Origin of the sequence: Mesorhizobium sp. L103C119B0 (assembly GCF_000502235.1) — a bacterium.
Lineage (GTDB): Bacteria > Pseudomonadota > Alphaproteobacteria > Rhizobiales > Rhizobiaceae > Mesorhizobium.
Map to the genome: position 1 here is coordinate 226648 of NZ_AYXE01000002.1, position 113588 is coordinate 340235.

The 113588-nt window shown below is 62.7% G+C and carries 106 protein-coding genes, 4 tRNA genes and 1 pseudogene (2 of these 111 only partly in view); 74 read left to right on the forward strand and 37 right to left on the reverse strand.

All coding sequences use genetic code 11. The features are described from left to right. Both X728_RS162595 and X728_RS162590 read left to right on the forward strand, forming a co-directional pair. Positions 1-614, forward strand: partial view of a xanthine dehydrogenase family protein subunit M gene (locus X728_RS162595; RefSeq protein WP_023672622.1) — the 3' portion only. The gene continues 184 nt to the left of window position 1, outside the view; the window shows 614 of its 798 coding nt (coding positions 185-798); its start codon lies beyond the left edge, outside the window; it ends in the stop codon at positions 612-614. 288 nt (positions 615-902) lie between these two features. Further along, on the forward strand, positions 903-1925 hold the full coding sequence (locus X728_RS162590; protein ID WP_023830586.1) for an acyltransferase: 1023 nt from the start codon (positions 903-905) through the stop codon (positions 1923-1925). A 66-nt stretch (positions 1926-1991) separates the two neighbouring features. Here the strand turns inward: X728_RS162590 and X728_RS162585 are convergent, their stop codons facing one another. The 5 genes from X728_RS162585 to X728_RS162565 form a co-directional block, all read right to left on the reverse strand. Continuing rightward, positions 1992-2498 (reverse strand): GNAT family N-acetyltransferase, encoded by a 507-nt coding sequence (locus tag X728_RS162585; RefSeq protein ID WP_023830587.1) that lies wholly within the window; start codon positions 2496-2498, stop codon positions 1992-1994. Next, complete coding sequence (locus X728_RS162580) at positions 2498-3253, reverse strand: copper homeostasis protein CutC (RefSeq protein WP_023746794.1); 756 nt, start codon at positions 3251-3253, stop codon at positions 2498-2500. Before X728_RS162580 ends, X728_RS162585 begins: the two co-directional genes overlap by 1 nt. Before the next feature lie 124 nt (positions 3254-3377). Continuing rightward, the gene (locus X728_RS162575; RefSeq protein ID WP_023823039.1) at positions 3378-3812 is read right to left on the reverse strand and encodes a cupin domain-containing protein; all 435 of its coding nucleotides are present in this window, start codon (positions 3810-3812) and stop codon (positions 3378-3380) included. Between the two features lie 77 nt (positions 3813-3889). Next, positions 3890-4276, reverse strand: a complete 387-nt coding sequence (locus X728_RS162570) for a hypothetical protein (protein WP_023730737.1) — start codon at positions 4274-4276, stop codon at positions 3890-3892. A 64-nt stretch (positions 4277-4340) separates the two neighbouring features. Further along, on the reverse strand, positions 4341-4937 hold the full coding sequence (locus tag X728_RS162565; protein WP_023830588.1) for an alpha-ketoglutarate-dependent dioxygenase AlkB: 597 nt from the start codon (positions 4935-4937) through the stop codon (positions 4341-4343). A gap of 148 nt (positions 4938-5085) precedes the next feature. Here X728_RS162565 and X728_RS162560 point away from each other — a divergent pair, with 148 nt between their 5' ends. From X728_RS162560 to X728_RS162520, 9 genes are all read left to right on the forward strand, one after another. Continuing rightward, positions 5086-5313 carry a KTSC domain-containing protein gene (locus X728_RS162560; RefSeq protein ID WP_023805420.1) on the forward strand — a complete coding sequence of 76 codons (228 nt, stop codon included), beginning with the start codon at positions 5086-5088 and terminating at the stop codon, positions 5311-5313. A gap of 136 nt (positions 5314-5449) precedes the next feature. Beyond that, positions 5450-5830 carry a hypothetical protein gene (locus tag X728_RS162555; RefSeq protein ID WP_023805419.1) on the forward strand — a complete coding sequence of 127 codons (381 nt, stop codon included), beginning with the start codon at positions 5450-5452 and terminating at the stop codon, positions 5828-5830. Positions 5831-6246: 416 nt separating this feature from the next. Then, the gene (locus X728_RS162550; protein ID WP_023825738.1) at positions 6247-7074 is read left to right on the forward strand and encodes a phosphogluconate dehydrogenase C-terminal domain-containing protein; all 828 of its coding nucleotides are present in this window, start codon (positions 6247-6249) and stop codon (positions 7072-7074) included. 323 nt (positions 7075-7397) lie between these two features. Continuing rightward, the gene (locus tag X728_RS162545; protein WP_023825737.1) at positions 7398-8339 is read left to right on the forward strand and encodes a D-ribose ABC transporter substrate-binding protein; all 942 of its coding nucleotides are present in this window, start codon (positions 7398-7400) and stop codon (positions 8337-8339) included. A gap of 90 nt (positions 8340-8429) precedes the next feature. After that, entirely contained in the window at positions 8430-9074 is a 645-nt protein-coding gene (locus X728_RS162540; RefSeq protein WP_023825736.1) for a DUF2291 family protein, read from the forward strand. After that, positions 9071-10618, forward strand: a complete 1548-nt coding sequence (locus X728_RS162535; protein ID WP_023825735.1) for a sugar ABC transporter ATP-binding protein — start codon at positions 9071-9073, stop codon at positions 10616-10618. The genes X728_RS162540 and X728_RS162535 overlap by 4 nt, the downstream gene beginning before the upstream one ends. Continuing rightward, on the forward strand, positions 10615-11679 hold the full coding sequence (locus X728_RS162530; RefSeq protein WP_023730743.1) for an ABC transporter permease: 1065 nt from the start codon (positions 10615-10617) through the stop codon (positions 11677-11679). The genes X728_RS162535 and X728_RS162530 overlap by 4 nt, the downstream gene beginning before the upstream one ends. A 2-nt stretch (positions 11680-11681) precedes the next feature. Beyond that, positions 11682-12716, forward strand: coding sequence for a Gfo/Idh/MocA family oxidoreductase (locus tag X728_RS162525; RefSeq protein WP_023830589.1), 1035 nt, complete (start codon positions 11682-11684; stop codon positions 12714-12716). Further along, a complete protein-coding gene (locus tag X728_RS162520) occupies positions 12713-14551 on the forward strand; it encodes a hypothetical protein (RefSeq protein WP_023830590.1) in 1839 nt (612 codons plus the stop codon). Before X728_RS162525 ends, X728_RS162520 begins: the two co-directional genes overlap by 4 nt. Position 14552: 1 nt before the next feature. On the opposite strand, the gene X728_RS162515 is transcribed toward X728_RS162520, so the two are convergent. Next, the gene (locus tag X728_RS162515) at positions 14553-15266 is read right to left on the reverse strand and encodes a transcriptional regulator NanR (RefSeq protein ID WP_023672607.1); all 714 of its coding nucleotides are present in this window, start codon (positions 15264-15266) and stop codon (positions 14553-14555) included. Between the two features lie 187 nt (positions 15267-15453). Here X728_RS162515 and oiaX point away from each other — a divergent pair, with 187 nt between their 5' ends. From oiaX to X728_RS162445, 15 genes and pseudogenes are all read left to right on the forward strand, one after another. After that, positions 15454-16704, forward strand: coding sequence for a 3-oxo-isoapionate-4-phosphate decarboxylase OiaX (oiaX, locus tag X728_RS162510; RefSeq protein ID WP_023830591.1), 1251 nt, complete (start codon positions 15454-15456; stop codon positions 16702-16704). Positions 16705-16708: 4 nt separating this feature from the next. After that, the gene (locus X728_RS162505; RefSeq protein ID WP_023830592.1) at positions 16709-18043 is read left to right on the forward strand and encodes a four-carbon acid sugar kinase family protein; all 1335 of its coding nucleotides are present in this window, start codon (positions 16709-16711) and stop codon (positions 18041-18043) included. A gap of 233 nt (positions 18044-18276) precedes the next feature. Beyond that, positions 18277-19800 (forward strand): FGGY-family carbohydrate kinase, encoded by a 1524-nt coding sequence (locus tag X728_RS162500; RefSeq protein ID WP_023829897.1) that lies wholly within the window; start codon positions 18277-18279, stop codon positions 19798-19800. Then, positions 19797-20573: a DeoR/GlpR family DNA-binding transcription regulator gene (locus X728_RS162495; RefSeq protein WP_031194761.1), complete on the forward strand. Its 777-nt coding sequence runs from the start codon at positions 19797-19799 to the stop codon at positions 20571-20573. Before X728_RS162500 ends, X728_RS162495 begins: the two co-directional genes overlap by 4 nt. 50 nt (positions 20574-20623) lie before the next feature. Then, positions 20624-22361: pseudogene (locus X728_RS01000000166160) on the forward strand (glycerol-3-phosphate dehydrogenase/oxidase). Positions 22362-22685: 324 nt separating this feature from the next. Next, the gene (locus X728_RS162490; RefSeq protein ID WP_023830593.1) at positions 22686-23699 is read left to right on the forward strand and encodes a sugar-binding transcriptional regulator; all 1014 of its coding nucleotides are present in this window, start codon (positions 22686-22688) and stop codon (positions 23697-23699) included. Positions 23700-23819: 120 nt separating this feature from the next. Then, positions 23820-24380: a DUF2291 domain-containing protein gene (locus X728_RS162485; RefSeq protein ID WP_245261881.1), complete on the forward strand. Its 561-nt coding sequence runs from the start codon at positions 23820-23822 to the stop codon at positions 24378-24380. Continuing rightward, positions 24377-25915, forward strand: coding sequence for a sugar ABC transporter ATP-binding protein (locus X728_RS162480; protein ID WP_023830595.1), 1539 nt, complete (start codon positions 24377-24379; stop codon positions 25913-25915). The genes X728_RS162485 and X728_RS162480 overlap by 4 nt, the downstream gene beginning before the upstream one ends. A 27-nt stretch (positions 25916-25942) precedes the next feature. After that, on the forward strand, positions 25943-27076 hold the full coding sequence (locus tag X728_RS162475) for an ABC transporter permease (RefSeq protein WP_023688198.1): 1134 nt from the start codon (positions 25943-25945) through the stop codon (positions 27074-27076). Between the two features lie 33 nt (positions 27077-27109). After that, on the forward strand, positions 27110-28057 hold the full coding sequence (locus X728_RS162470; RefSeq protein ID WP_023672597.1) for a D-ribose ABC transporter substrate-binding protein: 948 nt from the start codon (positions 27110-27112) through the stop codon (positions 28055-28057). A gap of 111 nt (positions 28058-28168) precedes the next feature. Beyond that, the gene (locus tag X728_RS162465) at positions 28169-29728 is read left to right on the forward strand and encodes an FGGY-family carbohydrate kinase (protein WP_023830596.1); all 1560 of its coding nucleotides are present in this window, start codon (positions 28169-28171) and stop codon (positions 29726-29728) included. Then, a complete protein-coding gene (locus X728_RS162460; RefSeq protein ID WP_023830597.1) occupies positions 29725-31242 on the forward strand; it encodes a glycerol-3-phosphate dehydrogenase in 1518 nt (505 codons plus the stop codon). Before X728_RS162465 ends, X728_RS162460 begins: the two co-directional genes overlap by 4 nt. Continuing rightward, complete coding sequence (locus X728_RS162455) at positions 31242-32180, forward strand: TIM barrel protein (RefSeq protein ID WP_023830598.1); 939 nt, start codon at positions 31242-31244, stop codon at positions 32178-32180. The genes X728_RS162460 and X728_RS162455 overlap by 1 nt, the downstream gene beginning before the upstream one ends. Before the next feature lie 76 nt (positions 32181-32256). Then, entirely contained in the window at positions 32257-33024 is a 768-nt protein-coding gene (locus tag X728_RS162450) for a triose-phosphate isomerase (protein WP_023830599.1), read from the forward strand. Between the two features lie 26 nt (positions 33025-33050). Next, complete coding sequence (locus X728_RS162445) at positions 33051-33488, forward strand: RpiB/LacA/LacB family sugar-phosphate isomerase (RefSeq protein ID WP_023672592.1); 438 nt, start codon at positions 33051-33053, stop codon at positions 33486-33488. A gap of 15 nt (positions 33489-33503) precedes the next feature. Here X728_RS162445 and dhaL read toward each other — a convergent pair whose 3' ends face one another. The 3 genes from dhaL to X728_RS162430 all read right to left on the reverse strand — a co-directional run bounded on the left by dhaL (position 33504) and on the right by X728_RS162430 (position 35459). Further along, the gene (dhaL, locus tag X728_RS162440; RefSeq protein WP_023830600.1) at positions 33504-34145 is read right to left on the reverse strand and encodes a dihydroxyacetone kinase subunit DhaL; all 642 of its coding nucleotides are present in this window, start codon (positions 34143-34145) and stop codon (positions 33504-33506) included. A 24-nt stretch (positions 34146-34169) separates the two neighbouring features. Continuing rightward, positions 34170-35177 carry a dihydroxyacetone kinase subunit DhaK gene (locus tag X728_RS162435; protein WP_023667709.1) on the reverse strand — a complete coding sequence of 336 codons (1008 nt, stop codon included), beginning with the start codon at positions 35175-35177 and terminating at the stop codon, positions 34170-34172. Positions 35178-35384: 207 nt separating this feature from the next. Then, a tRNA-Asn gene (locus tag X728_RS162430) sits at positions 35385-35459 on the reverse strand. A 231-nt stretch (positions 35460-35690) separates the two neighbouring features. On the opposite strand from X728_RS162430, the gene X728_RS0134045 reads away from it, so the two are divergent. From X728_RS0134045 to X728_RS162415, 4 genes are all read left to right on the forward strand, one after another. Beyond that, entirely contained in the window at positions 35691-35951 is a 261-nt protein-coding gene (locus X728_RS0134045; protein ID WP_027050334.1) for a PGPGW domain-containing protein, read from the forward strand. Positions 35952-36285: 334 nt separating this feature from the next. Beyond that, positions 36286-36359: transfer RNA gene (locus tag X728_RS162425), tRNA-Cys, on the forward strand. A 109-nt stretch (positions 36360-36468) separates the two neighbouring features. Then, a complete protein-coding gene (locus tag X728_RS162420; RefSeq protein WP_023667707.1) occupies positions 36469-37143 on the forward strand; it encodes a protein-L-isoaspartate O-methyltransferase in 675 nt (224 codons plus the stop codon). A gap of 185 nt (positions 37144-37328) precedes the next feature. Next, positions 37329-38714, forward strand: a complete 1386-nt coding sequence (locus X728_RS162415) for a TolC family outer membrane protein (protein WP_023691095.1) — start codon at positions 37329-37331, stop codon at positions 38712-38714. A 15-nt stretch (positions 38715-38729) separates the two neighbouring features. Here the strand turns inward: X728_RS162415 and X728_RS1000000170065 are convergent, their stop codons facing one another. Next, entirely contained in the window at positions 38730-39104 is a 375-nt protein-coding gene (locus X728_RS1000000170065; RefSeq protein ID WP_196815045.1) for a hypothetical protein, read from the reverse strand. Between X728_RS1000000170065 and X728_RS162410 the strand changes: the two genes are divergently transcribed. From X728_RS162410 to X728_RS162390, 5 genes are all read left to right on the forward strand, one after another. Further along, entirely contained in the window at positions 39046-39921 is an 876-nt protein-coding gene (locus X728_RS162410; protein WP_023830601.1) for a PopZ family protein, read from the forward strand. The two genes, X728_RS1000000170065 and X728_RS162410, sit on opposite strands and share 59 nt — an antisense overlap. A gap of 268 nt (positions 39922-40189) precedes the next feature. Beyond that, a complete protein-coding gene (locus X728_RS162405; RefSeq protein ID WP_023830602.1) occupies positions 40190-42973 on the forward strand; it encodes a valine--tRNA ligase in 2784 nt (927 codons plus the stop codon). Positions 42974-43332: 359 nt separating this feature from the next. Beyond that, positions 43333-44568: an OmpP1/FadL family transporter gene (locus X728_RS162400; RefSeq protein ID WP_023830603.1), complete on the forward strand. Its 1236-nt coding sequence runs from the start codon at positions 43333-43335 to the stop codon at positions 44566-44568. A gap of 289 nt (positions 44569-44857) precedes the next feature. Beyond that, positions 44858-46582, forward strand: a complete 1725-nt coding sequence (gene ilvD / locus X728_RS162395; RefSeq protein ID WP_023830604.1) for a dihydroxy-acid dehydratase — start codon at positions 44858-44860, stop codon at positions 46580-46582. Further along, entirely contained in the window at positions 46569-47393 is an 825-nt protein-coding gene (locus tag X728_RS162390) for a tetratricopeptide repeat protein (RefSeq protein WP_023667701.1), read from the forward strand. Before ilvD ends, X728_RS162390 begins: the two co-directional genes overlap by 14 nt. A gap of 256 nt (positions 47394-47649) precedes the next feature. On the opposite strand, the gene X728_RS162385 is transcribed toward X728_RS162390, so the two are convergent. The 4 genes from X728_RS162385 to erpA form a co-directional block, all read right to left on the reverse strand. Next, complete coding sequence (locus X728_RS162385) at positions 47650-47904, reverse strand: hypothetical protein (RefSeq protein WP_245260192.1); 255 nt, start codon at positions 47902-47904, stop codon at positions 47650-47652. A gap of 116 nt (positions 47905-48020) precedes the next feature. After that, positions 48021-48815: an exodeoxyribonuclease III gene (xth, locus tag X728_RS162380; protein WP_023667698.1), complete on the reverse strand. Its 795-nt coding sequence runs from the start codon at positions 48813-48815 to the stop codon at positions 48021-48023. 8 nt (positions 48816-48823) lie between these two features. Next, positions 48824-49216: a VOC family protein gene (locus tag X728_RS162375; protein ID WP_023830605.1), complete on the reverse strand. Its 393-nt coding sequence runs from the start codon at positions 49214-49216 to the stop codon at positions 48824-48826. A 4-nt stretch (positions 49217-49220) separates the two neighbouring features. Beyond that, the gene (erpA, locus tag X728_RS162370) at positions 49221-49568 is read right to left on the reverse strand and encodes an iron-sulfur cluster insertion protein ErpA (protein ID WP_031194769.1); all 348 of its coding nucleotides are present in this window, start codon (positions 49566-49568) and stop codon (positions 49221-49223) included. Between the two features lie 76 nt (positions 49569-49644). Between erpA and X728_RS162365 the strand changes: the two genes are divergently transcribed. From X728_RS162365 to X728_RS162310, 13 genes are all read left to right on the forward strand, one after another. Then, complete coding sequence (locus X728_RS162365; protein WP_023729964.1) at positions 49645-50859, forward strand: deoxyguanosinetriphosphate triphosphohydrolase; 1215 nt, start codon at positions 49645-49647, stop codon at positions 50857-50859. Positions 50860-50921: 62 nt separating this feature from the next. Further along, positions 50922-52685: an arginine--tRNA ligase gene (gene argS, locus X728_RS162360; protein WP_023830607.1), complete on the forward strand. Its 1764-nt coding sequence runs from the start codon at positions 50922-50924 to the stop codon at positions 52683-52685. A gap of 3008 nt (positions 52686-55693) precedes the next feature. Then, the gene (locus X728_RS1000000172190; protein WP_348625621.1) at positions 55694-56302 is read left to right on the forward strand and encodes an SPOR domain-containing protein; all 609 of its coding nucleotides are present in this window, start codon (positions 55694-55696) and stop codon (positions 56300-56302) included. A 133-nt stretch (positions 56303-56435) separates the two neighbouring features. Next, on the forward strand, positions 56436-57455 hold the full coding sequence (gene nagZ, locus X728_RS162355) for a beta-N-acetylhexosaminidase (protein WP_023830608.1): 1020 nt from the start codon (positions 56436-56438) through the stop codon (positions 57453-57455). Between the two features lie 174 nt (positions 57456-57629). Next, positions 57630-58430, forward strand: a complete 801-nt coding sequence (locus tag X728_RS162350; protein ID WP_023667690.1) for a ScpA family protein — start codon at positions 57630-57632, stop codon at positions 58428-58430. After that, a complete protein-coding gene (scpB, locus tag X728_RS162345; protein ID WP_023830609.1) occupies positions 58427-59194 on the forward strand; it encodes an SMC-Scp complex subunit ScpB in 768 nt (255 codons plus the stop codon). The genes X728_RS162350 and scpB overlap by 4 nt, the downstream gene beginning before the upstream one ends. Positions 59195-59374: 180 nt before the next feature. Further along, positions 59375-59596 carry a twin-arginine translocase TatA/TatE family subunit gene (locus X728_RS162340; protein ID WP_023681650.1) on the forward strand — a complete coding sequence of 74 codons (222 nt, stop codon included), beginning with the start codon at positions 59375-59377 and terminating at the stop codon, positions 59594-59596. Positions 59597-59682: 86 nt separating this feature from the next. Next, entirely contained in the window at positions 59683-60423 is a 741-nt protein-coding gene (gene tatB, locus X728_RS162335) for a Sec-independent protein translocase protein TatB (protein WP_023830610.1), read from the forward strand. Then, positions 60420-61295: a twin-arginine translocase subunit TatC gene (gene tatC, locus X728_RS162330; RefSeq protein WP_023667686.1), complete on the forward strand. Its 876-nt coding sequence runs from the start codon at positions 60420-60422 to the stop codon at positions 61293-61295. Before tatB ends, tatC begins: the two co-directional genes overlap by 4 nt. Before the next feature lie 109 nt (positions 61296-61404). Then, the gene (serS, locus tag X728_RS162325) at positions 61405-62709 is read left to right on the forward strand and encodes a serine--tRNA ligase (RefSeq protein ID WP_023667685.1); all 1305 of its coding nucleotides are present in this window, start codon (positions 61405-61407) and stop codon (positions 62707-62709) included. Continuing rightward, positions 62709-63470, forward strand: coding sequence for a 5'/3'-nucleotidase SurE (gene surE / locus X728_RS162320; protein ID WP_023830611.1), 762 nt, complete (start codon positions 62709-62711; stop codon positions 63468-63470). Before serS ends, surE begins: the two co-directional genes overlap by 1 nt. 26 nt (positions 63471-63496) lie before the next feature. Beyond that, a complete protein-coding gene (locus X728_RS162315) occupies positions 63497-64150 on the forward strand; it encodes a protein-L-isoaspartate(D-aspartate) O-methyltransferase (RefSeq protein ID WP_023830612.1) in 654 nt (217 codons plus the stop codon). Positions 64151-64507: 357 nt separating this feature from the next. After that, on the forward strand, positions 64508-66007 hold the full coding sequence (locus X728_RS162310; protein ID WP_023830613.1) for a peptidoglycan DD-metalloendopeptidase family protein: 1500 nt from the start codon (positions 64508-64510) through the stop codon (positions 66005-66007). A gap of 110 nt (positions 66008-66117) precedes the next feature. Here the strand turns inward: X728_RS162310 and X728_RS162305 are convergent, their stop codons facing one another. Continuing rightward, entirely contained in the window at positions 66118-66993 is an 876-nt protein-coding gene (locus X728_RS162305; protein WP_023830614.1) for an ATP-binding protein, read from the reverse strand. A 270-nt stretch (positions 66994-67263) separates the two neighbouring features. On the opposite strand from X728_RS162305, the gene yajC reads away from it, so the two are divergent. The 5 genes from yajC (at position 67264) to X728_RS162280 (ending at position 72677) form a co-directional block, all read left to right on the forward strand. Then, entirely contained in the window at positions 67264-67611 is a 348-nt protein-coding gene (gene yajC / locus X728_RS162300; RefSeq protein WP_023667680.1) for a preprotein translocase subunit YajC, read from the forward strand. 54 nt (positions 67612-67665) lie between these two features. After that, positions 67666-68661: a hypothetical protein gene (locus X728_RS162295; RefSeq protein WP_031194771.1), complete on the forward strand. Its 996-nt coding sequence runs from the start codon at positions 67666-67668 to the stop codon at positions 68659-68661. A 218-nt stretch (positions 68662-68879) separates the two neighbouring features. Then, complete coding sequence (gene secDF, locus X728_RS162290; protein ID WP_023830616.1) at positions 68880-71432, forward strand: protein translocase subunit SecDF; 2553 nt, start codon at positions 68880-68882, stop codon at positions 71430-71432. A gap of 11 nt (positions 71433-71443) precedes the next feature. Then, positions 71444-71833, forward strand: a complete 390-nt coding sequence (locus X728_RS162285; RefSeq protein ID WP_023667676.1) for an Mth938-like domain-containing protein — start codon at positions 71444-71446, stop codon at positions 71831-71833. A 1-nt stretch (position 71834) separates the two neighbouring features. After that, positions 71835-72677 (forward strand): phytoene/squalene synthase family protein, encoded by an 843-nt coding sequence (locus tag X728_RS162280; RefSeq protein ID WP_031194773.1) that lies wholly within the window; start codon positions 71835-71837, stop codon positions 72675-72677. Between the two features lie 36 nt (positions 72678-72713). Here X728_RS162280 and trmFO read toward each other — a convergent pair whose 3' ends face one another. The 3 genes from trmFO to X728_RS1000000168290 all read right to left on the reverse strand — a co-directional run bounded on the left by trmFO (position 72714) and on the right by X728_RS1000000168290 (position 74953). Further along, positions 72714-74126, reverse strand: coding sequence for a methylenetetrahydrofolate--tRNA-(uracil(54)-C(5))-methyltransferase (FADH(2)-oxidizing) TrmFO (gene trmFO, locus X728_RS162275; RefSeq protein ID WP_023830617.1), 1413 nt, complete (start codon positions 74124-74126; stop codon positions 72714-72716). A 491-nt stretch (positions 74127-74617) separates the two neighbouring features. Then, the gene (locus X728_RS1000000168285; RefSeq protein WP_023667673.1) at positions 74618-74761 is read right to left on the reverse strand and encodes a DUF1127 domain-containing protein; all 144 of its coding nucleotides are present in this window, start codon (positions 74759-74761) and stop codon (positions 74618-74620) included. A gap of 51 nt (positions 74762-74812) precedes the next feature. Beyond that, the gene (locus tag X728_RS1000000168290) at positions 74813-74953 is read right to left on the reverse strand and encodes a DUF1127 domain-containing protein (RefSeq protein WP_006335194.1); all 141 of its coding nucleotides are present in this window, start codon (positions 74951-74953) and stop codon (positions 74813-74815) included. Between the two features lie 234 nt (positions 74954-75187). Between X728_RS1000000168290 and X728_RS162270 the strand changes: the two genes are divergently transcribed. The 3 genes from X728_RS162270 (at position 75188) to X728_RS162260 (ending at position 78402) form a co-directional block, all read left to right on the forward strand. Beyond that, positions 75188-76300, forward strand: coding sequence for a DUF2157 domain-containing protein (locus X728_RS162270; RefSeq protein ID WP_023830618.1), 1113 nt, complete (start codon positions 75188-75190; stop codon positions 76298-76300). Beyond that, positions 76297-76878 (forward strand): GDYXXLXY domain-containing protein, encoded by a 582-nt coding sequence (locus X728_RS162265; protein ID WP_031194775.1) that lies wholly within the window; start codon positions 76297-76299, stop codon positions 76876-76878. Before X728_RS162270 ends, X728_RS162265 begins: the two co-directional genes overlap by 4 nt. Before the next feature lie 75 nt (positions 76879-76953). Next, positions 76954-78402, forward strand: a complete 1449-nt coding sequence (locus X728_RS162260; RefSeq protein WP_031194777.1) for an aromatic amino acid lyase — start codon at positions 76954-76956, stop codon at positions 78400-78402. A 101-nt stretch (positions 78403-78503) separates the two neighbouring features. Here the strand turns inward: X728_RS162260 and X728_RS162255 are convergent. Further along, a tRNA-Leu gene (locus X728_RS162255) sits at positions 78504-78588 on the reverse strand. 352 nt (positions 78589-78940) lie between these two features. Between X728_RS162255 and tig the strand changes: the two genes are divergently transcribed. The 4 genes from tig to X728_RS162235 all read left to right on the forward strand — a co-directional run bounded on the left by tig (position 78941) and on the right by X728_RS162235 (position 83144). Further along, on the forward strand, positions 78941-80416 hold the full coding sequence (tig, locus tag X728_RS162250; RefSeq protein WP_023830621.1) for a trigger factor: 1476 nt from the start codon (positions 78941-78943) through the stop codon (positions 80414-80416). Positions 80417-80676: 260 nt separating this feature from the next. Then, entirely contained in the window at positions 80677-81057 is a 381-nt protein-coding gene (locus X728_RS162245; protein WP_023667668.1) for a cytochrome c family protein, read from the forward strand. Between the two features lie 153 nt (positions 81058-81210). Continuing rightward, positions 81211-82143 carry a heme o synthase gene (locus X728_RS162240; protein WP_023830622.1) on the forward strand — a complete coding sequence of 311 codons (933 nt, stop codon included), beginning with the start codon at positions 81211-81213 and terminating at the stop codon, positions 82141-82143. Between the two features lie 179 nt (positions 82144-82322). After that, positions 82323-83144 (forward strand): DUF2189 domain-containing protein, encoded by an 822-nt coding sequence (locus tag X728_RS162235; RefSeq protein WP_023667666.1) that lies wholly within the window; start codon positions 82323-82325, stop codon positions 83142-83144. Between the two features lie 62 nt (positions 83145-83206). On the opposite strand, the gene X728_RS162230 is transcribed toward X728_RS162235, so the two are convergent. The 7 genes from X728_RS162230 to X728_RS162200 form a co-directional block, all read right to left on the reverse strand. Then, on the reverse strand, positions 83207-83605 hold the full coding sequence (locus X728_RS162230; RefSeq protein ID WP_023667665.1) for a cytochrome C oxidase subunit IV family protein: 399 nt from the start codon (positions 83603-83605) through the stop codon (positions 83207-83209). 9 nt (positions 83606-83614) lie between these two features. Then, the gene (locus X728_RS162225) at positions 83615-84337 is read right to left on the reverse strand and encodes a heme-copper oxidase subunit III family protein (protein ID WP_023667664.1); all 723 of its coding nucleotides are present in this window, start codon (positions 84335-84337) and stop codon (positions 83615-83617) included. Positions 84338-84350: 13 nt separating this feature from the next. Next, positions 84351-85055: a cytochrome c oxidase subunit 3 gene (locus X728_RS162220; RefSeq protein ID WP_023830623.1), complete on the reverse strand. Its 705-nt coding sequence runs from the start codon at positions 85053-85055 to the stop codon at positions 84351-84353. Continuing rightward, positions 85052-86821, reverse strand: coding sequence for a cytochrome c oxidase subunit I (gene ctaD / locus X728_RS162215; RefSeq protein ID WP_023744787.1), 1770 nt, complete (start codon positions 86819-86821; stop codon positions 85052-85054). The genes X728_RS162220 and ctaD overlap by 4 nt, the downstream gene beginning before the upstream one ends. 22 nt (positions 86822-86843) lie before the next feature. Beyond that, positions 86844-87728, reverse strand: coding sequence for a cytochrome c oxidase subunit II (locus X728_RS162210; RefSeq protein WP_023667661.1), 885 nt, complete (start codon positions 87726-87728; stop codon positions 86844-86846). Between the two features lie 228 nt (positions 87729-87956). Further along, positions 87957-88883: a DMT family transporter gene (locus X728_RS162205; RefSeq protein ID WP_023667660.1), complete on the reverse strand. Its 927-nt coding sequence runs from the start codon at positions 88881-88883 to the stop codon at positions 87957-87959. A gap of 132 nt (positions 88884-89015) precedes the next feature. Then, complete coding sequence (locus tag X728_RS162200) at positions 89016-89657, reverse strand: glutathione S-transferase N-terminal domain-containing protein (RefSeq protein WP_031194779.1); 642 nt, start codon at positions 89655-89657, stop codon at positions 89016-89018. A 154-nt stretch (positions 89658-89811) separates the two neighbouring features. On the opposite strand from X728_RS162200, the gene X728_RS162195 reads away from it, so the two are divergent. After that, entirely contained in the window at positions 89812-90726 is a 915-nt protein-coding gene (locus X728_RS162195; protein WP_023667658.1) for a LysR family transcriptional regulator, read from the forward strand. Positions 90727-90751: 25 nt separating this feature from the next. Here the strand turns inward: X728_RS162195 and X728_RS0134055 are convergent, their stop codons facing one another. From X728_RS0134055 to map, 4 genes are all read right to left on the reverse strand, one after another. Then, a complete protein-coding gene (locus tag X728_RS0134055) occupies positions 90752-91318 on the reverse strand; it encodes an isochorismatase family cysteine hydrolase (RefSeq protein ID WP_348625623.1) in 567 nt (188 codons plus the stop codon). Positions 91319-91543: 225 nt separating this feature from the next. Further along, the gene (locus tag X728_RS162190; RefSeq protein WP_023681625.1) at positions 91544-91942 is read right to left on the reverse strand and encodes a RidA family protein; all 399 of its coding nucleotides are present in this window, start codon (positions 91940-91942) and stop codon (positions 91544-91546) included. Between the two features lie 197 nt (positions 91943-92139). Further along, a complete protein-coding gene (radC, locus tag X728_RS162185) occupies positions 92140-92907 on the reverse strand; it encodes a DNA repair protein RadC (RefSeq protein ID WP_023815396.1) in 768 nt (255 codons plus the stop codon). Between the two features lie 113 nt (positions 92908-93020). After that, positions 93021-93854, reverse strand: a complete 834-nt coding sequence (gene map, locus X728_RS162180; protein ID WP_023821427.1) for a type I methionyl aminopeptidase — start codon at positions 93852-93854, stop codon at positions 93021-93023. Between the two features lie 279 nt (positions 93855-94133). Between map and X728_RS162175 the strand changes: the two genes are divergently transcribed. The 3 genes from X728_RS162175 to X728_RS162165 all read left to right on the forward strand — a co-directional run bounded on the left by X728_RS162175 (position 94134) and on the right by X728_RS162165 (position 95856). After that, positions 94134-94430 carry a DUF982 domain-containing protein gene (locus X728_RS162175; RefSeq protein ID WP_023830625.1) on the forward strand — a complete coding sequence of 99 codons (297 nt, stop codon included), beginning with the start codon at positions 94134-94136 and terminating at the stop codon, positions 94428-94430. 146 nt (positions 94431-94576) lie between these two features. Further along, complete coding sequence (locus tag X728_RS162170) at positions 94577-94852, forward strand: DUF6074 family protein (protein WP_023691124.1); 276 nt, start codon at positions 94577-94579, stop codon at positions 94850-94852. A 335-nt stretch (positions 94853-95187) separates the two neighbouring features. Continuing rightward, entirely contained in the window at positions 95188-95856 is a 669-nt protein-coding gene (locus tag X728_RS162165; RefSeq protein WP_023688243.1) for a DUF2161 family putative PD-(D/E)XK-type phosphodiesterase, read from the forward strand. A 146-nt stretch (positions 95857-96002) separates the two neighbouring features. Here X728_RS162165 and X728_RS162160 read toward each other — a convergent pair. The 3 genes from X728_RS162160 to phaC form a co-directional block, all read right to left on the reverse strand. Beyond that, a tRNA-Glu gene (locus X728_RS162160) sits at positions 96003-96077 on the reverse strand. A gap of 324 nt (positions 96078-96401) precedes the next feature. Next, positions 96402-97523: a YcbK family protein gene (locus X728_RS162155; protein ID WP_023691126.1), complete on the reverse strand. Its 1122-nt coding sequence runs from the start codon at positions 97521-97523 to the stop codon at positions 96402-96404. A 359-nt stretch (positions 97524-97882) separates the two neighbouring features. Further along, on the reverse strand, positions 97883-99718 hold the full coding sequence (phaC, locus tag X728_RS162150; RefSeq protein ID WP_023830626.1) for a class I poly(R)-hydroxyalkanoic acid synthase: 1836 nt from the start codon (positions 99716-99718) through the stop codon (positions 97883-97885). A gap of 97 nt (positions 99719-99815) precedes the next feature. On the opposite strand from phaC, the gene X728_RS162145 reads away from it, so the two are divergent. The 4 genes from X728_RS162145 (at position 99816) to recJ (ending at position 104932) form a co-directional block, all read left to right on the forward strand. Next, positions 99816-100226: a hypothetical protein gene (locus X728_RS162145; protein ID WP_023691128.1), complete on the forward strand. Its 411-nt coding sequence runs from the start codon at positions 99816-99818 to the stop codon at positions 100224-100226. Positions 100227-100316: 90 nt separating this feature from the next. Beyond that, complete coding sequence (locus tag X728_RS162140) at positions 100317-101534, forward strand: LL-diaminopimelate aminotransferase (RefSeq protein WP_023830627.1); 1218 nt, start codon at positions 100317-100319, stop codon at positions 101532-101534. Between the two features lie 50 nt (positions 101535-101584). Continuing rightward, on the forward strand, positions 101585-102898 hold the full coding sequence (locus X728_RS162135; RefSeq protein ID WP_023830628.1) for a homoserine dehydrogenase: 1314 nt from the start codon (positions 101585-101587) through the stop codon (positions 102896-102898). A 249-nt stretch (positions 102899-103147) separates the two neighbouring features. Further along, positions 103148-104932, forward strand: coding sequence for a single-stranded-DNA-specific exonuclease RecJ (gene recJ, locus X728_RS162130; RefSeq protein ID WP_023830629.1), 1785 nt, complete (start codon positions 103148-103150; stop codon positions 104930-104932). 15 nt (positions 104933-104947) lie between these two features. On the opposite strand, the gene X728_RS162125 is transcribed toward recJ, so the two are convergent. From X728_RS162125 to folE, 3 genes are all read right to left on the reverse strand, one after another. Next, entirely contained in the window at positions 104948-105919 is a 972-nt protein-coding gene (locus X728_RS162125; RefSeq protein ID WP_023667624.1) for a patatin family protein, read from the reverse strand. Between the two features lie 84 nt (positions 105920-106003). Then, on the reverse strand, positions 106004-106462 hold the full coding sequence (gene hisI, locus X728_RS162120; protein WP_023729882.1) for a phosphoribosyl-AMP cyclohydrolase: 459 nt from the start codon (positions 106460-106462) through the stop codon (positions 106004-106006). 35 nt (positions 106463-106497) lie between these two features. Next, complete coding sequence (gene folE / locus X728_RS162115; RefSeq protein ID WP_023667622.1) at positions 106498-107133, reverse strand: GTP cyclohydrolase I FolE; 636 nt, start codon at positions 107131-107133, stop codon at positions 106498-106500. 241 nt (positions 107134-107374) lie between these two features. On the opposite strand from folE, the gene X728_RS162110 reads away from it, so the two are divergent. Further along, positions 107375-107821: an iron-sulfur cluster assembly scaffold protein gene (locus X728_RS162110; protein WP_023707147.1), complete on the forward strand. Its 447-nt coding sequence runs from the start codon at positions 107375-107377 to the stop codon at positions 107819-107821. An 87-nt stretch (positions 107822-107908) separates the two neighbouring features. On the opposite strand, the gene X728_RS162105 is transcribed toward X728_RS162110, so the two are convergent. Next, positions 107909-108826, reverse strand: a complete 918-nt coding sequence (locus X728_RS162105) for a LysR substrate-binding domain-containing protein (RefSeq protein WP_023830630.1) — start codon at positions 108824-108826, stop codon at positions 107909-107911. Positions 108827-108920: 94 nt separating this feature from the next. On the opposite strand from X728_RS162105, the gene X728_RS1000000170910 reads away from it, so the two are divergent. The 5 genes from X728_RS1000000170910 to thrS all read left to right on the forward strand — a co-directional run. Further along, a complete protein-coding gene (locus X728_RS1000000170910; protein WP_023830631.1) occupies positions 108921-109079 on the forward strand; it encodes a hypothetical protein in 159 nt (52 codons plus the stop codon). A 120-nt stretch (positions 109080-109199) separates the two neighbouring features. Beyond that, positions 109200-109568 carry a membrane protein insertion efficiency factor YidD gene (yidD, locus tag X728_RS162100; RefSeq protein WP_023830632.1) on the forward strand — a complete coding sequence of 123 codons (369 nt, stop codon included), beginning with the start codon at positions 109200-109202 and terminating at the stop codon, positions 109566-109568. Between the two features lie 158 nt (positions 109569-109726). Further along, positions 109727-110542 carry a class D beta-lactamase gene (gene blaOXA, locus X728_RS162095; RefSeq protein WP_023830633.1) on the forward strand — a complete coding sequence of 272 codons (816 nt, stop codon included), beginning with the start codon at positions 109727-109729 and terminating at the stop codon, positions 110540-110542. A gap of 128 nt (positions 110543-110670) precedes the next feature. Beyond that, complete coding sequence (locus X728_RS162090; protein WP_023830634.1) at positions 110671-112434, forward strand: adenylate/guanylate cyclase domain-containing protein; 1764 nt, start codon at positions 110671-110673, stop codon at positions 112432-112434. A gap of 220 nt (positions 112435-112654) precedes the next feature. Next, a protein-coding gene (thrS, locus tag X728_RS162085) for a threonine--tRNA ligase (RefSeq protein ID WP_023830635.1) crosses the window boundary here: on the forward strand, positions 112655-113588 show its 5' end (the start). It continues 1040 nt past the right edge of the window; 934 of the gene's 1974 nt are visible here — the first part of the coding sequence; its start codon is at positions 112655-112657; its stop codon lies beyond the right edge, outside the window.

A 113588-nucleotide genomic window follows, 5' to 3' on the forward strand; every position in this document is an offset into this window, starting at 1 on the left:
CGGGCAAGACCGTCACCATCGGCGCCGCCACAACCCATTACGACGTCGCCAATGACGAGAAGCTGCGGAAGGCCTGTCCGGCGCTTGCGCACCTTGCGTCGCTGATTGGCGATCCGGCGGTGCGCCACAAGGGCACGATCGGCGGCTCGGTCGCCAACAACGACCCAGCCGCCGATTATCCGGCGGCGCTCTTGGCGCTGGGCGCCACCATCGTCACCAACAAGCGCGAGATTTCAGCCGCGAAATTCTTCACCGGCCTGTTCGAAACGGCGCTGAAAGAAGGCGAGATCATCACCGCGGTGAGTTTTACCGCGCCGGCCAAGGCTGCTTACGAAAAATTCCGCAACCCGGCCTCGCGCTATGCGATTGTCGGCGTGTTCGTGGCCAAGGGCAAGGACGGGGTCAGCGTTGCCGTTACCGGTGCCGGCGATGACGGCGTGTTCCGCTCGAAGGAGATCGAAGCCGCACTGGCGAAGAATTTTGCCGCATCGGCGCTCGACGGCGTGAAAGTGCCGGCGAAGAATTTGATGACCGACCTCCACGCTTCGGCCGAATACCGTGCCAATTTGATCGCCGTGATGGCCAAGCGCGCGGTGGCGGCAGCCAACGCCTGACATCATAAAGCTACTGACAAGGAAAGGGGCCATCGCGGCCCCTTTGTTCGTCTGCGGCGGGCTGTAACTGCCCAGTCCTTGCGGGTTCGCTGCCACGCGCAAATCCGTTGTTTCAGGTAATTCCCGTGCAAGAACAGGCGCATACTTCCCAAGGGACTGCCTAGCCCCATTCTCGCACTTGCACAATCTGATATTGCACTGCAATATGTATAGCTTGGCGGAACACGGGGTGGATTCTGCGCGCGGCGGTGTGAGCTGCGCCAAGATCTTGCGTCGTAGAGGATCGGCATGGCCGACATCTCCGCAGCGTCTGTTGCCCTGCCGCGGGCCACAGCCGACAAAGCAGCTAGAGCAAGACTGGCCTATCTCGATGGCTGGCGCGGGCTTTCGATCGCACTGGTGCTGATCGGCCATTTCTTCCCCGTTCCCGGGATCAATCTCGGCGTGCTCGGCGTCGAGTTCTTCTTCGTGCTCTCAGGCCGGCTGATGGGCGAGATCCTGTTCATCGAACGCTTCCCGCTGAAAAAATTCTTCAAGCGCCGCTTTTCGCGCATCTATCCCGCGCTTTTGGTGTTCGTGATATCAGCCATGATCGGGCTCTCCGGCACCTTTATCGCCTTCAAATGGAAGGCGGCGCTGACGGCGCTGACATTCACCTACAACTATGCCGGAATTTTCATCACCCGCGCCGGCGCGCTCGACCACATCTGGTCGCTATGCGTGGAAGAGCATGCCTACATCATCCTGGCGCTGATCAGCGTGGTGGTGACCGGGCGGGGTAATGTCGTTCGGCTGCTGGTGACGCTGTCGCTGCTGGCGATGGCCAATGGCGCCATTTCGTACTGGGCACTCGGCATGGATTACGAGCACAGCTATTGGCGCACCGATGTGCATATCGCCTCGATCCTGCTGTCGGCATCGATCTGCCTGCTCAAGCACGATGACCGGCTGCCGGCATTCCTGACGAGCCCCTATGTCAGCCTCGTGTCGGCGGCGGCGGCTATATTGCTGTTCCTCGATCCGGTGCCGACGCCGATCCATTACCTACTGGCGGTGCCGTTGCTGGCGCTTGCCGTCAATACGCTGGACACCAGCAACTGGCATCTTACCGGCCTGCTTTCATCCAGGCCGATGGTGATGATCGGGCTATGGTCGTACTCGCTCTATCTCTGGCAACAGCCCTTCTACAAATTCGTCGCCGAGCAGGGCAGTGCACCGATCCCGATGCTGGCGGCTGTCTTCGCCTGTGCATTATGCAGCTACTATCTGGTCGAGAAGCCCGCGCGGGCCTGGCTGAACCGGAATTGGTGAGGGCTACGGACTCCTAATCTTATGCTGCCGTGGCGATCTGCTTGCCGATCATCAGCCAGCGATGCGTCAGCCCGCAATCTGCCTGAGGTAGTAGCGCACGGTCTTCTTGCCGCCATGGATCACCGCGTCGCCGACCTCGGCGAAGCCAAGCGCGGCATGGAAGGCGTCCGAAGCCGGATTGGGCGGTTCGGCATTCACCTCGCACGTGACGATGCTGTGGCCCGCGCGTGCGACTTCCCCGAACAGATCCTCGTAGAGCCGGCGGGCATGGCCGCGGCCGCGCGCTTGCGCCACGACGACGACGCGGTCGACATAGACGAAGCGTGGATAGCGCTCGCGGAACCAGAGGAAATTCGGGCTGTCGTAGCGCGCATCCTGGTCGAAGGTCATGATGAAGGCTTCGAGCGCGCCGATGCGCCTGACGTAAAACGCTTCGCCAAGAAGGAAGGACAGCCGTTCGGGCTCGAGCCATGACAGTTCGGCGGCGTGCTCGTTGTTGAGTGCGAGGATGGCCGCTTCGTCCTGAGGCGAGACACGGCTGATCGGCGACGGCCCACTCACGGCTTCGCTCATCATGCTCTGGCCGCCGCAATCGTCGCGGCAACCAGCGCCCCATCGGTGACTGTGGTGCGATACTCGCGGTCGAGATCGGTGCCGCCCATGCCGACTTGCGGGTTGCGGTAGGCCATGGCGCTCGGTACGTCCTTGAGCGCGGCGAAATGCAGTTCCGTCAGCCCGGTTGATGCCAGCACCCCGGCGATGTTTTCGGGGTCCAGCGCGCCGCAGCCGAGGATGATGATGCGGCCGTCGGCCTGGCGGACGAGATCCGCCAACAGGCCGGCGCCTTCCACCGCGGTGTCCCTCTGGCCGCTGGTCAGCACGCGGCCGACCTTGCAGCGGATTAGCGCTTCCAGCGCCTCGGCCGGGTCGCGCGTCATGTCGAAGGCGCGGTGGCAGGTAACGGCGAGCGGACCGGCGGCATCGACCAGCGCGCCCATGCGGGTTTCATCGATGGTGCCGTCGGCATCGAGGCAACCGACAACGACGCCGGCGACGCCGAGGTCACGAAGCGCTGCGACATCGGCGAGCATCGAGCTGTATTCGGCCTCGCTGTAGAGGAAATCGCCGCCGCGCGGCCGCACGATGACATGGAAGGGAATGGTCGCGCTCTCGAGTGCGGCGCGCACCGTGCCGAGGCTGGGCGTGATGCCGCCTTCGACCAGGCTGGCGCAGAGCTCGACCCGGTCGGCGCCGGCGGCCTGCGCAGCCAGCAGTCCATCGATGCCTTCGACGCAGATTTCGATCAGGGGGCGAGCATTTCCGGCCAAGGGGCGATCCTTCATGATTGCATGACGGCCAGCCCTAGCATCGGCTCGGTTGGCGGGGAAGCCGGAACAGCCAGTCGCTGCTTGGGCCAGCCCGGCAACCCTGCCTAGGTCCGTAGCGAGAGATCTATTGTTTCTGCAGCACCGTGTTCTTGGCGCCTTGTTCGACCTGGTCGATGACCAGCAGCTTGACCGGGCCGTCGCCGATGTTGGTGGCCTGGTGCCACTGGCCGATCATCTCGATGATGAAATCGCCCGTCTTGTAGGTGTTGCTGTTGCCGGTCTCGACATTCGTCACTTTGAGTGTCCCGGCCTCGACATAGGCGTAGCGGGCAAACGGGTGCTTGTGCACCGGCAGAGTGGCGCCGACCGCAATGTCATAGGCTGAAACCAGGACCTGGACGTTTTTCTGCGGCAGCACGATCGGCTGGCCGGACGCCGTCTGGCTGCGATCGGCAAGCGGTGTGACGACAACCGGCGGGATGGTACTGTCCAGCGCCCGAGCGGGGTTTGCAGATAGCGCTGCCGCGAACAGCAGCATCGATGCCAGAATCTTTCGCATGGTTCCTCCAGGTTCTACCGCCACCGCGCGGCGCGACGCCAAACTTCTATCTCTCGTCAGTTACTGGAGACACAACGTCATCCGCCGGTGCCGTCGTCCATCATCGTATTCGTGAGCGCTTCATAGATGTTGCTGCATACCTGGGACCGCGGACAGTGTTTTACGATGAATACCGGCACGACAGTCAGTGCGGCGGCGATCAGGATTTGCAGGAAGAGAGGAGCAGGCTCGAAGCGTTTGCCAAACAAGGCTCGGCAAGCGAAGTAGAGACTTTGAGCCAGGCATGCCCAGACAAGGACATGCAACAGCGTGCTCGTTGCTCGGGCATAGGGCGTTATGTATCCGTCGGGAAAGCCGACCATGCCAAGGTCGACGAGCCACTGCAGAGCCAGAACGCAGGACAGGCATGCCCACAGAAAGAGCGCCACGCGGGTAACCAAAACTCTGCTGCGATCCACGCTCATGTGCGATCGAAGCACAACTGCGCTCGGTCTTCCAGAGCGGCTGCTGCGTGGCTTGGAGTGTGGCCTATTTCAGAGTGCGCAGCGTGATCGAATAGCGGTGCCCGGCGACCGGCGGAATGCTGTGCTCCCACTCGTGGCGCGCCGGGCCGTCAATGAGATAGGCAGATCTCGGCTGAACCTCGATCGTCTTGCGATCCCATTTCGAGCCGTTTTTTCGGCGCAGCCGAAAGCTGCAGGGCGCCAGCAGCGAGACGCCGGCGACGAGATCGAAATGCGGCTTGTCGCGATGCCAACCTATGCCCGCGCCCGGCCGATACTCGTTGATGAGCACTTGCGCGAATTCCGTGGCCTGCCTGCCGGCAAAATCCGCGACCTTGTCGCGAAGCGGCAGCAGGAATTTCGGGATGGGCGGCGCTTCGACGACCTGGCGCCGGTCGTAGTCGTAGCGCCAGCCGAAGCCGGCGACCTGCCGGTTGGCAAGGTGGCCGTGGAAATCGAACGGCTTGAAGGACAGTTCATTGAGGTGACGGACCAGTTCCGCCTCTTCGTCCGTTGTGATCAGGCTAGGCCGGTAAGAAAATCCTTCCGGCAGCGTGTCGGCCGCGCCGAAGAGATCGCCCTGGCTGGCATACGCTGTTGTACTGGATTTCGTCTGTGCCATCTGACGGAGAGATAGGAAGCCTCGCCACCCGGGCAAGATTCGGCGTTGTGGTGCGCCTCCCTGTCGGAACCTCCGCATCGTTGCGGCATTACGCATGTTCGAAGCAGGATTTGGGGCGAAAGATTTGGGGACGAAGCAGGATTTCGACATGCCGTCCACCGCCATCCGCAACACCCATTACGACCCGTCGACGAAAATCCTCTCGGTCTGGTTCGTCCCGAGCGGAGCCCGCTACGACTATGAAGAGGTCGAGCCCGAGACCTATGCGGCGTTCCGGGCCGCCTTCTCGAAAGGGCAATTTTTCAACGAGTTCGTGCGCGACCGCTACCGGTTTCAATTGGTTGAAGAAGGGCGTCCGCGAGCAACCGGGTTCTGAAGGTGCGGTGATCCGTATAAGGTCGCGAACCCCAATTGCTTTTCGAATTGACTTGTTTCAACCTGCTTTGTGGGGACGGACAATGCCGTGGTCGAGATGGCCATAACATTGGGGGAGGCAGCTTTTGAAATGCATATTGATTATACTCGGCGTGGTAGGTGTCCTGTCTTCCGCTGCGTCTGCAAAAGATAATCGACAACACATCGACCCTGCCTATCAAAAAAACATCAACTATCTGGCCGGGCTGTCCGACGCCCAGTTGAAATTGGTCGTAACATGGTCAGCCAACGTCATCGCCGTTACGACGCGATGCCCGGCGCTGCAGCTGACTCCAGACGGAAAATCCAAAATAACGGCGATATACATCTTGTACGATGTGCAAGATAAACACCTGATGCCCAATCCCCCCAAATTCAAGAGAGCCATCAGGTTTTATGAAGGCGCTTTCCGCACGGCGGCGCAACGCACGGACAGCTGTAGGGCGGAGAAAGCCAAGGACCCGGGAAGCTACCGGTAAATAATTGTCGGCATGATCGACTAGAAGTGATTTGGCTCGCCGGAACCCCGGCGAAGCGCTCTCTATAGCCCTTCGCCAAATCGCCGCGAGAACTCACGGCCCGAAAACGCGACCGGACCGCGCGGACGCGCTTCGCCTTGCTGGTGGCCCCCCACCGTCACCTCGCGACCGAGCCCCGCAAAAATGGACCTGGAGGCTTCTAACGCGGGCATCGAACGTCTGGAAAGGCAACGGCGCTCTGGCTTGGTTGAATTCTCGACCGCCACTGCGGAAATCGTGCGGACGGAATCCAAACGGGCGCCCGTATAGCCGCTCATCAAAGCCCTGTTCAACTCCTCAATTCGTGGTAAGGTGATTATACCAGTTAATAACATGACGATCGGCGCGGCCGTCGTTTAATGCGGGAGTAGGGATAGATGACGACGATTGCGCTGTTCGGTGCCGGCGGCAAAATGGGTTACCGCCTGTCGACCAATTTTCGCGGATCGCCCTACACGGTACGCCATGTCGAGGTCAGCGAGGCCGGCCGCGAGCGGCTGAAGACCGGACTGGGCTTCGACGCGGTCAGTGCCGATGCGGCGCTCGACGGGGCGGATGTCGTCATCCTGGCCGTTCCCGACACGCATATCGGCAAGGTGGCGGCTGATATCGAGAGCAAGCTCGCGCCTGGCACGATGGTGATAGTGCTCGACGCGGCCGCACCCTTCGCCGGCCATCTGCCCAACCGGCCGGACCTGACCTATTTCGTCACCCATCCCTGTCATCCGCCGATCTTCAACGACGAGACCGACATGGCGGCCAAGAAGGATTATTTTGGCGGCGTCAAGGCCAAGCAGCATATGGTCAGCGCGCTGATGCAGGGGCCGGAAGCGGACTACGCCAAGGGCGAGGCGGTCGCAAAAATCATCTGGGCGCCGGTCATGCGCTCGCACCGTGTCACCGTCGAACAGATGGCGCTGCTGGAGCCCGGTCTATCGGAGACGGTGTGCGCGTCACTGCTTGTCGTCATGAAGGAAGCCGTCGACGAGGTCGTCGCGCGAGGCGTCGACCAACAGGCGGCGCTCGACTTCCTGCTCGGCCACATGAACGTGCTCGGCGCCGTGATTTTCGGCGAGACCAAGGGCGTATTCTCGGATGCCTGCAACAAGGCGATCGAATTCGGCAAGCCGGTGCTGATGCGCGACGACTGGAAGCGGGTGTTCGAGCCCGAAGAGATCGCCGCGAGCATTCGGCGCATTACCTGAGACAGGCCGAGTCGGGCGCTTGCCGGAGCGCCTCGATGGCTCGACACACCCGCCATGACGAACAGATGTTTTGCTCAGTGGGAACATGTCACCTCAATTAGTGATTGACTCATCATACCAGTTGGCTTAGCTGTTGATGGCTTGGGCAAGGGTTCGCGGGAAGTACGAAGCCTGGGCGAGTGGAGGGACGGCGGGGGAGCAGCGATCGTTTGGGAAGCCGGCACCGGCATTCAGCCTGAACCGATCGGCGGCCCGCGTTGCGCGATGAATTCGAATGCAGAGGCCTTGATTTATCGAGGCAATTTTTCAAACGGGAGGACATCATGAAACTCACACGCAGAATGACACTTGCGGCGTTCGCCGGCATGCTGGCGCTTGGCACGGCGGTACCCGCCTATGCGGCCGACCTCATTGCCATCATCACGCCCTCGCACGACAATCCGTTCTTCAAGGCGGAAGCCGTCGGCGCCGAAGCCAAGGCCAAGGAACTCGGCTACGAAGCGCTTGTGCTCGTCCATGATGACGACGCCAACAAGCAATCCGAATTGATCGATACGGCGATCGGTCGCGGCGCCAAGGCGATCATCCTCGACAATGCCGGCGCCGACGCCACTGTCGCTGCCGTGCAGAAGGCCAAGGACGCAGGCGTGCCGTCGTTCCTGATCGATCGCGAGATCAACGCCACCGGCGTCGCCGTGGCGCAGATCGTCTCCAACAACTACCAGGGCGCCCAGCTCGGCGCGCAGGAGTTCGTCAAGCTGATGGGCGAGAAGGGCAATTTCGTCGAGCTGGTCGGCAAGGAATCCGATACCAATGCCGGCATTCGCTCGAAGGGCTATCATGACGTCATCGACGATTATCCGGACCTGAAGATGGTCGCCCAGCAATCGGCCAACTGGAGCCAGACGGAAGCCTATTCCAAGATGGAATCGATCCTGCAGGCCAACCCGGATATCAAGGGCGTCATCTCCGGCAACGACACGATGGCCATGGGCGCGTATGCGGCGCTGGTTGCGGCGAACCGCAAGGAAGTCATCGTCGTCGGTTTCGACGGATCCAACGACGTGCGCGATTCGATCACCGCGGGCGGCATCAAGGCAACCGTGCTGCAGCCGGCCTATGCGCAGGCGCAGATGGCGGTCGAGCAGGCCAACGACTTCATCAAGAACAAGAAGTCGCCCGAGAAGGAAAAGCAGCTGATGGACTGCGTGTTGGTCAATGGCGACAATGCTTCCAAGCTGGAAACGTTTGCGCTGACCAACTGAGCCGGCGTGACATGAATAGCGAGGGGCGATCAAGGTCGTCCCTCGCCGCCATTTTCCGTGGGTGCCAATCACCATGCTCAACAGGCCATCATGCTGAACAACAAGCCGATCTGGCCGATGCTTGTCGTTGCAGTCGGCATCAGCCTGACCGCCTGCAAGATTTTGCCGACTCCCTCGGGGGATAGCGGCAATGCCGCCGTCTTCAACCCGGACAAGATGGTCGAGGAGATCTGGGCCGCGAAGGTCGTGCCTTACCTCCAGCAGAAGGCCGGGCCTTTTGCCGAGGTCCACGCTCTGGCAAAAACCGATCCTGCTTCCGCCGGCGCCAAATATGGCAATCCGAACAAGCAGGCGAATTCGCCCTGGACCTTCGCGGTTCGCGTCGAGGGCAAGATCATCGCCGCCAACACGCAGTCGCGGGCCGCGACCATGGATATCGATGTCGACGGCGACGGCAAGGCCGATGCGCGGGTACAGATCGGACCGGCGATGCGTGGAACCGCGCTGCGCGACAGTCTCGATTTCATCCAGTTCAACGATTTTACCAACCAGATCGACTTCGCCCAGTTCGGCAAGGCGTTCAACGCCTATGCCGTCAAGGCCGTGCTTGCCAAACTGCCACGTGACGCGCTGGAAGGCCGGACCGCCAAGGTCCTCGGCGCCTATACGCTCGAAAACGGCCAGGACCTGCCGCTGGTGACGCCGGCGGAGGCAGAAATCGGGCCGAAGCCATGAGCGCTGCGGTTGCTCACGATGTCGTCTTGAAGCTGGAGGACGTCTCCAAGGTCTATTCCGGCACCGTCGCGGTCAAGCGCGCGAATTTCGAGGTGCGCAAGGGCGCCGTCAATGTGCTGGTCGGCGAAAACGGCGCCGGCAAATCGACGCTGATGAAGATTATCGCCGGCGTCGAACAGCCGACGCTCGGCCGGATCCTCCTGGAAGGGGAGGAGGTCTCCTTCTCGTCATCGGGCGACGCGGTGAACCGCGGCATCGGCATGGTGTTCCAAGAGCTGAACCTGTTTGGCAATATGACCGTCGCCGAGAACATCTTCGCCACGCGCGAGATCACCAACCGGTTTCGCAAGATCGACCGCAAGGAGCAGGAGCGCCGTGCGGCCCAATTTCTCGAACGCCTGCAGGCCGGGATAAGGCCCGACATGCTGGTCGAGGATCTGCGCATCGGCCAGCAGCAGCTGGTCGAGATCGCCAAGGCGGTTTCGCTCGATGCACGCATCCTGATCATGGACGAGCCGACCTCGGCGCTGAGTGCGGCGGAAGTCGAGATCCTGTTCAAGGTGATCGCCGACCTCAAGGCGCGCGGCGTGGCGATCGTCTACATCTCGCACCGGCTGGAAGAGCTGATCCGCATTGGCGACTACATCACGGTGCTGCGCGATGGACAGATCACCGGCCAGGAAGAGATGAAAAACGTCGACACGCGGTGGATCGTGCGGCAGATGATCGGCTCCGACGCCAAGGATTTCGCCAAGGCCGACGGCCATGTACCCGGCGAAGAAATATTCCGCGCCGAGGACATCTGCCTGCCGCGCGCGACCGGCGGGCTGGCAGTCGATCACGTCTCCCTGTCGCTGCGCGCCGGCGAGATCCTCGGCATCTATGGCCTGATGGGCGCCGGGCGCAGCGAACTGTTCGACTGCATCATGGGCCGCCATGGCCAGGCGACCGGCGCGATCTTCATCGCCGGCAAGAAGGTCAAGGAGCGGGACACGACGCGGCGCATCCGGCGCGGGCTGGCGCTGATCCCCGAAGACCGCCAACGCGAAGGGCTGGTGTCGATCCTCTCCGTCGCCAGCAATCTGACACTGGCCAGCCTGTCGCGCTTTGTCCGCCTGTTCCACATCAGTGGCGGCCAGGAGAAGCAGGCGGTCACGCAGATGGTGCGGGAACTGGCGATCAAAGTCGCCGACCCGGCGCAGGAGGTCTCGTCGCTGTCGGGCGGCAACCAGCAAAAGGTGGTGATCGGCAAGGCGCTGCTCACCGGGCCGAAGGTGCTGCTGATGGACGAGCCGAGCCGTGGCATCGATGTCGGCGCCAAGGCCGACGTCTTCCGCACCATGCGCAAACTGTCGCGCGATGGGCTCGGTATTCTGTTCGCCACCTCGGATCTCGATGAGGTGATGGCGCTGTCCGACCGCATCGCGGTGATGAGCAACGGAAAACTGACCGGCATGTTCGATCGCGCCGAGGCGACGGAGGCAGCCCTTGTCGCCGCCTCGGCACTTGGCCACGGACCGGCCCCGCACACGGAGAACCCATGACTGACATCCCGGCCAAGGCGGCTGCCCCCTCCGTCTCGAGCGGCTCGCTGCTGCTGACGCTGATGAAGGCGAGGACCTTCATCGCGCTGATCGCCGTCTTGGTCTTCTTCTCGATCGCGGCGCCGAATTTCCTGTCGACCGCCAACCTGATCCTGATGTCGAAACATGTGGCGCTGAACGCCTTCCTCGCCATGGGCATGACCTTCGTCATCATCACCGGCGGCATCGATCTCTCAGTCGGCTCGATCGTCGGCCTGTGCGGCATGGTCGCCGGCTATCTCGTGCTCAACGGCATCGACCTGCAATTCGGCTACACCATCTATTTCAACGTCGTCGAGATCGCGCTGATCACGCTGGCGGTTGGCATATTGATCGGCGCCGTCAACGGATTGCTGATCACCAGGCTGAACGTCGCGCCGTTCATCGCCACACTCGGCGTGCTCTATGTCGCGCGCGGCCTGGCGTTGCTGTCGTCGGACGGCCGCACCTTCCCCAACCTCGTCGGCAAGCCGGAGCTTGGCACCACCGGGTTTGGTTTCCTCGGCGCCGGGCGGCTGCTCGGCCTGCCGGTGGCGATCTGGATCCTGATCGTTGTTGCGCTGGTTGCGGCATATCTCGCCAAATACACGCCGCTCGGCCGCCACATCTTCGCCGTCGGCGGCAATGAACGGGCGTCGCGAATTTCGGGCGTTCGTGTCAACATGGTGAAAATGTTCGTCTACATGTTCTCCGGCTTCTGCGCGGCGATCGTCGGCCTGATCATCTCGTCCGAACTGATGGCCTCGCACCCGGCAACGGGCGAAAGTTTCGAGCTCAACGCCATCGCGGCGGCAGTGCTCGGCGGCACCTCGATGTCGGGTGGGCGCGGCACGATCGGCGGCACCATTGTCGGCGCCTTCGTCATCGGCATTCTTTCGGACGGGTTGGTGATGATGGGCGTGAGTTCCTTCTGGCAGATGGTGATCAAGGGCCTTGTCATCATCGTCGCCGTCGTCGTCGACCAAGCGCAGCGCCGGCTGCAGAGCCGGGTGACGCTGATGCAGATGGCAAAGGCAGGCTGAGCATGGCGGAGTTGCGGGGAGGGCTCATCGGCTGCGGCTTCTTTGCCATCAACCAGATGCATGCCTGGCGCGACATTGAAGGCGCCGCGATGGTCGCCATTTGCGACCGCGACCCGGAGCGGCTGCGCATCATCGGCGACCAGTTCGGCATTGCGAAGCGCTACACCGACGCGGCAGAGATGTTTGCAAGCGAAAGCCTCGACTTCGTCGATATCGCCACTACCGTTCCCAGCCATCGTCCGCTGGTCGAGATGGCGGCGCTGCACCGTGTGCCGGTGATTTGCCAAAAGCCGTTCGCGCCGACGCTTGCCGACGCCAAGGCGATGGTGAGGGCCTGCGTGGAAGCCGGCGTACCGCTGATGGTGCATGAGAATTTTCGCTGGCAGTCGGCGATCCAGGCGGTGCGTGCCGTGCTCGACAGCGGCGAGATCGGCACGCCGTTCTTCGGGCGCATCTCCTTCCGCTCTGCCTATGACGTGTTTTCCGGCCAGCCCTATCTCGCCAAGGGAAAGCGCTTCATCATCGAGGACCTCGGTATCCACAGTCTCGACATCGCCCGTTTTCTACTGGGCAACGTGTCGACGATCACGACGCGAACCGCGCGCATCAACCCTGGCATCGCGGGCGAAGATGTCGCGACGATGCTGATGGACCACAAGAGCGGGGCGACGTCAGTGGTCGACTGTAGCTACGCGACGAAGCTCGCCACCGAACCGTTTCCCGAAACGCTGATCGAGATCGACGGCAGCGACGGCACGATCCGCTTGGCGCAGGGATATCGGCTCACCGTCACCGGCAGGAGCGGCACGAAGATCACCGACGTTTCGCCGCCCGTACTCGCCTGGGCATCGCGCCCATGGCACAACATCCAGGAGAGCGTCGTCGCCATCCAGCAGCACTGGGTCGACTGCCTGGCAAAGGGAACCGAGCCGGCGACCTCGGGCGCCGACAATCTCAAGACATTCGCGCTGGTCGAGGCGGCCTATCTGGGCGCCGCGAGCCACGAACCTGTCCACCTGGATGGCTTGCTGACATGACAGCCGACGCCTTCCTCCTATACGGCACACGCGTGGTCGAGGTCGAGCCGGTTAGGCTGAGTGCGGGCTTGCTCAGCGCCGACTTTGTCAACGGCAGCCTGCGCACCATCCGTTACGGCGGCATCGAAGTGCTGCGCGCCATCGCCTACATCGTGCGCGACCGCGACTGGGGCACCTATGAACCGGCGCTGACGGACCTTGCCGTCGATCAGGACGCCGACAGCTTCTCCGTCAGCTACTCCGCAACTTGCTTAGCACCGGGCGGAAGCCGGCTCGACTTTCGCGCTACGATCAAGGGCTCCGCCAACGGTCACCTAGTGTTCGACGTCAGCGCGGTCCCTGAAAGCGATTTCGAGACCAATCGCTGCGGTTATTGCGTCCTGCATCCGATCGCCGGCCTCGCCGGCAGCCCGGTCACGGTCGAGCATACCGACGGCAGCGTGGTGGCGACGAAACTGCCGCTGTTGATCGATCCCTGGCAGCCTTTCAAGGATTTGCGCGCGATCACCCATGAGGTCCGGCCGGGCATCACTGCCGAATGCCGGATGGAGGGCGACACTTTCGAGATGGAGGACCAGCGTAACTGGTCGGACGCGTCCTACAAGACCTATGTGCGGCCACTGGCGCTGCCTTGGCCCTATGTGCTGCCGGCCGGCCAAACTGTAAGCCAGACGGTCAGCCTGCGCATCACCGGCGAGGGGGGAATGCCGGCCGCAGCATCTGCCGCCGAACCGGTCAGCGTCGAACTCGGCGAGACCGGGCAGAGGCTGCCGGATCTCGGCGTGATCATCTACCCGGATGAGGTCGAAGCAGCGCTCGCAAATCTTTCGACATTGACCGAGCTCGGCCCGCAGCAACTTGTCTTCCACTACGATCCGACGCGCGGCCACGGTCTCGAAGCATTGCAGTCTTATGCAAGGCTCACCGCCGCCTATCCGGTGCAGACGACGCTGGAATGCGTCGTTGCCTGCGCGGGCGACCTCGATGCCGAGCTGTCAGGCGTTGCCGACATGGTGCGTCAAGCCGGGTTGAAGCTTTCGGCCATTGCCGTCTCGCCTTCGGTTGACCGGCAGTCGACACCGCCGGGCAGTGCGTGGCCGGACTGTCCGCCGCTCGAAGACGTCTATGACGCGGCGCGGCGCGCCTTTCCCGATATCCGGCTTGGTGGCGGCATGTTCAGCTATTTCACCGAGCTCAACCGCAAGCGCGTGCCGGGGGGCCTGCTCGATTTCGTCACCCACTGCACGTGTCCGATCGTGCACGCCGCCGACGATCTCAGCGTCATGCAGTCACTGGAGGCGCTGCCCTTCATCACCGCGTCGGCGCGGGCGATCTTCGGGGCAAAGCCTTACCGCATCGGTCCGTCGACGATCGCCATGCGCCAGAACCCCTATGGCGGCGCGACCAAGGGCAATCCCGGGGGACAGCGCATCGCCATGGCCGATCGCGACCCTCGCCATGCCGGCCTCTTCGCAGCCGCATGGGCGATCGGCTATGCCGCGCGCGTGGCGCCGGCTGGGCTGGAACTGCTCACGCTGTCCGGCTTCGCCGGGCCCTTCGGCGTGCTCGCAGCATCCGGCGAACCCGTCGCGGAAGGATCGCCTCGGCCGATCTTCGGTGCCATCAAGGGGCTTTGCGAACTGGCCGGCCTTGCGCATGTGGCGGCAAGGACGAGCGATCAGACGAAGGTGCTGGCGCTGGCCGGCCGCTCCGCTTCGGGCAAGACCGTGGCGTGGCTGGCGAACCTGACGGCGAACGACGTGACGGTCGACATCTCAGCGTTTGGCCGAGGCCAACTGGTGATGACCCCTTACGCGATCACACGGATCGGCTGAATCAGTTGCCGGAGTTCATCACATAAAGCGCGCGCGAGCGCTCGAGGTGCTTGATCATCGCCTTCTCGGCGCCGTCGGCATCCTTCTTCTCAATGCGGCCGATGATCTCTTCATGCTCGGTCAGCGTGAACTGTTCCTTGCCGGTCCAGATCAGCATTTCGGTGTGATATTCCTTCAGCCAACCGAGCATCGCCTCGCTGACGGCGATATAGATCGGGTTGCCCGAGATCGCCGCGATCTGGGTGTGAAACTTCATGTCGGCGGAGATGAAGGCTTCGGAATCGCCGCGAAAGCCACGCTGTTCGGCAATTGTGGCCCGCAGCTGCTCAACGTCCTCGGCAGTGGCGTTTTCGGCGGCTTCCCTGACCATACCGCGCTCGAAGAAGATGCGCGCCGTTTTCAGGTGTTCCAACGTGTCCTTCGACGACGACAGGATGATCTTGGCTGCGCCATCGACCTGCTTGATGATCGACTTGGCGGTCAGCTGGAGCACCTTGGCGCGTTCCCCATGCGAGATCGCGACGAGGCCCATATTGCTCAGCGCCTGCATCGCCTCGCGGATCGCGGGACGGCCGACCTCGAAGCGCTCCATCAACTCGCGCTCCGACGGCATGTCGTCGCCCGGCGTCAATTCTCCGCTGGTGATCAGGCGCTTCAGCCGCAAAAACACTTCGTCGGAAAGTTTGCGCCGGACGATCGGCTCCGAACGGTTCATCGTCGCGAATCACTCCCTTGACCTGTGTCTATCTAGCACTGCCGCAGCTGTTCCCGGAATGGCTGTCGCCCCGATCGCCCATAGCCGCCAGACAGGATATTGCTTGCAAAGCTTATGTACTCATTATACCAGATTCCGACGATCAAGGAACTCTTTTCGAACCCCCTGCGGCCTCAGACAACGAACCATGATCACGCTCACCTACCGCATCGAGACATCAGGCAGCATCGAGACGCTGGCAGCCAAGATCGCCAGCGACCAGTCGACTGGAACCTTCGTCGCGCTGCCCGGCGAGACCGAGGAACTGAAAGCCCGGGTGGCCGCGCGTGTCCTGGCCATTCGGCACCTGCCGGACGCACTTCGCCCCTCCATTCCCGAGGCCGGCAACGGGCCGTTCAAGCGCGCGGATGTCGACATCGCCTTTCCATTCGATGCCATCGGCCACGACCTGTCGGCTCTGATGACCATTGGCATCGGCGGCGCCTATTCGATCAAGGGCCTAACCGGCATTCGCGTTGTCGACATGAAGCTGCCGGAGCAATTCCGCGGCGCGCATCCAGGTCCGCAATTCGGCGTCGCCGGCAGCCGCAGGCTGACAGGTGTCACGGATCGGCCGATCATCGGCACCATCGTCAAGCCGGCGCTGGGGCTGCGGCCCCCCGAAACCGCCGCGATGGTGGGCGAGCTGATCGCCGCCGGTGTCGATTTCATCAAGGACGATGAGAAGCTGATGAGCCCAGCCTATTCGCCGCTGGCGGAGCGGGTAAAGGCAATCATGCCGCTGATCCTCGACCACGAGCAGAGGACCGGCAAGAAGGTGATGTACGCCTTCGGCATCTCGCATGCCGACCCGGACGAGATGATGCGCAATCACGATCTGGTGGCCAAGGCCGGCGGAAATTGCGCGGTGGTCAACATCAACTCCGTCGGTTTCGGTGGCCTGGCCTTCTTGAGAAAACGCTCCAGCCTGGTGCTTCACGCTCATCGCAACGGCTGGGACATCCTCACCCGCCATCCCGGCCTCGGTATGAACTTCAAGGTCTGGCAACAGTTCTGGCGGCTGCTCGGCGTCGACCAGTTCCAGATCAACGGCATCCAATCGAAATACTGGGAGCCGGACGCGTCTTTCGTCGAGTCCTTCAAGGCGGTGACGACGCCGATTTTTGCCCCTGAGGATTGCGCCTTGCCTGTGGCGGGCTCCGGCCAATGGGGCGGGCAAGCGCCCGAGACCTATGAACGGACCGGCCGGACGGTCGATCTGCTCTATCTGTGCGGCGGCGGCATCGTCAGCCATCCGGATGGACCGGGCGCCGGGGTGCGTGCCGTGCAGCAAGCCTGGCAGGCGGCGGTCGACGGCATTCCGCTGGCGGATTTCGCCTTGAGCCATCCGGAGCTGGCGCGGTCGATCGAAAAATTCGGCGACGGCAAAGCGGCCTGAAGCAATGCAAGACCTGCTTCTCAGCTATTATGGCGACGACCTCACCGGCTCGACCGACGTCATGGAAGCGCTCGAACTCGGCGGCGTGCCGACCGTGCTATTTATGCGCCAGCCGGACGCGGCCATGCTTGCGCAGTTCAGCCACTGCCGCGCCATTGGATTGGCCGGCACCAGCCGCAGCGAGACGCCACAATGGATGGACACGCATCTGAGCGATGCCTTCGCTTGGCTGAAGACGCTGAATGCCGCGATCTGTCACTACAAGGTCTGCTCGACCTTCGATTCTAGTCCGACGATCGGCAGCATCGGTCGCGCCATCGAGATCGGCCGCTCGGTCTTCGCGCAGGACAGCGTGCCGCTGCTGGTCGGGGCGCCGCAACTCAAGCGTTACACTGCCTTCGGTCATCTATTCGCGGCCTATCGTGAAAAGTATTTCCGCATCGACCGCCATCCGGTGATGAGCCGCCACCCGACGACGCCGATGGATGAATCCGACCTGCTGATCCATCTGTCGCGGCAGACGGAGCTCACGTCGGGGCTGGTCGATCTCGCGACGTTGCAGTCGGCGTCGCGCTCGGAAGCCTTCGACCGCTTGCTCGCAAAGGGCACCGACATCGTACTTGTCGATGTCGACAGCCTCGAGACGCAGGCGCTTGCCGGCAAGGAGATATGGCGCGCCCGCAAGCCGGGCGGTTCGTTCGTCGTCGGCTCGTCGGGGATCGAATATGCGCTGCTGGCCGAATGGGTGTCGAACGGGACAGTCAGAGCTGAACCAGAATTTTCGCCGCCGGGTGCCGCCGACCGGATCGCGGTCGTCTCGGGCAGTTGTTCGTCGACGACCGAACGACAGATCCGTCACGCTTTGACTGACGGCTTCGACGGCATCGAGGTCGATCCCGTCGAACTGGTCTCCGAAGCTTCCGGAGATGCGATCGCACGCGCAGCAGCAGCCGGTCGCGCCAGCCTGGAAGGCGGACGCAGCGTCGTTCTCTACACGGCCCTTGGACCCGCGGCCGATAGGGGGGGCGACATCGACCGCCAGGAAGGCGCCCGCCACAAGCTCGGGCGGGGCCTCGGCGAACTGCTTCGCGCGCTGACCATCGAGCAGAAGTTGCAGCGCGTGGTCGTTGCCGGCGGCGATACGTCGAGCCACGCGCTCGGCCAGATGGGTGTCGATGCGCTGACCGTGCGGATGCCGTTGCCGGCGTCGCCGGGCTCGCCGCTTTGCGTCGCTCACTCGCGCGTCAAGGCGATCGATGGGCTGGAGGTGGCACTCAAGGGCGGGCAGGTTGGAACCGACCGCTATTTCAGCGCCATCCGTGACGGCCTTAGCAGCTGATTACGCGTCGCCTGGCAACCGCGAGATCCATCCGTGGCTCCCTGGCGCCGAAGCCTTTTTGTCGCGTATGTTGACGTTAAATTCACATAAAGATATGAGTTCTTTGTTGCGGCGAGGTGCTTTTGCCGTTTGTCCCCCTTGCTCAATCGGGGTTGTCGCCATGTGTTTCGCCCTTGCATCAGACTGCAGGATCGCCCTGTAGCAATCGCCAGTTGCTGAAAGAGGCGGTGATCATGCCCAGCCTGCTCGGAATCGATAACGGCCTCACGGTCACCAAGGCGGTCATCTTCGATGCCGACGGCACGCAATTGTCCGTGGCCCGTCGCCGGGTGCCGCAATCGATGCCCCACGCGCGCTGGGTGGAGCGCGACATGTCAGGCCTGTGGCAAGCAACAGCCGACGCCATCAAGGAGGCGATCGCGCTCTCCGGCAGGCCGGCGGAAGACATCAAGGCGGTGGCGGCGACCGCGCATGGCGATGGTCTCTATCTGCTCGATCATGATCGTCAGCCTTTGGGACCAGGCATCCTGTCGCTCGACAGCCGCGCCGGCGACATTGTCGAAAGGTGGTCCGCCGGTACCGTTTTCACCGATGCACTGGCGACGACAGGCCAGACGCCGCATGTTTCGGCGCCGTCGGCGCTGCTGGCGTGGCTTAAGCAGAACGATCCTGATCGCTATGGCCGCATCGGCCATGTGCTGGCCTGCAAGGACTGGCTGCGCTTTTGCCTGACCGGCACGATCGGGACCGACCGCACGGAGGCCAGCACTTCATTCACGGATTTTCGCACGCAAGCCTATGCGCCTGAAGCGCTGCGCATCTTCGGGTTGGAGGATCTGTTCAATGCGCTGCCGCCGGTGGCGCATTCCGCTGACATCGCCGGTCAAGTCACAGCCGATGCCGCCGAAAGGACCGGCCTTCGCAGGGGAACACCGGTCGCCTGCGGCCTGCACGACGTGGCCGCCTCGGCGCTTGGCATGGGCGGCCATGAAGACGGCGTGCTCGCCATCGTCGCCGGCACGTATTCCATCAACGAAGTCGTCTCTTCGCAACCGCGCGTCGACCGACGTTGGTTCTGCCGCAACGCCATCGATGCGGGGCGTTGGAACAACATGTCGATCTCGCCGGCCTCGACCGCGAACTACGACTGGTTTCTCGACACTTTCTGTCGCTTGGAGCAAGACAGGACAAACGCGGATGGCGGCTCGCTCCACGAATTGCTGGCGGGAGAGATCGACGCGGCGTTGAAGAAGCCTTCGACCATCCTGTTTCATCCCTATCTGTTCGGCTCTCCCTATGGCGATTTGGCCAGCGGCAGCTTTGTCGGCCTGCATGGCTGGCACAATCGCGGCGACATGCTGAAGGCGGTTCTGGAAGGCATCGCCTTCAATCACCGCACCCATGTCGAGGCTTTGCGCGACGGCTTTGCCGTCAGCGAGATCCGCCTGACCGGCGGCGGTTCGCGCAATCCTGCTTTCGTCCAGATGTTTGCCAACGTGCTGAACGCCCCGGTCACCGTCACCTCGACGGATGAGACCGCGGCCCTCGGTGCCGCGCTTTGCGCAGGTGCTGCGGTCGGCTTGTTCAAGACGCCGCAAGAGGGCGCCAGGCAGGTCGGCATGACGGAGCGGACGTACCAAACCGTGCCCGCCTCCAGTGCTGTGTTCAATGAGCGGTTTTCGCTCTACTGCCGCATAGCCGAGCAGCTGAAGTCGCATTGGCCTGATATCGAAAGGCTGGCGGGGGTAAACGCATGATCAAGGCCGACGAACGACGCGAAGAGATCGCCGATTATGTGATCAAGCTCGGCCAGGTGCGCATCGATGATCTGGTCGAGCATTTCGGCGTGTCGCGCATGACCATCCACCGGCATATCGACCGGCTGGCGCAGCAGGGCGTGCTGCGCAAGCTGCACGGTGCGGTGACGGTCCAGCCTTCCGGCCTCTACGAGAGCGCTTTCCGCTACCGGGTGACCGTCAATCGAGCCGAGAAGGATGCACTGGCGCGGGCGGCACTGGATTATATCGAGGCCGGCCAGGTGGTGATGCTGGACGATTCATCGACGGCAAACGCGGTCGCGACGCTGCTGCTCGACGTCAAGCCGCTGACCGTCATTTCCAACAGCGTCTCGACGGCGGGCCAATTGATCAATGTGGACGATATCGATTTCATCTGCCTCGGCGGCCAGTATCACGGCACCTACAATGCCTATATCGGCATCGTCTGCGAGAACGCCGTGGCGCAGTTGCGCGCCAATGTGCTGATCTGTTCGGCTTCGGCCGTCACCGGAACCACGGCTTTCATCCAGGATCCGAATGTCGTGCGGGTCAAGCAGGCGATGATGACCGCCTCCGTGAAGCGCATCCTTTTGGTCGACCACGCAAAATTCGACCGGATCGCGCTGCATGTCTTCGACGATCTGACCAGTTTCGACGCCGTGCTGGTGACCGAGGGCCTGGGCGATGCGCAGGCGCAGAGCCTCGAACGGGCGGGGGTGAAGTTGCGCATCGTCAAGACGAAGGCGCCATGAACCCAGCAGATGGAGCCGGGGCGGACAATCCCGCCGGGCGTCTCGCCGCGATGGCCGGGACCGGCGAAGTCGACGTCGTCATTCTTGGCGCCGGCATCAACGGGGCTGGGCTGTTTCGCGATCTGTGCGCGCAAGGTGTCAGCTGCCTGATCGTCGAAAAGGCGGATTTCGGCTCGGGCACCAGTGCCGCGCCGTCGAGGCTCATCCACGGCGGCTTGAAATATCTCGAGACCGGCGAGTTCGGGCTGGTGGCGCAGTCGACGCTCGAACGCAATCTGCTTCTTCAAAACGCGCCGCACTATGTCAGCCCGCTGCCGACCGTCATCCCGATCTTCTCGTGGAGCAAGGGCATGCTCGCGGCGTTGCGAACGCTGTTCGGCTCGACGAGCGCGCCGCGCAGCCGCGGCGCCATACTGATCAAGATCGGCTTGATGATCTACGATTTCTACGGTTCACGAAACCAGGTCATGCCGCGCCACCGCATGGTCGGGCGGCGGCAGGCGCTTGTTGAGATGCCGGCGCTCAATCCGGCGATCGTCGCCACCGGCACCTACTACGACGCCAAGATAAGTCACCCGGAAAGGCTGGTGCTGGAACTGATCCTCGACGGCTTGCAGGCTCACGCGGCGTCTGCCGGTGCCAACTACACGACACTGGCGGCTTCAGCCAATGGCGTGCTCACATTCCAGCCGGAAAACGGCGCGGCCTTTTCGGTGCGGCCGAAGCTGGTGGTGAACGCCGCCGGTCCGTGGATCGACGACGTCAACGCGCTGCTTGGTGCTCCATCGAAGATGATCGGCGGCACCAAGGGCTCGCATNGGTCCGTGGATCGACGACGTCAACGCGCTGCTTGGTGCTCCATCGAAGATGATCGGCGGCACCAAGGGCTCGCATATCCTGTTAAGGCATGACGAACTGGTCAAAAGCCTCGCCGGGCGCATGCTCTATTTCGAGGCCGATGACGGCCGCATCTGCCTGGTCTACGACTATCTCGGCCTGGCGCTGGTCGGCTCGACCGACATCAAGGCCGACAATCCGGACGCGGTCCGCTGCGAACCCGAAGAAGTCGACTATCTGCTCGACAGCGTGCGAACGCTGCTGCCGGGCATGGCGTTCGAGCGCGACCAGATCGTCTACGCCTATAGCGGCATCCGGCCGCTGCCGACGTCCGAGGCGTCGACACCAGGGCTGATCAGCCGCGATCATTCAGCGCCGGTCGCCGAGCCGGACGGCAACAGGCCCTTTGCAGTCATTTCGCTGGTCGGCGGCAAATGGACGACGTTCCGCGGCTTTGCCGAGGAAGTCGCTGACACGGTACTCAAGCGCCTGCAGCGCAGCCGCAAGGTGACGACGCGAGCCATGCCGATCGGCGGCGGGAGGAATTTTCCGGCCAATGCCGCCGCGCGCGCGGACTGGCTGGCTAAGGCACAGCAGGCAACAGGCGCCGGGGAAAGGCGCCTTGACCAATTGCTGTCGCGCTACGGGACCAGAGCCGTTGAGATCGCCAGGCACGGGTCGGATGATGAGGGTCGTCGTCTGCCGGACTCGGACGGCTACGGCAAGGCGGAAATCGACTACATCGTGCGCAACGAATTCGTCGAACATCTGGCCGATGTCGTTATGCGCCGCAGCACGTTGGCGATAGGCGGCTCGCTGACGAGCCGCGACCTGCAGGAGATTGCCGCGATCGCGGGGCGGGCGTTGGGGTGGAGCACCGAGCGCCTCACGCGGGAGGTCGAATCCGCTGTTGTCGAGCTCGAGGGCAGGAACCTGATGCGGCTGGACTGATCGCTTGATCGCCGACGCCTAGCTTTTCCTGAGGCAATCCGATCGATTTGCCCTTGTTGCGCCGTGTGCATCACCTTCCCATTTTGCACCCGGATTGGGATTTGCCGGCGCCTACGGGCTCATGCTGTCACTGGATACGGTAACACAAATTGACGTTAAATTAACACTACCGTATGGTCATATTATATGCTTACCTTCTAATAGGCTCGCGTTGGCTGCGGAACGTCGGCTGAGGCAACCATCTGCGGAGGGATTGACAGCGGTGCAAAGGTATGAAAATTTTTGCACACAAAGATAATATTATCACCCTGGGGAGGGGATGGCTTGAATTCCGGCGGAAGCGCAAACCGCGACCATGAATCCAGCCTCGCCACGCGCGCGGCCTGGCTGCACTATGCCGGTGGTCTGACCCAGGCCCAGGTGGCCAAGCGGCTTGGCCTGACCAGCCTCAAGGCGCATAGGCTGATCACCAAGGCCAACCAGGAAGGTCTGGTCAGGGTCTTCATCGACGGCGACGTCGCCGAATGCGTCGACCTGGAACAGCGCCTGATCGCCGCCTTTGGGCTCCACTATTGCGAGGTGGTTCCCGATCTCGATCAGGACGAACTGCCGCTGAAGGGGCTGGGCATTGCAGGCGCCCAGTTCCTGAAGCGCGAAATCGATCGCGGCGAAGACATGCTGATCGGCGTCGGCCATGGCCGCACGCTTGCCGCCAGCGTCGAATATCTGACGCGCGCAACTGCTGCTCACATCCGTTTCGTCTCGCTGCTTGGCGGCGTGACGCGCAAATTCGCCGCCAACCCGCACGACGTCATGCATCGCCTGGCAGAGCGGACCGGCGCGCAGGCTTTCGTCATGCCGGTGCCTTTTGTCGCCAATACCGCCGAGGACCGCGAAGTGCTGCTTGGCCAGCGCGGCATCAGCGATGTGTTCGCTCTCGCCAGCCGGTCCGACCTGATGTTCGTCGGAATAGGCACGGCTGAGCGGGAGGCGTCGCTGGTCGCCACCGGCATGATCGAGCCTTCCGAAATCGATGAGGTCAAGCGGGACGGCGGCGTTGGTGAATTGCTGGCGCATTTCTTCGACGACAAGGGTGGTCCGGTCGAAACGGCGCTGTCGGAAAGAATACTGGCGCTTCCGCGCGATCAGTTGAAGGGCCGCAGGATCGTTGCCGTCGCCGGCGGCAAGGTGAAGGTGCGCGCCATCAAGGCAGTACTCGAAAGCCGTTATCTCAGCGGCCTGATCACCGACGAATGCACCGCCCGCGCCCTGGTCGAGCTCGACGATGCAGCCGGGGCCGCGAAGCGCCGCGTGAACGGAGGAACTTCGAATGCGTGACAACGGACAATCCGCACCGCTGGTGGTTGCATCATGAGCGCGAAGGCCACCGCCTGGCAAGCTTCGCCCGGCCTGCGCCGGGTGCTTGCCGGCGCCGCGGCTCTGGTTCTGCTCGGCGCCATGGCGCTCGACACCAAGGTGATCAAGATCGGCTCTGCCGGCGATGTTCGCAACGCGGTGTTTTCGGCCGCCGACTACGGCAAGTCTGAATTTCCCAAGGTGCAGGCCGATGTCGAAGCGCGTGCCGCCGACGCCGCAACGGTGGCGACGGCGATCGCCAAGGACAGGGCGACGGCCGAAAAGGAATATGGCGTGCCGGCGGGAGTCGGACCGGTCATCTCGGTCAAGTTCACCGGCGTCGTCGGCGAGGGAAAATCGGGCATCTACAAGGTCGCGGTCGACGGTTTGCCGGACACGTTGACCGTCCGCGTACAGACTGGGCCGGCGATCAACGGCACCGAGCTTCGCGACGCCACCGGCAAGATCACCTTTGGTCAGTTCACCAACCAGATCGAGTATCAGGACGCCGGCTCGGCGCTGAACAACGAGATGAAGAAGGAGGTGCTGGCGAAAGTCGATACCAGTGACTTGACCGGCAAGACAATAGCGGTGGTCGGCGTCTTCAAGCTGGTCAATCCGAAGAGCTGGCTGGTCACGCCGGTGAGGCTGGACGTCAAATGACAATGGCTGCCGGCACAGAACCCGCGACTGGCGATGCCGTGCTTTCGGCGCGCAATGTCGTCATGTCGTATGGCGGCGTCCACGCGCTCAAGGGCGTCAACTTCGACATCCATCGCGGCAAGGTCACCACCCTGTTCGGAGAGAATGGCGCCGGCAAGTCGACGCTGATGAAGATCCTGTCCGGCGTGGTCACGCCGACATCCGGCGACATCGTGCTCGACGGCAATCTCGTCAGCTTTTCCTCGTCTTCGGACGCGCGCGACCGCGGCATTTCGATCATCCACCAGGAGCTCAGCCTGGCGCCGAATCTGAGCGTTCGCGACAACATCTTCATGGGCCGCGAACTGCGCACCAGAACCGGCCTCGACTTCGCCGAGGAGTCGCGCCAAGCGCGGGCGCTGATGGCCGACCTCGAAGAGGACATTGATCCGATGACCCTGGTCGAGGACCTGCGCCTGGGGCAGCAGCAGATCGTCGAGATCGCACGCGCGCTGTCAGTCGATTCCCGCATCCTGATCATGGACGAGCCGACCTCCGCGCTGAGCGCCACGGAGGTCGAAGTGCTGTTCAAGGTGATCCGCGATCTGACCAGCCGCGGCGTCTCCATCGTCTACATCTCGCATCACCTCGAAGAGGCGCTGCAGATCACCGACTACGCCGTCGTGCTGCGTGACGGGGCGATCACGGCGACGGCCGAGGCCAAGGACATCGACCTCGAATGGATCGTCCGCAACATGGTGGGCGAGAATTTCGATCTCGGCTCGCCGCCGACCGGCCACGAGTTCGGCGCGGTGGCGCTGTCGATCGAGGATGTCAGCGTCACCGACGCTTCGGGTTCAGGCTACGTCGTCGATCATCTGTCGCTGGATGTCAAAGCGGGCGAGATCGTCTGCATCTATGGGCTGATGGGCGCGGGCCGCACGGAATTGCTGGAGGCCGTCGCCGGCCGTGTGCCCATGGCGGGCGGGCGGGCGCTGCTGGAGGGTGAGGACGTTTCGGGGCTGACCATTGCCCAGCGCATCGCCCGAGGTCTGGTTCTGGTCCCCGAGGATCGCCAGCGCGATGGCCTGGTTCAGACCATGACCGTCGGCCGCAATCTGTCGCTTGCCAGTATCGAGGCATTCGCCAAGGGGCTCTTCCTCTCCCGGCCGAGGGAGCGCGCACTGATCGACAATTCGATCCGCAAGGTGACCATCAAGACCGCGGGCGGCAATGCCATGATCGGATCGCTGTCGGGCGGCAACCAGCAGAAGGTCGTCATCGGCAAGATGCTGACGACAGATCCCAAGGTCATCCTTCTCGACGAGCCGAGCCGCGGCATCGATGTAGGCGCCAAGGCCGAAGTCTTTCGCTTGCTCAGCGAGCGCGCCGCGCAAGGCCTGGCGGTCGTCTTCTCGACCTCGGAGGTCAATGAGTGCCTCAGCATCGCCCACCGCATCGTCGTCATGCGGCGCGGCAAGATTTCAGCCGAATTCGGCGCCCACGCCACCAAAGAGCAGATCATGGCCGCCTCCGGCGAAGCCGTGGTCGCCTGACCATAGAATTTTTCGGAGCCCCGACCCATGAGCGATGTCAGCCAGGCCAGCAAACAGTCCAGCCCCAATGCGGGCGGAGAGGGCTTCGACGTGGCCAAGCTGCTGCTCGAAGGCCGGGCCTTCTTTGCCCTGATCGTCATCATTGTCGTCTTCTCGATCCTGTCGCCCTACTACCTCTCGGTGGCGAATTTCCTGACCATGGCTTCGCATGTCGCCATCTTCGGGATTCTCGCCGTCGGCATGCTGCTCGTCATCCTCAATGGCGGCATCGACCTGTCGGTCGGCTCGACGCTCGGGCTTGCCGGCGTCGTCGCCGGGTTTCTGATGCAGGGCGTAACGCTGACCTGGCTGGGCGTCGTTCTCTATCCGCCGGTCTGGGTGGTCGCGGTGCTGGCCTGCATGCTGGGCGCCGCTGTCGGGCTGATCAACGGCGTGCTGATCGCGCGGTTCAAGGTTCCGGCCTTTGTCGCCACGCTCGGCGTCATGTACATGGCGCGCGGCCTGGCACTGCTGATGACCAGCGGCCTGACCTACAACAATCTCGGCGGCAAGCCGGAGTTGGGCAACACCGGTTTCGACGCGCTTGGCTTCAACCGTCTGTTCGGCGTGCCGACCGGCGTGGTGGTGCTGGCGGTCATCGCGCTGATCGGCAGCATCGTGTTGAACCGCACCGCGTTCGGGCGCTGGCTCTACGCCTCGGGCGGCAATGAGCGCGCCGCCGAACTGTCCGGCGTTCCGGTCAAGACTGTGCAGATTTCGGTCTATGTGCTTTCAGGCATCTGTGCCGCCATTGCCGGCCTGATCCTGTCCTCGCAGTTGACCTCGGCCGGACCGACCGCTGGCACCACTTACGAACTGACGGCCATCGCCGCCGTCGTCATCGGCGGCGCCGCACTCACCGGCGGGCGCGGCAACATTCGCGGCACCCTGCTCGGAGCCTTCGTCATCGGTTTCCTGTCCGACGGTCTGGTGATCATCGGCATCTCATCCTACTGGCAGACAGTGTTCACCGGCGCCGTCATCGTGCTCGCCGTGCTCCTCAATGCCGTTCAGTATCGCCGCCGTAGCAAGCTTCCAGCTTCGACGGGCGGCCAACCGACTTCTCAGAAACGGGGGAAGGCCGAACCGGCCAATCCTGCCCAAGGGAAGACTGCCAGCTGACTGGCAGCAAGACCGCGTAAAATCATTGGAGGAATGTACATGAAAATCGTGCTTAGAAGTTTGCTTGCCGCCGCGATGGTGGTCGGGTTTAGCGCAGCCGCATCGGCCGCAGGCCTGATCTCGATCATCGTCAACGATCCGGCCAACCCCTACTGGCTGACCGAAGGCAACGTTGCCAAGGCCGAAGCCGAAAAGCTTGGCTATACAGCCAACGTCGCCGCCCACAAGGGCGACACCAATACCGAAAGCAATCTGATCGACACCGCCATCACCAACAAGTCGGTGGCGATCATCCTCGACCCGGCCAATGCCGATGGTTCGGTCGGCGCGGTGAAGAAGGCGATTGCCGCCAACATCCCGGTTTTCCTCGTCAATGCCGAGATCAACCAGGAAGGTCTTGCCAAGGGACAGCTCGTCTCCAACAACGCCCAGGGTGCGGCTCTCGGTGCCCAGCAGTGGGTGCAGGCGGTCGGTGAAAAGGGCAAGTATGTCGAACTGCTCGGCGCCCCGTCGGACAACAACGCCGCCACGCGCTCGAACGGCTACGCGACTGTGCTCAGCCAGTATCCGGATCTCGAAAAGGCCGCTTCGCAGGTCGCCAACTGGGATCGTACCCAGGGTCATGACAAGATGCAGAGCATGCTGCAGGCCAATCCCGACATCATCGCCGTGATCAGCGGCAACGATGAAATGGCGCTTGGCGCGGTTGCGGCGCTGAAGGAAGCTGGCAAGCTCGCCGGCATCAAGGTCGGCGGCTTCGACGGTTCCCCGGATGCGGTTGCGGCCATCAAGTCCGGCGAACTGCAGTACACCGTGCTTCAGCCGGTGGCCATCTTCTCGGCCAAGGCCGTGCAGCAGGCCGACTCGTTCATCAAGACGGGCGCTACCGGCGCCACCAGCGAGAAGCAGCTGTTCGATTGCCTGCTCATCACCAAGGACAATGTGGACAAGTACACCGCACCCTTCGTGCTGTCGGAATAAAAACCTGCTCAGGGGGTGTCCTTCGCGGACACTCCCTGGCTCTTCCATGGCTTCGAGATAACAAAGACTGCTCCTTGTGACTTGCCTTCATAACCATCCGGAACTTGCGGCATGAAAGACCTGCTGATCGGCATCGACGCGGGAACGTCCGTGATCAAATCGGTCGCTTTCGATCTGTCGGGGCGGCAGCTTGCCATGGCGTCGGTGACCAACAGCTTCGTCACGCTGGAAGGCGGCGGCGCCGAGCAGGACCTTAATCAGACCTGGCGCGACATGGTGCTGACCGTCCTCGATCTGGCGACGAAAATTCCAGACCTCGCGCGGCGAACCGCGGCCGTCGCGGTCACCGGGCAGGGCGACGGCACCTGGCTGATCGATGGCGACGGCATGCCGGTCGGGCGCGCCTGGCTCTGGCTCGATGCGCGCGCCGGACATCTGGTGGACGAGATGCGCGGCGATCCCCGGGATCGCACGCGGTTCGCGATCACCGGCACCGGGCTCAACGCCTGCCAGCAGGGCGCTCAGCTCAGCTGGCTGAAGAAAAACAGCCCGGAAATCCTGGAGCGCGCCGCCAATGCCTTTCACTGCAAGGATTGGCTCTATTTCAAGATGACCGGCAAGCGCGCCACCGATCCTTCGGAGGGAACATTCACCTTCGGCGATTTCCGCTCGCGCAGCTATTCCGACGAGGTGCTCGACATTCTCGATCTGACGTCGCACCGCCGCCTGCTGCCCCCCATGCTCGAAGGCACGACCGACCATCATCCGCTTTCTGCGTCGGCAGCAGGCGAGACCGGCCTGCTTGCGGGCACGCCGGTGGTGCTGGGCTACGTCGACATGGTCAGCACCGCGCTCGGCGCCGGCCTCTATGATCCAAGCGGCAATGTCGGCTGCACGGTCATCGGCTCGACCGGCATCCACACGCGCCTGGCGCGCACAGCCGACGATGTCATCCTCAACGACAACGCGTCCGGCTACACGATCGCCATGCCGGTTCCCGGCGCCTATGCGCAACTGCAATCCAATATGGCGGCGACGCTCAACATCGACTGGCTGCTCGGCCTGGCGCGCGACGTGCTGACCGCCAGCGGCGCAAAACCTTCGGGCGACGAATTGCTGAAAGCGCTCGATGTCTGGGTCGAAGGATCGGAGCCGGGATCGCTGATCTATCAGCCCTACATCTCGCTTGCCGGCGAACGCGGACCGTTCGTCGACCCCGACGCACGAGCGGGCTTCATCGGCCTCTCGGTCAAGCACGGCTTTGGCGATCTGGCACGCGCGGTTCTTGAAGGATTGGCCTTCGCGGCCCGCGATTGCTACCAGGCAATGGGCAGCGTGCCCGGCGAAATCCGTCTGTCTGGCGGCGCCGCGCGCAGCCCGTCGCTGCGCCGCATCATCGCCGCGGCGACCCGCGCGCAGGTCAGGACCAGCAGCCGCCAGGAAGCCGGCGCCGCGGGTGCGGCGATGATGGCCGCAGTCGGGCTTGGCGTCTATCGCTCGATGGATGATTGCTGCGCCGAGTGGGTGACGCCGCTGCTGGGCGAATGCGACGCCTATGACGAGGCGCTTTCGCAAACCTACGATGCGCTGTTTCCATCCTTCGTCGCGGCGCGCCAGGCGCTGCATCCGATGTGGAAATCGATGGCGCACCGCACAGGAGCTAAGTCTTGAGCGATACAACGGATATTGTCGATCTCTTCGTGATCGGCGGCGGCGTGAATGGAGCGGGCATAGCGCGCGATGCCGCCGGCCGTGGGCTGTCGGTCATCCTGTGCGAGAAGGACGATCTGGCGCAAGGCACCAGCTCGCGTTCCGGCAAGCTGGTGCATGGCGGTCTGCGCTACCTCGAATATTACGAGTTCCGGCTGGTGCGCGAAGCGCTGATCGAACGCGAGGTGCTGCTTGAGGCGGCGCCGCACATCATCTGGCCGATGCGCTTCGTGCTGCCGCACAGCCCCGAGGACAGGCCGGCATGGCTGGTCCGGCTCGGGCTGTTTCTCTACGACCATCTTGGCGGCCGCAAGCGGCTGCAGGGAACGAGGACGCTGAACTTGAGAACAGCGCCGGAAGGGGCGCCGATCAAGGACGAATTCAAGCGCGGCTTCGAATATTCCGACTGCTGGGTCGACGACGCCAGGCTGGTGCTGCTCAATGCGCTCGATGCCAGTCAGCGCGGCGCAAAAGTCTTCACTCGCACTGCCTGTATTGCTGCCTGGCGCGAAGACGGCCTGTGGTCGATCGACATGCAGGACGGCCGCACGGGCGCTGTGACGAGGGTCCGCGCACGCGGGTTGGTCAACGCGGCCGGGCCATGGGTGAATGACATCGTCAGCCGCGTCGCCGGACAGAATTCCACCCGCAACGTTCGCCTGGTGAAAGGAAGCCATATCGTCGTGCCAAAATTCTGGGAGGGACGGCAGGCCTATCTGATCCAGAACAACGACAAGCGGGTGATTTTCGTCAACCCGTATGAGAACGATCTGGCGCTGATCGGCACCACCGACATACCCTATGAAGGCAGGCCTGAGCTAGTGGCGGCCGAAGCCAGCGAAATCGATTATCTGATCAAGGTGGTCAACCGCTACTTCAAGCGCCAACTCACCGCGCAGGACGTGGTCTACAGTTTCTCGGGCGTGCGGCCGCTCTATGACGACAATGCCGACAACCCGAGCGCGGTGACGCGCGACTACATCTTCGAACTCGACGCCCCGAATGGTGGCGCGCCGCTGCTTTCTGTGTTCGGCGGCAAGATCACCACCTTCCGCAAACTGTCCGAACATGCGCTGGAAAAGATCCAGCCCTTCTTTCCGACCATGAAGAAGGCCTGGACAGCCAAAATTCCCCTGCCGGGAGGCGACCTGCCCAACGCGGATTTCGAGCAGTTCCTGGGCGATCTGCACGCCGAGTTTTCGTGGCTTAGCCCGTCGCTGGTGAAGCACTATGCCCGCAGCTACGGCACGCGCACGCGCGCCTTGCTGAAAGGCGTAAAAGGCGAAGCCGATCTCGGCCGTCGTTTCGGCCCGGATTTCTATGAGCTCGAAGCTGTCTTCCTGTTCGAGACCGAATGGGCGATGACCGCCGCCGACGTTCTCGAACGCCGGACCAAACACGGGCTGCATATCAATGCGGCCGAGCGGAAAACATTCGAAGACTGGTGCACAAAGACAATGGCGGCGGTGAACTGATGGCCTTCACGCTTTCGCTGAACACCAACCCGCTGGTCAATCGCTTCGCCGATCCCGACGATCTGATCGACGCCATTGCCTATGGCATCGGCATCCGCGACGTGCAACTGACGCATGAATTCGTCAATCCGGGCTGGCCGGCGGCAACGATCGCCAAGTTCGTTCGCCTGTTCAACAGCGCCCTGGCGCGGACCGGCGTGCGGATCACTTCGGGTATGACCGGTCCCTATGGCCGGCTCAATCATTTCGGCCATCCGGACGCGGATGTGCGCCGCTATTATGTCGATTGGTTCAAGACCTTCGCCGGCATCTCCGCCGAACTCGGCGCGTCGGGCATGGGCACGCAGTTCGCCATATTCACCTACAAGGATTTTGACGATCCGCAGCGGCGCGCGGCGCTTCTCGGCATCGCGCTCGAATGCTGGCGCGAAGTGGCCGAGCACGCCAAAGCGGCGGGCCTGACCTACCTTTTCTGGGAACCGATGTCGGTCGGCCGCGAGTTTGGCCACACGATCGAAAGCTGCGTCGAATTGCAGGGCGCCATCGATGCGGCCAAGCTGCCGATCCCGATGCAGATGATGGTCGACATCGACCATGGCGACGTGACCTCGCCCAATCCTGACGACACTGATCCCTATGCCTGGGCGAAAGCGTTCCCGTTGCAATCGCCGATCATCCACATCAAGCAATCGTCGATGAACAAGGGCGGGCACTGGCCGTTCACCGCCGCCTACAACAAGGATGGCCGCATCATCCCGCAGAAGCTGCTCGACGCCGTGCGGGCGGGTGGCGGAACCGACAATGAAATCTGCCTTGAACTTTCCTTCCGGGAGAGGGAACCGGTCGATCATCAGGTTATTGCAATGATCCGTGAGTCGGTGGATTTCTGGGCGCCTTACATCGACAGCGGCCGCGAAAGTCTCAAGCCTCGCGCTTGAGGCAAACCGCCGGCCCGAAGGCCGGCGCAGACCCGGAAACACGCATCATTCGAATTTCGGATCGAAGGAGAGAAGAATGGCCCCATATTGGGTCGGCACGAGCTGGAAGATGAACAAGACGCTGGCGGAGGCGCTGCAGTTCGCCGAGGCATTGGCGGCGTTCGTGCCGGGCTTCGATCCGGCGATACAGCCTTTCGTCATTCCCCCCTTCACCGCGGTGCGGCAGGTCAAGGCGGCGCTCGCCAACACCCGCGTCAAGGTCGGCGCCCAGAACATGCATTGGGCCGATGCCGGCGCCTGGACGGGCGAGATTTCGCCGGTGATGCTGAGGGATTGTGGGCTCGACCTGATCGAACTCGGCCATAGCGAGCGCCGTGAGCATTTTGGCGAGACGGACAAGACTGTGGGGCTGAAAACGGCGGCGGCAGTCAGGCACGGCTTCGTACCCTTGATTTGTGTCGGCGAGACGCTGGCCGAGCGCGAGGGCGGCCGCGCCGACGAAATTCTGACCGCGCAGGTTTTGGGCGCGCTGCAGGGTCTCGCAAACAATGAGTTGTCGGCAGAGATACTCTTTGCCTATGAACCGGTGTGGGCGATCGGCGAGAAAGGCATTCCGGCCAGCGCCGACTATGCCGACAAGCAGCAGGCGCTGATCAAGCAGATCGCAGCAACCCGGTTGCCGACCGCCCCGCTTGTGCTCTACGGCGGCAGCGTCAATCCCGGCAACGCGGCCGAACTGATCGGTCAGCCGCATATCGATGGGCTGTTCATCGGCCGCTCGGCATGGCAAGCGGAAGGCTATATCGACATTCTCAAAAAGGCGTCGGCCGCCATCGCGCGCTGACCACGAAAACGAAGGAGTTAATTGCCATGAAGATCGCACTCGGAGCCGACAGCGCCGGCAAGCCGCTGCTCGATGTCATCGCCAAGCATCTCGCCACCAAGCCAGAACTGCAGGTCGTCGATCTCAGCCAGGCCGGATTCTACGCCGATATTGCCGCTGCGGTCGGCCACGAAATTGTCGACGGCAATTACGACCGCGCCATCCTGTTTTGCGGCACCGGCATCGGCGTCAGCATCTCGGCCAACAAGGTGCCCGGAATCCGTGCCGCGCTAACCCACGACACCTATTCGGCGGAACGCGCTGCGAAATCCAACAATGCCCAGATCATCACCATGGGTGCGCGCGTCATCGGCCCCGAACTGGCCAAATCGATCGCCGACGCCTGGCTGGCCTCGGAGTTCGATCCGAACGGTCCCTCTGCCGCCAATGTGCAGGCTGTCGACAAGCTCGACGCGAAGCGCTGAGGATTCGCTCCCGACCTAGCCGGTCAAGGCGATCCGCATCGCCTCGATGACGGTTACGGCGGACGCCGCGCCTGGATCCATATGGCCAAGCGAGCGTTCGCCGAGGCGGGAGGCCCGGCCCTTGGTGGCGATCATCGCCTTGGTCGCCTCCGCGCCGGCCTTTGCCGCCTCGGCTGCAGCCGCGAGGCTGCCGGCCAGCCCCTTGCCGGCGGCCAGTGCCTCGCCCGCAGCCGTCGCGGCCGGCGCCCACGCATCGATCATCGTCTTTTCGCCAGGCTCGGCCTTGCCGCGATCCTGAATGCCTCTGGCCATCGCTTGGAACATAGCGACCGCGTCGGCGTCGTCGAGCGTCGCCTTGCCCTTGACGGCGGCCGCGCCGCGCATGAATGCCGTGGCATAGAGCGGGCCCGAGGAGGCGCCGACGGCGTTGAGGAACGACTTCGCCGCCGTGTTCAGCAAGATGGTCGGATCGGTGGTGCCGGTATCCAATGCGGCCACCGCATCGCGTGCCGCGGCAAATCCAAGCTCCATCGCAATGCCGTGGTCGGCATCGCCGATCACCCCGTCAAGCGCGCACAACCGGTCCCGGTCGGCTGACATGGCGTCGGCGATGGCAACGAACATCGCGGCAAGGCGGGTGGTGTCGATTGTTGTCATCTGTTGTTCCTTGCCGCCCCCAGTTTACCCGGCGCGAAACATGGCGCAGTCGCAAGGGTGGTCGAGCATCGTTTGCAACTCGTCGTCGAGGTGGTGCAGCGTGATCGAAGCGCCGGCCATTTCGAGCGAGGTGCAGTAATTGCCGACCCAGCTTGCGTGAATGGATACACCGATATCGTCAAGCCGCTGCTTCACGCGCCGGTTCATGATGTAGAGTTCCATCAGCGGTGTCGAACCCAGCGAATTGACCAGCACGGCGACCTTCTCGCCGCGTGCCGGCGCCATCTCGGCGAGAATCCTGTCCAGCATTTCGTCGGTGATCTCGTCGGCCGTTTTGAGTTTTCCGCGTGCGATGCCGGGTTCGCCATGGATGCCCATGCCGATCTCCATCTCGTCGGGTCCGATCTCGAAATTCGGCCGGCGGGTTTGCGGCAACGAACAGGGCGCCAATGCCACGCCCATGGTGAATGTGTGGTCGTTGGCCTTCCCGGCAATGCGTTCGCATTCGTCGAAGGACAGCATCCGGTCGCAGGCAGCGCCTGCCGCCTTGAAGATGAAGAAGTTGCCGGCGACACCGCGCCTCTTGTGCCTGTCGCCAACGGGCGCGGAAGCGACGTCGTCGGTGCTCAGAACCGTGCGCACCTCGATGTCGTCCATCGCGGCCATCTCGGCCGCCATGTCGAAATTCATGACGTCGCCGGCATAGTTGCCGTACATGAACAGCACACCGGCGCCGCCGCTCGCCGCCTTGGCGCATTCGAGGATCGGGTCGGGCGGCGGAGAGGCGAAGACATTGCCGATCGCCGCCGCGTCGGCCAGCCCCTTGCCGACGAAGCCGAGAAAACTCGGCTCGTGGCCCGAGCCGCCACCAATGACGAGGCCTACCTTGCCTTGGCGCGGTCCATCGCGGGCGATGATCGAGCGCGGGCTTCCGTCAACGGCTTTGAGATGGCGGGGATGCGCAGCCAGGATGCCTTCCAGCATCTCGTCGACGGCGCGATTGCCGTCATTGATGATCTTCTTGGTTTGCACCAACGTCCTCCCGATTTGGTATTTTCATAGATGATACCGGGCGTTATCAGGCTGCCTTCGGGCGAGGGCAGGGGCGCGATGCCCACCAAACTGCCTCGATCGGCTTCGTAGCTGTTACCAGCCGTTCTGGCAGAAGCTAAGCGGACCGAAGTGCGCGGACAATGGCGCTGTAGTGTACAAGATCGCACCACGGCTTAGAAAAGGCGGTGGCTCCCCGGGCCGGATTCGAACCAGCGACCAACCGGTTAACAGCCGGTTGCTCTACCACTGAGCTACCGGGGAATAGAGGCTCTCATGTGAGTGGCGCAGCCTATAGCAAACCCTTTTCGGCTTTGCAAAGAAGCATTTCGCATTTTTTAGCGCATTTTCACCCAATGGTTTCTGGCAATCGCCGGATGACACCACATATGAGCCGTCTTGGGCGCCGTCGGACCTTGGTCGGCGGAACCTGAAAGGCGATTGCAGCCTTTAGCGCATATGGCTTTATCGAAGGCAACCGGATCGACTTTCGACATGACTGCAGCAGACGAAAACCAGGCACCGGCGCGGAAAATCTCGGTGTTCGGGCGCGAGTTCACCATGCCGCGCTCGCGCGGGCTGAGGATCGCCATCGGTATCGTGCTGGTGTTTTTCGGCCTTCTCGGTTTCCTGCCGATTCTCGGCTTCTGGATGATTCCGCTCGGCCTTTTGGTGCTTTCCTACGAATTTGCCGCGGTGCGCCGCCTGCGGCGCCGGTTCGTCGTCTGGTGGGAACGGCGTCGCCGGCCAAATTGAAAGCGATGGCGCGCGGTCCCGGTTCAGTGGACGCTTCGCTTCCAGCCCCTCGCAGACCTTCCCCTCGAATATCTCCTTGAGAACGGCAGCCCTGGTGTCAGCCGCGCGTTTACGGTGGAAGCCAGTTTGCACCCGCTGCGTAAAGCCGCGGGTTCGAGTTTCGCCGGTCGCGCAGCCATGGTTGAGGAGCGGCCAATATGCCGGTGCGCCAAGCGCTGAAATCGCTAGGGAACCACGTTGCGGCGGCTGATGAGGAAAGCGCGCCGGAATGCCGCGCGGACGCTTGACGACCTTTCGCTGCCACCATATTGAGTTCGCTCGCCGGGAGCGATGAGGCCTCGTGGCGGAGTGGTTACGCAGAGGACTGCAAATCCTTGCACCCCGGTTCGATTCCGGGCGAGGCCTCCAATCGCTTCAACTCCCGCATGCCGGGGGCTTGAGTTCCGGTCGAATGCGCCGCAGTGTCGGCGCGACAAGCGCATTTCAGCGCATTGGCTTTTGACGGATTGGTTGGGACATGAGCGCTGATTTTTCCGAACTTCGCGTCAAGATGGTCGACGGCCAGGTCCGCACCACCGATGTGACCGACGCAGCATTGCTCGACGCCATGCTTGCCGTGCCGCGCGAGGCCTTTGTCGGGGCCGGCCAACAGGCTCTCGCCTATATTGACGAGGATATCCGCATCTCCGACGGCGCCGATGGCAGCGGTGCGCGCTACCTCATGGAGCCGTCGCCGCTCGCCAAGCTTTTGCAGTTGGCCGAGATCGACGCCGGCGATTCGGTGCTCGATGTCGGCTGCGGCACCGGTTATTCCGCGGCGCTGCTGTCCAGGCTGGCCAAATCCGTAGTGGCGCTGGAAAGCGATACCACACTGGCGGAAGCAGCCAAAGCGGCGCTTTCGGCGCAGGGCTGCGATAACGTCACCGTGGTCACCGGCCCACTGCCGCAAGGTCATGCCGCCAAGGCGCCCTACAATGTGATTCTCATTGGCGGCAGCGTCGAGAAAGTGCCTGCGGCGCTGCTTGACCAGCTTGCCGAAGGCGGCCGGCTGGTGGCTGTGGAAGGGCAGGGCAATGCGGGCGTAGCCCGGCTCTTTTTCAATGCAGGGGGGGTTGTAACCGGAAGACGGGCATTTAATGCGGCAATTAAGCCACTACCCGGATTTGAACGCATTCATGCCTTCGAGTTCTAAGTGATTTTGCCTTGCAGCAAAGACTCTGTCATGTTGGCTTGCGATTGAACAATCGTTGCTGATTGGTTAACCGGGGTTTCGGGAGGCTGTCAGCGGGGGAACGATACATCGACGCGGCGCTGGCCGATCCCTAGGGATGGGCTGGCGTGGCGTGGTTCCCGTGCAAAACGAATGAGGGATATAAAGTGCCGTCCTTAGCCAAGAGTCTGTTTGTTACTGTCCTCATTTCCGCGACAGCGCTTTCGCCGATAGCCGCCTCGGCGGAAACCATTCTCGGCGCGCTTTCCAAGGCCTACCAGAACAATTCCTCGCTGAATTCGGCCCGTGCCGGCGTGCGCGTCACCGATGAGGGCGTGGCGATCGCCAAGTCGGGCTATCGCCCGGTGATCACTGGTTCGGCTGATATCGATTACACCTCCAGGCACCTAAACGGCAGGAACGCGAGCCTGGCATTGACCACCGGCAGCTTCGGCGTTCGGATTGATCAGACGCTGTTCGACGGCTTCCAGACCAAGAACAGGGTCGCGTCGGCCGCTGCACAGGTGAGGGCCTCGGTCGAGGGCCTGCGCAACACCGAAGAGAACACGCTGTTCAACGCGGCGAGCGCCTATATGGACGTGATTCGCGACCGCCAGGTGGCGGTGCTGACCGAACAGAACCTGCAGTTTCTGACCGAGCAAGCGCGCGCGGCGCGCTCGCGCTTCGAGGTCGGCGAGGGCACGCGCACCGATGTGGCGCAGGCCGACGCGTCGCGTTCGGCCGCGGTGGCGCAGTTGAGTGCCGCCCGTGCGCAGGCTCTGGCCAGTGCGGCAACCTATCATCAGATCGTCGGCGACGAGCCGGGCAAGCTCAAGGCCGCGTCGCCGTTGGCGAAGCTGTTGCCGAGGAGTCTCGAGGCGGCGATCGGCATTGCATCGAACGAGCATCCGGCCATCCTGGCCGCCCTACATTCCGTCGATGCAGCCGGATTTGATGTAAAGACGCAGGAGGGTGCGTTGCTGCCGCAGTTGACTGCCAGTGCCGGCCTTTCCCATGTCTATCAAAATACCGTACCTGGCGCGGGGGATTCGGACGGCGATTCCAATGCCGCCACCGTCGGCGCGACGCTGACCGTTCCGATCTATTCGGGCGGCCGTACCTCCGCACTCGTTCGTCAGTCGAAGGAATCGCTCAGCCAGGCTCGCATCGAGGTGGATGTCAGCCGTGACTCGGTGCGCCAGGCCGTGACCTCGGCATGGACGCAATACATCGCAGCGCGTGAAAGCGTCGACGCTAATCGGCAGGTGATCGCGGCCGCACAGTTGGCGCTCAACGGCGTCATCGAGGAGCGCAATGTCGGACAGCGCACCACGCTCGACGTGTTGAATGCCCAGAACGCCGTCATCTCGGCAAAGATCGACCTCGCCAGCTCCGAGCGCGATGTGGTTGTAGCGAGCTACGCCATCCTGTCGGCCATGGGCCGCCTGTCGGCCGATCGCCTGGCGTTGAATGTGGTGAAGTACAAGCCTGAAGAGCACTACAGAGCCGTCAAGGACAAATGGATCGGGCTGCGTACGCCGGACGGTCGTTGATCGCGACTGAGCGGTTCAAATCCCGCCAAGATTGAAAGTATCGTAGCGCCGCGCTTCCCCAAGGATGCGCGGCGTTTGTCTTTTGTAGCCTAAATTGTTGAAATCCGGCGTCTTCCGAGATTGGGGATTCTCGGATGGCGATCCGTCGGCTACGCTGTCGCCATGATTCGTATCCGGCTTTGCCGGACAGGAATCCAGGAACGGGTCACTACAGCGCCACGCGTCCGATGGATGCGCAAAGGAGGCTGTAGAACTTTGATTTTGCGCCTGATCCTCTTCGAAAATCGAAGATCGATTTTCGGGATCATGCGCGGGGGCGGCGGATGTGACGATGGCGACGGCAAGCAGCGCACAGCGCGAACCTTCCATGGAAGAAATACTGGCTTCCATCAGGAGGATCATCGAAGACAGCGACACCGGCCGCAAGGGCGACGCCGATGAGTTGCGACAGGACCTTGTGCCGGCCGCCGGGCCTGTTTCGGATGTCGAGGCCTTCCGCAGCGAATTGCACAGCTCGACCGAAAGTAAGAAGCCGGTGACGCTGGCCGAGGTGCAGGCCCAACTGGCCGAGCCGGTGGTTGCGCGGCTGGAGCCGCGCTCCGAGCCGTCGCCAGTGAAGCCGGCCATTGCGGCAAATGCCACGACCGCCGCGCCACCCGCGCATGCTCCGATGACCCTGGCGGAAGTGAGCGCCAGGATAGCCAGTGAACCTGCCCCCGCCGTCGGGGCAGAAGCTGCAGTGCGGGCAAAGACGGAAACCACCGACTCGATCGTCACGGATTGGCGCCGCGAAATCGCGGCCGTTGGCAATCAGGAAAAACCGGCTGACACAGTACGGCGGCCCGAGATCAGGCAGCCGGAGACTGAAAATCGGCAGGCAGCAATCGCGGAGGTCGAGGCTTTCGAAGACGATCTCGCTGCCGAGCCGGCTTTCGAGCCTCGTCCTTCGCGCAGCGAGCACGCGCGCCCGGCCGATACAACCCCGGCCCGTCCGGCGATCGTTTCGGAACATACGGGACGGCAGGTCGCAGCCGCCTTCGGCGAGCTCTCCGACGCCTTCGCCAGCCGCAGCAAGAAGACCTTCGACGAGATGGCCGAGGAGATGCTGCGGCCGATGCTGCAGGACTGGCTGGACAACAACCTGCCGACGCTGGTCGAGCGCCTGGTACGCGAAGAAATCGAGCGCGTCGCGCGCGGCGCGCAATAGGCATCACCACAGCCCGTTCCGGATTAAAGCGCCGCCTTCGGGCGGCGCTTTCTCGCTGCAGGCCAGCGTCCGGCTGATGTCGCGAATGCGATCAGCTTCCCGTCGGGATCGCTGACGATGAAGGTGCGGGCATGGCCTTCCCGTTGAAATGACCAGGGCCCCGCCTATTTGCGTTGAAGGACTGAGGCAGCCCTCGCGGTTGACTTGGCCAAAACCTTCCGATTTACACCGGGTCAGCAAAACTCCCGACCGCGCGGACCACTTTCCCATGCTTGAAAAGACCTACGACGCCAAGACCGTCGAACCCAAGATCGCCAAAATCTGGGAAGAGGCGGACGCATTTCGCGCCGGCGCAGGTGCGGAAGAGGGGGCCGAGGCCTTTACCATTGTCATCCCGCCGCCCAACGTCACCGGCTCGCTGCATATGGGCCACGCACTCAACAACACGCTGCAGGACATACTCGTGCGCTTTGAGCGCATGCGCGGCAAGAACGTGCTGTGGCAGCCGGGCATGGACCATGCCGGCATCGCCACGCAGATGGTGGTCGAGCGCCAGCTGATGGAGAAACAGATCCATCGCCGCGATCTCACCCGCGAGGAGTTCATCGAGAAGGTCTGGGAGTGGAAGGCCGAGTCCGGCGGCGCCATCTTCAACCAGCTGAAGCGGCTCGGCGCCTCGGCCGACTGGTCGCGTGAACGTTTTACCATGGATGAAGGCCTGTCCAAGGCCGTGCTCGAAGTATTCGTCAGCCTCTACAAGGAAGGGCTGATCTACAAGGACAAGCGCCTTGTGAACTGGGACCCGAAGCTGTTGACGGCGATCTCCGACCTGGAGGTCGAGCCCCAGGAGATCAACGGCAATCTCTGGCACTTCCGCTATCCAATCGAAGGCGAGATTTTCGATCCGGAAAATTCGGCGACCTTCATTACCGTGGCCACGACACGGCCCGAGACGATGCTTGGCGATACGGCGGTCGCCGTGCACCCGGACGACGAGCGCTACCGGCATCTGGTCGGGAAAAATGTCGTGCTGCCGATCGTCGGCCGGAAAATCCCGGTTGTGGCTGACGAGTATTCCGACCCGGAAAAGGGTTCCGGCGCGGTCAAGATCACGCCGGCGCACGACTTCAACGATTTCGAGGTCGGCAAGCGCCACAAGCTGCCGGCGATCAACATCCTGACCATCGAGGCGGCAATAACGCTCAGGGATAATGAGGATTTTCTCGCCGGGCTCGACGTGACGCCGGAGCGTCAGGCCGTCTGGGACGAGCTCGACGGTCTCGACCGTTTCGTCGCGCGCAAGAAAATCGTCGAGCTGATGGAGACCGGCGGCTTCCTCGACAAGATCGAGCCGCACCGCCACGCCGTGCCGCATGGCGACCGCGGCGGCGTGCCGATCGAGCCGTTTCTGACCGAGCAGTGGTATGCAAACGCCGCCGAGCTCGCCAAGCCGGCGATCGCATCGGTGCGTGAAGGCCGTACCAACTTCGTGCCGAAGAACTGGGAAAAGACCTATTTTGACTGGATGGAGAACATTCAGCCCTGGTGTATTTCACGCCAGCTGTGGTGGGGTCATCAGATCCCGGCCTGGTACGGGCCGGACGGCCGCGTCTTCGTCGAGAAGACCGAGGAAGAGGCGCTGGGCGCCGCGATTGAATATTATCTGGCGCTGGAAGGCCCGTGGAAGGCCTGGGTCGAGGACAAGCTCGAGACCTTCAAGCCGGGCGAAATCCTGAGCCGCGACGAGGATGTGCTCGACACCTGGTTCTCGTCCGCACTGTGGCCGTTCTCGACACTGGGCTGGCCGGATCACACGACGGAGCTGAAGACCTATTACCAGACCGACGTGCTGGTGACCGGTTTCGACATCATCTTCTTCTGGGTCGCCCGGATGATGATGATGGGCCTGCATTTCATGCACGAGGAGCCGTTCCACACCGTCTATGTGCATGCGCTGGTGCGCGACAAGAACGGGCAGAAGATGTCGAAGTCGAAAGGCAACGTCATCGATCCGCTCGACCTCATCGACGAGTTTGGCGCCGATGCACTGCGCTTCACGCTGACGGTGATGGCGGCGCAGGGGCGCGACGTGAAGCTCGATCCGGCGCGCATCGCCGGCTACCGCAATTTCGGCACCAAGCTGTGGAACGCGACACGCTTTGCCGAGATGAACGAGGTCGCGCGCAATGACGATTTCTGGCTCAACGACGCCAGGCTGCCGGTCAACCGCTGGATCATGACCGAGCTGACCAGGGCAGCGCGCGAGGTCACCGAAGGCATCACCAGCTACCGCTTCAACGAGGCGGCGGGCGCCGCCTACCGCTTCGTCTGGAACCTGTTTTGCGACTGGTATCTCGAACTGCTCAAGCCGGTGTTCATGGGCACTGACGAGGCGGCCAAAGCCGAAAGCCGGGCCTGCGTCGCCTTCGTGCTCGACGAGATCTACAAGCTGCTTCACCCCATGATGCCGTTCATGACGGAGGAGCTGTGGGCGCAGACGGCAGGTGAGGGCAGGACGCGCGCAACGCTGCTGTGCCACGCCGCCTGGCCGTCGCCCGACTTCGAGGACGCCGATGCAGCCGCCGACATCAACTGGCTGGTCGATCTGGTCTCCGGTATTCGCTCCGTGCGCTCTGAAATGAACGTGCCGCCGGCGGCGATCGCGCCGCTGGTGGTGGTCGGCGCCAGCGCCGAGACTCACCAGAGGCTGGAACGCCATGCGTCCGCCATCAAGCGGCTGGCGCGGGTCGGCGACATCTCGCTGCAGGACGCCGCACCCAAGGGCTCGGCCCAGATCGTGCTCAACGAGGCGACGATCTGCCTGCCGCTCGGCAGCCTGATCGATCTGTCCGCCGAGGCGGCGCGGCTGCAGAAGGAACTGGCCAAGGTGACCGAGGAAATCGCGCGGCTCCACAAGAAGCTGTCGAACGAACGGTTCGTCGCCAGCGCGCCGGAAGAGATCGTCGCGGCCGAGCGCGAAAAACTCGCGGAATACCGTGATCAGCAGGAGAAGCTTTCGGTGGCGTTGACCCGGGTGCGCGACGCCGGCTGAGCGCCGGATTCGCGATGCCTGGGAACAGCGTCAAGGCAGGTCTTGTGCCAGAAAAACAGGCATTCCGTAACGTTAATGTTGACGTAAACGGAAAGATTGCGCCCCATTGTTGCCATAATGTAACAATGGGGCCTAATGCCGGTAAAACAGCCGGGTTTTATACTGTTTAGAGCGGTTTTTCATGATTTTTTGCGCCGATTGCCGCTCAAATGGCCATTTTCCGGCATGCTTGCGCGGCGCGCCACTTTGTCCGAAATGCGTTCCGCAAGTGCGTACATGTACGCTATTTCAATTCATTGTTGCACCGTTAACCCGAATTGGCTCTAGCTTGACGCACTGGAATTTCGGGGAGGACATCCATGAACAATTTGCGTTTGAAAACACTGCTGGGGGCGGGGTGTTTTTCGCTGGGCCTGATCGGTTCCGCGCATGCCGGCGGCATCGAGCGCGGTGGCTACGACATCGACCTTCTGTTTGACCCAGCTCCGTTCGCCACGGAAGCCGAGGCGACTTATGTGATGCCACAGCGCAAGCTCAAGAACGCGGTCGATACCGATCCGAGTGACGGCGATCTTACATTCCTGGGCAGCACGGCGAAAGACAGCAAGAGCTACTGGGTGCCGCGCATCGGCGTCAAGGCCGAGGTCGTCAAGGGCGTCGACTGCATGTTCGACTACTCGCAGCCGTGGGGCGCGCACACAAATCCGGGTCTGTGGGCCGGTGCCGAGTCCAACATGGAAACCGACATCAAGAGCAACAACTACGCCGGCACTTGTTCTTACAAGATGGATGCCGGCAAAGGCCAGGTTCGCTTCATCGGCGGCGTTTATTACCAGGAAGTCTATGGCTTCAAGGAAGACCTGGTGTCGCCGCTGGTACCGGGTTTCCAGGGAACCGGCCGTGTTGATCTCAAGGGCACGGGCTGGGGCTGGCGCGCCGGCCTTGCCTATGAAATCCCAGAAATCGCGCTGCGCGCCAGCCTCGTCTACAATTCGCGGGTCAAGCTCGACAACATCTCAGGCACGCTGGACTTGACGCATGTTGGCCTTGTCGTGCTGCCGATCTATGGTGCGACGCAGTACATGCCGGATACGGTGGAATTGAAGTTGCAGTCAGGCATTGCGCCCGGCTGGCTCGCCTTCGGTTCGCTCAAATGGGTCAACTGGAGCCTGCTGCAGAGTGTTCCGATTTGCGTCGTAGGTACTCCCGCTGCGGCATGCGTTACGGGTGATGCTCTGCATTCAGGCCAGATTACCTCGCTGGACCTGATGTATCGCGATGGCTGGACGGTTACGGGCGGCATCGGCCACAAGTTCAACGATGAGTGGAGCGCGGCCGGCCAGCTTTCCTGGGATCGCGGCACATCACACGGCTACGGCTCGCAGACCGACACCTGGACGTTGGGCGGCGGCGTCGCCTACACGCCTTCGCGCAATATCGAAGTGCGTCTGGCCGGCGCGGTCGGCGTGCTGACCAGCGGCCATTCAGGGGTCGTGAATGGCGACAACGGCTACCAAGCCGGCACTGACGTCAGCTATGATTTCGGCAACGATCTGGTCACGGCCATTTCTGGCGGCGTCAAGATCAAATTCTAAGCCTCTGAAAATTCACACAAAGGCCGGGCACTTGCCCGGCCTTTTTCGTTTGAGGCACGGTGTTGAGCCGTGCCGCCACGCGCCGGCGTTGCAAATCCGTCCCATCACTTTCGCCTCTCGCGATTGTGACGTTTTGGCAACAGTTCCCAGCCAACCCCCGCGCTACGGTCCCGCTCGACCAAATTGCCCATTTCCCGCCATAAACCCGGCGCACCTCGAATTCGTCTCGGGACACGCGCCAAAAGGCTCGGCCATGAGGCAGGCCGCGCCGCCCGCGGCAAGGAAGAGAATGGACGCCAAAGTCATCTTCAAGGCCAAGCTCCCTAGCCGCCATGTGACCGTCGGTCCGGCGCGTGCGCCGCACCGTTCGTATCTCTATGCCATGGGCCTGTCTGCGGCCGAGATCGCGCAGCCGCTGGTCGGCGTCGCCTCCTGCTGGAACGAAGCCGCCCCCTGCAACATCTCGCTGATGCGCCAGGCGCAGGTGGTCAAGAAGGGCGTTGCGGCCGCCAACGGCACGCCGCGCGAATTCTGCACCATCACCGTCACCGACGGCATCGCCATGGGCCACCAGGGGATGAAGTCGTCGCTGGTGTCGCGCGATGTCATTGCCGATTCGGTCGAACTCACCATGCGGGGCCATTGCTACGATGCGCTGGTCGGCCTTGCCGGCTGCGACAAGTCGCTGCCCGGCATGATGATGGCCATGGTGCGGCTCAACGTGCCGTCGATCTTCATCTATGGCGGCTCGATCCTGCCCGGCAGCTATCGCGGTCGCCAGATCACCGTGCAGGACGTGTTCGAGGCGGTCGGCCAGCATTCGGTCGGCACGGTCAGCGACGCCGAACTGCTGGAGATCGAGCAGGCGGCCTGTCCGTCGGCCGGCTCCTGCGGTGCCCAGTTCACCGCCAACACCATGGCCACCGTCGCCGAGGCGATCGGCCTGGCGTTGCCCTATTCCTGCGGGGCGCCGGCGCCCTACGAGATGCGCGACCGCTTCAATTTCGCCTCTGGCGAAAAGATCATGGAACTGATCGCCAAGAACATCCGGCCGCGCGACGTCGTCACGCTGAAGGCGCTGGAGAATGCGGCGACCGTGGTTTCGGCCACCGGCGGCTCGACCAATGCGGCTTTGCACCTGCCGGCGATCGCGCATGAGGCAGGCATCAAGTTCGACCTGTTCGACGTTGCCGCGATTTTCGAGAAGACGCCCTACATCGCCGACCTCAAGCCGGGCGGCAAATATGTCGCCAAGGACATGTTCGAGGCCGGCGGCATTCCGCTGTTGATGAAGACGCTGCTCGACCACGGCTATCTCCATGGCGACTGCATGACCGTGACTGGCCGTACTTTGGCCGAAAACATGGAGCATGTTGCCTGGAATGATAGCCAGGATGTGGTCCGTCCCGCCAACCGACCAATCACCCAAACCGGCGGTGTCGTGGGCTTGAAGGGCAACCTTGCCCCCGAAGGCGCGATCGTGAAGGTCGCGGGCATGACGGAGCTGAAATTCTCAGGTCCGGCACGGTGTTTCGATTCGGAAGAGGAATGTTTCGAGGCGGTCACGCACCGCAACTACCGGGAAGGCGAGGTTCTCGTCATCCGTTACGAAGGTCCGCGCGGCGGCCCGGGCATGCGCGAGATGCTGTCGACGACGGCGGCGCTCTACGGCCAGGGCATGGGCGGCAAGGTCGCTCTCATCACCGACGGTCGTTTCTCGGGCGCAACGCGCGGTTTCTGCATCGGCCATGTCGGGCCCGAAGCTGCCGTGGGCGGCCCGATCGGGCTCTTGAAAGACGGCGATGTGATTTCGATCGATGCAACCAAAGGCACGATCGAGGTCGACCTGTCCGAGGCCGAACTGGCAACGCGGGCGAAGGCCTGGAAGGCGCGCACGACCGACTATCAGTCGGGCGCGATCTGGAAATACGCACAGACGGTAGGGCCTGCCCGCGACGGCGCGGTCACCCATCCGGGCGGTGCCAAAGAAACACATTGCTATGCGGATATCTGAGTTGTTGAGGTCGTCTGTCCTTCCGGCACTGGTCGCTGTTGCGATCTTTGGCGCCGTGGGCCAGGCCATGGCCTTCGACGACAAGGTGTTCGACGACAAGACCGGCGTGAAGCCGCAATCGAGCCCATGGGCCGTGTTCCAGTTCGGCTTCTCCGCTTACAAGAGCGGCCACAAGGAACAGGCGGTCGAGGCCTATAAATACGCCGCCGAGAACGGCCAGATCGGCGCCACCTGGAAGCTCGCGCGCATGTACGCCGAAGGCGACGGCGTGACGCGCGACGACTATGCGGCCTTCAAATTCTTCTCCGAGATCGTCGATCAGGATGTCGAGCCGGGATCGCCGGAGGAAAGCTATGTCTCCGACGCGCTGGTGGCGCTGGGCGACTATCTCCGGACAGGCATCCCCGGCAGCCCGGTCGAGGAAAACGAGGTCGCGGCGCAGGAATATTACATGCGCGCGGCCGCCAATTACCGCAACCCGAACGCTCAGTTCGAGATGGGCCAGATGTTTTTGAAGGGCGAGGGCGGCGTCAAGGCCAGCGTCAAGCAGGCCGGCCGCTGGTTCCAGCTCGCCGCCGAAAAAGGCCATGCCGGCGCCCAGGCGACGCTCGGCAATCTTCTGTTCCAGAGCGGCAAGATCGTGCGCGGGCTGGCCATGATGACCGCCGCGCTCGAACGCGCCTCGCCGAGCGACCAGCCGTGGATCCGCGGCATGCAGGAAGAGGCATTTGCCGCCGCCGGCGAAGCCGACCGTCGCACTGCCATTTCGCTTGCCGACGACATCCTGACCAAGGGCGGCGGCGACCAGTGAAATTGCCAATCTCCCCCCTTGAGGGGGAGATGCCCGGCAGGGCAGAGGGGGTCGGTCCAAGGATCGCACGACCATCGTCNGGAGATGCCCGGCAGGGCAGAGGGGGGCGCTGTCCCGCTGGCATTTCAGTTGACTAAAGTTTGCCCGGGTTGGACTGAGAGGGTGAGCTTGTTTGACCGAAAGGTCGCGTTTCTTCGCGCCCCCCTCTGGCTTGCCGGCCATCTCCCCCTCAAGGGGGGAGATTAGCTCACATCCATCAGTTCTCGGTGAGTTCCGCCGGCGCCGCTCTGTGTACCGGCATCGAGATCGGCGTGACGTGCAGATGCGGCTTCATCGTGCTGTCGGGGCAGCTGTCGCCGATCTTGGTCCATGAGGTGTTGTTGAGCACCAGGTCGCAGCGGGCCATATGGCTCTTGTCTGAAACCGTCAGGCAGGTGACCTGGCCGACCTGGTAGGACTTGCCATTGGCCAGGCACTGCTGGTCGGCAAGTGCCGCTGCAGGGGAGGCCATGGCAAATGCCAGGCCGATTGGACAAAGGAGGAATCGTAGTGCCATGGAACCCCAGCCGCCATGCTGATCTCTGACTGAATGGCGCGATTGTGGCGACATCAGGGTTTCGGCTGATATCAAGCCGGCAGCAGCGCCAGATCGATCGCCACCGGCACGTGGTCGGAAGGCTTTTCCCAGGCGCGCACATGCTTTTCGATCGAGGCCGAGGAAAAGCGGTTGGCCGCTTCGGGTGACAACAGCAGATGGTCGATGCGGATGCCGTTGTTCTTCTGCCAGGCGCCGGCCTGGTAATCCCAGAAGGTGTAGACGTCGGCGGCATCGGTGACGGCGCGCACCGCCTCGGTAAAGCCGAGATTCTTCAGTCGCCGGAAGGCCTGCCGGGTCTGCGGCTGGAACAGCGCATCGCCAAGCCAGTTCTCGGGGAAGCGCGCATCGACCGGCTCGGGGATGACATTGTAGTCGCCGGCCAGCACCAGCGCCTCCTCCAGAAGCAGCCGCTGCTCGGCCCAGCGATGCAGCCGCTCCATCCAGGCCAGCTTGTAAGGAAATTTCTTCTCGTCATCGATGGGATTGCCGTTGGGCAGATAGAGCGAGGCGACGCGCAGCGCGCCCTGGTCGGTCGAGAACACGCCCTCGATGAAGCGCGCCTGCTCGTCGGCGTCATCACCGGGCAGGCCTCTGATAACCTCGTCGAACGGAAGTTTCGACAGTAGGGCGACGCCGTTAAAGCCCTTCTGGCCATGGGTTTCCACGTTGTAGCCAAGCGCCTCGATCTCGGCGCGCGGGAACTGCTCGTCGACCGACTTGATCTCCTGCAGGCAGACGATGTCGGGCTGGCTTTCGCTCAGCCAGTGGGTGAGGTTGCCGATGCGGGCGCGAATGCCGTTTATGTTCCAGGTAACGATTTTCATGGGCGGCCTCAGGGATGTTCGGGCGAAAGACGTTCGACAAGCCCGATCGTATTGCCTGCCGGGTCCTTTAGAAAGGCCATCCACTCGCTTTCCCCCGCCGTTCCGAACGTGCCTTCGATGTCGTTGTGGACGAGCGCCGGCGGTGCGGTGAAGGGAACGCCGGACGCTTTCGCCTCGGCGTGGAAGGCTTCGAGCCCGGCAATATCGAGATAGACGGTGCCGGCCGGAACGCCATCGGTGAACAGCAACCTGATATCACCGGCCATGATGAAGGCGATGCCCGGCGGATCGTAGCGGGCGTGAACGTTGAGGCCGAGCACATCGCGCCAGAAGGCCAGCGTCACGTCGAGATCGCGCCCGGCCGACAGTGCGACCTGACGGACCGCGCCGACGCCGGACATCTGCCTAGATGGAGAAACTGGTGCCGCAGCCGCAGGAGGCGACTGCATTGGGGTTGCGGATCTGGAACGATTGGCCCATCAGATCGTCGACGAAGTCGATCACCGAGCCGCCCATATAGACCAGCGACAAATCGTCGATCAGCACGGTGGCGCCGTCCTTTTCGATGGCGACGTCGTCGTCGTTGCGCGTATTGACCAGGTCGAACTTGTAGGAAAAGCCGGAGCAGCCGCCGCCCTCTACGGAGACGCGCAGCGCCGTCTTGCCGGCCTCGCCAGAGACGATTTTCGCGATCCGCTTGGCGGCGGACTCGGTCATCTCGACTTTCATGGCAGTCTTGGCATCAGCGCCCATGGGCGTCACCTTGCTTTCAGTTTCACATGATAGGTATGAAGCGGGAAGGGGCAAGTCAACTGCGGCGGCATCAGCCATGACAAATGAGCTTGGCGACATTGGGTTCGGCTATCGGCCGCGCGCGGCCTATGCCAGCGACCCAGCCAGGTCGCGCGGGCGGCTCTATGACGAGGTCGAGAGCCCGACTCGCACGCCATTCCAGCGCGACCGCGACCGTATCATTCATTCGACTGCCTTCCGCCGCCTGAAGCACAAGACGCAGGTGTTCGTCGCCCATGAAGGAGATCACTACCGCACCCGGCTGACGCATTCGATCGAGGTGGCGCAGATTGCGCGGGCTCTGGCGCGAGCGCTGCGCGGCGACGAGGATCTGGCCGAGGCGGTCGCCTTGGTGCACGATTTCGGTCACACGCCGTTCGGCCATACCGGCGAGGACGCGCTGAACGAGCGGATGGCCCAATGGGGCGGCTTCGACCACAATGCGCAGTCGCTGCGCGTGGTGACGCGGCTGGAGCGGCGCTATGCCGAGTTCGACGGGCTGAACCTGACCTGGGAAACGCTGGAAGGCCTGGTGAAGCACAATGGCCCGCTGACCGACGCCAAGGGAAAAGGGCTCAAAGGCCCGGTGCCGCAGGCGATCCGCGACTATTCCGAGTTGCACGACCTCGAACTCGACCATTTCGCCGGCATCGAGGCGCAATGTGCTGCGATCGCCGACGATATCGCCTACAACACCCATGACATCGACGACGGCCTGCGCTCCGGCTTCCTGACCTTGGACATGCTGGAAACGGTGGCGCTGCCGGGATCGATCCTGGCAAGCGTGCGCGCGCGCTATCCGGGCCTGGACGATGTGCGCACCGGCCATGAGCTGATGCGCCGGCAGATCACGATGATGGTCGAGGACGTCATTGTTTCCACCACCGCCAATCTGGAGCGCATCAAGCCTGACAGCGCCGAAGCGGTGCGGGCGGCGGGCGAGACGATGGTGACCTTTTCCGCAGACATGGCGGCAACCGAGAAGGATTTGAAGACCTTTCTTTACAAGCATCTCTACCGGCATGACGAGGTGATGCGCGTTCGCATTGAGGCCGAGCAGATCGTGCGCGACCTGTTCGATGTCTATTTCGCCGATCCGCGCGCCATGCCGGACGGCTGGCGGGAGGGGCTCGACCGGGCGGAGGACCGCATCAAGGCGCGCAGCGTCGCCGATTTCCTGGCGGGGATGACGGATACCTACGCCTTGAAGGAACACCGCCGTCTGTTTGACCATACGCCCGATTTAAGCTAGGGCGGGCGCGATTTGCCGGCCAATGAGCCGGTTCCCCTGCACAGTCCGCCAGAGCAAGACCCATGAACATCTTCGCCGATTTCAGCGCGCGAATCACAAAAGCCGTCGAAGCGCTTGATTTGAAAGACAGTAATGGCGTTTCGCCCGACCTGTCGCGCATCGCCGTCGAGCCGCCGCGCGACGCCAGCCATGGCGATCTCGCCACCAATGCGGCGATGGTACTGGCCAAGCCGACAGGGCACAACCCGCGGGCGCTGGCCGAGCGGCTGGTGGAAGTGCTGCGCAGCGACGCCGATGTTGCCGAAGCCGACGTCGCCGGTCCCGGCTTCGTCAATCTCCGGCTCAAGGACGCTTTCTGGCAGGCACATCTGACCGCGGTGCTCGGCGAGGGGCAAAACTACGGCCGCTCGACCATTGGTGGCGGCAAGAAGACCAATGTCGAATATGTCTCGGCCAATCCGACCGGGCCGATGCATGTCGGCCATTGCCGGGGCGCGGTTGTCGGCGACACGCTCGCCAATCTGATGGCCTTCGCCGGCTATGACGTCACCAAGGAATACATCATCAACGACGCCGGCGCGCAGATCGACGTGCTCGGGCGTTCGGCCTTCCTGCGCTACCGCGAAGCGCTGGGCGACGACATTGGCGAGATACCGGCCGGTCTCTATCCCGGCGACTATCTTGTGCCGGTCGGTCAGGCGCTGGCTGCCGAATTTGGCCGCAAGCTCTTGCAGATGCCCGACGATCAGTCGCTGGCAATCGTCAAGGACCGCACGATCGACGCCATGATGGTGATGATCCGCGAGGATCTGGCGTTGCTCAATGTGCATCACGACGTTTTCTTCTCCGAGCGCACGCTGCATGCCGACAATGCCAAAAAAATCCGCTCGGCGATCAACGATCTGACGCTGAAGGGCCATATCTACAAGGGCAAGCTGCCGCCGCCCAAGGGCGAGAAGCCGGACGACTGGGAAGACCGCGAGCAGACGCTGTTCCGCTCGACGACGGTCGGCGACGACATGGACAGGGCGCTGGTCAAGTCCGACGGCTCGTTCACCTATTTCGCCGCCGACGTCGCCTATCTCAAGGACAAGGTCGACCGCGGTTTCGTCGGCCTGATCTATGTGCTGGGCGCCGACCATGGCGGCTACGTCAAGCGGCTGGAAGCGCTGGCGCGGGCGATTGCAGGCGATGATCTGAAGCTGCAACTCACGGTGCTCCTGTGCAATCTGGTGAAGCTGTTTCGCGATGGCGAACCGGTTCGGATGTCGAAGCGGTCGGGCGACTTCGTGACCTTGCGCGAAGCGGTGGAGGAGGTGGGCCGCGATGCGATCCGCTTCATGATGCTCTACCGCAAGAGCGACGCGCCGCTCGACTTCGATTTCGCCAAGGTCACCGAACAGTCCAAGGACAATCCCGTGTTCTACGTGCAGTACGCTTCGGCGCGCTGTCATTCGGTGTTCCGGCAGGCGAGCGAGCAACTGGGCGAGGCCAATTTCGACCGCAACAGCCTGGCCGCGGCCTCGGCGTCGCTCACCGATGAGGGCGAGATCGGCCTGATCCGGAAGCTGGCTGAATATCCCCGGCTGGTCGAATCCGCGGCCCTTGCGCTGGAGCCGCACCGGCTGGCATTCTACCTCTACGATCTGGCTTCCAGCTTCCATGGACACTGGAATCGGGGCACCGAGAATGCCGACTTACGTTTTGTTAAGGTTAACGACCGACAATTGACTCATGCCAGACTAGGGCTGGTGCAGGCTGTTTCGGATGTTTTGACCTCCGGCCTGACGCTGATTGGGGCTGATGCGCCCACTGAGATGCGTTAGGTTTAACTAAAACACCTGTCACCATTTGCCCACATTGCGCTGGTAAGGGCCAACCCTACGCGACGTCCATGGCGTCCGAATGAGTGCGAGTTCGGGAACAATAATGGCAGACAGAACCCAGCTGAGAGTAGCCGACAACAACGACATCGCCGAAGATGATCCGTTCGCTGAACTGACCAGGATCATGGGTTTCGATCCGCGCCAGCCGGTCAAGCCGCAGGCGCCAGCCGTCGAGACGGCTGCGGACGAGGGCGATTTCGACATCGACCTCGAGAAGGAGTTGATGGGCGAATTCGGCGATGAAATCGGTTCCATGGAGGCCAGCCAGCCAGCTCCCGAGGTTCACCAGCCTGCCGCTGAGCCCTACGAACCTGCTGCCGAGATTCGCGAGCCGGCTTTCGAAACCACCGATGCCGCGATGGACGATGTGCTGGCTGCTTCGCTGGAATATGATTTCGTCTTCGACGATGCCGCCGATCTGGATTTCGGCGCTGCCCCGCAGGCTGCGGCTGCTCCCGTTGAACCCTCGGTTGCCGAACCTTGGTTTGCCGAGCCCGCATTCGACGAAGCTGCATTCGATGACGATTTCGACAATGCCGTGGCCAGTTCACTGGAAAACGTATCGCCGCTCGAAGACGACCTGCCGATGGATGACGAGCTTGCCGCTTCGCTCGAGCAGGGGTTGCTGCTCGATGACGATGCGACCGTCGCCCATGCCGCAGATGTCGCGCAGGTTGCTGCTGCGCCTGCCGACGATCTCGCGTTCGACGATGATTTCGACAATGCCGTCTCGATGTCGCTGGAAGACGAGCTGACGCTGGACGGTCCTGCGCCGGCGCAGGACCAGTATGCCGCGCCAGTAGCCGAGGCGCCGATCCATACCTTCGACGCCGTCGGCTCCGCCGACCACGCTGTTGCCGACGAGGATTTTGCGGGTCATTTCGATGACGCGATGGCCGATGTCGACATGGACTTTGCGGCCCAGGATTTTGCAGCCCAGGATTTTGCGGCCGAGCATTTCGAGCCTCAGGCTTTCGAGGCTCAGCCTGTTGAGGCCGAGGATCCGGAAGAGCGCGATCTGGATGTCAGCGATCTGCAGGCCAGCGCGCCGGTTGAGATGGATGCGCCGGAAGTGGACGAGACGCCGGCCTGGACCGTGGAGGCCAGCCCCTCTCATGAGACTGCGCACGAAGCATTCGACGATTTCGATCTGAGCATCGATGATGCGCTTGCCGATCACGAGCCGGTGGCCGAGACCGCACCCGCTCCGGTTCAGCCAACTCCGGTCGCACCAGCCTATGTGGCGCCTACCAATATGGCGACCCCGGCCGCTCCGGTCGCTGACGAACGGACGTTGGAAGATGAACTCAACGCGCTGCTTGGCGCCATGACCACACCACGCCCGGCGCCAGTCGCCCCGATTCCGGTGGTCACCGAGCCCACCAGGGCTGCCGCCATCGAGCCCACCAGGACTTATGAGCCGGTTGCCCCGGTGCAGCGGTCCGTCGCGACGCCGGTCGCTCCGGTCGATAATCTCGACTGGGACCTAGACGAACACGCGCCTGCTCCTCAGGAGGCCCAGGCGGACGATGCCGATTTCGACGATCTGCTTGCCGGCGAACTTGAAGGCCATGTGCCCGAGATCGAGTTCGATGATCACGCCTTCGACGCGGCGCTGGCCAAGGGCATCGATCTCGGTCATGACGATACGGCAGCACCGGTCGCTGGCGACTGGCGCTCGACGCCGCCGGAGCCGGCGCGTTCGTGGAGCCGCGTGACTCCCACCCCGGCCCAGCCTTCCTTTGCAGCGCAGCCGAAACCTTCTTTTGCAGCGCAGCCGCAAGCTGCTTTTGCAGAAAAGCCGTCCATGCCGCCGGCGGCAGCGCCAAGCTATCGCGACCAGCCGGTTGCCGCTGCTGCCTATGTGGCGCCGACGCCATCGCGCCAGGCGCCGCCTCAGGCCTATGACGAGATGCCGGATGTCGAGACGGTCGATGTGCCGGAGCGTGTGGTGGCGATTGCCGACGACCTCGACATTCCAGAACTCAGCTTCGAGCAAGACGAGCCGGCCGCCTATGACGACATCGACGCCGAATTCGCCGGCATGCTCAACGACATGAACGCGGTGGAAGTGGCGCCGCCCACTGCCGCACGCAGTGCCGGCTATGATGACGATTCCTACAGTTCCAGCTTCAGTTCGGGCCACGAGCTCGACCAGCGCGCCTATGCGGCGCGGCCAGCCGAAGTGCTTGCAGCCACGCAAGCTCACCACGCCGATGCCGCCGGCGGCTTCGACATGGACGATCTGCCCGGCAGCCAGCCGGTTTCGCAGGCCGACGATTTCGCGGTCGACGAACTCGACTACGATCCGGATCTGGACGAGGCAATGGCGGTGCCGGGCCTCGCCGAGCAGGAAGCCGCACGGCCGCGCAGGAGCGGGCTGCTGGTCGCGGGGGTCGTTGCTGCGGTTGCGATTGCCGGCGGCCTTGGCGCCTTCGCCTTGTCGTTCGGCGGCAAGGGCGGCAGCGATGCGCCGGTCATTGTCAAAGCCGACAACAGGCCGATCAAGGTCAAGCCCGAAAATCCGGGCGGCGCCGTGGTGCCGAACCAGGACAACAAGGTTTATGATGCGGTCGCCAAGGGCACCAAGCCGGCCGAGCCGGTTCAGGAGAAGCTGGTCACCAACACCGAAGAGCCGGTCGATGTGAAGGCGCAGGAGCCTGAAAGCCGCGTCGTCGATCTGTCGCCCGACGATACTGCCCCAGGCCCCGACGCTGCCGGCAACCCCGAAGCTGCCGTCAACCCCGACGCTGCCGGCAACCCCGACGCGGCTGTCGCGCCGGCGCCAAAATCCGAGGACCGCATTGCGCAGGTGCTGCAGGAAGCCGAGAAGAACCCCGATACGGTCGCCGTTGCCCCGCGCAAGGTGCGGACCATGGTGGTCAAGCCCGACGGCNGCCGAGAAGAACCCCGATACGGTCGCCGTTGCCCCGCGCAAGGTGCGGACCATGGTGGTCAAGCCCGACGGCTCGTTGGTGGCACGCGAGGACTCGACGCCGGCCGCGCCGCAGGTTGCGGCGACTGAGCCGCTTGACCCGGCGCCGCAGCACGTCGCCCCTTCGGCCGATGCCGAGCAGACCGGCACCGTGGCGCCTGCCGATCAGGCAAATAGCGACCAGGCAAGTGCCGAGACCGCCAAGCCGGTCAAGCCGGTGAAGCCGGCGGCTGCGCCGAAGGCTGAGACCGAGTCCGCCAACACGCCGCAGACGGTTGCCGTGGCGCCGCAGCGCCCGTCCGACCAGCCGGTCGACGTGGTCGGCGAGGTCAAGCCCGACCAGGTTGCCTCCATCCCGGCGACGGCTTCGACATCGGGCGGTTCGTGGTCGATGCAGATCGCTTCGCAGCCGACGGTCGAAAGCGCCCAGGCCAACTACGCCGACCTGCAGCGCCGCTATGGAAATGTGCTCGCCGGTCGCACCGCCAACATCGTCAAGGCGGAGATCGCCGGCAAGGGCACCTTCTACCGTGTCCGGGTGCCTGCGCAATCGCGCAACGATGCGATCAATCTGTGCACCAGCTACAAGGCTGCCGGCGGCAACTGCTTCGTGTCGCGGTAAGGCCGGATCCAATTATCAGAGCCGGTGCGTTCCCAAGGGTCGCGCCGGCTTTTTCATGTGGATGGGCGAGAGGTTGAGGCGCTTGCCGTCCGGGGAGATTCCCTTTGGCGGCGCGAAGCCCTAAACTGGTGGGATGACCGAATCAAAATCCATGATCCTCGGCTGTGCCGGGAAATCGCTGACCCGCGAAGAAATCCGTTTCTATCGCAATGAATGCCCGTGGGGCTTCATCCTGTTTGCCCGCAACATCGGCGAGACCGAGCAAATCCGCGATCTGGTCGCCGAAATGCGTGACTGTATCGGGCGCCCCGATGCACTGGTGTTCATCGACCAGGAGGGTGGCCGGGTGCAGCGCCTGCGGCCGCCGCTGGCGCCCAACTATCCCGCCGGCGGCGCGCTCGGCGCATTGTGGCGCAAGGACCATGATGCCGGCACCCGCGCTGCCTGGCTGATGGCGCGGCTGCACGCGTTCGACCTGTTGCGCTTCGGTATCTCGGCCGATTGCCTGCCGGTGCTGGACGTGCCGATCGAGGGCGCCAGCGACGTCATCGGCGCGCGCGCCTATGGCAAGGAGCCGCGCCCGGTCATCGAACTCGGCCGGGCGGCAGCGGAAGGGCTGATGTCGGGCGGCGTGCTGCCGGTCATGAAGCACATTCCGGGCCATGGGCGCGCCTTTGCCGACACGCATTTCGAACTGCCTGTGGTCGATGCCTCGCTGAGCGACCTGCAGCGGCATGATTTCGCCCCTTTCCGCGAGCTTAGCCATCTGCCGATGGCGATGACGGCGCATGTCGTCTACAGCGCCATCGATCCGAAGAACCCAGCGACCACCTCAGGCAAGGTCATCGACGAGATCATCCGCCGCGAGATCGGCTTCGACGGGCTGTTGATGAGCGACGACACCTCGATGAAGGCACTTTCTGGGGATTTCCCGACAAAGGCGGCCTCGATCCTTGCGGCGGGCTGCGATCTGGTCCTTCACTGCAATGGCGTTTTTGAGGAGATGGCAGGCATCGCATCGCGAACCACGGGACTTGAAGGGACGTCGCTGGAGCGCGCCAAGCGGGCGCTGACCTATATAAGGGATCGCGACCGGGCCGACGAAACCGAGATACGCGCCGAGTTTGCCACCTATTTCGATGCGGTGGCCTAGAGACGGATGATTTCAGGTCTGTTCGACCTGAAATCTGAATCCGTCTCTAAATTAGATAGAGAGAGCATGATGTCGTCCGAAAACCGCTTCACACTTTTCGGCATCATGCTCTAACCAGAGGTAAAGGAACAAGTGGCGGAAACATTGGACAGCAAGGCTGCGAAGGCCGCACCGATGGACCGTCTGTGGGCCGAGAACGACGATTCACGGGTCACCGGCGACCCGTCGCTTGTCGTCGACGTCGCCGGGTTCGAAGGTCCGCTCGATCTCTTGCTGCATCTCGCCCGCAACCAAAAGGTCGATCTGTCGCGGATTTCCATCTTGGCGCTGGTCGAGCAGTATCTGACCTTCGTCGAGACGGCGAGGGCGCTAAGGCTTGAGCTTGCCGCCGACTACCTGGTGATGGCGGCGTGGCTGGCCTTCCTCAAGTCGAAGCTCCTCATCCCCAAGCAGCCCGGCGAAGAAGGCGAAAGCGGCGAGGAACTGGCCGCGGTGCTGCAGTTCCGGCTGAAGCGTCTGGAGGCCATGCGCGACGCCTCGGCAAGGCTGGTCAACCGCAACCGGCTCGGCCGCGACGTGTTTGCACGCGGCATGCCTGAGATGGTCATCGTCGAGAAGCGTAACGCCTATTCGGCCTCGCTCTACGATTTGCTCACCGCCTATGCGCAGCAGCGCCAGAAACAGGCGATCACCAATGTGACAATTGCCCGGCGTGGCGTGTGGTCGCTCAAGGATGCGCGCGATATCCTGACCCGGCTGATCGGCTCGCTGCGCGACTGGACGGCGCTGGACAGCTATCTGATCAATTACCTGACCAGCCCGGACGAACGGCGTACCGCGATTGCCAGCTCGTTTGCGGCGTCGCTGGAACTGGTGCGCGAAGGCAGCATCGAGATGCGACAGGACCAGGTGTTCGCGCCGCTCTATCTGCGCGGCCGCGCGCAACCAATCAAGGCAGTCGAGGTGGCATCATGAGCGAACGCGCCAACGCTTCGGTCATTCCGTTCAAGGTCGAAGAAGAGACCGAGGAGGGCATTATCGCCCAGGACCCGACTGATACCCTGCTTCTGAATCCTGGCGAACGGCTGCATATGGTCGAAGCCATACGCATGGCCGAGGCGATCGTGTTCGCCAGCGCCGAGCCGGTCAGCGAAAAGCAGCTCGCAGCCAGATTGCCCGATGGCATCAGCATTGCCGCTGCCATGGCTGAGCTGCAGCAGATCTATGCGCGGCGCGGCGTCAATCTGGTTCGGGTCGGCGATGCCTGGGCGTTCCGTACCGCCGGCGATCTCGCCTTCCTGATGAGCCGCGACACGGTGCAGCAGCGCAAGCTGTCGCGCGCCGCGCTCGAAGTGCTGGCGATCATCGCCTACCACCAGCCGGTGACGCGCGCCGAGATCGAGGACATCAGAGGCGTCGAGACCTCGAAGGGCACGCTGGATACGCTGCTCGAAACGGAATGGGTGCGCATGCGCGGCCGCCGCCGTACGCCCGGCCGTCCCGTCACCTACGGCACGACAGACACTTTCCTCGACCATTTCGCACTGGAGGAGATCCGCGATCTTCCCGGGATGGACGAACTGAAGGGGGCAGGGCTGCTCTCCGGCCGCATGCCGTCGAATTTCGCCATCCCGTTGCCGCCGGCCGATCCGGACGCGCTGACCGAGGACGAGGATGCGTTGACCGACATCGATCTCGAGGAACTCGGCCTGCTGACGCCGCGCGTCACGGAAGATTGACCGCAAGCCGCTGTCAAAAAGCTGCATTGCTGCGGTAGATGCGCCGATTGGTAGCGGGCAGCTTTGCCGAAAATGCGTGACATAAGCCGCGCCTTCATAAACTTTGTCGCTGTTGTGTTTGAATCCCAACGCGAAAACGCATAGATCATCGCCAGGGAAAACATTCGAGAGAGAGTTACAATGGGTTCATTTTCGATTTGGCACTGGATGATCGTGCTGGTGATCGTGCTGCTGGTGTTCGGCCGCGGCAAGATACCCGAGCTGATGGGCGACATGGCCAAGGGCATCAAGAGCTTCAAGAAGGGCATGGCCGACGACGATACCGCCGAAGACAAGCGCACCGTCGAGCACCGCCCGGATGAGACCGTTTCGGCAGTGAAGGAAAAGGCCAGCAAGAGCTGAGCCGAAGGTTGTTGCTTTTGTGCAAGTCGTTGTCCCAAAACCGCTTCGCACTTTTGGGCGACAAGCACTAGTCGGAACTGATTGCCATGTTTGAAGTCGGCTGGACCGAAATGCTGGTGATCGCGATCGTCATGATCGTGGTCGTCGGACCCAAGGATTTGCCCAATATGCTGCGCACCTTCGGCCGCACGACGGCGAAGCTGCGTGCCATGGCCTCCGACTTCCAGAAGCAGTTCAACGAGGCGTTGAAGGAAGCCGAGCTCGACGACGTCAAGAAGTCTGTCGATACGCTGCGCGGCCTCAATCCGGCGGCCGAGATTCGCAAGCAGCTCAATCCGTTCGAACAGGCGGCAGCCGAGGTTCGCTCCGGCGTCGATGCGGTGATGAAGCCAAAGCCCGCCGTCGACCCCTCAACGCCCGCGGCAGAAACACCACAGCCGGCTGAGCCGCTCAAGAACGGCGCGACGGTGATGCCGGGTCTCAACGGACCGGAAACAGCGCCGGCGGCGCCGATCCTTCCGGCGATGACCGATCAGGCGGTGGTGACACCGGCTGCAGCAACAGCAGCGCCACGAAACGCGCGCGCCAAGAAGGCCGCGGCATCAAAGGCCCCGGCAACCAAAACAGCGGCAGCCAAGGCAGCACCGGCAAAGCCGGCGCCTGCGGCGAAGGTTGCGGCCAAGCCGTCAGCGGCGCCCGCCAAGGCTGCACCTGGAAAAGCCGCCACCAAGCCCGCTGCTGCACCGAAGGCAGTCACAAAGGCTGAGCCGAAGCCTGCGCCGGCCAAGAATCCCGCGCCCAAGAAGACGGCGGGGGCCGCCAAGTGAGCATTACGGACAGCGAAAAGGACGAGATCGAGAAGTCGTCGGCTCCGCTGATGGAGCATCTGATCGAACTGCGCCGCCGGCTGATCTGGTCGATCGGCGGTTTCTTCGTCGCCTTCCTCGTCTGCTTCTTCTTCGCCAAGAAGCTGTTCAATCTTTTGGTCGTTCCGTTCAAATGGGCCACGCAGTGGGCCGGGCTCGATCCGCACAAGGTCGAGCTGATCTATACGGCGCCGCAGGAATTCTTCTTCACCCAAGTCAAGCTCGCCATGTTCGGCGGCATGGTCATCGCCTTTCCGCTGATCGCCACGCAGATCTACAAATTCATCGCGCCAGGCCTCTACAAGAACGAACGCAACGCCTTCCTGCCGTTCCTGATCGCATCGCCGATCCTGTTCCTGATGGGAGCGTCGCTGGTCTATTTCTTCTTCACGCCGATGGTGATGTGGTTCTTCCTCGCCATGCAGCAGGCCGGCACCGACGACCAGGTGCAGATTTCGCTGCTGCCGAAAGTGTCGGAATATCTCAGCCTGATCATGACGCTGATCTTCTCTTTCGGCCTGGTGTTCCAGCTGCCGGTGGTGACCAGCCTGATGACGCGCGTCGGCATGCTGTCGTCGAAGGCGCTGGCCGAGAAGCGCAAATGGGCGATCGTCATCGCCTTCGTCGTCGCGGCGGTGCTGACGCCGCCTGATCCGATGAGCCAGATCGGTTTGGCCATCCCGACCATCCTGCTCTACGAGGTGTCGATCTGGGCGGCCCGGCTGATCGAGCGCGATCAGGTCAAGCAGAAGCTGGCGCGCGAGAAGCAGGAAGCCGCCGAAGCCGTGGCCGAAAAGGCGGCGGACGCGTCCTCAAAGCAGGCTCGTTCATAGGCTGTCGCGTTCGGGTATCCGCGTTAGCGGAAAAACGCGACAGCCGCCATCTTGCATCGATGAAGGATGCGGTTTACGCCCTCAGGCCTTAGCTCGAGGACGACCAACCATGCTTGATATCAAATGGATTCGCGACAACCCGAAGGCCCTTGTCGAGGCGCTGGCCAAGCGCTCGTGGTCGGCTGACGAGGCGCAGTCCACGGTCGATGAGCTGATCAAGAAGGACGAAGCGCGGCGCGAGCACGTCACCGAGCTGCAGACCAAGCAGGAACGCCGCAACGCCGCCTCGAAGGAGATCGGCAACGCCATGCGTTCGGGCGACACGGCACTTGCCGAAAAGCTCAAGGCCGAAGTCGGCGATATCAAGACCTTCATCCAGAATGGCGAGGCGCGCGAGCGCGAGCTCGACAAGACGCTGAACGATGCGCTGGCGGTGCTGCCGAATGTGCCGCTCGACGACGTGCCGGTCGGCAAGGACGAGCACGACAATGTCGTCAAGCATATCGTCGGCGAGGTGCCGACTCGGCCGAACTGGGTGAAGGAGCATTTCGAGATCGGCGAAGCGCTCGGCATGATGGATTTCGAGCGGGCGGCAAAGCTGTCGGGATCACGCTTCACCGTGCTGAAGAGCGGGCTGGCGCGGATGGAGCGCGCCATCGGCCAGTTCATGCTCGATCTGCACACGACCGAGCATGGCTATGAAGAAGTCATCCCGCCACTGATGGTGCGCGACGAAGTGCTTTTCGGGACCAACCAGCTGCCGAAATTCGAGGACGACCTGTTCTTCGTGCAGCATGGCGATGGCCGGCTCGGGTTGATTCCAACCGCCGAGGTTCCGCTCACCAACCTGGTGCGCGAAGAAATCACGGCCCATGAAAAGCTGCCGCTGCGCTATACGGCGCTGACGCCGTGTTTCCGCTCGGAAGCGGGCTCCGCCGGCCGCGACACGCGCGGCATGTTGCGCCAGCACCAGTTCTACAAGGTCGAGCTGGTCTCGGTCACCGACCAGGAGTCTTCGCTCGCCGAGCACGAGCGGATGACGCAGTGCGCGGAAGAGGTGCTGAAGCGACTGGAGCTGCCGTTCCGCACCATGGTCCTGTGCACGGGCGACATGGGGTTTGGCGCGCGCAAGACCTACGACATCGAGGTCTGGCTGCCCGGCCAGAACGCCTATCGCGAAATCTCGTCCTGCTCGGTCTGCGGCGACTTCCAGGCCAGGCGCATGGATGCCCGCTACAAGGACCGGGATGGCAAGGGCAACCGCTTTGTGCACACGCTGAACGGTTCGGGCACCGCTGTCGGCCGTGCGCTGATTGCCGTCATCGAAAACTACCAGAATGAGGATGGCAGCGTAACCATTCCTGAAGTGCTGCGGCCTTATATGGGCGGTCTGGCAAAGATCGAATCGAAATAATGCGCATTCTCCTGACCAATGATGACGGCATCCATGCCGAGGGCCTGGCGTCGCTCGAACGCATCGCCCGCACGCTGTCGGACGATGTCTGGGTGGTGGCGCCGGAGCAGGACCAGTCGGGCTATGCGCATTCGCTGTCGATCTCGGAGCCGCTTCGGCTGCGCAAGATCGGCGAGAAACACTACGCCGTGCGCGGCACACCGACCGACTGCGTCATTATGGGCGTCAAGAAGATCCTGCCTGGCGCGCCGGACCTGATCCTGTCCGGGGTCAATTCAGGCGCCAACATCGCCGACGACGTCACCTATTCCGGCACCGTCGCCGGCGCCATGGAAGGCGCGTTGCTCGGCATCAGATCGATCGCGCTCAGCCAGGGCTATTCCTATGTCGGCGAGGATCGTGTGGTGCCTTACGAGACCACCGAGACGTTGGCGCCTGCGCTGCTGAAAAAGCTCGTCGCCATGCCGCTGCCGGACGGCGTGCTGCTCAACGTCAACTTTCCCAACTGCCTGCCTGACGAGGTCGCCGGCACCGTCGTGACGTCGCAAGGCAAGCTGGTGCACAGCCTGTGGGTCGACGAGCGCCGCGACGGGCGCGGCCTGCCTTATTACTGGCTGCGCTTCGGCCGCGAGCCGGTCGAGGGCAAGCAGGGCACCGATCTCCATGCTCTGCGCAACCGGCTCGTGTCTGTGACGCCGCTGCAGCTTGACCTCACCGCGCATGAAATCCGTGACCAACTGACCAAGGCGCTGTCTGAATAAGGTGTTCGCATGAAGAAGGTTCTGGCATGAACTTGCCGCTCGACGATCGCGAGGGTTTTGCCGCTTTCCTGCTGCGCCTGCGCGGCCAAGGCGCGGTGCCCAAGGCGCTTATCGCGGCGTTCGAGGCGACGCCGCGCCGCGGCTTCCTCAACGGCCAGTTTCATTCCATCGCCTGGTCGGACGGCATGCTGCCGATCGAATGCGGCGAGGCGATCGAGGGCGCCGATCTGCAGGCGGCGGTGATCGCATCGTTGGCACTAGAGCCCGGAAACCGGGTGCTCGAGATCGGCACCGGCTCGGGCTATACGGCAGCGGTGATGTCGCGACTGGCGGCGCGCATCGTCTCCGTCGACCGCTACAAGACGCTAGCCGAACAGGCGAGGCAACGCTTCGAGGCGCTCGGCATCGGCAATGTCGTCGTGCGCCAGGCCGACGGTTCCAACGGGCTTGCCAACGAGGCGCCGTTCGACCGCATCGTCGCCTGGGCGGCTTTCGACAGCCTGCCGCGCTTCCTGCTCGATCAGCTGTCGAGCGGCGGCATCGTCATCGCGCCGATCGGGCCGGAGGAGGGCGAGCAGGTGCTGGCCAAGCTGACCAAGGTCGGCAGCCGCTTCGAGCGCGAGGATATCGGCACCGTGCGCTTGCAGCCGATCCTGCGCAGCGTTGCGGCGGTTATCTGAATTCTGCCTGTCACGCGCTTCGAAGGTAAGCCGAAGCCGATCGTTTCGTCATCCACGGGCGAAGCAAGGAGCGTAGCGACGCAGCGCAGACCCGAGGATCCATGCCGCGCCATCAAGGCGTAGCTACGGCGCCGAATTCTGCTCTGCTGCATTCTTCGGCCAATGTCACGGAATGGATCCCAGGGTCTCCGCGACGGCGCTTCGCGCCTGCTTCGCCCAGGGATGACGACGTTGGTGAAGGCGCCTTACAAAATGTTTTAAGAAAATTTGCGTCTGATTCTATGGGGTTAACCCGCCAGTAACATTAACGCGCTTTAATCATGACCAGTGTGTACCGGGTCTGTGCGGGTTAGTGCGATGCAATTCAGTGTTTTGAAGGCAAACGGGCGTACTCTGTCGCGGGGCTGCGCTGTCCTCATGCTAGCCGGAGTGGCGGCGGGGTGTAGCTCCCAAGTCTCGCGGTTCAATGGTGTCGACGACGTCTTCACCTCCTCGACCAACAATCAGCGCGCCATCATCGACAAGCAGAGCACTGCGCAGCCCTATCCGGGCGATGTGGCGGCCGAGCCGATCGCTGCGGCACCTGTCGATGGCAGCCATAACCAGTCGGTCAGCCGCTCCAGCCTGGAGCCAGTCACCGTCCAGCAGCTGCCGCCGCCGAGCGCGCCCAAAGCTGCTCCGATGCGCACCGCTTCCGCGCCGGCGCTTGCACCGGCACCGCATGTCGACAGAACGACTACCGGCACCGTCCAGCCGGCGAGGCCGTTCAAGAATGCCGGTGACTCCGATCCGAAACCAGTTGCGGCTGGTACGCCGCATGCGACCGAGATCGTGGTCAGCGACGGCGAGACCATTTCCGGCATCGCTCATCGCTATCATGTGCCCGCCGACGTGATCATGAAGGTCAACGGCTTGAGCGCCACCAAGGGGCTGAAGACCGGTCAGAAACTGGTCATCCCGGCCTATGCCTATTCAAGCAAGGGGACAGAGCCGAAACTTGCCGACGGCAAGCCGGCAAACAGCCCCAAGGCGCCGGCGCCGGAGAAGATCGCCGTACTGCCGCAGCAGCCGAAACTCAAGGACGGCAAGTCCGCCGCGCAGGTTGACGCTTCGGCAGCGAACAAGCCGAAGACCGACAAGCCGGCGCAGACTGCCTCGGCTGCGCCAAAAGCCGGCGCGGGCACCTACACGGTCCAGTCGGGCGACAGCCTGTCCTCCATCGCCAGGAAGACCGGCGTTGGCGTCGTGGCGCTGAAGCAGGCGAACGGCATGCAGGACGGCCTGCTCAAGATCGGCCAGACGCTGAAGGTTCCGGCAGGTGGCACCGCAACGGTCGCCAGCGCCAAGCCGACCAAAGTTGATCCGGTGACGACCGCGACCACCCAACCGGCGGCAAAGCCGACGGAGACACTCGCCACCTACACGCCGCCGAAGAAGGACGCCAAGGTCATCCAGCAGGCCGAGGACGACGATGCTGTTGCGCCCGATGCCACCGGCATCGGCAAGATGCGTTGGCCGGTGCGTGGCCGCGTCATCTCCAATTTTGGTGGCGGCAAGGATGGCGTCGACATCGCCGTGCCTGAGGGGACGCCGGTCAAGGCGGCCGAGAACGGCGTGGTCATCTATGCCGGCGACGGCCTCAAGGAATTCGGCAATACGGTGCTGGTGCGCCACGAAAACGGGCTGGTCACCGTCTATGGCCACGCCAGGTCGATCGAGGTGCAGCGCGGCCAGAAGGTCAAGCGCGGCCAGGAGATCGCGCTGTCGGGCATGAGCGGCACCACCGACTCGCCGAAGCTGCACTTCGAAGTGCGCAAGAACTCGGCCCCGGTCGACCCCTCAGGTTATCTCGAATAGTCGGGAATAGAACAATAAACGTTTTGCAGGCCGTCTGACCTCCAGTCCGGCCCGCCGGCTCAGCCCGCTCCGCAAGGGGCGGGCTTTTTCAGTGACCTGACGGAAATCAATCAGTCGTTCAGCGGCTTGCCGAGCCGGCCGGCCAGATCCTGAGTGAATTGCCAGGCGACGCGGCCCGAGCGGCTGCCGCGTGTCGTTGCCCATTCCAGGGCGTCGGCGCGCAGCTGCTCCGGGTCGATCTTCAGTCCATGATGGGTGGCATAGCCGTTGACCATATCGAGATATTCGTCCTGCGAACATTTGTGGAAGCCGAGCCACAGGCCGAAACGGTCGGACAGCGAAACCTTTTCCTCGACCGCCTCGGACGGGTTGATGGCGGTCGAGCGCTCATTGTCGATCATGTCGCGCGGCAACAGGTGCCGGCGGTTCGACGTGGCGTAGAAGATGACATTGGCCGGGCGGCCCTCGACGCCGCCTTCAAGGGCTGCCTTCAGCGACTTGTAGGAGGTGTCGTCATGGTCGAAGGAGAGGTCGTCGCAAAACAGGATGAAGCGAAACGGCGCCGCCTTAAGCAGGCCCATCAGCCTGGGCAGCGTGTCGATATCCTCGCGATGGATCTCGATCAGCTTGAGCGGCAGGTCGGATTTGGCCTGGGCGTTGATCTGCGCATGCACGGCCTTGACCAGCGAGGATTTGCCCATGCCGCGCGCACCCCACAACAACACATTGTTGGCGGCATGGCCGGCGGCGAAGCGTTCCGTGTTTTCGACCAGAATGTCGCGCACGCGGTCGACGCCGCGGATCAGGCCGATGTCGACGCGGTTGACCTTGCGCACCGGCTCGAGATAGCCGGGATCGGCCTGCCAGACGAAGCAATCGGCCACGGCAAGATCGGTCTGCGGCACTGGCGGCGGAGCGAGGCGGGTGACTGCCTCGATCAGGAGGTCTAGCTTTTGGTTCAGGGCCTCGATGGTGCCGTCGGTCATGTCTCGTCTTTTATGTTTCCGCACAAAACTGCGTCGGGGCGAAATCGTCTTGGTGGAAGCGGCTGAAAAACCGGTTCCAAGCTTTTGTTTGGGCATGATCTTTTGCGAAAACCACGCCCGTATTCCGGGAGCATGCTCTAACACGGGTCAACCGGCCGGAAAAGCAGCTGAAAGCCCGGCCGCGCAGTTGCATTGGTAACTTTACCCACTATATTCCGGCCAAATTTGGCGAGGCCGCCCTACGGCCTTCTTCGTAACCAGGAGTTCTTGATGTTCGTCACACCGGCATACGCCCAAGCTACCGGAACTCCGCTTGGTCCGTTCGGGGATATCGGCATGATACTCCCGTTCGTTCTGATCTTCGTGATCATGTATTTCCTCATCATCCGGCCGCAGCGCGCCCAGTTGAAGAAGCGCCAGGAGATGATCTCGGCCGTGCGCCGTGGCGACACGGTCATCACCGGCGGCGGCTTCGTCGGCAAGGTGACCAAGGTGATCGACGACAATGAGCTTGAGATCGACCTTGGCGGCGGCACCAAGGTGACGGCGCTGCGCTCGACGATCGCCGATGTTCGGGTCAAGGGCGAGCCGGTGGCCAACCAGAACGCCAAGAAGTAAGCCAGTTTCCCAAGCGGAGCGATCCGCGGGCAGAGCTCTGACAAAAGACGGCGTATGGTCCATTTTTCGCGCCTGAAAATGATCCTGATCTGGCTTGCTATGGCCACAATGCTCGTCGACGCGCCCAGTCTTCACGCTGCCGGCGCGGACGTGCTGCTTCGATTGGACGCGACCGATGTGATCGATCGCCGGTTGGAGGCGACGCGTGACGAAATCAGGACGCTGCTGCGCGATGCAAGGATCGGCTATACTGGTCTTGCTAAGTTGGGTCGGGCCGTTCAGGTGCATATCACCGACGCCGCTCAGGTCGGCGCGGCCAAGATGGCATTGGAGGCGGTGACTGATCCTGTCCTTGGCAGCGCTGGTCCGGTTCAGGAAGTGATCCTGGATGATACCGGAGCAGCGTTGCTCAAGTTCACGGTAACAGACACAGGCATCAAGTATCGGATGTCGATCGCGCTTGCGCAGTCGATCGTGGTCATTAAGAATCGCCTGCGTGATCTTGGTGTTGCCGACCCAGTAGTGCGGCCAGAGGGCGAAGACGGTATGCTGGTCCGGACCTCGGGCGTTGCGGATTTGCAAAGGCTGAGGAGAATTCTCACCCGAACCGGAATGCTGACTTTTCAGTGGGTTGATGAGTCGATGCCGGTCGCTGATGCGATCAATGGCCGGACGCCCGCTGGCTCGGTGGTGGTTTATTCGAAGGACGATCCACCGGTTCCCTATCTGGTTGAGAGCCGAACGATCGTTTCCAGTGACGACATTGTCAATGCTCAGGCGACTCCCAACTCCGTCACAAATGAGCCGGCGGTTTCGTTCACCTTCGATTCCAGGGCAACGGCACGCGTTGCGCAGGCGACCTCGCAGAATGTCGGCAAGCTATTTGCGATGATCCTCGACAACCAAGTGCTTTCGGTGCCAGTCGTCCGCGAGCCAATTCTTAACGGCCGCGGCCAGATATCGGGCAACCTTACAAAGGAGAACGCCGATGATCTGGCCTTGCTTTTGCGTTCCGGACCGATGCCTGCACAATTGAAAATAGTCGAGTAGCGCACGATAGCGCCCGGCGGTGATCAGAATTAGAATGGGAACCGACAGAGGCGATTGACGCCGAAACCGCTGCCGGCGGCAGCGCCAAATTGACCTCAGCGCGCTCGACAATCGGCGAAGTGCGGGTTAAGGGCGAGCCGGTGGCAAATAAGAACGCCAAGAAATAACCGAATTGTCGGCGGAACGATCCGCCAGTACGCCCTGACGGACAACGCCATATGCTGTATTTTTCGCGCCTGAAGATGATCCTGATCTGGATCGCCGTGGCCGTCACATTCATCCTTGCCGCGCCAAATCTCTTCCCGGCCAGCACATTGGCGCAATTGCCCAACTGGGTTCCGAAGCGGCAGATGACGCTTGGTCTCGATCTGCAGGGCGGTTCGCACATCCTCTTGCAGATGGACCAGAACGATCTGGTCAAGGCGCAGCTGGAAACGACGCGCGACGAAATCCGCACGCTGCTGCGTGATGCGAAGATAGCCTATACCGGCCTTGGCGGCACCGGCAGGACCGTACAGGTGCGCATCACCGATCCAACCCAGATCGATGCCGCCAAGGCGGCGCTTAAGCCGCTGACCGATCCGGTCGCCGCCGGCCTGTTCACCGGCGGCTCCATCCAGGAAATGTCCCTGGATGATTCCGAAGCCGGCCTGCTCAAATTCACCGTCACCGACGCCGGCATCAAATACCGCACCTCGGCCGCATTGGCGCAGTCGATCGAAGTCGTCGAGCGCCGCGTCAACGAACTGGGCACTACCGAGCCGATCGTGCAGCGCCAGGGTGACGATCGTGTGCTCGTCCAGGTGCCGGGCCTGCAGGATCCGCAAAGGCTGAAGGAGATCATCGGCCAGACCGCCAAGATGACCTTCCAGATGGTCGATACCTCGATGTCGGTGCAGGATGCGCTGAACGGCCGCCCGCCGGCAGGCTCCTCGGTGCTTTATTCGCAGGACGATCCGCCGGTTCCGTATCTGGTGGAAAATCGCGTCATCGTGTCCGGCGAGGATCTTGCCAAGGCCACCGCAACTTATGATTCCCGAAACAACGAGCCGGTGGTTTCGTTCGTCTTCAACTCGCGCGGTGCGACACGGTTCGGCCAGGCGACCCAGCAGAATGTCGGCAAGCCGTTCGCCATCATCCTCGACAATCAGGTGATTTCGGCGCCGGTGATCCGCGAACCGATCCTCGGCGGCAGCGGCCAGATTTCAGGCAATTTCACCGCCGAAAGCGCCAACGACCTCGCCGTGCTGCTGCGGGCCGGTGCGTTGCCGGCAAAGCTGACCGTGATCGAAGAACGCACGGTGGGCCCGGGCCTCGGCCAGGATTCGATCCATGCCGGCAAGGTCGCCGGCATCATCGGCTCCATTCTCGTCGTCGCCTTCATGTTCGTCGCGTACGGACTTCTGGGCTTCCTCGCCAACATTGCGCTCGCCGTGCACGTGGCGATGATCGTCGGGGTTTTGTCGCTGCTTGGCGCGACGCTGACCTTGCCCGGCATTGCCGGTATCGTGCTGACCATCGGCATGGCGGTCGATTCCAACGTGCTGATCTATGAGCGCATCCGCGAGGAGCGACGGGCCGGCCGTTCGGTCATCCAGTCGATCGACACAGGCTTCACCAAGGCGTTGGCGACCATCGTGGATTCCAACGTGACGTCGCTGATTGCCACGGTCGTGCTGTTCTATCTCGGCACCGGACCGGTGAAGGGCTTCGCCATCACCTATGCCATCGGCATCCTGACCACGGTGTTCACCGCCTTCACCTTCACCCGTCTGCTGGTGTCGATCTGGCTGCGCCGCGCGCGTCCGAAGGAATTGCCGCGTGCGCCGGTGACCTTCGTTCCGGCCGGCACGAAAATCCCGTTCATGGGCATCCGCCGCTGGACCTTCGCACTGTCCAGCCTGCTGTCTGTCCTCTCGGTCGTGCTGTTCATGACCGTCGACATCAATTACGGCATCGACTTCAAGGGCGGCTCGATCATCGAGGTGCAGTCCAAGCAAGGCGACGCCGATATTGGCGATATCAGAAGCCGGCTGTCGGAGCTAAACATCGGTGAAGTGCAGGTCCAGCAATTCGGCGCGCCGAACGACGTGCTGATCCGCGTCGGCACCCAGGATGGCGGCGAGAACGCCGAGCAGACCGTCATCGACAAGGTGCGCGGCGAGCTCCAGGACAATTACGATTTTCGCCGCGTCGAGGTAGTGGGTCCCACCGTTTCGGGCGAGCTGGCCAAGCAAGGCACGATTGCCATGATCATCGCGCTGATCGGCATCCTGGTCTATGTCTGGTTCCGCTTCGAATGGCAGTTCGCGGTCGGCGCCATCGTGGCGACGGTGCACGATGTGGTGATGACGCTGGGCTTCTTCGTCATCACCGGGCTCGAATTCAACCAGTCTTCGCTGGCGGCGATCCTGACCATTATCGGCTATTCGCTCAACGACACGATCGTCGTCTATGACCGTGTTCGAGAAGATTTGCGAAAATACAAGCGAATGCCGCTGCCGCAATTGTTGAACAACGCCATCAACGAGACGCTGTCGAGAACGACGCTGACCTCGGTCACGACCATCCTGGCGCTGCTGGCGCTGGTGTTGTTCGGCGGCGAGGTGATCCGCTCGTTCACCATGGCGATGCTGTTCGGCGTCGTCTTCGGCACCTATTCGTCGATCTTCATCGCAGCGCCCTTGCTGATCCTGTTCAGGCTCAGGCCGCAGGGAGCGAGCGCCGATGAGGAGAAGCCGGTTGGTGGCGGCAAGGCCATGGCGACCTGACGGCTGCGCTGGTGGCAAAAGGCATCGTCATCCGCGAGGCGCATTTCCCCGGACGGGCGCCGATCGAAGCCTACGGCAATGGCGGCTTCCGCTTCGCCGACATGTCGCATCGCGGCTCGCTTCTGTGCCTGCCCTCCGGCATCCATGGCTGGGAGCCGGCCGATCCGCTGGCCCTGACGGCGGCGGATTTCGACCTGCTGCTGGCCGAGGCCGACAAGGTCGAGATCCTGCTGGTCGGCACAGGCAAGGATTTGCGGCCCTTGCCGGCAGCACTTCGGGCGGCGCTGAAGGCGGCTGGCATTGGCTCCGACCCGATGTCGACGGGGGCAGCGGTGCGGACCTACAATGTTCTGCTTGCCGAAGACCGCGCCGTGGCCGCGGCGCTGATCGCCGTCGACTGACGTGACCGATACAGCTGACATCGTCATGGAGACGGTGCGCGCCGGCGACCATGACCGCTATGTCAGCGCACTCTATGCACCGGCCAACAAGCGCGCGGCGCTGTTTTCGCTTTACGCCTTCAATGCCGAGATTGCGTCTGTCCGAGACCGCATCCACGAGGCATTGCCGGGCGAAGTGAGGCTGCAATGGTGGCGCGATGTCATCGCTGCTGAAGCCGCAGCCACAGGCAACCCGCTCGCCGATGCGCTGAAGGCGACGATTTCTGCCCATGGCCTGCCCAAAACTGCCTTTCGCAACATGCTCGAGGCCCGCATCTTCGACCTCTATGACGATCCGATGCCGTCGCGCACCGATCTCGAGGGATATTGCGGCGAGACGGCGGCCGCGCTGATCCAGCTGGCGGCGATGGTGCTCGATCCCATTGAGGCGCCGCGCTTTGCCGAACTGGCGGGCAGGGCCGGCTGCGCCCAGGCGATGACCGGCCTGTTGCTGCTGTTGCCGCTGCATCGCCGACGCGGGCAATGCTTCGTGCCGGCGGATATCCTTGCCGCGGCCGGCTCGTCGCCGGAGGAGTTCGTCAGCGGCGACGGCGGCCCCGGCGCTCAGCGCGCGGTGGCTGCGATGATTGCATTGGCGCAGGAGCATCTCCGCGCTTTCGAGCAAGGGGCGTCCGCACTTCCGGAAACGCTGCGTCCGGCGTTCCTGCCGCTGGCGCTGACCAGCGCCTATCTCGGCAAGATGGCCAATGGCCGCTCGCCGCTTGGTGGCGCAGCCCGGCTTTCGGCTCTGCGCCGGCATTGGCTGTTGCTCAGGCGCGCAACGCGGGGTTGGCCAGCGAGTTAACGTAAACGTCAATCGCGTTAGGACTCTGAGACTTGGCTATTCAGCAGCTTCCGATGTTTGCGCCGGCAGCCCTAGCCACTCCCGACAATCTGCCCGCGCGCGTGAGGTGATCGCGTGGCGCTTGGCCACCGTCTTGTCCTTGCCGCGCAGGCGTTTGCCTTCGGTCTTCGGTGCTTCCACCGGCGGGAACAGGCCGAAATTGACGTTCATCGGCTGGAACGAGCGTTTGCCCAGCTCGTCGTCGGAAACGATGTGGCCGCCGGTGATGTGGTTGAGCAAGGCGCCGAAGGCGGTGGTGAGCGGTGGCAGCGATGGCGCGTGGCCGAGCCGCTCGGCGGCGGCGAAGCGGCCGGCGAGCAGGCCGATCGCCGCGCTCTCGACATAGCCCTCGCAGCCGGTGATCTGGCCGGCAAAGCGCAGGCCCGGCCGCGACTTCAGCTGCAGCGAGGCGTCGAGCAAGGTCGGCGAATTGATGTAGGTGTTGCGGTGCAGGCCGCCGAGACGGGCGAACTCGGCGTTTTCCAGGCCCGGAATGGTGCGGAAGACGCGCACCTGCTCGGCATGCTTCAGCTTGGTCTGGAAACCGACCATGTTGTAGAGCGTGCCCAGCGCATTGTCCTGGCGCAGCTGCACCACGGCATAGGCTTTTACCGTCGGATTGTGGGCATTGGTCAGCCCCATCGGCTTCATCGGCCCGTAGCGCAGCGTCTCAACGCCGCGCTCGGCCATGATTTCGATCGGCAGGCAGCCGTCGAAATAGGGCGTGCCTTCCCACTGCTTGAATTCGGTCTTCTGGCCGTCGACCAGCGCCTGTACGAAGGCGAGATACTGGTCCTTGTCCATCGGGCAATTGATGTAGTCCTTGCCGGTGCCGCCGGGCCCAACCTTGTCGTAGCGCGACTGGAACCAGCAGGTGTCCATGTCGATCGTGTCGAAATGGATGATCGGGGCGATGGCGTCGAAGAAGGCCAGCGCGTCGGCGCCGGTTGCCTCGGCAATCGACTGGGCGAGCGACGGCGCGGTCAGCGGTCCCGTGGCGATGATCGCCTGGTCCCACTCCGCCGGCGGCAGGCCCGGCACTTCCTCGCGCTGGATGGTGATCAGCGGGTGGGCTTCGAGCTTCTTCGTCACCGCGTCGGAGAAGCCGTCGCGATCGACGGCCAGCGCGCCGCCGGCCGGCACCTGGTTGGCGTCGCCAGCACTCATGATCAGCGAGCCGGCCAGCCGCATTTCGGCATGCAGCAGGCCGACGGCATTGTTCTCGGCATCGTCGGAGCGGAAGGAATTGGAACAGACGAGTTCGGCCAGCCCATCGGTCTTGTGCGCATCGGTGCCGCGCACCGGCCGCATCTCATGCAAAATGACGGGAACGCCGGCCTGCGCTGCCTGCCAGGCGGCTTCGGAGCCGGCGAGGCCGCCGCCGACGATGTGGATTGGATTTTTGCTCATGAGCGCCGGAATAATCGCTTGGCGCGCCGTTTGCAATTGGCCGGTGCGAGCGTGGATCATTGTCGTGCAACGACGGAGCTCGACTTTCTTATGTCCGCGGCGACGGTCTGATGGCGGCGTAAAGCGCCTCGATCGACTGCATGCGCAATTGAAAAGCCTGCCCCAAAACAACAACACCCGCCGCGGGAGGAGGTGCGGCGGGTGTCGTTTTTGGGGCCGATCCTCGGGAGGAGGTGGGGATCGGCCGTATTCGTCATCGCCGGGGAGGAGGTCGGCTTTGACGAAATTCTTTTCGCCGGATCGAGGGAGGCGAAATCCCTGGAAGACGAACTGCGGTCACTTTGGAGACGAACTGCGTTCGGTTTGGAAACAGCGCCCGCCGCGGGAGGAGGTGCGGCGGGCGCCGTTTTGGTGGTCAACCCTCGGGAGGAGGTGAAGGCTGACCGTATCCGTCAGGGTCGGGGAGGAGGTCGACCCTGGCGAAATTCTTGTTAGATCGTCGCCCTGCGGGCGATGATCTTGATCTCGTCACGGACGATGCCGAGATCATGGAGCTGACGGTTCGAAAGGCGACCCAGCTCGGTAACGGTGTCGCGGTAAACGCGCCAGTTACGATAGTTGCGGATCAGGTTCATTGTCGTTCTCTTTTTCAAAACTGGTTCGGACCATTTGCGATCCGAAGAGGATTAGACCGCCTTGCGGGCGACGTAGTGGATGTCGCTGCGGCTGATGCCGAGGTCGGTCAGTTCACGGTTCGACAGGCGGCTCAGCTCGGAGACGGTGTCCCGGTAGCGGCGCCAGTTGCGGTAGTTGCGGATCAGGTTCATGGTAGTGCTCGTTTCGTCTTTCTTCGGATCATTCCGTTTGTGTACGAACAGTAAATAGGCTGGGTTATATCGATTTAAAAGTGCTGTTGGCGCATGGCAGCAATGCAAATTGTGCAATGCAACATTAACGCGCATTCACGCTTCGTCATGAAGAAACCCGAATCGGAAAATGACGTTGCGTCAACGATTTGAGCGGATCGGCTGTCAGAAAGACCAATCTGGGGGAGAAGCGGCATGGCGAGCTATTCGTCGCGGGCGAGGGCCGATATCGGGCGGTGGCTGCAGGCTGGCCTGATCGACGCAAAGACGGCCGATGCGCTTAAGCGCGACATCGACGCAAACGAGCGCAAATCGCTGAGCTTCGGCACTATATTGGCCATGATGGCGGCGCTGCTGTTCGGCGCCGCGATCCTGCTCTTCGTCGCCGCCAACTGGGACGCCATCCCGCGGCTGGTGCGGGTCGCCACACTGTTTGCCGTCATTCTCGCCGGCTATGTCGGCGGCGCTGTCTTGAAGATGCGCGACCATGCGGCGATCGGCGAGGCGCTGTGGATCGTGGCCGCCGCGGCCTTCGGCGGATCGATCGCGCTGATCGGCCAGATGTACCATCTCACGGGCGACGAGGCCTCGGCCATCGTCACCTGGGGCATCGGCACGGCACTTGCCGCGGTGGCGTTGCGCTCGAACCCGCTGACGGTCGCTGCCGTCGGCATATCCGTTGCCTGGCTGTTCGTGCGCGCGTTCGACTTTTATGACCGCCCCGTATTTCCGGATTTCTTCGTCGTGATGGCGCCGGTGCTTTTTGTCGTCTCGTTCTGGACGCGTAGCCAGCCGGCACGCCACTTGATCATTCTCTCGGTCATTTTCTATATCGCGGTGCGCGGCCTGGACCAGAACACGCTCGCCCTGGCTATTCCTCTCGTCGCGGTGTCGGCGCTGCTGTTTGCGGTTTCGATCTTCGCCGCCGGGCCGGCCGACTGGATCTTGCAGCTCGGCGGGCGGCTGCCTTTGCACGCCTTGACCGGCTTTCTCACCGGGCTGGCGATGATCCAGATCGAACTGGGCGATGATAACGCCTTCAGCAACGGCTTTGCCGTCGCCTCGGTTATCGCGCTGGCCGGGATTGCGGCGGCGATCGTTCTGGGCGGGCGCGAGAGCAGGGGGCTGCGCTGGGTTGCTTATGCCGGCTTTGCCTTCGAACTTGCCATTATCTACGTCGTGACCTTGCAGACGATGCTCGGCACGGCCGGCTTCTTCCTGGCTGCCGCGGTGCTTTTCGGCACCCTGGCTCTCGTCATCATCCGTGTGGAAAAACGCATGAAGGCCCCGGAAGGAGCGGCAGCATGATGTCGGGAAAGAAACTTGTCATCTCGGCGCTGGTCCTGGCGCTCGTCCAGATCGGCTTCCTGAGCTGGATCATCGCCGGCCGCGCGGCGATCCTGCGCAACGGCAAGGAGGTCTTGCTGAAAGTCGAGCCGGTCGATCCGCGCGATCTGCTGCGCGGCGACTATATTATCCTCGGCTATGAAATATCGCGCTTGCCGGTGAAGCTGATCGCCAACATCCCGGCCGGCCAGCTCGTGAGCGAGAACACGCCGATCGTGGTCCGGCTGAAGCCGGGCGCCGACGGCTATTGGCATGCGACCACGGCCTGGTTCGGCAGGGCTCCGACGCCGGCGACCGCCGACGAAGCCGATATTGTCGGCCAGGTCGCGCCGGGCTGGACGCTTGATCCTGAATCCACGATCGCACCGCAATACGGCATCGACCGCTTCTACCTACCTGAGGGCCAGGGCATGGCGATCCAGAACGACATGCGGGTGCGGCCATTCGGCGTGCGCATCGCGCTCGCCGCCAGTGGCGAGGCGCAGATCAAGGGGCTGATGGACGGCGACAAGACATTGTTTGAGGAACCGCTCTACTAGAAGACATTACCCAGGGCATGGATTTCGGCAACGATCGATCGCTCCGCCCTCATGCAAACCAGACGGGCGAAGACAATGCCGATTACGGTGACGACGCGCGAAGATATCAATCTCGATGCCGTTTTGCGCGTCGCCTGGAGAAACGACACGGTCGAAATCGGCGACAAGGCCTTGCAACGCATTGCCGAATGCCGCGCCTCGTTCCTGAAACTCATTGAGTCCGATCCGCCGCCGGTCATCTACGGCGTCACCACCGCGATGGGCGAGCTGGCAAGCCGCAAGCTCGAACTTGACGAGCGCGACCGCCATGCGCGCATCAAGGCTTTTGCCGCCGCCACATCGTTCGGTGAGCCATTGCCTGAGCGCGTCGTAAGGGCGATCGTGTTGGCGCGGCTGACCAACTTTATCGAAGGCAATGCCGCGACCACGCCGCGCATCGCACGGGCGGTCGCGGCGATGCTCGACGGCGGCCCGATGCCGGTGGTGCCGTCGCAGGGGCAGGGCGGCGCCGGCGAGATCCTGGCGCTCTATCCGCTGTTTGCTGCGCTTACCGCCAGCCTTGAGCTTGAGGTGAAGGAGCGCGGTTCGCTGATCAACGGCTCGCCCTGCGCGGCGGCACTGGTGGCGGACGCAGCACTTGCCGCGCGTCGTCGCCTCGCCATGGCGCACAAGGTGTTCGCGCTGTCGATCGAAGCGTTTCGTGCGCCGCTCGAGCATTATGATGCAGCGCTCGACGGGCTCTGGGGCGACGAACACGAAGCGGCCGCCTTGCAAGGGTTGCGGCAGTTTCTGGTCGGCGCCGGGGATGGACGGCGCAATTATCAGGCGCCGGTCAGCTACCGCATCGTGCCGCGCGTGCTCGGCCATGCGCATCGGGCGCTGGCCGGCGCCGAGCAGGCGGCGACCGTATCGCTGGCCTCGATCTCGGACAATCCAGTCTATATCCCGCCCGACGCGGCGCACCCGCTGGGGCGCTGCATCTCCACCGGCGGCTATCACAATGCCATGGCGACGCCGGCGCTCGACGATCTGGCGGCGATCTGGGCCGATCTCTGCCTGCTCTGCGACCGCCACGCCTCAAAGCTGCTGAACGGCAAGGTGTCGCTGCTGCCCGACTTGTTGATGACCGGGCGGCATTGGGCCGACAGCGACGGGCACGGCAATGTCGGCTATGTGCCGATGGCGATCACCGGCTATCTCGAACAGGCCAAACTCGCGGCGCAGCGCACCTTCATTCCGGGCACGGAATCGGCCGGCGCCGGCCAGGACGACGTCGCCACCACCGCATTCTTCGCCTGGACCAAGGAAGCGACGGCCGGCCGCTGCCTCGATGCGGCAATGGCGATGCTGGTGATGATCGCCTCGCAGGCCCTGTACGTGACTGAACGCGCCGCGCCGCCGGCATTGCAGGATTTTGTCGCGGATATCAGGAAGATCGTGCCGCCGGTCGACGCCGACCGGGTGCTGGGGCCGGAGCTGGCGAAATTGGCGGAGTGGTTTACCGGTCAAGTGTTTGAAGTGTAGGCCGTCGCCGCCAGTCCTCCTACGCCACGGCTTCGGAGGACACCCTTCGCTCTATCAAGCTCCTGGGTGGCCTGCCACCCGAAGCTCGATAGAGCGAAGGGTGGTGCGGATGAAGGGACTCGAACCCCCACGCCTTTCGGCACTGGAACCTAAATCCAGGGCGTCTACCAGTTCCGCCACATCCGCATTTGTCGGCAATCCCATGTAGCCATCATTCTGTCAATGTCGGGGCGAAAATGTCTGCCGTTGGGGCGGTCATTCGCTGCAACGCGAAGATGGTTGAAAATTGGCCTCGCCTGTGACAAAAGGCGTGTCAAATGTGACGGGACGCGCCGATCCGCTTCTGCAGAATGTGATAAGAAGTAGGAAAAACAAGAACTTATTCACATCTTGGAACGCAGTTTGGAAGAATTTGAGCCGTAATTTCGGTCAAATCGCCAGGTTCCGTACCAAAAGCCATTCCCGGCAAGATTGTACCGGCAGGCTGTGAACGGCAAGACGCCGTGGCAGCCTCTTTGGTGAAGATAAAGGTTTTACGATGCAGGTCACCGAAACGCTCAACTCCGGTCTCAAGCGCGAGATCAAGATCACCGTGCCGGCCGGTGATATGGAAGCCAAGCTGATGGCGCGGCTGTCCGACGCCAGGAACAAGGTCCGCATCAACGGCTTCCGTCCCGGCAAGGTGCCTGTGCAGCATTTGCGCAAGGTCTACGGCAAGTCGTTCATGGCCGAAGTGGTCAATGAGATCCTCAACGATTCGACCCGTTCGATCATCACGGGGCGCGGCGAAAAGGCCGCCATGCAACCTGAAGTGATCATGACGGAAGATGAGAAAGAGGCCGAGAAGATCCTGGCCGGCGGCGCCGACTTCGAATTCCGCCTCAACTACGAGGTCATCCCGGCGATCGAGATCAAGGATTTCTCCGACATCAAGGTGACGCGCCAGGTATTCGAAGTGCCGGACAGCGAGATCGACGAGCAGGTCCAGCGCGTTGCCGAATCGGCGCGCAGCTTCGAGCCGAAGACCGGCAAGGCCGCCGAAGGCGACCGCGTTTTGATCGACTATCTCGGGAAGATCGACGGCGAGGCCTTTTCCGGCGGCGCCGGCACCGACCAGCCGCTGGTTCTGGGGTCCAAGGAATTCATTCCGGGCTTCGAGGACCAACTGATCGGCGCCAAGGCCGGCGACGAGAAGCAGGTCACGGTCACTTTCCCGGAAAACTACCAGGCCGCGCATCTGGCCGGCAAGGAAGCCACCTTCGACGTCACCGTCAAGGAAGTGTCCAAGCCCGGCGCGCTGGAAATCAACGACGAGATGGCCAAGAACCTCGGCCTGGAATCGCTGGAGCGCCTGCGCGACGTGGTGCGCGGCCAGATCGAGAACCAGTTCGGCTCGATGACGCGCCAGAAGGTCAAGCGTCAGCTGCTCGACCAGCTTGACGCGGCCTATTCGTTCGAGGCGCCGTCGAAGCTCGTCGATGCCGAGTTCAACAACATCTGGACCCAGGTCAACCGCGATCTCGAAGCCGCCGGCCGTACCTTCGCCGACGAGGAGACGACGGAAGAAGAGGCACGCGCCGAATATCTGCGGCTTGCCGAGCGCCGCGTGCGTCTCGGCCTGGTTTTGGCCGAGATCGGCGAGAAGGCCGGCGTCACCGTTTCCGACGAGGAACTGCAGCGCGGCCTGTTCGAGCAGGTGCGCCGCTACCCGGCCAACCAGCAGCAGGAAGCCTTCGAGTTCTATCGCAGCAATCCGGAAGCCCTGAACACGCTGCGCGCGCCGATGTTCGAGGAGAAGGTCGTCGACCATCTGCTCAGCCAGATCTCGGTCACCGACGTCAAGGTCAGCAAGGAAGAGCTGATGGCTGACGACGAAGAGGGCGATACCGCCAAGGCCAAGCCGGCGAAGAAGGCCGCTGCCAAAAAGGTTGACAAGGCTGAAAAGGCCGACGACGCGGAAGAGCCGAAGAAGAAGGCAGCCCCGAAGAAGAAGGCCGCCAAGGACGCCGAATAAGCGCCTGACGACAAGATCAGAAAAGGCCGCCCTCGAGGCGGCCTTTTTCGTTGTGGCGGATGTGCCTTGAGCCACCGCAGCCCACCTGAACCTTTGTACGGTCGACCTGTTCTACCTACCGGCCAGATTCTGTGGTACACAAGTGCCGCAATTCCATCTGGGGAGGAGCGGAGAATCTATTCTGCCGTGCAGGGCGCATGCTGGTGCTACCGGCATGTGCAGACCGTCTCAGGCAAATTTGACGATCAGGGAGGAATGCCATGCGCTTGGTTGCGTTTTTCGCCGTCGTTTCCGTTGCAACTTTCATCGCCAATCCATCGCGGGCACAGGACGCCGCGGCGGGCGAGAAGGTCTTCACCAAATGCAAGGTCTGCCACGTCGCAGACCAAGACACCAACAAGATAGGCCCTTCGTTGCATGGCGTTATCGGCCGGACGGCCGGCACGCATCCGGATTTCAAATATTCCGAAGCCATGATCGCGGCCGGCACATCCGGCGTCAAATGGGATGAGCCGACACTGACGACGTATCTTCACGACCCCAAGGCAATGGTCAAAGGGACGAAGATGGCGTTTCCCGGCCTCAAGAAGGACGAGGACGTCGCCAACGTCATCGCCTATCTGAAGCAATTTTCCCCGTAACCTGGCTCTTCGGCCGGCCAGAGCGTTTCACCGTCTCACGGAAACGGCGATCCGCTCGATCTCTTTGTTCTTACGCAATTCCGGACGGAAAACCGCATACGCTTTTTCTGGAATTGCTCTAGGCTGCCCGGTTTCCATCGATGGTCGTCTCAAATGTCGGTCAAGGAAAGCCTCAAGGATACCGGCGTCCGCCTCTCGGAAGCGACGGCCAGTGATTTCTTTGCGCTCTTGAAGCCTCGGGTCATGGCCCTTGCCGTCTTTACCGCCTTCGTCGGTCTGATGGTGGCGCCCGGCGCGATGAACCCGGTCATCGCCGTGATCGCCATAGGTGCGATTGCGGTTGGAGCGGGAGCGGCCGGCGCGCTCAACATGTGGTACGACGCCGACATCGACGCGCTGATGTCGCGCACGTCAAAGCGGCCGGTTCCGTCGGGCCGCGTCACGGCCGGCGAAGCGCTCGGCTTCGGCCTGGTGCTTTCCGCACTTTCGGTCATGACGCTCGGCGTGCTGGTGGGCTGGCTTGCCGCGTCACTGCTGGCCTTCACAATCTTTTTCTACGTCGTCATCTATACGATGTGGCTGAAGCGCTCGACGCCGCAGAACATCGTCATCGGCGGCGCAGCGGGTGCCCTTCCTCCGATTGTCGGCTGGGCGGCGGCCACCGGCGCCATCGGCATTGAAAGCCTGATCCTGTTCCTGATCATTTTCCTGTGGACGCCGCCGCATTTCTGGGCGCTCGCACTGTTCAAGGCCGGCGACTATGCCGCTGCCGGCATCCCGATGATGCCGAACGTGGCCGGCCAGGCCTCGACCAGAAGGCAGATCTTCGCCTATTCACTGCTTCTGGCACCGATCGGAGTGCTGCCCTGGGCGTTCGGATTTACGAGCGGGGTCTATGGGATTGTTTCGGCTGCATTGGGCGCGGGTTTCATCTGGCATGCCTGGAACGCCCTGGTCATCCTCGACAAGGAGATGAAGCCGGCCAAGGCGCTGTTTGCCTATTCGATCTTCTATCTTTTCGCGATCTTTGCCGTGCTGCTTGCCGATACCATCGCGATGCGCGCGTTCATGTCAGCCGGAGGGTGACGGCATGACGCTGTGTTCGGAAACTTCGCCTTCCGGGAGCCTTTTGTAAGAACGGGCGACAAGCTCCAGTCAATGGAGTATATTGATTGCGGTGCAGGTCGCGGTTCGCGTGGCCAGTCATGCAGAACGGCAGCACCGTGATACCGCGACCTTGCCGGACCTGGTCTGGAGGAACGGGCATGACAAGTTTTCACGTGATTGCAGGCGCCAGCGAAACGCTGGAACACACCAAAATCCGAAAAATCAGTGTTTCCGATCTTTTCGATGCGCTCAAGCGCGGTGTTGACGATTTTATGGTCAAACCGTCGCACATCGTCTTTCTCTGCCTGATCTATCCGCTTGTCGGCGTGGTGCTCGCTGCCTGGACTTCGGGTGCCAATGCGTTGCCGATGTTGTTTCCGCTGGTGTCCGGCTTTGCGCTTATCGGTCCATTCGCGGCGATCGGCCTTTACGAGATCAGCCGCAGACGAGAAGCCGGGCTCGACACCTCCTGGACGCACGCGTTCGAGGTCAGGAATTCTCCGGCCCTGCCAGCCATCGCCGCAGTCGGGATCATGCTGGTTGCAATCTTCATCGCCTGGCTTTTGGCGGCGCAGGTGTTCTACGAATATCTCTTCGGCCCGGCTCCGCCTGTATCGATTTCGGGCTTCATCAATGAAATATTTGCCACCGGACGCGGCTGGTCTCTGATTGTCCTGGGGCACGCCATCGGCTTCGTCTTCGCCGCGGTGGTGTTGTGCACGACGGTTGTCGCCTTCCCATTGCTGCTCGACCGCGACGTCGGCGCCTACGAAGCCATCCACACATCGGTGCGAGCGGTGCTGGCGAACCCGATCCCCATGGCTGTCTGGGGACTGATTGTCGCCGTCGCCCTGATCATAGGCTCGCTGCCGGTGTTTGCCGGGCTGGCGGTCGTGCTGCCGATCCTGGGTCACGCCACCTGGCATGTCTACCGCAAGGTTGTGGAGCCGCCATCGTCCCCGACGCGGGTCGGCCTCTGACCCTGCAGATCAGCTGATGGGAAGCTTCATCTCCGGTCTTTGACCGGAGATGAAGCTGTGCGTCAGGGCCCCGGTCCGAAGAAGGACAACCGGGTGAGAAGCGTGTAGTCCGCTTCGAAGAGCATCATCGCCACGAACACCAATATCAGAAGCGGCGGCAGGATGATCGCATAGGTCAGGGCCAGCCGCTCCCAGGCCATGTGCATGAACACGGCGACGATCAGCCCGGCCTTGAGGATCATGAAGATCAGGATCAGAGACCATCTGAGATAGCCGTGGATGCCGAGATAATCGACCATGTAGGAGCAGGCGCTGAGGATGAACAGCCATGCCCAGACCACCAGATAGAGCTTGATCGGATGTTCCTGATGAACCTCCGCGACGCCGGTCGATGGCCCTTCATGCGCATGATCAGAGTGCAGCGCGTGTTGCCCGAGGCCGTTTGCGGTTGCTTCAGCCATGTCAGCCTCTCACCAAAGATAGAAGAATGCGAAAATGAACACCCAGACCAGGTCGACGAAATGCCAGTAGAGCCCCATGATTTCGACGTTCTCGTAGCGACCCCTGCGGCTGGTGAAGAAGCCGGGACGACCGACGTCGTAGTCTCCACGCCAGACCTTTCGCGCCACGATGATGAGGAAGATCACCCCGATCGTCACATGCGTGCCGTGGAAGCCGGTGATCATGAAGAAAGTCGAGCCGAATTGTGCCGCGCCCCAGGGATTGCCCCACGGCCGTACCCCTTCGGTAATCAGCTTGGTCCATTCGAAGGCTTGCATGCCGACGAAGGTGGCTCCTAGCGCTGCCGTCAGAAGCATGAGGATTGCGGTTTTGCGGCGGTCGCGGCGATAGCCGAAATTGACCGCCATGGCCATCGTTCCGCTGCTCGATATCAGCACGAAGGTCATGATGGCAATCAGGATCAGTGGAATGTCCGAACCGCCGATGCGAAGCGCAAAGACCTCGCTCGGATTGGGCCACGGCACACGTGTGGAGACGCGCGCGGTCATGTAGGAGAGCAGGAAGCAGCCGAAGATGAAGGTGTCGCTGAGCAGGAAGATCCACATCATGGCCTTGCCCCAAGACACGTTCTTGAACGCGCGCTGATCCGAGGACCAATCGGCGGCGATGCCTTGCCAGCCTGCGGGCCGCGTCTCCGTTTGGCCGGTATGCGTCAGTGTCGTTTCTGCCATGCTCCTCGACCTCCTAGGTCAGCAACTGCCGGCAAATATCGATGAACGTCGCGGCCCAGCCGGCTAAAAGAGCGAAGATGGCGAGCCAGACGAAAAGCAGGAAATGCCAGTACATGGCGCATAATTCGACGCTGAGGCGAAGCCGTTCCGGCCGTGCCCCGTTCCAGGCGCCGGCGGTTGTCCTGCCCAGGCCCACCAGCCCTCCCACTATATGCAGGCCGTGCATCCCGGTTATCAGGTAGAAAAAACTGTTGGCCGGATTGGAGGCCAGAAAATAGCCATCGGCGGTCAGGTCCCGCCATGCCATGAGCTGCCCGATGAGGAAGGCGATCGCGGTGAGCCCAGCCGCGGCAAGGCCGAGCCTGACCGTGTCCATCCGGCGCTTGCGCGCCGCGATCGAGGCGCATTGCAGCGCAACGCTGCTCAGCACCAGCATGCCGGTGTTGAGCCAGAGCAGGCGTGGGATGGGCAGCGGCTGCCAGTCCGACAGCGCCATACGCATGAAGTAGGCGCTGGTGAACAGCGCAAACAGGCAGCCGACGACGGCGAGGAAGACACCGAGGCCGATCTTGGCGGTGGGCAGGCTCGATCGGTCGAAGGCGACAAAATCTCCTGCCACACCTTGCTCGAGCCATGGTTTCGCCATCAGCCGCTGATGCGAGAGCCACCAGCCGGCAAAACCGGCGATCACGAGCAGGAAGACCAGGGTGACGCTCATGCCGGCTCCCTGGAGGGGCCGAACGTGCCCGGCATGTTTTGCGGAATGAAGTCCTCCTTCGCGCCCGGCACGCTGTAGTCATAGGCCCATCGATAGACGATCGGCAGATCCTTGCCGAAATTGCCATGCGCCGGTGGCGTCTGCGGTGTTTGCCATTCGAGTGTCGTGGCTCGCCATGGATTGCCACCGGCCTCGCGCCCATGGCGGATGCTCCAGATAAGATTGAACAGGAACACGATCTGGGCGAAGCCGACGATGAACGCCATGATGCTGATGAACGAGTTGAGGTGATGCGCCGACTCCGTCATGACCGTCACGTCGGTCAGTTCGGCATAGCGCCGCGGCACGCCCATCAGGCCGATGTAATGCATGGGAAAGAAGATCAGGTAGGCGCCGAGGAAAGTGACCCAGAAATGGAACCGGCCGAGCGTCTCGTTCAGCATCCGGCCGGTGACCTTCGGGTACCAGTGGTAGATCGCGCCGAAGATGACGACGATCGGAGCAACACCCATGACCATATGGAAGTGAGCGACGACGAACATCGTGTCCGACAGCGGGACGTCGACGACGACGTTGCCGAGAAACAGCCCGGTCAACCCGCCATTGACGAAGGTGACGATGAAAGCCATGGCAAACAGCATCGGTATGGTGAGATGGATGTCGCCCCGCCACAGCGTCAGCACCCAATTGTAGACCTTGATCGCCGTCGGGATGGCGATGATCAGTGTCGTGGTGGCGAAGAAGAAGCCGAAATAGGGGTGCATGCCGCTGACATACATGTGGTGCGCCCAGACCACGAAGCTCAGCGCGCCGATGCCAACGATGGCCCAGACCATCATCCGGTAGCCAAAAATGTTCTTGCGCGCATGCGTGCTGATCAGATCGGAGACGATGCCGAAGGCCGGCAGCGCCACGATGTAGACTTCCGGGTGGCCGAAGAACCAGAACAGATGCTGGAACAGGATCGGGCTGCCGCCATTGTGCTGTAGCTGTTCCCCCATCTCGACAACCGCGGGCATGAAGAAGGAGGTTCCAAGCGCGCGGTCAAGCAGCATCATCACGCAGGCGACGAACAGCGCCGGAAAGGCGAGCAGCGCCATGACGGTGGCGGTGAAGATGCCCCAGACGGTCAGCGGCAGGCGCATCATCGTCATGCCGCGCGTGCGGGCCTGCAGCACCGTCACGACATAGTTCAGACCGCCCATGGTGAAGCCGATGATGAACAGGATCAGCGAAACGAGCATCAGGATGATGCCCAATTCCTGGCCGCCAGGTGTGCCGGTCATGATGGCTTGCGGCGGATAGAGCGTCCACCCGGCGCCGGTCGGTCCGCCGGGCGCAAAGAAGCTCGACACCAGCACCAGCACGGCAAGGAGGTAGATCCAGTAGCTCAGCATGTTGACATAGGGAAAGACCATGTCGCGGGCGCCGACCATCAGCGGGATCAGGTAGTTGCCGAAGCCGCCGAGGAAGAGTGCCGTGAGCAGGTAGATCACCATGATCATGCCGTGCATGGTGATGAACTGGTAGTAGGCCTCGGGGGTGATGAAATCGAACGTGCCGGGGAAGCCGAGCTGCAGCCGCATCAGCCAGGACAGCACCAGCGCGACCAGGCCGATGGCCGTTGCGGTCGCCGAATACTGGATGGCGATGACCTTGGCGTCCTGCGAGAAGACATACTTCGTCCACCAGCTGTGCGGATGGTAAAGCTCCATTTCCGCGACTTCGGCGGGCGGGACGGCATCTGCAGGCGTGATATCGACCATAGGCGGAGCACCTCCGTGCCCTTCAGCGGGACCCGACAGTTTCGAGTTTTGCCGCAACTTCTAGAGCTGACGCCGTCGCGTTGCCCGGCGCCTGTTCCACCGAGCCCGTCTGCTGCGGCGCCGACAACTGCGCGAACGTCTGCTGCTGGTCGAGCCAGGCCACATAGTCCTGCTCGGTATCGACCATGACGATGCCATGCATCATCGGGTGCCCCTGGCCGCACAGTTCGGCGCACAGAACCTGGAAGGTCCCGGTCTTGGTGGGGGTGAACCAGAAATAGGTGACCGAGCCCGGTATCATGTCCATCTTGGCGCGGAATTCCGGAACGTAGAAATCGTGCAACACATCGATCGAGCGCAGCAGCATCTTGACCGGCTTGCCGACCGGCAGATGCAGGTCGGCCGCTTCGACCACGACGTCGTCCTGGCCGCTGGGATCCTTGGCGATCACGCCCAGCGGATTTTCAGCGGTGACGTCGCGGGTGTCGGATGTGCCGAGTTTGCCGTCCTTGCCGGGCAAGCGGAAGCTCCACTGCCATTGCTGGCCGACGACTTCGACCACGGTTGCGTCGCTTGGAACGTTGACGAACCGGCTCCAGACAAACAGGCCGGGAACCAGCATGGCGGTAACACCCACTCCGGTGACGATCGTCAGCCACCATTCGAGCCGCTTGTTCTCCGGTTCGTAGGCCGCCTGGTTGCCTTCGCGGTGACGGAAGCGGAAAACGCAATAGGCCATGAATAGGACGACTGCGGCGAAGACGACGCCGGTAATCCAAAAGGTGATGATGATGGTGTTGTCGATATAGTCCCAATTCGAGGCAATCGGAGTCCACCACCATGGGCTCAGGAAGTGGAACAACACCGAGCCCACGACGATCAAAACGAGTACAACCACTATGGGCATGTCCCGTTCCTCCAGGTATTTCAGGGGGCGCGAAGCCGTCCCGGGAAAATACCAAGTGCATCATGCGTGATTTGCGATCGAAATTCTAGAGCCGGTTGTGGAAGGAGCGAAAAATTGCTTCTGCGGCGCCCGGACCTTGCTTCGTTGGTGACGCCGGAGCGACACCTGACCCCCCAAATCAGGGAGGGCAGGGGCTGGTTTGATTCGGCTTGCCTTGTTCCAGCGGGATCAAAGCGCCTTGATGATGATGCAGCCGGCCAAAAGCAGCACGACGCCGGCGAGCCGCATGCCGGAGACAAGCCGCTGCGGCAGGCGGAACCAGCCGAAGGTGTCGACGAAGATGCCGGCGACCTGCTGGCCGGCCACCGTCAGGCTGACGGCAGCTGCCGCTCCGATGACGGGGATGGCGGTGAACACGGTCGTGACATAGGTGGCGCCGGCAAAACCTCCGAGCCAGCCCCACCAGGGCATCGACGACAAGCCGGCGAGGCGAGGGCGGGGCGTCTTCGTCAGGGCAAGCGCGATCAGAAGCACCGCGGCCATGGCCAGCATCGCCACCAGGAACGAGATGGTGCCGACCGCAAACGGCGCGCCGCCAAGGTCGTGCCGAAGCAAGGCGTTTACAGCGCCTTGCACCGGAAGCACGGCGCCTGCCAGCAGCGCCAGTCCGATCCACCCTGGTCTTGAGGATGCGGTATTGTCGGCCGCGCCCTTCTGTCCCAGAACGATGAGGGCAGCCCCGGCAAGCAAGACGAGCATGCCGAAGGCAGGCCCGGCTCGCAGTCCGGCTTCGGGGATCCCGAGCCAGCCGAACGTGTCGAGGGCGAAGGATGCAAGCATCTGCCCAGCGATGAAGAGCCCGACGGACACGACGGCGCCAAGGCGAGGGAACAGAAGAATGGTCGAAACAACGTAGAAGGCCGAAGCCATGCCGCCGATCGCATGCCACCATTCGGCTTGCCGAACGGCAAGCAGAGCCGGTGTCGTTCCGGTGAGGGCCGTGATCGACAACAGCACGATGGCGCCGACCGCGAGCTGAAGCGTGGTCGCGGCAAAGGGTGAGCCGACCGCCTTTGAAAGTTGGGCATTGGCGCCGGCTTGCACCGCAAGCAGGCCACCGGCGACAAGCGCCAGAGGGACGAAGAGGATTTCCACGATCGTATTCCTTGAATGCGGGGTGCGGCGGCTAGGGCATGATCCCAAAAAGTGGGTGCCGGTTTTTGGAAAAGATCATGCTCCAACAAAGGGTTAGGTCATGATGAGATTTCAACCAAATCTCATCATGATCTAAGCGGCAGCCGATGCTTCGGGCAGGGCGGGAACGGCAATGCCTCTGACAACTGCGGAGCGTCGGCCTATGGCGGCATACCAACGCGCCAGGTCTGGCGCGTCATCGAGGCTGAGGCCGAGCCTGGTGACGGCCGCGTTGATCCATGGCCATGTCATCACATCGGCGATGCCGTAGCTTTTGCCGACAATGTGCTCATGGTGCTTTAGCCGGCTATCGAGAACTCGGAAGACACGTCCGGTTTCGCGCTCAAAACGCTCGATCACGTAAGGGATTTTTTCCGGCGCGAAAATTTTGTAATTCCACAATTGGCCAAGCGTCGGGCCGACATGGGCCGCCTGGAACAAGGTCCAGGTCAGCGTATCGTCCGCTTCCTGCGCGCCCACCGGCTGAAGCTTGCCCGACCGTCGCGCCAGGTAGTGTAGGATGGCGCCGGATTCGAAGACCGTGCGGCCGGCGTCCCGGTCGACGATCACCGGGATCTTGTTGTTGGGATTGAGCGCCAGGAAATCAGGCTTGGTCTGGTCGCCCCTTTCGATGTCGACCAAGCGGACCGAGTAGGGCAGGCCGACCTCTTCCAGCATGATCGAGGCCTTGTGCCCGTTGGGTGTCTGGCAGGTGTAGAGTTCTATCGGCGTCATGGCTCTTCTCCGCGACTTTTGTCGTCGGACTCCATATGGCGTGCGTGCATGCGCAGATCGACATGCCGATTCGCCCGCTTGCTCTGCGTTTTTGCACAGCGAAGCGTCATTTTGACTCGCAGAGCGCAGCGCTTTCTTTTATCTTTCTGCAAGAATGCACAGCTCACGCGATATCGACTGGGAAGATCTGCGCATGGTGCTGGCCGTCGCCGATGGCGCTTCGCTGGCGGCGGCGGCTCGGATCCTGGGCGTGAACCACACGACTGTGCTGCGGCGCGTCAACGCCTTCGAGGCGCGGCTGGGTATCCGCCTTTTCGATCGGCTGCCGACTGGCTATGCCCTCACCGCGGGCGGCGAGGAACTGCTGGGCGCGGCACGCACAATGGCCGAGACGGTCAATGAACTGGCGCGCAAACTGTCGGGGCAGGATCTCAGGTTCGAAGGCAGGTTGCGGGTCACCACCACCGATACGCTGATGGCATCGGTGCTGCCGCCGATCCTGGCGGCGTTTCATAAGCTCCATCCCGGCATACGGGTCGAGGCGATGACGCAGAATTCCATCGCCAACCTGACGCAAAGGGATGCAGACGTGGCGATCAGGCCGGTATCGCAACCGCAGGAAATCCTGGTCGGCCGGCGCATTTCGGGCGTCGCCTTCGCCGCCTACGCGACACGTTCCTATGCCGAAACGCTACCCCCGGAGCCGAGACTGGGTGCGCTGCGCTGGATCGCGCCCGACGACAGCCTGGCCAACACCGGCGTCGCCCGCTGGATGCGGTCGTCGCTGCCCGATGTCGAGATCGCCATGCGCGCCGATTCCCTGGTGACGATGTCGCATGCGGCGGGCGCCGGAATCGGGGTTGCGGCGCTGCCCTGTTATCTCGGCGACAGCCTGCCCGGGCTTGTAAGGGTCGGAGGGCTGATCGAGGAGATCGGCTCGGCGCTGTGGGTGCTGGTGCACGACGATTTGCGCCGCACGGCGCGCGTCCACGCCTTCACCAAATTCGTCTCCGGCGAATTGCAGCAGCGGCGCGACCTTCTTGAGGGCAGGCTCGGCGCCGGAGCTTGAGACGCACGCCAGCTGACGCTGGGGCTCAACTCCGCAACAGGTTCCCAAGCTCGGCAACCGTCATCACGCGCCCGAACACCTTGCCTATGATGTCGAGGGTTGCATTGTGCGATGCCTCGTCCAGTCCGCCATTGGCGTCGCTGATGAAAGCCACCTTGTAGTCGCGCATGAAGGCGCTCCGCGCGGTGGATTCGCAGCAGATGCTGGTCACGGTGCCGATGATGATCACCGTGTCGACCCGGCCTGCGCCACGGATGTTGCGCAACACGGTCTCGAGCTGCGTGTTGTGGAAGGCATCGTAGCGGTGCTTCTTGATGACGACATCCCCAGGCAAGGGCGCAAGCGCGGCGACGATTTCGGCGCCGGCGCTGCCTTCCCGCATGCCTTTGGTTTTCAGCTTCGGCTGATAGCCGGTTTCCAGCGGCGAGATATCGAAATGGTCGCTGAGCACATGCTGGGTGTAGATAACCGGGACGCCTTGCGCGCGGCAAAGCTCGACCACCTGCCGCATCGCCGGAATGCGATGGCGGGCCATGGCCACTTCCATGACGGCGCCCTCATCGACAAAGTCGCTTTGCATGTCGATGACCAGGAGGGCTGCGCGTTGCTTGTCGAACGGCCATGGTTCGTCGCCGGGCTGGGCATTGCGTGTTTCCTGTTTCCGACGTTGATCAGGTGAGCAGCAGGCTCTTCATCGAGACATCGCAATTCCTGCCGATGACGATGTGATCGTGGATGGATGGAGAGATCAAGGTCGTGGCAATCTCGCAGCGAGCTCCGGGATTGGTTTGGGCGACTTGACGCGTCCTCGCTTGGCCTACGGGTCGATGACCGCGATCGCATCGATCTCTATCAGGTAGCCGGGAGACATCACCGCTATCCCGACCACCACGTTTGCTGGCTTGTGATCGCCGAACAGCTCGATCTGGGCCGCTTCGATGATCGGCACGTGTTCGTCGCGTTTGTAATCGACGATGTAGATCGTGATCTTGCAGACTTGCTCGGGCCGAGCGCCGGCGGCAGCAAGCGCTCGGCCGAGATTCCCGAACGCCAGGCGCGCCTGGACTGCGAAATCACCATGGCCAACGAGCTTGCCGTGTATGTCTTCTGGCTGCTGGCCCGAGACGAACACCAGCTTGCTTCCTGTCGCAACGACGACCTGGGAGTACATTTCCGGAATCGGCAGATCATTTGGATTTATGCATTCGAGCGTCATTGAATAGATCTCCTGCAATGGCTGACGGGAACTGGCTGCTTCGTATTCGCGAGTCTACGACATTGTCGCCGAAGCGGGCGCTTCCGTCGCAATATCACTTCTACACCGCAAGCGTGGGCGTTTGAGCCAAGCCGGAATGTTGCTGATTGGCTCGCGAGCGGTGGCGTTTGGGATGACGGCACCGGCGCCCATCAGGCTCAGATCAGCAGCAGGCCCTTCATCGAGGCGTTGCCTTTCTTGCCGATGATGATGTGGTCGTGGACGGCGATGCCGAGCGGCTTGGCGCTGTCGATGATCTGCTTGGTCATTTCGATGTCCGCACGCGATGGTGTCGGATCACCTGATGGGTGATTATGCACCAGGATGACGGCGCTGGCCGACAGTTCGAGCGCGCGCTTGATCACTTCGCGCGGATAGACCGGCGTGTGGTCCACGGTGCCGACCTGCTGTACCTCGTCGGCGATCAGCACGTTCTTCTTGTCGAGGAACAGGATGCGGAAATGTTCGCGGTTCTCGAACGCCATCGCCGAGCGGCAGTACGCAAGAAGCTGCGTCCAGTTGGACAGCACCTCGCGGTCGCGAACCTCGGTCCGCGCCATGCGCTGCGCGGCAGCGGCAATCACCTTCAGGTCGACCGCCACGGCGGGGCCGATGCCCTTCACCTCCTGCAGCAGCGCCACCGGTGCGCCAAGCACTTCGCCAAAAGTGCCGAAGCGCGCCAAGAGCGCCTTGGCGATCGGCTTGGTGTCGACGCGCGGGATCAGGCGAAACAGCAGCAGTTCGAGAAGTTCGTAGTCGGGCAGGACGTCTGCGTCGCCGGCAACGAAGCGCTCGCGCAAACGGTCGCGATGGCCGTGATAGTGTGGCTTCTCCGTCGATTTGTCTCTTGGTGCCTTGTTCTTCGCCGGTGGTTCAAGCCACCGCTCGGAGAAGAACCCCCGTTCGTCGTCGCCACTCTTCCCCATCGACCCCACACACTCCCCGAAGGCTTCGACGGCAGATTAGAGCGGTAAGCAGCGCGCGGTCGAGTTTTTTCGGCGACGGCGCCTCAAAGCCGCGGCTTGAGGCGATCTTGTTTTCAGCTGACCGCCGGCAGGCCGGGGCGGTCGAGCTTGTTTGGCGACAGGGTGAAAATCTCGCAGCCAGTTTCGGTGACGCCTATCGTGTGTTCGTACTGCGCCGACAGCGAGCGGTCGCGCGTCACCGCCGTCCAGCCGTCCGACAGCACTTTCACATGCGGCCGGCCAAGATTGATCATGGGCTCGATGGTGAAGATCATGCCCGGCCGCATCTCGACGCCTTCCGAGGCGGTGCCATAGTGCAGGATGTTGGGTGCGTCGTGGAACAACTGGCCAACGCCGTGGCCGCAGAAATCGCGCACCACCGAGCAGCGCTCTGCCTCGGCATAGGTCTGGATGGCGGCGCCGATGGCGCCGGTGCGGGCGCCGGGCCGGACCGCCGCGATTCCGCGCATCAGGCACTCATGAGTGACTTCAAGCAGGCGTTCGGCGGCGCGCTTGATGGTGCCGACGGGATACATGCGCGAGGAATCGCCGTGCCAGCCGTCGAGGATGTAGGTGACGTCGATGTTGACGATGTCGCCATCCTTCAACGGCTTGCTGTCTGGAATGCCGTGGCAGACGACGTGGTTGATCGAGGTGCAGGACGATTTGGTGTAGCCGCGGTAGTTGAGCGTCGCCGGTAGCGCGCCTTGGTCCATGCCGAATTCGAAGACGAAACGGTCGATGGTCTCGGTGGTGACACCCGGCTGGACCATCGGCACCAGTTCATCAAGGCAGCGCGCGGTGAGATCGCAGGCCTTGCGCATGCCGGCAAATCCTTCTTCGCCATAGAGGCGGATCTGGCCGGTATTCCTGAGGGGTGCCGTGGCGGCGTCGAGATAGGTGACCATAGTGTCCGTTTGCCTGTAAGCGGGCGGCGCATACCAGCCCGTTAGAAAATTTCCTCAGATTTGGCACTGCAAGCCGCAAGGTTCAAGGAAGAACTGCCGGCAATGGACTGATACTGGCGATATTCCTGGCTTGCGCGGCCGCTCAGATGACATCCAGGTGCGCGATCTCCTCCGAATGCCGAGATCGCACTGACAACACATTTTCGCGCAAAAGCAGCCAAAGCAACTTTTGACGACGAACGGCGTTGCTGTGGTCGACGCCAGTTCGGGAGATATAGAATGGACAGATTGCAATTCGAGGTGCCGGTGCGCATCGCGCCCGCGCACGGGCTGCCGGTAGAGGAAATATACAGCGTCGAACAGGCGCTGGATATCCTGCATGACTGGCCAAAGAAGCGACAGGGCAAGGTCTATGAAGCGGCGTTCAATGCCTGTTTCGGGGCCACGGTGGATGTGGTCAGGACTGAGGACGCATGGCGCGCCTTCATGGCGTTTTGCCGGGTCAGTGGCCTGCTGGCCAGGGACATGATGGTTACGGCCAAGCGCGCCGGCGAGGCGAGGGGCCTGAGGGTCTAGAGTTCTGCTTGGCCTGGAGGCCGGCCAACCGACTCGTTCCAATCGGCGCGGACTCCGCGGCGTTAAGGTTCCGTTTCCGACTTCACAGCTAGGCATGAGCCATAGAGCAGCGTCTGATTCGTTGCGTCGGTTTCATGGTGCAGAACATGTCTTCAGCCAATGTGCGTACCTTCCCGCTAGACCGGCAGACCGTGCTGGTGCGCGAGGTCGCCGCAAGGCTGGGCAGACTGCACGGCGACACGGCCACGTCGTTCTGGAAGGCCACGGCGCGCGAACTCCTCGACAAGGCGGTCGCGGCCGGCTGCGATGCGGCTTCGGCGGCCAACGATGTCCGCCGGTTTTTTGCCGCGGTCCAGGACGAGATGCATTTCAAGGCGGACGATGCCGCACCAGGGCAGCGCCGGACGCGCACCCGCCTCTAGCTTCGAACAGAGGACCGACACGCGCTCACTGTGGCCAACCGTGGACCGGTCTTGGCGTCGACGATCTCGGGCCTTGCGCTGTCGATCGTGCCGTCCCAGCCACGGCGAGCGCCTTGTTGAACGCGAGACAGGCGATGAAATACTGGTCGCGCTCGGCCCTGGTGACGTCGGTCATCGCCAAGGAAATCGTCGAGCGCTATGGCGGGACCATCACGCCGGAGAACCTGCCTTACGGATGGCTTTTGCAGATGGTGGGATCGACGCGGTTTAGCGCAAGGCGTCGGCCTCTCGGCGATCCCTGTGCCGACCCGATCCGAATCGGCTATGCCTGCGCGATGCAGGAAACGTCTCTCTACATCCCGGTGAAGCGGTTTCTCGAGAGCCTGGAATTCACGGTGAAGGGCGAAGTCGGCCACTGCGATATCGTGGCGGTGCGCGACGGCGAGCCGCCTGTGCTGGTCATCTGCGAACTGAAATTGCAGTTCAACCTCGAACTGGTGCTGCAAGGTGTCGATCGCGCGGCGGCATGCGACGAAGTGTGGCTGGCCGCGCGCATGTCGGCGCGTGGCAAAGGCCGCGAGCACGACCGCCGTTTTCGCGCGCTGTGCCGGCGGCTCGGCTTCGGGCTTCTGGCTGTCAGCGGCAAGGGGGAGGTCGAATTGCTGCTCAGCCCGGCCGCTCTGCCGCCGCGTCGCGATCCAAAGCGGCGCTCGCGGCTGATGGAGGAACACCGTCGCCGGCGCGGCGATCCGGTGGTCGGCGGTGGCTCGCGAGCCCCGATCATGACTGCCTACCGGCAGGATGCGCTGGCCTGCGCCGCAGCCATGACCGACGGGCCGAAACGCCCGCGCGATCTGAAAGCGATTTCGCCGCGCGCGGCCAGCATCCTATTGGACAATGTCTATGGCTGGTTCGCCAGGGCCGAGCGCGGTGTCTACGCGCTGACCGAGGGTGGCCACGCGGCGTTACAGCGCTGGCCGCAGGTAGCGCACGACCAAGGGTGAGTGGCCGGAGATTGCCGCGAGCAGGCGCCGAGGGAAACCTCGGCACGGCAGCCGCTGTTCGCCGTTTCAACCGATGCGCCGCGCCACCCTTCCAGCCGCTGCTAGTTCGGCGGCTGCCGCGAGGCTTCCTGTTTTCCTGAAAGATCTGGTACGCCCAAGGGGAATCGAACCCCTGTTACCGCCGTGAAAGGGCGGTGTCCTAACCGCTAGACGATGGGCGCGCTCAGACGAAGCGGCTTATAATTGCGTTGTTGCCAACCGGCAACCCATCAGCCGCCAGATGCAGAAACTTTTTTCAAGAGGGGCGAAAACGGCCAGTTTGGTGAGCAAGCGCAGGTTTTCTGGCCTCGCGTCGTTGCACATCTTTGGACGAATGCGCCGCGCAGTCGTCATCCTCGCGTCTGCGCTGCGTCGCTGCGCTCCTTGCTTCGCCATAGGATGACGAAGTCGCGGGTGCCTCGGCTAATCTCGAACGTCGCTGATAGGTAATCGGAAAAAACGGCGGGCTGCTAACAGCCCCTCGGCCCGTTTGCCGAATGGGGATGCTACCCCCGCCGGCGGCAGCGCCAATTCCAGTCGCGCTCGGGGCCGACGTCGACGTGAACGGATTCGGTATGGCAGTAGGTGCCGACGCCACCGCGGCCGGGCATGGTTCGGATGTAGCTCGCCAGTTCCCATTTGGAGACGCCGGGAACCTGGATGTCGGCGGCGGCGCAATACATGTGCAGCGAATTCTTGGCGCCGTTGGCGCGCCGGTTGCGGGCCGGGTCGCGGTAGCCTGATGTGACCATCATCTTGCGGCCGTAATGGCCTTCGATGGTCTTCAGCACACGCACCAGCGACGGCTTCAGGCAGGCGACGTCGACGCTCTCGTTTTGCTTCAACAGGCCGTTGGGCGCCAGCCGGGCGAGGCCGGCGGCGGAAGCCACCTGATAGGCGCCGCCCGAACCCTCGTCCTCGTTCAGGTCGACGTCGCTTTCGTCGTCGAGGCCGGATTTGCGCTTGATCTCGAACAGCGCCGTCTGGCGCACGCCGGGCAAGGCATCGCTGCCGGTGATGTGGTTGCTCTCGTTGCCAAGCGAGGCAAGCTGCAAGGGCTTGTCGGCCGAACTGGCTGAGGCCAACGTGATGATCGGCTTTGCCGGGGCGGCCTTCTGGGCAGCAACCGCAGGCTGTTCGCCCGAGCGCGAGTTGACCAGCGGAGCAGGTGCCGCCGAGGTTGGCGTGGTGCTGAACAGTGAGGCCAGGAAGCCCTTCTTCGGCGTGTCGATCTGCTGGGGCGCGGCGGTCACGTAGACCTCGCCGGGCGCGGGTGCCGCGGCAGTCGGTTTCGGCGCGGTCACGCCGGCATCGGCGGCGGCGATCTTCTGCGCCACGGCGTCCGTTGCGGCCGCGGTCTGTGCTGACTGCTGCAGCGACTGCGGCGTCTGGCCGACAATGGTTTCGGAGCCGGCGGGAACATTGACCGGGAAGCCGGTGCCGGGCTTGGCCACCGGCACATAGGCGACCTGCTCGGGCAGTGTCGCATCGCCCGCTGCCGTCATCATCATCTGCGGCCCGGTGGATGTGACCTGCACGGTCGAATCGCCCGGCGCCGCAGGGCTGGCGCCGGAAGCCGCGGCGATGTCAGAAGCGGTCGCGTTGTAGCCAGGCATGCCGACGGACATTGTGGGGTCGCTGGCGGAGGTGCAGGACGCCAGAAGCACGGAAAAAAGCGCTGCCGCTATAGTGCGACCTTCTCTCCCCGCGAGACGCGATCCTACTGATTTCAAAACTAAATTCCCCCTCGGTGTCCGGTCGGCATGCTATTGGTGCGGCGTCGAAACGTTCACATCCAATGCCTTGTGTTCCCAAACCGGAAACGAGACTTGTGTCAATTCTGCAAGCCTCTGAATTATTTGCTCGTTGGAGGCCAATTGAGGCTTCTTGAAGGTTGACGACACCATTTCGCCCCGTTTTGCCGGCTCGTCAACTCACCAGACATTACATTCCGTTACACACAGGCACCTGCAAAAGGTGCCGGCCGTTACACACGCACCTTCACATAGGTGCCGGGGGCATCACCCAGGGTTTTCATGTGCTTGCCCGGTTTGCGGGCCGGAACGAGGGTGTCGTCCTGGGTCTCGATCCAGTGCTGCCAATGCGTCCACCAGGAGCCGGGATGCTCCACCGCGCAGGCGAGCCACTGGTCAAAATCGCCTGTCGGTTTGCCGCCGGTCCAGTACTGGTATTTCTTGGCTGCCGGCGGGTTGACGACACCGGCAATGTGGCCGGAACCAGCCATCACAAACTCGACGTCACCGCCGAAATATTGCGAGCCGAGAAACACGGAAAGGGCCGGCGCGATGTGATCTTCCTTCGACGCCAGGTTGTAAACCGGGATGGTGACGTCGGCCAGCGACAAAGTGCGGCCGGCGAGTTCCATCACGCCACGCGTCAGATTGTTCTCGAGATAACAGTTGCGCAGGTAGAAGGAGTGGTTGGCGGCCGCCATGCGGGTGGAATCGGCGTTCCAGTAGAGCAGGTCGAAGGGAAGGGGATCCTTGCCGCGCATGTAATTGTTGATGACATAAGGCCAGATCAGGTCGCCCGAGCGCAGCATGTTGAAAGCGGTCGCCATCTTGGTGCCGTCGAGGTAGCCCTTTTCGTTCATCGATTTCTCGACCGCTGCCACCTGGTCCTCGTCGACGAAGACTTTCAGGTCGCCGGCATGGGTGAAGTCGACCTGCGTGGTGAAGAAGGTCGCCGATTTGATGCGGTTGTCGCCTTCCTGTGCCAGCAGTGCGAGTGCGGCCGCCAGCAGCGTGCCGCCGACGCAATAGCCGATGGCGTTGACCTCTTTCTCGCCGGTCGCCTTCTCGATCGTGTCGAGGCCGTATTGCAGGCCTTCCCCTATGTAAGCTTCCCAGCCCTTGGCGCCGTGCCGCTCGTCGGGATTGATCCAGGAGATGACGAACACGGTATGGCCTTGCTCGATCGCCCAGCGGATGAAGGACTTTTGCGGGTTGAGATCGAGGATGTAGAACTTGTTGATCCAGGGCGGGCAGATCAGCAGCGGGCGCTTGAGCACCGTCTCCGTCGTCGGATCGTACTGGATGATTTCGGCGACATCGCTGCGCCCGACCACCTTGCCGGGGGATGTCGCGACGTTCTTGCCGATCTCGAAGGGCGAATAGTCAGCTTGTCTCAGCTTCAGGTCGCCCTTGCCGGCGGCGATGTCTTCGGCCAGCATCTTCATGCCGCGCACCAGGTTTTCGCCATTCGAGGCAACGGTTTCTCGAAACAGCTCCGGATTGGTCAGGATGAAGTTCGACGGCGAGATGGCATTGGACACCTGCTTGACGTAGAAGCTGGCCTTATGGCGGGTGTGATCGTCGAGGCCTTCGGCGTGCTCGACCAGGTCGGCCGCCCAGCGCGAGGTGACGAGATAGGCCTGTTTGAGGAAATCGAAGAAAGCGTTGCGACCCCATTCGGGGTCTTGAAAACGCTTGTCGCCGCGCTCGGGCTTGACCGCATCTTCGGGCGCCTCGGCATTCGGGCTAACCTTCTGGATGGCGTTGCCCCAGACCGTCATGTAGCCGGCGAACAGTCGCGTCTGCGCTTCCAGCGCGCGTTGCGGGTCGGCCAGCCAATATTCGCTGAGCTTGGAAAGGGTTTTTACCATGTCGACCACGGGTTCGGCGACATGATCGCGCACCTCGCCCTTTTCGCGCGGCTCGGCCCAGGCGGAGGCGGCTTTGCCGGCCTGCTCGACCATGCGCGCCATGTTCAACGCGAAGCGTTCCGGGTCTTTCACCAGATATTGCTCGACGGTCGAAGATTGATCATCTTCCGCTTTGCTCGAATCAGGTGTTTTGGACATGGCTCGCGGGGTTCCTCCCGAGGCGTTTTCTTGACATATTATCATGGGACATCTGACCGGGTCCAATGCGCTGTACCCCGGCTGCCAGGAAAACAATATGACGATTAACACCGGCAAGACCATTTTTTCGGGGGCAGGCCGCTTTTGCCGCGTCGCGGTTGCAATCGCCTGTCTGGCGCCAGGGCTGCTGGCGGCAAGTGGCTGCACGAGCGCCAATACCGGCAACGGGATGAATGTCGGCCTGACGCAGGGCGCGCAGGACACCGGCTCTTATCCCAATCTCAACATCCCGCCGCAGGTGGCGGCAAGGCAACTCACCCCTGAGGAGACGCAGGCCAAGCTTGCCCAGTTGAAGGGCGAACAGCAGGGGCAAGTGGCCAAGGGCGGCGGCGGTGCCCCGTCCACCAGCCCGGCGGCGCTGAACTCGCTGGCGAAGAACCATGGCAAGGACACGCTGAAGCAGATCGAAGCCAAATGCGATCCCGCCCTCGACCCTACCTGCAAATAAGGCTATATCGCGCGCCGAAAGCGGTCTTTGCCAAAGGCGCCTAGCCAAGCCAACTGTGCTAAAGCCAATCTTAAATCGTCTGGAACTGACATGGAAGAATTTCACAAGGTCCGCCGGCTTCCGCCCTACGTGTTCGAGCAGGTCAACCGGCTGAAGGCCAGCGCCCGTTCGCGCGGCGCCGACATTATCGACCTTGGCATGGGCAATCCGGACCTGCCGACGCCGAAGGCGATCGTCGACAAATTGTGCGAAGTGGTGCGCGATCCGCGCACGCATCGCTATTCCTCCTCCCGCGGCATCCCAGGTCTGCGCCGCGCCCAGGCCGCCTATTATCAGCGCCGCTTCGGCGTGAAGCTCAATCCCGACACGCAGGTGGTGGCGACGCTCGGTTCGAAGGAAGGCTTCGCCAATATGGCGCAGGCGATCACCGCGCCGGGCGACGTGATCCTGTGCCCCAACCCGACCTATCCGATCCATGCTTTCGGCTTCATCATGTCGGGCGGCGTCATCCGTTCGCTGCAGGTCGAGCCGGATGACGGCTTCATCCCGGCGCTCGAGCGCGGTGTCCGTCATTCGATCCCGAAGCCGCTGGCATTGATCCTCAACTATCCGTCGAACCCGACGGCGCTGGTCGCCTCGCTCGATTTCTACAAGGACGTGGTCGCCTTCGCCAAGAAGAACGACCTCATCATCCTGTCGGACCTTGCCTATTCGGAGATCTATTTCGACGGCAATCCGCCGCCTTCGGTGCTGCAGGTGCCGGGCGCCATCGATGTCTGCGTCGAGTTCACCTCGATGTCGAAGACCTTCTCCATGCCTGGCTGGCGCATGGGCTTCGCCGTCGGCAATGAGCGGCTGATCTCGGCGTTGACGCGGGTGAAGTCCTATCTCGATTACGGCGCCTTCACGCCGATCCAGGTGGCGGCGGCGCATGCGCTGAATGGCGACGGCGCCGACATCGCCGAAGTTCGCGAGGTCTATTTGAAGCGCCGCGACGTCATGGTAGATGCCTTCAGCCGCGCCGGCTGGACCATTCCGGCACCGGCTGCCTCGATGTTCGCCTGGGCGCCGATCCCGGAGCCGTTCAAGCATCTCGGCTCGCTTGAGTTTTCCAAGCTCCTGATCGAGCACGCCGACGTCGCGGTGGCGCCGGGCATCGGCTTTGGCGAGCATGGCGACGATCACGTCCGCATCGCTCTGGTCGAGAACGAGCACCGGATCCGGCAGGCGGCGCGCAACATCAAGCGTTTCCTGGCGTCCAGCGCCAAGCAGCCGAACAATGTGGTGCCGCTCGCCGCGCATCGCTAAAGTCGCCGCACATCTTATTCGAGCAGATTCTTTGAGGGGCGTCGCCGGGCATGGCTGAAGCGTTGCGTGTTGGAATTGCGGGTCTGGGTACGGTTGGCGCCTCGGTGGCGCGCGTGCTGCGCGACAAGGCAGCGGAACTGACGCGCCAGTGCGGACGCGATGTCATCGTCACGGCCGTTTCCGCGCGTGATCCCAAGCGCGACCGTGGCGCCGACCTCAGCGCCGCCAAATGGTTCGACGATCCGATCAAGATGGCGCAGACCGCCGATATCGACCTCTTCGTCGAACTGATCGGCGGCGACGAAGGGGCAGCGCGCGCGTCGGTCAAAGCAGCACTTGAAGCCGGACGTCATGTCGTCACCGCCAACAAGGCGCTGTTGGCCAAGCACGGCGTGGCGCTTGCCGAAATCGCCGAGAAGAAGGGCGTGCTGCTCAACTACGAGGCGGCAGTTGCCGGCGGCATCCCGGTCATCAAGACGATGCGCGAGGCGATGGCCGGCAATTCGGTCACCCGCGTCTTCGGCATCCTGAACGGCACCTGCAACTACATCCTGACCCGCATGGAGGCCGAGGGCATCTCCTTCGACGAGTGCCTGAAGGACGCGCAACGGCTGGGCTACGCCGAAGCCGATCCGACTTTCGATATCGAGGGCCATGACACGGCGCATAAATTGTCGATCCTGACCAGCCTGGCCTTCGGCACCAGGATCGCCGCCAATGACATCTACATGGAAGGCATTTCCAATATCAGCCAGGCCGATATCCGCGCCGCGGGCGACCTTGGCTACCGGATAAAATTGCTCGGCGTCGCCCAACGCACCGACAGCGGCATCGAGCAGCGCGTGCACCCGACCATGGTGCCGACCGCGTCGGTGATCGCACAGGTGCATGGCGTTACCAATGCGGTGGCCATCGAAACCGACATTTTGGGCGAACTGCTGCTCTCCGGCCCGGGCGCCGGCGGCAACGCCACCGCGTCCGCCGTGGTCGGCGATATTGCCGACATCGCAAAGAGCCGGCCGGGCTTCCAGCACGGTCCGGTGTTCGGCCTGCCGGCCAAGGAACTGCGCCCCTACAAGAAGGCGCAGATGCGCAGCCATGCCGGCGGCTATTTCATCCGGCTGACCGTGCACGACCGCATCGGCGTCTTCGCCGCGATCGCCAAGCGCATGGCGGACAACGACATTTCGCTGGAATCGATCGTCCAGCATGCCGTCAGCGGCGAGACGGACGCGCAAAAGACGGTGATCCTGGTCACCCACGAGACGACGGAAGCAGCGGTGCGCAAGGCTGTCGACGGCATCACCAAGGACGGCCACCTCACAGACAAGCCGCAGGTCATCCGCATCGAGCGTGCGGGCTAGGCCAAGTCATTTTTTTCCTTTAACCGATTGATGCTGCTGCTGAAAAGTGGTTTCGGACGCCATAATGCTCTATCTCTTTGATTTGGAGCCGGATTGAGATTTCAGGTCGAACCCACCAGTCATCATTGGGTTCTGGCGGAGGCGTGAGCCGCGAGATCAAGGCGCGTCACCAGGAGGTGGAAAAGTTGAGACTTTCCTGTTTAGCCGTCGCATATTGCCGGAAATGACAATCTGTAGACTACGCCTCCTATGACGGGCGACAAACGCTTCTTCCTCGATATCAGGCAGTCGGCGACCGGTGTTTCCTGGGAACACCGGTTGAGCGAGCGGCAGGACATGACTGCGCTCGCCATAGCGCAGGGCCACGGCGTGCCCGACATTGTGGCGCGCGTGCTCGCCGGGCGGGGCGTCACCGCGGACCAGGCCGAGCGCTTCCTCGATCCGACGATCCGCAATCTGTTGCCGGATCCGGCTTCGCTGACCGACATGGGCAAGGCTGCGACCCGCATCGCCGAGGCGGTCATGGCCAAGGAGAAGGTGGCAATCTTCGGCGACTACGATGTCGACGGCGCCGCCTCTTCGGCGTTGCTCAAGCGCTTCCTGACGCATTTCTCGGTGCCTTCGGAGATCTACATTCCCGACCGCATCTTCGAGGGCTACGGCCCCAATCCGGAGGCTATGCGCGAACTGGTCTCGCGCGGCGCGACGCTGATCGTCACCGTCGATTGCGGCACCAACAGCGCTGTCTCCATTGATGCCGCCAAGGCCGCAGGCGCCGATGTGGTGGTGCTCGACCACCATCAGGTCGGCGGCCCGCTGCCGGAGGCGACCGCGGTCGTCAATCCCAATCGCGAGGACGACCTTTCCGGGCAAGGCCATCTGTGCGCCGCCGGTGTCGTCTTCCTCACTCTGGTGCAGACGGCGAGGGTCCTGCGCAGCCGATTGCCCGACGCAGCGCCACCGGACCTGTTGTCGTTGCTCGACTTGGCGGCGCTGGCCACGGTTTGCGATGTGGTGCCGCTCATCGGCGTGAACCGCGCTTTCGTCGTCAAGGGACTACAGATGGCGCGGCAGCAGAAGAATGAGGGGCTCGCCACACTGGCGCGGGTGTCCCGCATTGGTGAGCCGATAAGCACCTTTCATCTCGCCTATCTGATTGGGCCGCGCATCAATGCCGGCGGCCGCATCGGCGATGCAGCACTTGGCAGCCGGCTGCTCGCCACCGACGATCCGGTTGAGGCCAGGACCATTGCCGAGACACTCGACCGGCTCAACCAGGAACGCCAGCAGATGGAGCTGGAGATGCTGGCAGCGGCGCGCGCCGAGGCTGACGCCGAACTTGCCGGCGGCAACGGGCCGGCCATCATCGTCACCGCCAGCACCAATTGGCATCCCGGCATTGTCGGCTTGATCGCCTCGCGGCTGAAGGACCATGCGCGGCGGCCGGCCTTCGCCATCGCCTTCAACGCCAATGGCATCGGCACCGGCTCCGGCCGTTCGGTGTCGGGCTTCGATCTCGGACGGCTGGTGCGCGCAGCCGCCGATGCCGGGCTGATCGTCAAGGGCGGCGGCCACGGCATGGCCGCCGGCATCACGGTGGAACGCGCCAAGCTCGGCGAACTCCGTGCTTTCTTCGAGGAGCGCGCAGCGGCCGAAGTGTTCCGGCTGCAGGACGAAGAAAGTCTGGCCGTCGACGGCGCGCTCGCCGCCGAGGGCGCGACGATTGCTTTGCTCGATGCACTGGAAAAGGCCGGGCCTTTCGGCGCCGGCCATGTCGCGCCGGTGTTCGCGCTGCCGCGCCATCGGCTGGCCGACGCGCGGGCCGTCGGCACCAACCACATCCGGGCTGATCTGCAGTCGGAAAGCGGCGGCCGCATCCAGGGCATCGCCTTTCGATCCGTCGATACCGCGCTGGGCGAATTCCTGTTCAAGAACAGGGGCAACACGATCCATGTAGCCGGCTCGCTGTCGGGGAATTATTGGAACGGCAACCGCACGGTGCAGTTCCGCATCACCGATGCGGCCAAAGCCTGACATTGCCGAACTGGTTTAAGCGAGAACCGTCTGCAGCCGCTTCAACTCGCTGATCTGCGCCATCGTCGCCTGGTAACCGACGCTGATCGCCTCATCCGCGCGGTGGAATTCGGTCAAGCCGATATGGCTGAGTTTCGGTTGGAGCGACATGTCGGGCGGATCGCCCGCCAGCCTTGCGCGTGAAATCCGGTCCTGGATGATGTTGAAGGCTTCGACCATGACGCCGGTGATGCCGAGACGGCTCTGGTGCGGCTGGTGGTCGGGGCTGGCCTGGCCTGGCCGGGGCGCGTCCTTCTCGATGAGCAGTTCGCCGGCGCTGTGCTTGATGACGGCGGCGCGGCCGAACAGATCGTAGTGAAGGTTGACCGCGACGACCAGCGGCTGCTCGTAGGCGCGGCAGACCGAAACCGGAACCGGGTTGACCAGCGCGCCGTCGACCAGAATGCGGCCGTTGCAATTCACCGGTTCGAACACGCCCGGCAGCGCATAGGAAGCCCGCATCGCGGTGATCAGCGAACCGCTGGACAGCCAGATCTCATGGCCGGTGCGGATTTCCGCGCCAACGGCGACGAAGGGTTTCGTCAGATCCTCGAAGCGGATGCCTGCCATGTGCTCGCGCAGCCTGACGTCCAGTTTCATGCCGCCGAACAGGCCGCTGCCGCGCAGATTGAGATCGAGCAGGCCGAAGATGCGCCGCTTGGTCAGGCTGCGGGCGAACTCCTCGAGTTCGTCCAGCTTGCCGGCGAGATAGCAGCCGCCAACCAGCGCGCCGATCGAGGTGCCGGCGATCATTGAGACTTCGATGCCGGCTTCGTCGAGCGCGCGCAGCACGCCAATGTGCGCCCAGCCGCGTGCGCAGCCGCCGCCCAGCGCGAGCGAAATGCCTGTCTTGCCCGCGGGTTGCGGGTCAGGCACGCCGCCGGACGATGAGGGGCCATTGGCCTCCCGCACGTCCGGTCTGCTACGCAATGACGCCCACTCGAGCATCATGATCTCCCTTGTCCCGCGTCCGTTCTACAGGAAGGACGTTTGAGAATAGTGAATATGAGTGGTTTGCGACTGTTGAATGGTTCACGCGGGCTTCCGATACGTTTTTTCCGCATCGAACAGCGGCGTGCTGCCATCGCCGGCAAGCGTTGCCTTGCCGCCGATTAGCCCCACCGTCCGATAAAAACATGAACGCCGACCGGTGTGACAAGTTGCGTCGTGGCCCAACACTTTGACGCGCAACCATATGGCGTCCTGGTCACAATCCGTGAGCATCTCGACGACCGTCTGAAAATTGCCTGATGTTTCGCCCTTCTTCCACAGCGTGCTGCGCGAGCGCGACCAGTAGTGCGCGATGCCGGTTTCGAGCGTCAGCGCCAGCGCCTCGGCATTCATATGCGCGACCATCAGCAGCATACCGTCAGCGGCGTCGGTGACGACGACGGTGACCAGCCCGGCAGCATCGAAGCGCGGGGAAAACACCGCGCCTTCTTCGAGAGCCTTCTTGTCTGATGGAGCCGTGGGAAATGTTAGTGCCGACATCGCCGGTCCTTGATCTAGCGATGCCGGCGAGGGGCTTACGCCCCGAGGCCGCGCACCATGGTGACGAAACGGACCTGTTCCTCGGGCGTGTCCTTGAACACGCCGGTGAAGGTCGAGGTCAGCGTGGTGGAGCCCTGCTTGCGGATGCCGCGCATGGCCATGCACATATGCTCGGCCTCGATCATGACGGCGACACCGCGCGGATTGAGCACGTCCTGGATGACGCCGGCGATCTGTGCGGTCATGGCCTCCTGAGTCTGCAGGCGATGGGCGAAGATATCGACGACGCGCGCGATCTTGGACAGGCCGACGACCTTGCCATCCGGGAGGTAGCCGACATGCGCCTTGCCGATGATCGGCACCATGTGGTGCTCGCAATGCGAGTGGAACTGGATGTCCCTGACGATGACGAGATCGTCATAGCCGGCGACTTCCTCGAAGGTGCGGCCGAGTTCTTCGGCCGGGCACATGTCATAGCCGTTGAACATTTCGAGAAAGGCCTTGGTGACGCGCTTGGGCGTGTCGATCAGGCCCTCGCGGTCCGGATTGTCGCCGGTCCAGCGCAACAGCGTGCGCACGGCGGCCTCGACCTCGGCTTCGCTCGGCCTGTCGGTGACCGGCTTGTCCAGATAGTCGGAAGGGGGCATTATTTTCTTGATGACGGCATCCATAAAGGCGTCTCCCGTAGTTCCTCTCTCAGGAGGAACGAGTTGAACGGACCACGACCTTTCGGGTGCTGAAAACTCGCCCGGTTTCCAGCCCGCAAGCGGCGTGAACGAAATGGGCAAGGACGATGGCTTTGCGTTGCCTTGTCGATACCCGACTGCCAGCATTATATATGGTCGTGCGCAGCGAATGAAAGACGCCACAGCGGCAATCGCTGTTCGCTTGGCGGCGACGGATTGGAAAAATATGATTGACGACGTCTACAATGCGAAAATTCTGGGTTTTGCCGGAAACATCGCCCGCATAGGCCGGCTCGATCATCCGGATGCGAGCGCCAAGGCTCATTCCAAATTGTGCGGCTCGACGGTAACCGTCGACCTCAAGATGGACAATGGCGTCGTCACCGATTTCGCTCATGACGTGAAGGCCTGCGCCCTCGGCCAAGCCTCGTCCTCGATCATGGCTCAACATGTCATCGGCGCCAGCGCCGACGAATTGCGGGCGGTGCGCGACACCATGCTGAAGATGCTCAAGGAAAATGGCGCGCCGCCGCAAGGCCGCTTTGCCGATCTGAGATATCTGGAGCCGGTGCGCGACTACAAGGCGCGCCATGCCTCGACCATGCTGACCTTCGATGCGGTCGTCGATGCCATCGGTCAAATCGAGAAGAAACGCGCAGAAGAAGCAGCGTGATGTTGGTACATGACGGCTCCTCCAACAGCCGGTGAATTGTCAAACTTGGGCGTTGAACACGTCGAGGAGCTTCTCACGTAACCGGGCTCATGCCTTGGTTTGCTGCGCCCGTCTGCTTTCGGCAAATTCGCTTCTCACCCAGTCGGCGAAGGCCTTGGCCGGCTCCGGCAGGTCCTTCAAGCTCCTGGCGACCAGCCAGTAGGCGCCCGATGCGACGTCGATGTCGAACGGCTTGATCAGCGCGCCGGATGCTATCTCCTCGCCGATCTGCAAGAGGTCGCCCAGCGCCACGCCGTGGCCGAGCAGGGCCGCCTGCTTCGACAGCGACACATCCGCCAGCATAGGGCCGCGCGCCGGAATGGTGTCGGCTGACACGCCAGCCGCTTCGAACCAGCGCGCCCAGCCCTGACGATTTTCCTCGTGCAACAGCGTGTAGCGGGCGAGGTCGAGCGGCTTTTCGAGGGCGGGGCCCGATGCCAGCAAGGCCGGCGACAGGACCGGTGAATCGACGGTCGAGGCTAGCCATTCGGCCTCGCTGCGCGGCCATGAGGTGGCGCGCGCGCTGAAGCGCAAGGCGAGTTCGGGCTGATCGCTGCGGAACTCGATCGGCCTTGGGTCAACTTCGAGGGAAACGTCGATATCGGGCCGCAACTGGCTGAAGCGGTTGAGCCGCGGCAACAGCCATACCGAGGCCAGCGACGGCTCGACACTGACGCGGACCACCGACTGCGCCGGGGCCGCCACCAGGTCCGAAAGCAGCCTGTCGATGTCGTCGAAACTCCTGACCAGTTGATCGAGCAGGCGCTGGCCGGCCTCGGTCAGCTCGACGCGGCGGTGATGACGGCGGAACAAGGGCTGGCGCAAGAACTGCTCGAGTTCGCGGATCTGCCGGCTGATGGCGGCCTGCGAGACGAACAGCTCCTCGGCGGCCCGGCTGAAACTCAATTGCCGGCCGGCTGCCTCGAAACTTCGCAACGCCGTCAGGGGCAACCGTCCGCGCTTCATTTCGCATAACCCGAAGTTATCCGAACCGGAAATTATACTCTTTTGAAGGCGAAGGCCAGCGGGCGTCTAATCCGCTCTTAGAGGAGACACGGACATGATCCAGTTTCTGGAAATCTTTGGCGATGTGATGCGGATCGTGACTTTTCAACGGCGTGGCGACAGGCGGCATCATGTGCAGCGCACCGAGCAAAGGCCGGCCACCCGCTGGGCGGTTCCAGCGGAGCGGCATCCCTTTCGCCGCTCGCGACCCTGAAGCCGATAAAGAGGCGAGTGAAGAGGATTGCGTTTGCCGGCCGAAGCTCACATCTATCGGTTTGGAAACGCAAGCTGACCCGGAAGCCGGTCTCGGGGTCGCGTTCGGAAAGAGGCTGCAGTGGGCGACCAGCATCGGCATGTGCATGCCGCCGGACGGACCCGGCGCGGGCGCAACTGGCCCGGTCCCTGGCGCAAAACACCCGGCCGCATTTTCGGCACGTCGCTGGTGCGCCTCTATCAACTGACGCTGTCCGGATTTGTGGGCAATTCCTGCCGGCATCTGCCGACCTGTTCCGAATACGCGCATGAGGCGATCGCCCGCCATGGCCTGTGGGCCGGCGGCTTCATGGGGCTGTTCCGGGTGCTGCGCTGCGGGCCGTTCGGAACGCACGGCGTCGACCGCGTGCCGGAGGTGCTCGCTCCGCGCTACGTCTGGTTCACGCCATGGCGTTATTGGCAGATCGGCAGGAAGCGCGGCGAGGCCTGACGGCGGACGCGCTGGGTCCCTGATCCAGATCGCCAGGGCGGCATTTCTTTACGATCCGGTAGGGTTAACAACGGCCTGCACAAAGACTGCGCATTTGAGTCAAAATCGAGCCAAGAGACTTCGCTAAGCGCCTCCTGTTCATTCCCAGGAGAGCCCACATGCGTCGGATCGAAACCCATCCCTTCATCATTGCCGCGGTCCTCTTCCTGCTGGCCTGGTTTCTGGGATTTCCGATGCGGGCGCAATCGGCGCCGCTTGGCGATGTCGCCTGTACGCTTATCCAGGACGCGGCGAGCGGCGAGACGCTCTGCCAGAATGGCGTCTGCGACCAACGCGTCAGCCCGGCATCGACCTTCAAGGTGCCGCTGGCACTGATCGGCTACGACAGCGGAATCCTGAGCGATGCGCATACGCCGACCTGGGACTACAAGCCTGAATTCAGGGCCGTGAGCCGCGACCACAAAGCCGTCGACCCGATGATCTGGGAGCGCGACTCGATCGTATGGTATTCGCGCGAGATCGTGCGCCGGCTCGGCGCAAAAAGCTTTGCCGGCTACGTCTCGAAATTCGGCTACGGCAACATGGATGTCTCGGGCGATGCCGACAAGGACAACGGGCTCACGCAATCCTGGATAAATTCCTCGCTTGAGATATCGCCGGTCGAACAGACAGCCTTCCTGCGCCAGCTGCTCGCCGGCAAGATGCCGGTTTCTGCCAAGGCGCATGAGATGACCCGAGCCATCCTGCCGACTTTCCAGGCCGGCGGCTGGACGGTGCGGGGCAAGACCGGCAGCACCAGGCTGGGAAACAGCAAGGACAAGCGCGCGCTGGGCTGGTTCGTCGGCTGGGCCGAAAAGGGCGGCCGCCGGATCGTCTTCGCCCGGCTGGTCGTCGACACCAAGCCGATCGACATGCCGAAAGGCCCGGCGACACGCGCGGCGTTCCTGAGGGAGTTGCCGCAACTGGTGAAGTGAGTTGCCGCGACAAGCGGCTGTGCCAATGACCGCTGCGGAAATGTATCAGTCGACGTTCCGGCTCGTGGACTCTGTCGGCCGTCGCCCTTACAATCCCGGTCCTGTTGCTCTTGAAAGCAATGCACCACATGACCGAAGGACGCGTCCAACGCCGTCTTGCCGCAATTCTGGCCGCTGACGTGGTGGGGTATACGCGCCTGATGGGCAGCGACGAGGCCGGCACACTTGCCGATCTGAAGGAGATACGGGCCCACCTTATCGACCCCAATATGGCCGAGCACCAAGGTCGCATCTTCAAAACGACTGGCGACGGCATCCTCGCCGAGTTTCCAAGTGTCGTGAACGCCGTGGCTTGTGCCGTTGCTATGCAGCGTGCCATGTCGGGTCGCAGCGCAAAACTGTCCGAGGACCGAAGAATACAATTCCGCGTTGGGATCAACCTCGGTGACGTAATCGTCGAGGATGACGATCTGTTGGGTGACGGCGTGAACGTGGCGACAAGGCTCGAAGGCATCGCTCCTGTTGGAGGTGTTATGGTTTCGGGCACGGTGCGAGATCACCTCGGAAACCGGCTTGAAGTGCAATTCGACGACATTGGTGAGCAGATACTTAAAAATATTGAACGCCCCGTGCGAGCTTATGCGGTGCGCCTCGACGGTCCCGAAGCGGCCCCCACTTCGCCGGCGTCGCTTGCTGATAAGCCATCCATCGCTTTGCTGCCGTTCGTCAATATGAGCGACGACCGTCAGCAGGACTACTTTGCGGATGGGATCACAGAGAACGTCATCACCGGATTGTCTCGGTTTCGCGATCTTTCCGTCATCGCCAGTAATTCGACGTTTGCTTACAAGGGCAAAGCCACGAAGATACAGGATGCCAGCCGAGAGCTGGGTGCCCGCTATATCTTGGAGGGCAGTGTACAGAGGTCGAAGGACCGGGTCCGGATTACCGCCCAGCTCATTGACGGCAAGACTGGGCGGCACCTTTGGGCAGAGCGCTACGACCGAGGCATCGAGGACATCTTTGCCGTGCAGGACGATGTCACTGAAAGAATAATCGGCAGTTTAGCCACAGCGTACGGAGGCCGACTATTAAAGGCGTGGCAAGAGCGCCCGGAAGTCGCGGGGACGCGGAATTTTGAGGCGCTGGACTATTTCGTGCGCGGCATGGAGTCTCTCAACCGCTACACAAAACAAGACAACTTGCGTGCTCGGGAACTCTTTGAGAAGGCGGGCGAACTCGATCCGAAGTTCGGAAAGGCGTTTGCGAAGCTCGCTTGGACGCACATGATCGACGCAAGCGACGGTTGGAGCGCGAATCCCGAGGCTTCACTGGCATGTGGCCTGAAATTCGCCAATTTGGCGATCGAACGGGACGACGCCGAGGCATGGGGGCACTATGCGCTCGCAGGGCACTGCCTATTTTGCGGACAATACGAACGCGCTATCGTTGAGTATCAACGCGCCCTTGAGCTTAATCCAAATGACGCCGACGTGCTGTTGGATTACGGTTCCTGCCTAAGCTATTGCGGGAGGGCACAGGAAGGCCTTGAGACGGCGCAAAAAGCCATGCGTCTCAACCCTCACTACCCCGAGTGGTACATCCTACAGATTGGCCAGATTTACTACGACGTTCGCAGATATCGTGAAGCGATCGCGGCGTTGGAAGGTCTACGAACCCTCGACACCGTATACCAACACTTATACCTGGCAGCGAGCTACGCGGCTTTAGGGAGCGAAGACGAAGCGCAGCAGGTCATCGAGCACATTTTGCAGCTGGAGCCGCGAGCCACAATCACGATGAGAACGACCTCGGACATGGCGCCATACAAGAACTCAGGTGACTTGGAACATCTTCGCGAGAACTTGCGCAAGGCAGGCCTGCGCGAGTGAGTGAAAGCTCGCGCTAGCCTTGAACGGCTGCAAAGTGGCGGTCCTTGGTCGTTCCGATCGGGAGGCCAATGGCAACGTTCCAACTGGAATTCAAACTGACACACTACCAGCGCTCTTTACCTCACACCGTGCTGCCTCTAAAACCCGCCCGCTGCCGGATGCTTCCGGCTTCACACCACGACCACCCGCGCTCGTTTGCGGGACTGGATAGGAGATACAAATGCTGAATTCCGTTTCCCTGACATTTCCCGATGGCTCCGTCCGCGACTATGACGCGGCGATGACCGGTGCGGGCCTCGCCGAATCGATCTCGAAGTCGCTGGCCAAGAAGGCTGTCGCCTATGCCATCGACGGCACCGTTCGCGATCTTTCCGACCCGCTTGGCAAGTCCGGCAAGGTCGAGATCATCACCCGCACCGATCCGCGCGCGCTGGAGCTCATCCGTCATGATGCAGCACACGTGCTGGCGGAGGCCGTGCAGGAACTGTGGCCGGGAACGCAAGTGACCATCGGGCCGGTGATCGAGAACGGATTCTATTACGACTTCGCCCGCAACGAGCCGTTCACGCCGGACGATTTCCCAGTGATCGAAAAGAAGATGCGCGAGATCATTGCGCGCAACAAGCCGTTCACCAAGGAAGTCTGGTCGCGCGACAAGGCGAAAAATGTCTTTGCCGAGAAGGGCGAGCGCTACAAGCTCGAGCTGATCGACACCATTCCCGAAGACCAGGATCTCAAGATCTATTCCCAGGGTGACTGGTTCGACCTCTGCCGCGGCCCGCACATGGCCTCGACCGGCCAGATCGGCAACGCCTTCAAGCTGATGAAGGTGGCCGGCGCCTATTGGCGCGGCGATTCGAACAACCCGATGCTGACCCGCATCTACGGCACGGCCTGGGCCGAGCAGGCTGAACTCGATGCCTACCAGACGATGCTGGAAGAGGCCGAGAAGCGCGACCACCGCAAACTCGGCCGCGAGATGGACCTGTTCCATTTCCAGGAAGAGGGGCCGGGCGTCGTCTTCTGGCACGCCAAGGGCTGGAAGATGTTCCAGAATCTGGTCAACTACATGCGCCGCCGCCTCGACGAGCAAGGCTACCAGGAGGTCAACGCACCGCAGGTTCTCGACAAGAGCCTGTGGGAGACGTCGGGCC

Excerpts from the sequence above, each read along its gene's own strand:
- X728_RS162590 (WP_023830586.1), top strand. The coding sequence starts at position 903 with ATGGCCGACATCTCCGCAGCGTCTGTTGCCCTGCCGCGGGCCACAGCC.
- X728_RS162585 (WP_023830587.1), bottom strand. The coding sequence starts at position 2,498 with ATGAGCGAAGCCGTGAGTGGGCCGTCGCCGATCAGCCGTGTCTCGCCT.
- X728_RS162575 (WP_023823039.1), bottom strand. The coding sequence starts at position 3,812 with ATGCGAAAGATTCTGGCATCGATGCTGCTGTTCGCGGCAGCGCTATCT.
- X728_RS162570 (WP_023730737.1), bottom strand. The coding sequence starts at position 4,276 with ATGAGCGTGGATCGCAGCAGAGTTTTGGTTACCCGCGTGGCGCTCTTT.
- X728_RS162565 (WP_023830588.1), bottom strand. The coding sequence starts at position 4,937 with ATGGCACAGACGAAATCCAGTACAACAGCGTATGCCAGCCAGGGCGAT.
- X728_RS162560 (WP_023805420.1), top strand. The coding sequence starts at position 5,086 with ATGCCGTCCACCGCCATCCGCAACACCCATTACGACCCGTCGACGAAA.
- X728_RS162550 (WP_023825738.1), top strand. The coding sequence starts at position 6,247 with ATGACGACGATTGCGCTGTTCGGTGCCGGCGGCAAAATGGGTTACCGC.
- X728_RS162545 (WP_023825737.1), top strand. The coding sequence starts at position 7,398 with ATGAAACTCACACGCAGAATGACACTTGCGGCGTTCGCCGGCATGCTG.
- X728_RS162540 (WP_023825736.1), top strand. The coding sequence starts at position 8,430 with ATGCTGAACAACAAGCCGATCTGGCCGATGCTTGTCGTTGCAGTCGGC.
- X728_RS162535 (WP_023825735.1), top strand. The coding sequence starts at position 9,071 with ATGAGCGCTGCGGTTGCTCACGATGTCGTCTTGAAGCTGGAGGACGTC.
- X728_RS162530 (WP_023730743.1), top strand. The coding sequence starts at position 10,615 with ATGACTGACATCCCGGCCAAGGCGGCTGCCCCCTCCGTCTCGAGCGGC.
- X728_RS162525 (WP_023830589.1), top strand. The coding sequence starts at position 11,682 with ATGGCGGAGTTGCGGGGAGGGCTCATCGGCTGCGGCTTCTTTGCCATC.
- X728_RS162520 (WP_023830590.1), top strand. The coding sequence starts at position 12,713 with ATGACAGCCGACGCCTTCCTCCTATACGGCACACGCGTGGTCGAGGTC.
- X728_RS162515 (WP_023672607.1), bottom strand. The coding sequence starts at position 15,266 with ATGAACCGTTCGGAGCCGATCGTCCGGCGCAAACTTTCCGACGAAGTG.
- oiaX (WP_023830591.1), top strand. The coding sequence starts at position 15,454 with ATGATCACGCTCACCTACCGCATCGAGACATCAGGCAGCATCGAGACG.
- X728_RS162505 (WP_023830592.1), top strand. The coding sequence starts at position 16,709 with ATGCAAGACCTGCTTCTCAGCTATTATGGCGACGACCTCACCGGCTCG.
- X728_RS162500 (WP_023829897.1), top strand. The coding sequence starts at position 18,277 with ATGCCCAGCCTGCTCGGAATCGATAACGGCCTCACGGTCACCAAGGCG.
- X728_RS162495 (WP_031194761.1), top strand. The coding sequence starts at position 19,797 with ATGATCAAGGCCGACGAACGACGCGAAGAGATCGCCGATTATGTGATC.
- X728_RS162485 (WP_245261881.1), top strand. The coding sequence starts at position 23,820 with ATGGCGCTCGACACCAAGGTGATCAAGATCGGCTCTGCCGGCGATGTT.
- X728_RS162480 (WP_023830595.1), top strand. The coding sequence starts at position 24,377 with ATGACAATGGCTGCCGGCACAGAACCCGCGACTGGCGATGCCGTGCTT.
- X728_RS162475 (WP_023688198.1), top strand. The coding sequence starts at position 25,943 with ATGAGCGATGTCAGCCAGGCCAGCAAACAGTCCAGCCCCAATGCGGGC.
- X728_RS162470 (WP_023672597.1), top strand. The coding sequence starts at position 27,110 with ATGTACATGAAAATCGTGCTTAGAAGTTTGCTTGCCGCCGCGATGGTG.
- X728_RS162465 (WP_023830596.1), top strand. The coding sequence starts at position 28,169 with ATGAAAGACCTGCTGATCGGCATCGACGCGGGAACGTCCGTGATCAAA.
- X728_RS162455 (WP_023830598.1), top strand. The coding sequence starts at position 31,242 with ATGGCCTTCACGCTTTCGCTGAACACCAACCCGCTGGTCAATCGCTTC.
- X728_RS162450 (WP_023830599.1), top strand. The coding sequence starts at position 32,257 with ATGGCCCCATATTGGGTCGGCACGAGCTGGAAGATGAACAAGACGCTG.
- X728_RS162445 (WP_023672592.1), top strand. The coding sequence starts at position 33,051 with ATGAAGATCGCACTCGGAGCCGACAGCGCCGGCAAGCCGCTGCTCGAT.
- dhaL (WP_023830600.1), bottom strand. The coding sequence starts at position 34,145 with ATGACAACAATCGACACCACCCGCCTTGCCGCGATGTTCGTTGCCATC.
- X728_RS0134045 (WP_027050334.1), top strand. The coding sequence starts at position 35,691 with ATGACTGCAGCAGACGAAAACCAGGCACCGGCGCGGAAAATCTCGGTG.
- X728_RS162420 (WP_023667707.1), top strand. The coding sequence starts at position 36,469 with ATGAGCGCTGATTTTTCCGAACTTCGCGTCAAGATGGTCGACGGCCAG.
- X728_RS162410 (WP_023830601.1), top strand. The coding sequence starts at position 39,046 with ATGGCGACGGCAAGCAGCGCACAGCGCGAACCTTCCATGGAAGAAATA.
- X728_RS1000000170065 (WP_196815045.1), bottom strand. The coding sequence starts at position 39,104 with ATGGAAGCCAGTATTTCTTCCATGGAAGGTTCGCGCTGTGCGCTGCTT.
- X728_RS162405 (WP_023830602.1), top strand. The coding sequence starts at position 40,190 with ATGCTTGAAAAGACCTACGACGCCAAGACCGTCGAACCCAAGATCGCC.
- X728_RS162400 (WP_023830603.1), top strand. The coding sequence starts at position 43,333 with ATGAACAATTTGCGTTTGAAAACACTGCTGGGGGCGGGGTGTTTTTCG.
- ilvD (WP_023830604.1), top strand. The coding sequence starts at position 44,858 with ATGGACGCCAAAGTCATCTTCAAGGCCAAGCTCCCTAGCCGCCATGTG.
- X728_RS162390 (WP_023667701.1), top strand. The coding sequence starts at position 46,569 with ATGCGGATATCTGAGTTGTTGAGGTCGTCTGTCCTTCCGGCACTGGTC.
- X728_RS162385 (WP_245260192.1), bottom strand. The coding sequence starts at position 47,904 with ATGGCCTCCCCTGCAGCGGCACTTGCCGACCAGCAGTGCCTGGCCAAT.
- xth (WP_023667698.1), bottom strand. The coding sequence starts at position 48,815 with ATGAAAATCGTTACCTGGAACATAAACGGCATTCGCGCCCGCATCGGC.
- X728_RS162375 (WP_023830605.1), bottom strand. The coding sequence starts at position 49,216 with ATGTCCGGCGTCGGCGCGGTCCGTCAGGTCGCACTGTCGGCCGGGCGC.
- erpA (WP_031194769.1), bottom strand. The coding sequence starts at position 49,568 with ATGGGCGCTGATGCCAAGACTGCCATGAAAGTCGAGATGACCGAGTCC.
- X728_RS162365 (WP_023729964.1), top strand. The coding sequence starts at position 49,645 with ATGACAAATGAGCTTGGCGACATTGGGTTCGGCTATCGGCCGCGCGCG.
- argS (WP_023830607.1), top strand. The coding sequence starts at position 50,922 with ATGAACATCTTCGCCGATTTCAGCGCGCGAATCACAAAAGCCGTCGAA.
- X728_RS1000000172190 (WP_348625621.1), top strand. The coding sequence starts at position 55,694 with ATGGTGGTCAAGCCCGACGGCTCGTTGGTGGCACGCGAGGACTCGACG.
- nagZ (WP_023830608.1), top strand. The coding sequence starts at position 56,436 with ATGACCGAATCAAAATCCATGATCCTCGGCTGTGCCGGGAAATCGCTG.
- X728_RS162350 (WP_023667690.1), top strand. The coding sequence starts at position 57,630 with ATGGACCGTCTGTGGGCCGAGAACGACGATTCACGGGTCACCGGCGAC.
- scpB (WP_023830609.1), top strand. The coding sequence starts at position 58,427 with ATGAGCGAACGCGCCAACGCTTCGGTCATTCCGTTCAAGGTCGAAGAA.
- X728_RS162340 (WP_023681650.1), top strand. The coding sequence starts at position 59,375 with ATGGGTTCATTTTCGATTTGGCACTGGATGATCGTGCTGGTGATCGTG.
- tatB (WP_023830610.1), top strand. The coding sequence starts at position 59,683 with ATGTTTGAAGTCGGCTGGACCGAAATGCTGGTGATCGCGATCGTCATG.
- serS (WP_023667685.1), top strand. The coding sequence starts at position 61,405 with ATGCTTGATATCAAATGGATTCGCGACAACCCGAAGGCCCTTGTCGAG.
- surE (WP_023830611.1), top strand. The coding sequence starts at position 62,709 with ATGCGCATTCTCCTGACCAATGATGACGGCATCCATGCCGAGGGCCTG.
- X728_RS162315 (WP_023830612.1), top strand. The coding sequence starts at position 63,497 with ATGAACTTGCCGCTCGACGATCGCGAGGGTTTTGCCGCTTTCCTGCTG.
- X728_RS162310 (WP_023830613.1), top strand. The coding sequence starts at position 64,508 with ATGCAATTCAGTGTTTTGAAGGCAAACGGGCGTACTCTGTCGCGGGGC.
- X728_RS162305 (WP_023830614.1), bottom strand. The coding sequence starts at position 66,993 with ATGACCGACGGCACCATCGAGGCCCTGAACCAAAAGCTAGACCTCCTG.
- yajC (WP_023667680.1), top strand. The coding sequence starts at position 67,264 with ATGTTCGTCACACCGGCATACGCCCAAGCTACCGGAACTCCGCTTGGT.
- X728_RS162295 (WP_031194771.1), top strand. The coding sequence starts at position 67,666 with ATGGTCCATTTTTCGCGCCTGAAAATGATCCTGATCTGGCTTGCTATG.
- secDF (WP_023830616.1), top strand. The coding sequence starts at position 68,880 with ATGCTGTATTTTTCGCGCCTGAAGATGATCCTGATCTGGATCGCCGTG.
- trmFO (WP_023830617.1), bottom strand. The coding sequence starts at position 74,126 with ATGAGCAAAAATCCAATCCACATCGTCGGCGGCGGCCTCGCCGGCTCC.
- X728_RS1000000168285 (WP_023667673.1), bottom strand. The coding sequence starts at position 74,761 with ATGAACCTGATCCGCAACTATCGTAACTGGCGCGTTTACCGCGACACC.
- X728_RS1000000168290 (WP_006335194.1), bottom strand. The coding sequence starts at position 74,953 with ATGAACCTGATCCGCAACTACCGCAACTGGCGCCGCTACCGGGACACC.
- X728_RS162270 (WP_023830618.1), top strand. The coding sequence starts at position 75,188 with ATGGCGAGCTATTCGTCGCGGGCGAGGGCCGATATCGGGCGGTGGCTG.
- X728_RS162265 (WP_031194775.1), top strand. The coding sequence starts at position 76,297 with ATGATGTCGGGAAAGAAACTTGTCATCTCGGCGCTGGTCCTGGCGCTC.
- X728_RS162260 (WP_031194777.1), top strand. The coding sequence starts at position 76,954 with ATGCCGATTACGGTGACGACGCGCGAAGATATCAATCTCGATGCCGTT.
- tig (WP_023830621.1), top strand. The coding sequence starts at position 78,941 with ATGCAGGTCACCGAAACGCTCAACTCCGGTCTCAAGCGCGAGATCAAG.
- X728_RS162245 (WP_023667668.1), top strand. The coding sequence starts at position 80,677 with ATGCGCTTGGTTGCGTTTTTCGCCGTCGTTTCCGTTGCAACTTTCATC.
- X728_RS162240 (WP_023830622.1), top strand. The coding sequence starts at position 81,211 with ATGTCGGTCAAGGAAAGCCTCAAGGATACCGGCGTCCGCCTCTCGGAA.
- X728_RS162235 (WP_023667666.1), top strand. The coding sequence starts at position 82,323 with ATGACAAGTTTTCACGTGATTGCAGGCGCCAGCGAAACGCTGGAACAC.
- X728_RS162230 (WP_023667665.1), bottom strand. The coding sequence starts at position 83,605 with ATGGCTGAAGCAACCGCAAACGGCCTCGGGCAACACGCGCTGCACTCT.
- X728_RS162225 (WP_023667664.1), bottom strand. The coding sequence starts at position 84,337 with ATGGCAGAAACGACACTGACGCATACCGGCCAAACGGAGACGCGGCCC.
- X728_RS162220 (WP_023830623.1), bottom strand. The coding sequence starts at position 85,055 with ATGAGCGTCACCCTGGTCTTCCTGCTCGTGATCGCCGGTTTTGCCGGC.
- ctaD (WP_023744787.1), bottom strand. The coding sequence starts at position 86,821 with ATGGTCGATATCACGCCTGCAGATGCCGTCCCGCCCGCCGAAGTCGCG.
- X728_RS162210 (WP_023667661.1), bottom strand. The coding sequence starts at position 87,728 with ATGCCCATAGTGGTTGTACTCGTTTTGATCGTCGTGGGCTCGGTGTTG.
- X728_RS162200 (WP_031194779.1), bottom strand. The coding sequence starts at position 89,657 with ATGACGCCGATAGAACTCTACACCTGCCAGACACCCAACGGGCACAAG.
- X728_RS162195 (WP_023667658.1), top strand. The coding sequence starts at position 89,812 with ATGCACAGCTCACGCGATATCGACTGGGAAGATCTGCGCATGGTGCTG.
- X728_RS162190 (WP_023681625.1), bottom strand. The coding sequence starts at position 91,942 with ATGACGCTCGAATGCATAAATCCAAATGATCTGCCGATTCCGGAAATG.
- radC (WP_023815396.1), bottom strand. The coding sequence starts at position 92,907 with ATGGGGAAGAGTGGCGACGACGAACGGGGGTTCTTCTCCGAGCGGTGG.
- map (WP_023821427.1), bottom strand. The coding sequence starts at position 93,854 with ATGGTCACCTATCTCGACGCCGCCACGGCACCCCTCAGGAATACCGGC.
- X728_RS162175 (WP_023830625.1), top strand. The coding sequence starts at position 94,134 with ATGGACAGATTGCAATTCGAGGTGCCGGTGCGCATCGCGCCCGCGCAC.
- X728_RS162170 (WP_023691124.1), top strand. The coding sequence starts at position 94,577 with ATGTCTTCAGCCAATGTGCGTACCTTCCCGCTAGACCGGCAGACCGTG.
- X728_RS162165 (WP_023688243.1), top strand. The coding sequence starts at position 95,188 with ATGCAGGAAACGTCTCTCTACATCCCGGTGAAGCGGTTTCTCGAGAGC.
- X728_RS162155 (WP_023691126.1), bottom strand. The coding sequence starts at position 97,523 with ATGTCCGTCGGCATGCCTGGCTACAACGCGACCGCTTCTGACATCGCC.
- phaC (WP_023830626.1), bottom strand. The coding sequence starts at position 99,718 with ATGTCCAAAACACCTGATTCGAGCAAAGCGGAAGATGATCAATCTTCG.
- X728_RS162145 (WP_023691128.1), top strand. The coding sequence starts at position 99,816 with ATGACGATTAACACCGGCAAGACCATTTTTTCGGGGGCAGGCCGCTTT.
- X728_RS162140 (WP_023830627.1), top strand. The coding sequence starts at position 100,317 with ATGGAAGAATTTCACAAGGTCCGCCGGCTTCCGCCCTACGTGTTCGAG.
- X728_RS162135 (WP_023830628.1), top strand. The coding sequence starts at position 101,585 with ATGGCTGAAGCGTTGCGTGTTGGAATTGCGGGTCTGGGTACGGTTGGC.
- recJ (WP_023830629.1), top strand. The coding sequence starts at position 103,148 with ATGACGGGCGACAAACGCTTCTTCCTCGATATCAGGCAGTCGGCGACC.
- X728_RS162125 (WP_023667624.1), bottom strand. The coding sequence starts at position 105,919 with ATGCTCGAGTGGGCGTCATTGCGTAGCAGACCGGACGTGCGGGAGGCC.
- hisI (WP_023729882.1), bottom strand. The coding sequence starts at position 106,462 with ATGTCGGCACTAACATTTCCCACGGCTCCATCAGACAAGAAGGCTCTC.
- folE (WP_023667622.1), bottom strand. The coding sequence starts at position 107,133 with ATGGATGCCGTCATCAAGAAAATAATGCCCCCTTCCGACTATCTGGAC.
- X728_RS162110 (WP_023707147.1), top strand. The coding sequence starts at position 107,375 with ATGATTGACGACGTCTACAATGCGAAAATTCTGGGTTTTGCCGGAAAC.
- X728_RS162105 (WP_023830630.1), bottom strand. The coding sequence starts at position 108,826 with ATGAAGCGCGGACGGTTGCCCCTGACGGCGTTGCGAAGTTTCGAGGCA.
- X728_RS1000000170910 (WP_023830631.1), top strand. The coding sequence starts at position 108,921 with ATGATCCAGTTTCTGGAAATCTTTGGCGATGTGATGCGGATCGTGACT.
- blaOXA (WP_023830633.1), top strand. The coding sequence starts at position 109,727 with ATGCGTCGGATCGAAACCCATCCCTTCATCATTGCCGCGGTCCTCTTC.
- X728_RS162090 (WP_023830634.1), top strand. The coding sequence starts at position 110,671 with ATGACCGAAGGACGCGTCCAACGCCGTCTTGCCGCAATTCTGGCCGCT.